At 67.9% G+C, this 113675-nt stretch carries 106 protein-coding genes and 1 riboswitch (1 of these 107 running past the window's edge); of the genes, 60 read left to right on the forward strand and 46 right to left on the reverse strand.

What is annotated here, in order from left to right; genetic code table 11:
* Positions 1 to 417 precede the first annotated feature (417 nt).
* Together DQP57_RS05350 and DQP57_RS05355 are read left to right on the forward strand one after the other, a co-directional pair.
* Positions 418 to 1287: an SDR family NAD(P)-dependent oxidoreductase gene (locus tag DQP57_RS05350; protein WP_112632011.1), complete on the forward strand. Its 870-nt coding sequence runs from the start codon at positions 418 to 420 to the stop codon at positions 1285 to 1287.
* Positions 1277 to 2842, forward strand: a complete 1566-nt coding sequence (locus DQP57_RS05355; RefSeq protein WP_112632012.1) for an AMP-binding protein — start codon at positions 1277 to 1279, stop codon at positions 2840 to 2842. Before DQP57_RS05350 ends, DQP57_RS05355 begins: the two co-directional genes overlap by 11 nt.
* A gap of 3 nt (positions 2843 to 2845) precedes the next feature.
* Here DQP57_RS05355 and DQP57_RS05360 read toward each other — a convergent pair whose 3' ends face one another.
* Complete coding sequence (locus DQP57_RS05360) at positions 2846 to 7678, reverse strand: cation-translocating P-type ATPase (RefSeq protein WP_112632013.1); 4833 nt, start codon at positions 7676 to 7678, stop codon at positions 2846 to 2848.
* A 170-nt stretch (positions 7679 to 7848) separates the two neighbouring features.
* Positions 7849 to 8805, reverse strand: a complete 957-nt coding sequence (locus tag DQP57_RS05365; protein ID WP_112632014.1) for a sigma-70 family RNA polymerase sigma factor — start codon at positions 8803 to 8805, stop codon at positions 7849 to 7851.
* A gap of 158 nt (positions 8806 to 8963) precedes the next feature.
* On the opposite strand from DQP57_RS05365, the gene DQP57_RS05370 reads away from it, so the two are divergent.
* Together DQP57_RS05370 and DQP57_RS05375 are read left to right on the forward strand one after the other, a co-directional pair.
* On the forward strand, positions 8964 to 9725 hold the full coding sequence (locus DQP57_RS05370; RefSeq protein WP_112632015.1) for an SDR family oxidoreductase: 762 nt from the start codon (positions 8964 to 8966) through the stop codon (positions 9723 to 9725).
* A gap of 28 nt (positions 9726 to 9753) precedes the next feature.
* Positions 9754 to 10491 carry a DUF899 domain-containing protein gene (locus DQP57_RS05375; protein WP_112632016.1) on the forward strand — a complete coding sequence of 246 codons (738 nt, stop codon included), beginning with the start codon at positions 9754 to 9756 and terminating at the stop codon, positions 10489 to 10491.
* A gap of 115 nt (positions 10492 to 10606) precedes the next feature.
* Here DQP57_RS05375 and DQP57_RS05380 read toward each other — a convergent pair whose 3' ends face one another.
* On the reverse strand, positions 10607 to 10831 hold the full coding sequence (locus DQP57_RS05380) for a hypothetical protein (RefSeq protein WP_083063764.1): 225 nt from the start codon (positions 10829 to 10831) through the stop codon (positions 10607 to 10609).
* A 43-nt stretch (positions 10832 to 10874) separates the two neighbouring features.
* Entirely contained in the window at positions 10875 to 11246 is a 372-nt protein-coding gene (locus DQP57_RS05385; RefSeq protein ID WP_112632017.1) for a nuclear transport factor 2 family protein, read from the reverse strand.
* Between the two features lie 64 nt (positions 11247 to 11310).
* On the opposite strand from DQP57_RS05385, the gene DQP57_RS05390 reads away from it, so the two are divergent.
* Positions 11311 to 11772 carry an SRPBCC family protein gene (locus DQP57_RS05390; protein ID WP_112632018.1) on the forward strand — a complete coding sequence of 154 codons (462 nt, stop codon included), beginning with the start codon at positions 11311 to 11313 and terminating at the stop codon, positions 11770 to 11772.
* 8 nt (positions 11773 to 11780) lie between these two features.
* Here DQP57_RS05390 and DQP57_RS05395 read toward each other — a convergent pair whose 3' ends face one another.
* From DQP57_RS05395 to DQP57_RS05420, 6 genes are read right to left on the reverse strand one after another with little or no spacing between them, the layout of a single operon-like run.
* Entirely contained in the window at positions 11781 to 12941 is a 1161-nt protein-coding gene (locus tag DQP57_RS05395) for an NDMA-dependent alcohol dehydrogenase (protein WP_112632019.1), read from the reverse strand.
* A 31-nt stretch (positions 12942 to 12972) separates the two neighbouring features.
* A complete protein-coding gene (locus DQP57_RS05400; RefSeq protein WP_205869047.1) occupies positions 12973 to 14454 on the reverse strand; it encodes an acyl-CoA synthetase in 1482 nt (493 codons plus the stop codon).
* A complete protein-coding gene (locus tag DQP57_RS05405) occupies positions 14451 to 15233 on the reverse strand; it encodes an SDR family NAD(P)-dependent oxidoreductase (protein ID WP_205869048.1) in 783 nt (260 codons plus the stop codon). The genes DQP57_RS05400 and DQP57_RS05405 overlap by 4 nt, the downstream gene beginning before the upstream one ends.
* Positions 15226 to 16884: an AMP-binding protein gene (locus tag DQP57_RS05410; RefSeq protein ID WP_112632021.1), complete on the reverse strand. Its 1659-nt coding sequence runs from the start codon at positions 16882 to 16884 to the stop codon at positions 15226 to 15228. The genes DQP57_RS05405 and DQP57_RS05410 overlap by 8 nt, the downstream gene beginning before the upstream one ends.
* 22 nt (positions 16885 to 16906) lie before the next feature.
* Entirely contained in the window at positions 16907 to 17647 is a 741-nt protein-coding gene (locus DQP57_RS05415) for a GntR family transcriptional regulator (RefSeq protein ID WP_112632022.1), read from the reverse strand.
* The gene (locus DQP57_RS05420) at positions 17647 to 19269 is read right to left on the reverse strand and encodes an SMP-30/gluconolactonase/LRE family protein (RefSeq protein WP_112632023.1); all 1623 of its coding nucleotides are present in this window, start codon (positions 19267 to 19269) and stop codon (positions 17647 to 17649) included. Before DQP57_RS05420 ends, DQP57_RS05415 begins: the two co-directional genes overlap by 1 nt.
* Before the next feature lie 219 nt (positions 19270 to 19488).
* Between DQP57_RS05420 and DQP57_RS05425 the strand changes: the two genes are divergently transcribed.
* From DQP57_RS05425 to DQP57_RS05460, 8 genes are all read left to right on the forward strand, one after another.
* Complete coding sequence (locus DQP57_RS05425) at positions 19489 to 20343, forward strand: SDR family NAD(P)-dependent oxidoreductase (RefSeq protein WP_112632024.1); 855 nt, start codon at positions 19489 to 19491, stop codon at positions 20341 to 20343.
* On the forward strand, positions 20343 to 21734 hold the full coding sequence (locus DQP57_RS05430; RefSeq protein ID WP_112632025.1) for an aromatic ring-hydroxylating oxygenase subunit alpha: 1392 nt from the start codon (positions 20343 to 20345) through the stop codon (positions 21732 to 21734). The genes DQP57_RS05425 and DQP57_RS05430 overlap by 1 nt, the downstream gene beginning before the upstream one ends.
* Positions 21731 to 23590, forward strand: coding sequence for a flavin-containing monooxygenase (locus DQP57_RS05435; protein ID WP_205869049.1), 1860 nt, complete (start codon positions 21731 to 21733; stop codon positions 23588 to 23590). Before DQP57_RS05430 ends, DQP57_RS05435 begins: the two co-directional genes overlap by 4 nt.
* A complete protein-coding gene (locus tag DQP57_RS05440) occupies positions 23587 to 24555 on the forward strand; it encodes an SDR family NAD(P)-dependent oxidoreductase (RefSeq protein WP_112632026.1) in 969 nt (322 codons plus the stop codon). Before DQP57_RS05435 ends, DQP57_RS05440 begins: the two co-directional genes overlap by 4 nt.
* A 13-nt stretch (positions 24556 to 24568) precedes the next feature.
* Positions 24569 to 25711, forward strand: a complete 1143-nt coding sequence (locus tag DQP57_RS05445) for a CaiB/BaiF CoA transferase family protein (protein WP_112632027.1) — start codon at positions 24569 to 24571, stop codon at positions 25709 to 25711.
* Positions 25712 to 25756: 45 nt separating this feature from the next.
* On the forward strand, positions 25757 to 27469 hold the full coding sequence (locus tag DQP57_RS05450; protein WP_112632028.1) for a thiamine pyrophosphate-binding protein: 1713 nt from the start codon (positions 25757 to 25759) through the stop codon (positions 27467 to 27469).
* 29 nt (positions 27470 to 27498) lie between these two features.
* Positions 27499 to 28926: an aldehyde dehydrogenase family protein gene (locus DQP57_RS05455; RefSeq protein WP_112632029.1), complete on the forward strand. Its 1428-nt coding sequence runs from the start codon at positions 27499 to 27501 to the stop codon at positions 28924 to 28926.
* Positions 28927 to 29164: 238 nt separating this feature from the next.
* Positions 29165 to 31159, forward strand: a complete 1995-nt coding sequence (locus DQP57_RS05460) for an acyltransferase family protein (protein ID WP_112632030.1) — start codon at positions 29165 to 29167, stop codon at positions 31157 to 31159.
* 3 nt (positions 31160 to 31162) lie between these two features.
* Here DQP57_RS05460 and DQP57_RS05465 read toward each other — a convergent pair whose 3' ends face one another.
* The gene (locus DQP57_RS05465; protein WP_112632031.1) at positions 31163 to 31822 is read right to left on the reverse strand and encodes an O-methyltransferase; all 660 of its coding nucleotides are present in this window, start codon (positions 31820 to 31822) and stop codon (positions 31163 to 31165) included.
* Between the two features lie 113 nt (positions 31823 to 31935).
* Positions 31936 to 32162: riboswitch (M-box (ykoK) riboswitch) on the forward strand.
* Positions 32163 to 32456: 294 nt separating this feature from the next.
* On the opposite strand from DQP57_RS05465, the gene DQP57_RS26800 reads away from it, so the two are divergent.
* Together DQP57_RS26800 and DQP57_RS05470 are read left to right on the forward strand one after the other, a co-directional pair.
* A complete protein-coding gene (locus DQP57_RS26800) occupies positions 32457 to 32615 on the forward strand; it encodes a hypothetical protein (protein WP_165821752.1) in 159 nt (52 codons plus the stop codon).
* Between the two features lie 130 nt (positions 32616 to 32745).
* Positions 32746 to 34554: an NRAMP family divalent metal transporter gene (locus DQP57_RS05470; protein WP_112632032.1), complete on the forward strand. Its 1809-nt coding sequence runs from the start codon at positions 32746 to 32748 to the stop codon at positions 34552 to 34554.
* Here the strand turns inward: DQP57_RS05470 and DQP57_RS05475 are convergent.
* Positions 34546 to 35490: an NADP-dependent oxidoreductase gene (locus DQP57_RS05475; RefSeq protein ID WP_112632117.1), complete on the reverse strand. Its 945-nt coding sequence runs from the start codon at positions 35488 to 35490 to the stop codon at positions 34546 to 34548. The two genes, DQP57_RS05470 and DQP57_RS05475, sit on opposite strands and share 9 nt — an antisense overlap.
* 181 nt (positions 35491 to 35671) lie before the next feature.
* On the opposite strand from DQP57_RS05475, the gene DQP57_RS05480 reads away from it, so the two are divergent.
* Positions 35672 to 36280 (forward strand): hypothetical protein, encoded by a 609-nt coding sequence (locus DQP57_RS05480; protein WP_112632033.1) that lies wholly within the window; start codon positions 35672 to 35674, stop codon positions 36278 to 36280.
* Positions 36281 to 36291: 11 nt separating this feature from the next.
* On the opposite strand, the gene car is transcribed toward DQP57_RS05480, so the two are convergent.
* The gene (car, locus tag DQP57_RS05485) at positions 36292 to 39873 is read right to left on the reverse strand and encodes a carboxylic acid reductase (RefSeq protein ID WP_240631683.1); all 3582 of its coding nucleotides are present in this window, start codon (positions 39871 to 39873) and stop codon (positions 36292 to 36294) included.
* A gap of 143 nt (positions 39874 to 40016) precedes the next feature.
* Positions 40017 to 40772 carry a L,D-transpeptidase gene (locus DQP57_RS05490; protein WP_112632034.1) on the reverse strand — a complete coding sequence of 252 codons (756 nt, stop codon included), beginning with the start codon at positions 40770 to 40772 and terminating at the stop codon, positions 40017 to 40019.
* Between the two features lie 283 nt (positions 40773 to 41055).
* Here DQP57_RS05490 and DQP57_RS05495 point away from each other — a divergent pair, with 283 nt between their 5' ends.
* Positions 41056 to 41988 carry a LysR family transcriptional regulator gene (locus DQP57_RS05495; RefSeq protein WP_112632119.1) on the forward strand — a complete coding sequence of 311 codons (933 nt, stop codon included), beginning with the start codon at positions 41056 to 41058 and terminating at the stop codon, positions 41986 to 41988.
* Here DQP57_RS05495 and oxc read toward each other — a convergent pair.
* Entirely contained in the window at positions 41972 to 43729 is a 1758-nt protein-coding gene (gene oxc / locus DQP57_RS05500) for an oxalyl-CoA decarboxylase (protein WP_112632035.1), read from the reverse strand. The two genes, DQP57_RS05495 and oxc, sit on opposite strands and share 17 nt — an antisense overlap.
* A 266-nt stretch (positions 43730 to 43995) precedes the next feature.
* Between oxc and DQP57_RS05505 the strand changes: the two genes are divergently transcribed.
* Entirely contained in the window at positions 43996 to 45591 is a 1596-nt protein-coding gene (locus DQP57_RS05505; protein ID WP_112632036.1) for a FadD7 family fatty acid--CoA ligase, read from the forward strand.
* 12 nt (positions 45592 to 45603) lie between these two features.
* Here DQP57_RS05505 and DQP57_RS05510 read toward each other — a convergent pair whose 3' ends face one another.
* Positions 45604 to 47763: an elongation factor G-like protein EF-G2 gene (locus DQP57_RS05510; RefSeq protein WP_112632037.1), complete on the reverse strand. Its 2160-nt coding sequence runs from the start codon at positions 47761 to 47763 to the stop codon at positions 45604 to 45606.
* Positions 47764 to 47903: 140 nt separating this feature from the next.
* Positions 47904 to 48329, reverse strand: a complete 426-nt coding sequence (locus DQP57_RS05515) for a TIGR03668 family PPOX class F420-dependent oxidoreductase (RefSeq protein ID WP_112632038.1) — start codon at positions 48327 to 48329, stop codon at positions 47904 to 47906.
* Positions 48330 to 48502: 173 nt separating this feature from the next.
* Here DQP57_RS05515 and DQP57_RS05520 point away from each other — a divergent pair, with 173 nt between their 5' ends.
* The 4 genes from DQP57_RS05520 to DQP57_RS05535 all read left to right on the forward strand — a co-directional run bounded on the left by DQP57_RS05520 (position 48503) and on the right by DQP57_RS05535 (position 53639).
* Positions 48503 to 49585, forward strand: coding sequence for a S1C family serine protease (locus DQP57_RS05520; RefSeq protein WP_112632039.1), 1083 nt, complete (start codon positions 48503 to 48505; stop codon positions 49583 to 49585).
* A 121-nt stretch (positions 49586 to 49706) separates the two neighbouring features.
* Positions 49707 to 51479: a maltose alpha-D-glucosyltransferase gene (gene treS / locus DQP57_RS05525; RefSeq protein WP_112632120.1), complete on the forward strand. Its 1773-nt coding sequence runs from the start codon at positions 49707 to 49709 to the stop codon at positions 51477 to 51479.
* Between the two features lie 55 nt (positions 51480 to 51534).
* Positions 51535 to 52884 carry a maltokinase N-terminal cap-like domain-containing protein gene (locus DQP57_RS05530; RefSeq protein ID WP_112632040.1) on the forward strand — a complete coding sequence of 450 codons (1350 nt, stop codon included), beginning with the start codon at positions 51535 to 51537 and terminating at the stop codon, positions 52882 to 52884.
* Positions 52885 to 52952: 68 nt separating this feature from the next.
* A complete protein-coding gene (locus tag DQP57_RS05535) occupies positions 52953 to 53639 on the forward strand; it encodes a YoaK family protein (RefSeq protein WP_112632041.1) in 687 nt (228 codons plus the stop codon).
* 60 nt (positions 53640 to 53699) lie between these two features.
* Here DQP57_RS05535 and ag85C read toward each other — a convergent pair whose 3' ends face one another.
* The 7 genes from ag85C to DQP57_RS05570 form a co-directional block, all read right to left on the reverse strand.
* Entirely contained in the window at positions 53700 to 54725 is a 1026-nt protein-coding gene (gene ag85C, locus DQP57_RS05540; RefSeq protein WP_112632042.1) for a diacylglycerol acyltransferase/mycolyltransferase Ag85C, read from the reverse strand.
* A gap of 233 nt (positions 54726 to 54958) precedes the next feature.
* Positions 54959 to 55777, reverse strand: a complete 819-nt coding sequence (locus DQP57_RS05545; protein ID WP_112632043.1) for an ABC transporter permease — start codon at positions 55775 to 55777, stop codon at positions 54959 to 54961.
* Positions 55767 to 56597, reverse strand: a complete 831-nt coding sequence (locus DQP57_RS05550) for an ATP-binding cassette domain-containing protein (protein ID WP_112632044.1) — start codon at positions 56595 to 56597, stop codon at positions 55767 to 55769. The genes DQP57_RS05545 and DQP57_RS05550 overlap by 11 nt, the downstream gene beginning before the upstream one ends.
* Complete coding sequence (locus tag DQP57_RS05555; RefSeq protein WP_112632045.1) at positions 56594 to 57046, reverse strand: MarR family winged helix-turn-helix transcriptional regulator; 453 nt, start codon at positions 57044 to 57046, stop codon at positions 56594 to 56596. Before DQP57_RS05555 ends, DQP57_RS05550 begins: the two co-directional genes overlap by 4 nt.
* A gap of 67 nt (positions 57047 to 57113) precedes the next feature.
* The gene (locus tag DQP57_RS05560; protein ID WP_112632046.1) at positions 57114 to 57611 is read right to left on the reverse strand and encodes a metallophosphoesterase family protein; all 498 of its coding nucleotides are present in this window, start codon (positions 57609 to 57611) and stop codon (positions 57114 to 57116) included.
* 24 nt (positions 57612 to 57635) lie between these two features.
* Positions 57636 to 60554, reverse strand: coding sequence for an RND family transporter (locus DQP57_RS05565; protein ID WP_112632047.1), 2919 nt, complete (start codon positions 60552 to 60554; stop codon positions 57636 to 57638).
* The gene (locus DQP57_RS05570; RefSeq protein WP_112632048.1) at positions 60551 to 60982 is read right to left on the reverse strand and encodes an MmpS family transport accessory protein; all 432 of its coding nucleotides are present in this window, start codon (positions 60980 to 60982) and stop codon (positions 60551 to 60553) included. The genes DQP57_RS05565 and DQP57_RS05570 overlap by 4 nt, the downstream gene beginning before the upstream one ends.
* Before the next feature lie 232 nt (positions 60983 to 61214).
* Between DQP57_RS05570 and DQP57_RS05575 the strand changes: the two genes are divergently transcribed.
* The 3 genes from DQP57_RS05575 to DQP57_RS05585 are packed head-to-tail and all read left to right on the forward strand — an operon-like array spanning position 61215 to position 62616.
* Positions 61215 to 61523, forward strand: a complete 309-nt coding sequence (locus tag DQP57_RS05575) for a metal-sensitive transcriptional regulator (protein ID WP_112632049.1) — start codon at positions 61215 to 61217, stop codon at positions 61521 to 61523.
* A 28-nt stretch (positions 61524 to 61551) separates the two neighbouring features.
* Entirely contained in the window at positions 61552 to 62166 is a 615-nt protein-coding gene (locus tag DQP57_RS05580; protein WP_112632050.1) for a DsbA family protein, read from the forward strand.
* A gap of 54 nt (positions 62167 to 62220) precedes the next feature.
* Positions 62221 to 62616 carry a DUF302 domain-containing protein gene (locus tag DQP57_RS05585; protein WP_112632051.1) on the forward strand — a complete coding sequence of 132 codons (396 nt, stop codon included), beginning with the start codon at positions 62221 to 62223 and terminating at the stop codon, positions 62614 to 62616.
* A 42-nt stretch (positions 62617 to 62658) separates the two neighbouring features.
* Here DQP57_RS05585 and DQP57_RS26805 read toward each other — a convergent pair whose 3' ends face one another.
* Complete coding sequence (locus tag DQP57_RS26805; RefSeq protein ID WP_165821753.1) at positions 62659 to 62832, reverse strand: hypothetical protein; 174 nt, start codon at positions 62830 to 62832, stop codon at positions 62659 to 62661.
* 134 nt (positions 62833 to 62966) lie between these two features.
* On the opposite strand from DQP57_RS26805, the gene DQP57_RS05590 reads away from it, so the two are divergent.
* Positions 62967 to 63422 (forward strand): MaoC family dehydratase, encoded by a 456-nt coding sequence (locus DQP57_RS05590; protein ID WP_112632052.1) that lies wholly within the window; start codon positions 62967 to 62969, stop codon positions 63420 to 63422.
* Positions 63423 to 63435: 13 nt separating this feature from the next.
* Here the strand turns inward: DQP57_RS05590 and DQP57_RS05595 are convergent, their stop codons facing one another.
* Positions 63436 to 64731 (reverse strand): acyl-CoA dehydrogenase family protein, encoded by a 1296-nt coding sequence (locus tag DQP57_RS05595; protein ID WP_165821755.1) that lies wholly within the window; start codon positions 64729 to 64731, stop codon positions 63436 to 63438.
* An 81-nt stretch (positions 64732 to 64812) separates the two neighbouring features.
* On the reverse strand, positions 64813 to 65511 hold the full coding sequence (locus DQP57_RS05600; RefSeq protein WP_112632054.1) for a GAF and ANTAR domain-containing protein: 699 nt from the start codon (positions 65509 to 65511) through the stop codon (positions 64813 to 64815).
* 136 nt (positions 65512 to 65647) lie between these two features.
* Between DQP57_RS05600 and DQP57_RS05605 the strand changes: the two genes are divergently transcribed.
* Positions 65648 to 66547 (forward strand): manganese catalase family protein, encoded by a 900-nt coding sequence (locus DQP57_RS05605; RefSeq protein ID WP_112632055.1) that lies wholly within the window; start codon positions 65648 to 65650, stop codon positions 66545 to 66547.
* 56 nt (positions 66548 to 66603) lie between these two features.
* On the opposite strand, the gene DQP57_RS05610 is transcribed toward DQP57_RS05605, so the two are convergent.
* Complete coding sequence (locus tag DQP57_RS05610; protein ID WP_112632056.1) at positions 66604 to 67182, reverse strand: hemerythrin domain-containing protein; 579 nt, start codon at positions 67180 to 67182, stop codon at positions 66604 to 66606.
* An 88-nt stretch (positions 67183 to 67270) separates the two neighbouring features.
* A complete protein-coding gene (locus tag DQP57_RS05615) occupies positions 67271 to 68368 on the reverse strand; it encodes a F420-dependent hydroxymycolic acid dehydrogenase (protein ID WP_112632057.1) in 1098 nt (365 codons plus the stop codon).
* Positions 68369 to 68419: 51 nt separating this feature from the next.
* Here DQP57_RS05615 and DQP57_RS05620 point away from each other — a divergent pair, with 51 nt between their 5' ends.
* Together DQP57_RS05620 and DQP57_RS05625 are read left to right on the forward strand one after the other, a co-directional pair.
* Positions 68420 to 69025 (forward strand): GNAT family N-acetyltransferase, encoded by a 606-nt coding sequence (locus DQP57_RS05620; RefSeq protein ID WP_112632121.1) that lies wholly within the window; start codon positions 68420 to 68422, stop codon positions 69023 to 69025.
* A 64-nt stretch (positions 69026 to 69089) separates the two neighbouring features.
* Entirely contained in the window at positions 69090 to 69437 is a 348-nt protein-coding gene (locus DQP57_RS05625; protein WP_112632058.1) for a hypothetical protein, read from the forward strand.
* 34 nt (positions 69438 to 69471) lie between these two features.
* On the opposite strand, the gene DQP57_RS05630 is transcribed toward DQP57_RS05625, so the two are convergent.
* Positions 69472 to 70173: a TetR family transcriptional regulator gene (locus DQP57_RS05630; protein ID WP_205869050.1), complete on the reverse strand. Its 702-nt coding sequence runs from the start codon at positions 70171 to 70173 to the stop codon at positions 69472 to 69474.
* A gap of 43 nt (positions 70174 to 70216) precedes the next feature.
* Between DQP57_RS05630 and DQP57_RS05635 the strand changes: the two genes are divergently transcribed.
* From DQP57_RS05635 to DQP57_RS05650, 4 genes are read left to right on the forward strand one after another with little or no spacing between them, the layout of a single operon-like run.
* A complete protein-coding gene (locus tag DQP57_RS05635; protein ID WP_112632060.1) occupies positions 70217 to 71320 on the forward strand; it encodes a ferredoxin reductase in 1104 nt (367 codons plus the stop codon).
* Between the two features lie 43 nt (positions 71321 to 71363).
* The gene (locus DQP57_RS05640; protein WP_112632061.1) at positions 71364 to 72479 is read left to right on the forward strand and encodes a fatty acid desaturase family protein; all 1116 of its coding nucleotides are present in this window, start codon (positions 71364 to 71366) and stop codon (positions 72477 to 72479) included.
* Between the two features lie 42 nt (positions 72480 to 72521).
* The gene (locus DQP57_RS05645; RefSeq protein ID WP_205869051.1) at positions 72522 to 73046 is read left to right on the forward strand and encodes an SRPBCC family protein; all 525 of its coding nucleotides are present in this window, start codon (positions 72522 to 72524) and stop codon (positions 73044 to 73046) included.
* A complete protein-coding gene (locus DQP57_RS05650) occupies positions 73046 to 74098 on the forward strand; it encodes an LLM class flavin-dependent oxidoreductase (RefSeq protein WP_112632063.1) in 1053 nt (350 codons plus the stop codon). The genes DQP57_RS05645 and DQP57_RS05650 overlap by 1 nt, the downstream gene beginning before the upstream one ends.
* A gap of 76 nt (positions 74099 to 74174) precedes the next feature.
* On the opposite strand, the gene DQP57_RS05655 is transcribed toward DQP57_RS05650, so the two are convergent.
* Together DQP57_RS05655 and DQP57_RS05660 are read right to left on the reverse strand one after the other, a co-directional pair.
* Positions 74175 to 75278, reverse strand: a complete 1104-nt coding sequence (locus DQP57_RS05655) for a DUF1214 domain-containing protein (RefSeq protein WP_112632064.1) — start codon at positions 75276 to 75278, stop codon at positions 74175 to 74177.
* On the reverse strand, positions 75275 to 75850 hold the full coding sequence (locus DQP57_RS05660; RefSeq protein ID WP_112632065.1) for a TetR/AcrR family transcriptional regulator: 576 nt from the start codon (positions 75848 to 75850) through the stop codon (positions 75275 to 75277). Before DQP57_RS05660 ends, DQP57_RS05655 begins: the two co-directional genes overlap by 4 nt.
* Positions 75851 to 75878: 28 nt before the next feature.
* Between DQP57_RS05660 and DQP57_RS05665 the strand changes: the two genes are divergently transcribed.
* A complete protein-coding gene (locus DQP57_RS05665; RefSeq protein WP_112632066.1) occupies positions 75879 to 77108 on the forward strand; it encodes a sulfotransferase family protein in 1230 nt (409 codons plus the stop codon).
* 25 nt (positions 77109 to 77133) lie between these two features.
* Positions 77134 to 78018: an alpha/beta fold hydrolase gene (locus DQP57_RS05670; protein WP_112632067.1), complete on the forward strand. Its 885-nt coding sequence runs from the start codon at positions 77134 to 77136 to the stop codon at positions 78016 to 78018.
* A 1-nt stretch (position 78019) separates the two neighbouring features.
* Here the strand turns inward: DQP57_RS05670 and DQP57_RS05675 are convergent, their stop codons facing one another.
* On the reverse strand, positions 78020 to 78232 hold the full coding sequence (locus tag DQP57_RS05675) for a TOBE domain-containing protein (protein ID WP_112632068.1): 213 nt from the start codon (positions 78230 to 78232) through the stop codon (positions 78020 to 78022).
* Positions 78233 to 78316: 84 nt separating this feature from the next.
* Positions 78317 to 78928, reverse strand: coding sequence for a TetR/AcrR family transcriptional regulator (locus tag DQP57_RS05680; protein WP_240631684.1), 612 nt, complete (start codon positions 78926 to 78928; stop codon positions 78317 to 78319).
* Positions 78929 to 79058: 130 nt separating this feature from the next.
* On the opposite strand from DQP57_RS05680, the gene DQP57_RS05685 reads away from it, so the two are divergent.
* On the forward strand, positions 79059 to 80378 hold the full coding sequence (locus DQP57_RS05685; protein WP_112632122.1) for a cytochrome P450: 1320 nt from the start codon (positions 79059 to 79061) through the stop codon (positions 80376 to 80378).
* 6 nt (positions 80379 to 80384) lie between these two features.
* Here DQP57_RS05685 and msrA read toward each other — a convergent pair whose 3' ends face one another.
* Positions 80385 to 80897, reverse strand: a complete 513-nt coding sequence (msrA, locus tag DQP57_RS05690) for a peptide-methionine (S)-S-oxide reductase MsrA (protein ID WP_112632070.1) — start codon at positions 80895 to 80897, stop codon at positions 80385 to 80387.
* Between the two features lie 87 nt (positions 80898 to 80984).
* Here msrA and DQP57_RS05695 point away from each other — a divergent pair, with 87 nt between their 5' ends.
* The 4 genes from DQP57_RS05695 to DQP57_RS05710 all read left to right on the forward strand — a co-directional run bounded on the left by DQP57_RS05695 (position 80985) and on the right by DQP57_RS05710 (position 83845).
* Entirely contained in the window at positions 80985 to 81491 is a 507-nt protein-coding gene (locus tag DQP57_RS05695) for a nuclear transport factor 2 family protein (RefSeq protein ID WP_112632071.1), read from the forward strand.
* Entirely contained in the window at positions 81488 to 82507 is a 1020-nt protein-coding gene (locus DQP57_RS05700) for an NAD-dependent epimerase/dehydratase family protein (protein WP_112632072.1), read from the forward strand. Before DQP57_RS05695 ends, DQP57_RS05700 begins: the two co-directional genes overlap by 4 nt.
* A gap of 79 nt (positions 82508 to 82586) precedes the next feature.
* Positions 82587 to 83432, forward strand: coding sequence for a class I SAM-dependent methyltransferase (locus DQP57_RS05705; protein WP_112632123.1), 846 nt, complete (start codon positions 82587 to 82589; stop codon positions 83430 to 83432).
* A gap of 32 nt (positions 83433 to 83464) precedes the next feature.
* Complete coding sequence (locus DQP57_RS05710; protein ID WP_112632073.1) at positions 83465 to 83845, forward strand: DUF427 domain-containing protein; 381 nt, start codon at positions 83465 to 83467, stop codon at positions 83843 to 83845.
* On the opposite strand, the gene DQP57_RS05715 is transcribed toward DQP57_RS05710, so the two are convergent.
* Entirely contained in the window at positions 83839 to 84240 is a 402-nt protein-coding gene (locus tag DQP57_RS05715; RefSeq protein WP_112632074.1) for a nuclear transport factor 2 family protein, read from the reverse strand. The two genes, DQP57_RS05710 and DQP57_RS05715, sit on opposite strands and share 7 nt — an antisense overlap.
* Positions 84241 to 84300: 60 nt before the next feature.
* Here DQP57_RS05715 and DQP57_RS05720 point away from each other — a divergent pair, with 60 nt between their 5' ends.
* Both DQP57_RS05720 and DQP57_RS05725 read left to right on the forward strand, forming a co-directional pair.
* Complete coding sequence (locus DQP57_RS05720) at positions 84301 to 85212, forward strand: DNA-3-methyladenine glycosylase family protein (protein ID WP_112632075.1); 912 nt, start codon at positions 84301 to 84303, stop codon at positions 85210 to 85212.
* 88 nt (positions 85213 to 85300) lie between these two features.
* The gene (locus DQP57_RS05725) at positions 85301 to 85849 is read left to right on the forward strand and encodes a Dps family protein (protein WP_112632076.1); all 549 of its coding nucleotides are present in this window, start codon (positions 85301 to 85303) and stop codon (positions 85847 to 85849) included.
* A gap of 3 nt (positions 85850 to 85852) precedes the next feature.
* Here DQP57_RS05725 and DQP57_RS05730 read toward each other — a convergent pair whose 3' ends face one another.
* Positions 85853 to 87856, reverse strand: a complete 2004-nt coding sequence (locus DQP57_RS05730) for a chloride channel protein (protein ID WP_112632077.1) — start codon at positions 87854 to 87856, stop codon at positions 85853 to 85855.
* Between the two features lie 281 nt (positions 87857 to 88137).
* Between DQP57_RS05730 and DQP57_RS05735 the strand changes: the two genes are divergently transcribed.
* The 7 genes from DQP57_RS05735 to DQP57_RS05765 all read left to right on the forward strand — a co-directional run bounded on the left by DQP57_RS05735 (position 88138) and on the right by DQP57_RS05765 (position 95923).
* On the forward strand, positions 88138 to 89130 hold the full coding sequence (locus DQP57_RS05735) for a pirin family protein (RefSeq protein WP_112632078.1): 993 nt from the start codon (positions 88138 to 88140) through the stop codon (positions 89128 to 89130).
* A 2-nt stretch (positions 89131 to 89132) separates the two neighbouring features.
* A complete protein-coding gene (locus tag DQP57_RS05740; protein WP_112632079.1) occupies positions 89133 to 89768 on the forward strand; it encodes a TetR/AcrR family transcriptional regulator in 636 nt (211 codons plus the stop codon).
* Positions 89769 to 89840: 72 nt separating this feature from the next.
* Positions 89841 to 90782 carry a class I SAM-dependent methyltransferase gene (locus tag DQP57_RS05745; RefSeq protein WP_112632080.1) on the forward strand — a complete coding sequence of 314 codons (942 nt, stop codon included), beginning with the start codon at positions 89841 to 89843 and terminating at the stop codon, positions 90780 to 90782.
* Between the two features lie 16 nt (positions 90783 to 90798).
* A complete protein-coding gene (locus DQP57_RS05750) occupies positions 90799 to 91740 on the forward strand; it encodes a class I SAM-dependent methyltransferase (protein WP_112632081.1) in 942 nt (313 codons plus the stop codon).
* Between the two features lie 112 nt (positions 91741 to 91852).
* Positions 91853 to 93418 carry an LCP family protein gene (locus DQP57_RS05755; protein WP_112632082.1) on the forward strand — a complete coding sequence of 522 codons (1566 nt, stop codon included), beginning with the start codon at positions 91853 to 91855 and terminating at the stop codon, positions 93416 to 93418.
* A 150-nt stretch (positions 93419 to 93568) separates the two neighbouring features.
* Positions 93569 to 95002 (forward strand): aldehyde dehydrogenase family protein, encoded by a 1434-nt coding sequence (locus DQP57_RS05760; protein ID WP_165821754.1) that lies wholly within the window; start codon positions 93569 to 93571, stop codon positions 95000 to 95002.
* A gap of 57 nt (positions 95003 to 95059) precedes the next feature.
* Positions 95060 to 95923 (forward strand): SDR family oxidoreductase, encoded by an 864-nt coding sequence (locus DQP57_RS05765; RefSeq protein ID WP_112632084.1) that lies wholly within the window; start codon positions 95060 to 95062, stop codon positions 95921 to 95923.
* 3 nt (positions 95924 to 95926) lie between these two features.
* Here the strand turns inward: DQP57_RS05765 and DQP57_RS05770 are convergent, their stop codons facing one another.
* Together DQP57_RS05770 and DQP57_RS05775 are read right to left on the reverse strand one after the other, a co-directional pair.
* Complete coding sequence (locus tag DQP57_RS05770) at positions 95927 to 96751, reverse strand: tyrosine-protein phosphatase (RefSeq protein WP_112632085.1); 825 nt, start codon at positions 96749 to 96751, stop codon at positions 95927 to 95929.
* The gene (locus DQP57_RS05775) at positions 96748 to 97965 is read right to left on the reverse strand and encodes an acyl-CoA dehydrogenase family protein (protein WP_112632124.1); all 1218 of its coding nucleotides are present in this window, start codon (positions 97963 to 97965) and stop codon (positions 96748 to 96750) included. Before DQP57_RS05775 ends, DQP57_RS05770 begins: the two co-directional genes overlap by 4 nt.
* Before the next feature lie 115 nt (positions 97966 to 98080).
* Here DQP57_RS05775 and DQP57_RS05780 point away from each other — a divergent pair, with 115 nt between their 5' ends.
* The 4 genes from DQP57_RS05780 to DQP57_RS05795 all read left to right on the forward strand — a co-directional run bounded on the left by DQP57_RS05780 (position 98081) and on the right by DQP57_RS05795 (position 101668).
* On the forward strand, positions 98081 to 98542 hold the full coding sequence (locus DQP57_RS05780; RefSeq protein WP_112632086.1) for a DUF1348 family protein: 462 nt from the start codon (positions 98081 to 98083) through the stop codon (positions 98540 to 98542).
* A gap of 226 nt (positions 98543 to 98768) precedes the next feature.
* Positions 98769 to 99917, forward strand: coding sequence for a Re/Si-specific NAD(P)(+) transhydrogenase subunit alpha (locus DQP57_RS05785; RefSeq protein WP_112632087.1), 1149 nt, complete (start codon positions 98769 to 98771; stop codon positions 99915 to 99917).
* Entirely contained in the window at positions 99918 to 100247 is a 330-nt protein-coding gene (locus DQP57_RS05790) for an NAD(P) transhydrogenase subunit alpha (protein WP_112632088.1), read from the forward strand. It begins immediately after the preceding gene.
* Positions 100244 to 101668, forward strand: a complete 1425-nt coding sequence (locus DQP57_RS05795) for an NAD(P)(+) transhydrogenase (Re/Si-specific) subunit beta (protein ID WP_112632089.1) — start codon at positions 100244 to 100246, stop codon at positions 101666 to 101668. The genes DQP57_RS05790 and DQP57_RS05795 overlap by 4 nt, the downstream gene beginning before the upstream one ends.
* A 63-nt stretch (positions 101669 to 101731) precedes the next feature.
* Here the strand turns inward: DQP57_RS05795 and DQP57_RS05800 are convergent, their stop codons facing one another.
* Positions 101732 to 101857 (reverse strand): hypothetical protein, encoded by a 126-nt coding sequence (locus DQP57_RS05800; RefSeq protein WP_003874194.1) that lies wholly within the window; start codon positions 101855 to 101857, stop codon positions 101732 to 101734.
* Positions 101858 to 102015: 158 nt separating this feature from the next.
* On the opposite strand from DQP57_RS05800, the gene DQP57_RS05805 reads away from it, so the two are divergent.
* Positions 102016 to 102651 (forward strand): TetR/AcrR family transcriptional regulator, encoded by a 636-nt coding sequence (locus tag DQP57_RS05805; protein WP_112632090.1) that lies wholly within the window; start codon positions 102016 to 102018, stop codon positions 102649 to 102651.
* On the opposite strand, the gene DQP57_RS05810 is transcribed toward DQP57_RS05805, so the two are convergent.
* The gene (locus DQP57_RS05810) at positions 102648 to 103547 is read right to left on the reverse strand and encodes an alpha/beta hydrolase (RefSeq protein ID WP_112632091.1); all 900 of its coding nucleotides are present in this window, start codon (positions 103545 to 103547) and stop codon (positions 102648 to 102650) included. The two genes, DQP57_RS05805 and DQP57_RS05810, sit on opposite strands and share 4 nt — an antisense overlap.
* 111 nt (positions 103548 to 103658) lie before the next feature.
* On the opposite strand from DQP57_RS05810, the gene DQP57_RS05815 reads away from it, so the two are divergent.
* The 3 genes from DQP57_RS05815 (at position 103659) to DQP57_RS05825 (ending at position 107145) form a co-directional block, all read left to right on the forward strand.
* The gene (locus tag DQP57_RS05815) at positions 103659 to 104759 is read left to right on the forward strand and encodes an NAD(P)H-dependent amine dehydrogenase family protein (protein ID WP_112632092.1); all 1101 of its coding nucleotides are present in this window, start codon (positions 103659 to 103661) and stop codon (positions 104757 to 104759) included.
* 17 nt (positions 104760 to 104776) lie between these two features.
* Complete coding sequence (locus DQP57_RS05820; protein WP_112632093.1) at positions 104777 to 105517, forward strand: glucose 1-dehydrogenase; 741 nt, start codon at positions 104777 to 104779, stop codon at positions 105515 to 105517.
* A 287-nt stretch (positions 105518 to 105804) separates the two neighbouring features.
* Positions 105805 to 107145 (forward strand): FAD-binding oxidoreductase, encoded by a 1341-nt coding sequence (locus DQP57_RS05825; protein WP_112632094.1) that lies wholly within the window; start codon positions 105805 to 105807, stop codon positions 107143 to 107145.
* Here the strand turns inward: DQP57_RS05825 and DQP57_RS05830 are convergent.
* The 4 genes from DQP57_RS05830 to DQP57_RS05845 all read right to left on the reverse strand — a co-directional run bounded on the left by DQP57_RS05830 (position 107142) and on the right by DQP57_RS05845 (position 109954).
* Positions 107142 to 107687 (reverse strand): TetR/AcrR family transcriptional regulator, encoded by a 546-nt coding sequence (locus tag DQP57_RS05830; protein ID WP_112632095.1) that lies wholly within the window; start codon positions 107685 to 107687, stop codon positions 107142 to 107144. The genes DQP57_RS05825 and DQP57_RS05830 overlap by 4 nt on opposite strands.
* Positions 107688 to 107739: 52 nt before the next feature.
* Positions 107740 to 108570: a thioesterase family protein gene (locus DQP57_RS05835; RefSeq protein ID WP_112632096.1), complete on the reverse strand. Its 831-nt coding sequence runs from the start codon at positions 108568 to 108570 to the stop codon at positions 107740 to 107742.
* Between the two features lie 15 nt (positions 108571 to 108585).
* Positions 108586 to 109404, reverse strand: coding sequence for an SMP-30/gluconolactonase/LRE family protein (locus DQP57_RS05840; RefSeq protein ID WP_112632097.1), 819 nt, complete (start codon positions 109402 to 109404; stop codon positions 108586 to 108588).
* A 73-nt stretch (positions 109405 to 109477) separates the two neighbouring features.
* Entirely contained in the window at positions 109478 to 109954 is a 477-nt protein-coding gene (locus tag DQP57_RS05845) for an SRPBCC family protein (RefSeq protein ID WP_112632098.1), read from the reverse strand.
* 130 nt (positions 109955 to 110084) lie between these two features.
* Here DQP57_RS05845 and DQP57_RS05850 point away from each other — a divergent pair, with 130 nt between their 5' ends.
* From DQP57_RS05850 to DQP57_RS05860, 3 genes are read left to right on the forward strand one after another with little or no spacing between them, the layout of a single operon-like run.
* Entirely contained in the window at positions 110085 to 110975 is an 891-nt protein-coding gene (locus tag DQP57_RS05850) for an acyl-CoA thioesterase (protein WP_112632125.1), read from the forward strand.
* A gap of 4 nt (positions 110976 to 110979) precedes the next feature.
* Entirely contained in the window at positions 110980 to 111900 is a 921-nt protein-coding gene (locus DQP57_RS05855) for an LLM class F420-dependent oxidoreductase (protein WP_112632099.1), read from the forward strand.
* Positions 111900 to 113081, forward strand: coding sequence for an acyl-CoA dehydrogenase family protein (locus DQP57_RS05860; protein WP_112632100.1), 1182 nt, complete (start codon positions 111900 to 111902; stop codon positions 113079 to 113081). Before DQP57_RS05855 ends, DQP57_RS05860 begins: the two co-directional genes overlap by 1 nt.
* Here the strand turns inward: DQP57_RS05860 and DQP57_RS05865 are convergent.
* Positions 113065 to 113675, reverse strand: the 3' portion of a protein-coding gene (locus tag DQP57_RS05865; protein ID WP_112632101.1) for a DUF427 domain-containing protein. The gene runs 76 nt beyond the window's last position; 611 of the gene's 687 nt are visible here — the last part of the coding sequence; its start codon lies off the right edge, out of view; the stop codon is at positions 113065 to 113067. The genes DQP57_RS05860 and DQP57_RS05865 overlap by 17 nt on opposite strands.

Below are 113675 nucleotides of genomic sequence, written 5' to 3' on the forward strand. Positions count from 1 at the left end.
AACGGAAGCGGACAGGGCCGAAACGGCCACGCCCGACGCTGCGAGAACTACGGCTGAACCGAGGGAACGAATGACGTGACGTGCGATCATGCCGCCATTGTGCCCAGGCAACACGCCGCTTAAACACCCGAAACACCGAAATTACCGTGTTCTCATAAAATAACCGCCGCGACTGCGGACGGGCCGAGTTCGGTTGTGCGCGACGCTATCCGGCGCGGGCGCCCGGACCCGCCGTGCCCACTCGTCGCCGAGGTCGCCCCGTAAGCACGCCGCAGGGCCGGACGGCGGACCCGTTCCGCAGTGTGGTCTGCTACTCGTAGTTACGAGCCGGGGTCACGGTGAAGCTACAGCCGACCTCGGCGAACGGCTCGAGTGAATGCGGCAGCGAAGTTGAACGCACTAACGCAGGCCTTGAACATGGTCACGGACCACGTGGCCAACCCGGCGCGGGTGTCGGATCTCGACAGGTTGCGCGGCGCCGTCTGTGGCAAGACCGTCTTGGTGACCGGCGCCTCCTACGGCATCGGTGAGGCGACCGCGCGCAGCCTGGCCGCCGCGGGGGCGACCGTCCTCGTCGTCGCGCGATCCGAGGAACGACTGTGCGACCTCACGGCGGCGATCAATGCCGGTGGGGGCCACGCGGTCGCCTACCCGACCGACCTCACCGACGAATCCGCGGTGAGCACGCTGACCAAGCGGATCGTCGAGGAGCACGGCCCGCCCGGCATCGTGGTGAGCAACGCCGGCAAATCGTTGCGGCGCTCGCTGCATGACCAATACGACCGGCCGCACGACTTCCAGCGCACCATCGACATCAACTACCTGGGGCCGGTGCGGCTGCTCCTGGGGTTGCTCCCGGCCATGCGGGGCCGCGGCGGCGGGCACATCGTGAACGTGTCGAGTGTCGGCGTGCGGGTGGCGCCCGGTCCGCAATGGGGTGCCTATCAGGCGTCGAAGGGCGCCTTCGACCGCTGGTTGCGCAGCGTGGCGCCGGAATTGCACACCGACGGCGTCGATGTGACCACGGTCTACTTCGCGCTGGTGCGAACCAGGATGATCGCGCCCACCCCGCTGCTGACCCGGCTTCCCGGCCTGTCGGCGGACGAGGCCGCCGACGCCATCGCCAAGGCGGTCATCGAACGGCCCCGCACCATCGAACCCCCCTGGGTGCTGCCGGCCGAGTTGGCCTCGGTGCTGCTGGCCGGGCCGGCCGATTACGCCGCGCGGCTGTGGCATCGCCGATTCTTCAGCGAGTCCGACACCGACGAGGCCGACGATGACGACTGACCGGGTGATTCCCACCGCCGCCCGCGCCCTGCTGCGCTCGGGCCTGCTGAGCCCGCCGACGCCGCTCGCGGGTTTCCGGCTGCTGCGCGAGGCACGCCGGGGCGGCACCAACCCCTACACGCTGCTGGCGGTCACGACGGCCCGCTGGCCCGACCGGACGGCCATCGTCGACGACGACGGTGCGCTGAGCTATCGACAGCTCCAACAAGCGACCGAGTCGCTGGCGCGGCGGCTGGCCGATGACGGTGTTGCACCCGGGCAGGTGGTCGGGGTGATGTGCCGCAACGGACGCGGATTCGTGGCGGGTGTGTTCGCCGCCGCCCTGCTGGGCGCCGATGTCGTGCCGATGAGTACGGAGTTCCGCAGCGACGCCCTGGCGGCCGCGGTGCGAGCGCACCGCATTGCGACCGTGGTCGCCGACGGCGAATTCGCCGGGCGGCTGCGGGCCGCGGACGAATCGGTCGTCACCGTCGATCCGGCGACGGCCGGCACCGACGAGGGCGCCCGCAGACCGGCCGTGGCCTCCCCCGGCCGCATCGTGTTGCTGACATCGGGCACCACCGGCACCCCCAAAGGGGTGCCCCGTACGCCGCAGCTGCGCTCGGCGCTGGGCGTGTGGGTGACGATCCTGGATCGCACCCGGCTGCACACCGGTTCACGAATCTCGGTAACAATGCCCATGTTTCATGGCCTGGGGCTGGGCATGCTGATGCTGACCCTGGCGCTCGGGGGGACCGTGCTCACCCGCCGCGAGTTCGACGCCGAAACCGCGCTGGCCCAGGCGTCGCTGCATCGCGCCGACGCCTTCACCGCGGTGCCCGTCGTGCTCGCGCGCATCCTGGAGCTGCCCGAGCAGGTGCGGGCGCGCAACCCGCTGCCGTACTTGCGGACGGTCATCTCCAGTGGCGACCGCCTCGATCCCACGCTGGGCCAGCGGTTCATGGACGCCTACGGCGACATCCTCTACAACGGCTACGGCTCCACCGAGGTCGGCATCGGAGCGCTGGCCACGCCCGCGGATCTGCGCGAAGCGCCAGAAACCGTCGGAAGACCGGTCGTCGGATGCCCGGTGCGAATCTTCAACAAGAACGACAAGCCGGTCGGTCCGCGGGTCACCGGGCGGATCTTCGTCGGCGGCGAACTGACCAGCGACGGCTACACCGATGGCGCCGCGAAGGCCGTCGTCGACGGCATGACCAGCACCGGCGACATGGGCTATCTCGACAACGCGGGCCGGCTCTTCATCGTCGGGCGCGAAGACGACATGATCATCTCCGGCGGCGAGAACGTCTACCCGCGCGCGGTCGAAAACGCGCTCGCCCAGCACCCCGCAGTCGCCGAGAACGCGGTCATCGGGGTCCCCGACGAACGGTTCGGTCAGCGGCTGGCGGCGTTCGTGGTCGCCCAGCCGGGCAGCGAGATCGACGCCACCGAGCTGCGCGAATATTTGAAGGGCCGGGTCTCCCGCTTCGAACAGCCCCGCGACATCAACGTCGTGGGCAGCATTCCGCGTAACCCCACCGGCAAGGTGCTGGGCCGGGAGCTGTCCGGCTAGCGGTCAGTCTTCCCCGGGCTCCAGGGCGGCGACCTGCTTGGCCAGCCAGTTGGGTGCCAGCGCCGAGATCGCGGTGGCACCCGCCGTCGACCCCAGCACCCCGGACCAGGCCACCGGCCCCAGCGGCGTGCACCCGAAGAACTGACTGATCACCGGGGTCTGCACGATCCCGACCAGGACGCCGGCGCTGCCCAGGGCGGTCGCCACGACCAGCGGGCTGTGCCGGCGTGTCAGCAGGGTCTGCGCCAGCTGCGTCGTCACCAGCGCGGTCAAACCCATTGTCGCCGTGCGGCGTTCGGTGCCCGGCGTCCAGCGCCCGATCGCCCAGGCGGCCGTCGCCCCGGCGGCCGTGACAGCGCCGCGGGTGACGATCTGGCGCATCAGCGGTGCGTCGAGCGAGGGCGTGGCCCCGGTGAGCACGGCCCGGCGGTGCAGGCGGCGCGCCTCTTCGGCGGCCTCGGCCGATTCGTACTCGGCCTCGTCCGGCTCGATGTATTGCGAGGTGACGGCCACCGCGAGCGCGGGGAACATGTCGGTGAGCAGGTTGACCAGCAGCAGCTGACGGGTTCCCACCGGGGCGCGGCCGGCGCCGAAGGCGGTGCCGATGATGGTGAACAGCACCTCACCGACGTTGCCGCCGACCAGAATGGTGACGGCGTCGCGAACGCCGGCCCACATGCTGCGGCCCTCGACCAGGGCGTCCATCAGCACGCCCAAATCCTCGTCGGTCAACACGATGTCGGCGGCGCCGCGGGCGGCCGACGAGCCCCTACCGCTCACCCCGATACCGACGTCGGCCATCCGGATGGCGGCGGCGTCGTTGGCGCCGTCCCCGACCATCGCGGTGACTCGGCCGCAGCGCTGCAGCGCGGCCACGATCTGCACCTTCTGCTCGGGGCTGACGCGGGCGAACACCTGCACGTCGGCGACCAGCTTGGCGCACGCGTCCTCGTCGAGACCGGCGAGTTCGGCGCCGGTCACCACCCGGGCGCCCTCGGGCAGGCCCAGTTGCCGGGCGATCGCCCGCGCGGTGACGGGGTGATCGCCGGTGATCAGCACGACGTCGCGGTCGGCGTCCACCAGCGCCTCGATCAGCGGACGCGCCGACGCGCGGGCGGTGTCGGCCAGGCCGACGTAGCCGAGCAGCTCGAGGTTCTTCGCCGCGACGTCGACGGCGTCGGCGTCCGTGTCGTCGTCGTCGGTTTCGTGCTTCCAGCCGCGCTGCGCCACGGCGAGCACCCGCAGCCCCTGCTCGGCGAGACCGTGCACCACCGCCTCGGCCCGCTGCCGGTCGGCTTTCGGGTCTGCGAACTTGCAGCGCGGCAGGATGACTTCGGGGGCCCCCTTGAGGACCAGCACCGGTGCGTCGGCGGGGTGCCCGTTGTCGTGCCCCACGGTGCCGATGGCGGCGGCGAAGCCGCGGCTGGATTCGAACGGGACCTCGGCGAGCATCGCCCAGTCCGAATCGCTTTGGCCGTTCAGCGAACTCGCCGCGGTCAGGATCGCCTCGTCGGTGGCGTGTGCATGCCCCTGGCCTTCCTGCGGCTGGGCCGACGCCCGCGCCGCGGCCCGCAGCAGCCCGGCCGATTCCGGGTCGGTCAGCTTGGGGAAGGGGTCGTGCGGGTCGACGTCCTCGGGCACCGCGCACACCACGCGCAGCCGGTTCTCGGTGAGCGTGCCGGTCTTGTCGAAACACACGGTGTCGACGCGGCCCAGCGCCTCGATGGTGCGCGGCGCGCGGACCAGGGCCCCGCGCGCGGTCAGCCGCTGGGCGGCCGAGAGCTGGGAGAGGGTGGCCACCAGGGGCAGGCCCTCGGGCACGGCGGCCACCGCGATCGCCACGCCGTCGGCGCCCGCCTGGCGCAGCGGGGCGCGGCGCAGCAGCGCCAGCGCCGACACCGTCGCGCCGCCGGCCAGCGTCAGGGGCAGCACCTTGCTGGTGAGTTCCCGCAGCCGGGCCTGGATTCCGGCCGCGGTCTCGACGTCGGCGACCGCCGAGATCGCGCGGTGCGCGGCCGTGCCGACGCCGGTGGCGACCACGATCGCCCGGGCGTGCCCGGCGACGATGGTGCTGCCCTCGAACAGCATGCTGGCGCGGTCGGGGTCGTTGACCGCGACGGGGTCCACCTGCTTGTCGACCGGAAGCGATTCGCCGGTCAGCAGGGATTCGTCCACCTCGAGGTCTTCGGCGATCAGCAGGCGGGCATCGGCGGGCACCACTTCGGGTGCGGCCAGGTCGATGACGTCGCCGGGCCGCAACGACTTCGCGGACACCGTGGCCGTGCGGGTCGCGTGCCGGGCGGCCTCGAGCCGACGGCGGGTCGTCGCGACGGCCGGAACGACCACCCGGCGCACCAGCTGGTCCTGCTCGGCGAACAGTTCGGCGGCGGCGGACTCGGCCCGGAGCCGTTGCGCCCCACCGGTGATCGCGTTGACGGTCATGACCCCGGCGACCAGCAGCGCGTCGATGTTGCTGCCGACGATCGCCGAGGCCGCCGCGCCGACGGCCAGGATCGGCGTCAGCGGGTCGGCGAGTTCGGTCCGGGTGGCCGACGCCAGCCGGACGGCGTTGTGCAGGGGCTTGCGCAGGGGTTGCAGCGCCGGGCTGTAGGACAGGTCGTCGAGGCGACGCCGCCAGGACGGCTCGGTTTCGACGGCCATCGGGCGCGCGCCGCCGGCCAGCCGCGAGTAGACGATCTCGGGATCCAGTGCGTGCCAGGCGGTCAGCGGCTGCGGCGTGGGGTCGGGCAGCCGGAGCACCCGGGCGGCCGAGAAGGTCCCCGCCAGCAGGGCGGTGGCCGCGGCGGCATTGACCGGGTTGAGCCAGCGCCGGAAGCTGACCGGGCTGGTGCCCGCCTCCTGCTCGCCGGTGACCAGCAGCAGGCCGGCCAGCGTGGTGCCGCCCTGCGCCAGGTGCACCGCCGATTCGCTGGCCGAGCGGGCCACCGGGATCGCCGAGAGGATGCGTACCGCGTCGGCCAGGTCGGTGCCGGTGATGATGTCGGCGGTCCACGCCGTGGCGGCGCGCGGATCATCAAGGGCCACACCGACATCGGCGATCGCGAGCGCGGCAAGGGTGTCGGTCGAGGCGAAGTCGCGATGCAGCGCGGTGATCAGCAGCACCGGCCCACGGTCGGCTCTCAGCTCGCGGACCACGTTCAGCAGCGGCGTGCCGGGCGGGTGCGTGGTGCCGACGCTGGCGGTGAGGTCCTCGGTGCCCGCGACGTGGCGTAGCACCACCCGCGCGCCGGTGCGGTTGGCGGTCTGAAAGAGCGGGATCGCGTAGGGGTCGACCTCCCAGCCCACGTCGACGCTGCCCACGCATTCGCCGTCGACGATCAGGTCGGCGCTTTCCAGGCCCTGCGCGGGTGTCGCCGAAGGTCCTTGGGTGCGAACCCATTTCAGCCGCGCCCCGGTCGCGGGTAACTCGTCGGCGTCGGGCTCGGGCGCCTCTTCGCCGTGCAGCAGCGCGTCGGCCACCTCGTAGACGCGGTCGTCGTCCCAGCCGGGAGCGTCGCCGCGGACACGCAAGACCGCGCGGTGATCGCCGCGCAGCGCGGCGCCGTCGATGACGACCACCTTCACCCGGTCCAGGCGGCGCAGCGCGCCCGGGTCGAGGACGAGTTGCCCGGAATTGGCGAGCCCGCGGCCCAATATCGCCGCGAACGCCTGGCGGCCCATGTGCGCGGCCCTGGGCACCCCCGCTTCGATGGCCGCGGCCGCGTCCTCGGTGCCGCCGCCGGCGACCAGCGCGCTGACCGCCGCGATCAGCGAGCCGTTGGCCGCCGAATCGACGTAGCTTTCCACCGGCCCGGCCATCGAGCCTTTCGCCTTGTCCATCGCCGCGTCGATGGTGCCGCCGACCACGACGTGGGAGGCCTCCCCGGCGGCCGACGCGGCCCAGCTGTGCCGGGGCAGCTCCGACTTGGCCGAGGAGATGACGGGGACGACCGGGGCCTGCGGCCGGTCGGGGGAGGCCAGCTGCGGCTCGCGGTCGCGCCACACCCGCCGGTGCGCCGACGCCTCGGAGACCTGCAGGGTGCGTTGGGTCAGATCCAGCAGTGGGGTGCCGAACGATTGCGTGAGTCCGTGGGCGGCGGCCGTGGTCGCGGCCAGCGCGATGTCGGTGCCGACCCGGCCCAACCGCGCCTCCAGGATCGACACCATCCGCGGTTGATGGTTGATGAGCGCGGCGGCGGCGCGGGTGGTCTGCGGCGCGGCGGGCAACCGGGTGACCCATCCGGTGACCGCGGCCCCCATCGCGACGACGTCCATGGCCGCCGCGGTCAGGGGCACCAGAATCGCCAGCGGGTTGCCCGGGTCGGCGAACGGCGCGGACAGCGGCGGCGACTCCGATTTCGACCAGGTGATGTCCGAGGCGATCGAGGAGACGGTCGCGCGCACCTCGTCCAAGACGGCGTCGCCGTCCGCGTCGTCGGACAGCTCCACCACCAACCGGCCCAGCGAGCCCTCGACATGGGCCTTGGCCACACCGGGGATCCGGCGCACCGGCTCCTCGACGGCGGGCGCGTACTCGTGCCAACGCGGGAAGGGCAGCAGCGGATCGAGATCGAGGTGCACTCGGTGCCCGCTGTGCCAGCGCACCGGCGGCAAGATCGCGGTGGGCGAGCCGCTGGACGAACCGTCCAGTCCGATCGCCCGGCCCGTCGTTTGAGCAACCGATTGAATGACCGGGCCGGCTAGTTCGGTCACCGGACTGGCCAACGTCTGCAGCGCGCCCGCCGCCCCCGCCGCGGTGGACACACCGGCCCGCACCACCTGCGCGGCTCCGCCGGCTACGCCGGCGACGACGCTGGAAACGCCGGGAATCTTCACTCGTCACCCTTCACTACGTCTACCGCGCCTAATGATCCTGACGTGTGGAGGACCTGTCCACACGTGGGCCGGGAAGGTAAGACCGTGCGACGACACCTCGACAATGCAAGCCGGTGCAGGTCGGGCCTCCCTTAGTGAGCAAGGGGTGCGATTACGTCCCTGTGCAGAGGTTACCGGGTTGCCGACAAACCAAACGTGGGGAACAACCCTGCGTCGAGGAAGACGGTGATGCTCGCGACCCCGGTGACGCCGGTGGTCAAGACGTGGATGGAGTGCGCCCGCATGGTCCCGTCGGCGCTACGGCGGTATTCGGCAACGGCGGGTTGCGCATTCGCGGCTGTCGGGATCATCACAATGTCGCCTCGCGGAGCCAGGGCGCGTCCGGCGAGGAACCGCAGCACGGCGTCTCGGCCGGTGAACCACACTGGCATCGGCGGCATTTCGAGCTTGACGTCGGCTTGCAGCAGCGCCGTCAGCGCCGCCATGTCCGCGTTTTCGAATGCCGCGCAATACCGGTCGAGCAATTCGCGGCGCTGGGCGTCGCCGGGCTCGGACATGTTCTCCTCGGCCGGCGAGAGTTCGGCAAGGTGCGCCCGGGCGCGCTGCAGCGAACTGTTGACCGCCGCGGGTGTGGTCTCGAGCAGCTCGGCAACCTCGGCGGCGCTGAACTGTACGACGTCGCGCAGGATCAGCACGGCGCGCTGCCGCGCCGGAAGCTCTTGCAGGGCGGTCATCACGGCCAGCCGCACGCTCTGCTTTGCGGTCAGGTCGTCTTCCGGGCTCTTGAACATCATTGCGTCGGGAATCGGCTCGAGCCACGCGTGCGCGCCGGCCTTGGCGTCGAAATCGGCGTCGGGGTCGACCGATCCGTCGCCCACCCCCATCGGCAGCACGCGGCGGGCCCGGTTCTCCAGCGCGCGCAGGCAGGCGTTGGTGGCGATCCGATACAGCCACGTCTTGAGCGCCGCGCGTTCCTCGAACGCCTGATAGCCGCGCCACCCCCGCAGGTATGTCTCCTGGACCAGGTCTTCGGCGTCGTGCACCGAACCCAGCATGCGGTAGCAGTGCGCGATCAGCTCGGCGCGAAAAGGCGCCGCCTGCTCAACGAAATCGTCCTGCGCCGGCACGGCCCCTCCTTTCGGCTGGGTGAAGAACCTACTCGTTTAGAGACATCGGGCTACCGAAATTCATCGGCCGCACGCGATGAATCCGGCCGCGGCGCCGTATCTGAATTAGTGAAGGCGCGGCCCCGGCCGCAGGACCACAGCAGAGAGGGACCACGACCATGAAGGAAACCGGCACCGCCCACGCCGAGGGGGCCACGGCGATCGTGACCGGCGCGGGCCGCGGATTCGGCCGCGCCATCGCGGCGGCGTTGGTGGCGGGCGGCGCGCGGGTCGTCGGGGTCGCGCGCACCCGGTCACAACTCGACGAGGTGCGCGCCCAGCTCGGCGACGCCTTCATCCCGGTGGTGGCCGACGCCGCCGATCCCGCCACGGCCGACCGGCTGATCGACGAATACCGGCCGCGCACGCTGGTGCTGTGCGCCGGCGCGACGCCGCGCATGGCGCCGCTGCAGGACCAGACGTGGGAGACGTTCAGCGCGAACTGGGACTGGGACGTCGCGCAGGCGTTTCACTGGGTTCGCCGCGCGTTGCGGCACCCGCTGGCGCCGGGCAGTTCGGTGATCGTGATGTCCAGCGGCGCCGCGGTGAACGGATCACCGCTGTCGGGAGGCTATGCGGGCGCGAAGGCCACCGTCAGGTTCATCACCAGCTACGCCGCCGCCGAATCGCAACGCGCGGGTCTCGGGATCGGCTTCACCGCCGTGCTGCCGCGGCTGACCCCGGCCACGGACCTGGGCGCGGCCGCCGTCGCGGCCTACGCCGGGCGCCAAGGCGTCGACGTCGACTCCTTCGTGCAGGCCGCCGGGCCCGCACTCACCCCCGAACAGGTGGGCACGTCGGTGCTCGAGATCGCGACCGGCGCCGCCACCGACCACGACGCGTATCTGCTCACCGCGGCCGGACTCTCGCCGCTTACCTGAGACCCGAAGATCGAAAAGGGAGGCAAGGATGAACACACCGCCGATCGTGTCGGCCGAGCAGTGGGCCAGGGCGCATCAGCAACTGCTGGTCAAGGAGAAGGAACTCACCCGCGCCCATGACGCGCTCGCGGCCATGCGGCGCCGGATGCCGTGGACGGCCGTCGACTCCACCTATGAATTCGAGGGACCCGAGGGCAGGGTCGACCTGTTGGGCCTGTTCGGTGGCCGGCGCCAACTCGTCGTCTATCGCGCCTTTTACGGGCCCGACATCCACGGCTGGCCCGACCACGCGTGCCGCGGCTGCTCGATGATCGCCGACCACGTCGGCAACCTGGCTCACCTGAACGCCCGCGACACCACGCTGGTGTTCGCTTCGCGCGCGCCGCAGGCCGACATCGAGCGACTCAAGGCGCGGATGGACTGGAAGATGCCGTGGTACACCATCACCGATCGATTCGACAGCGATTTCGGCGTCGACGAATGGCACGGCACCAACGCCTTCATCCACGACGGCGACCGGGTGTTCCGCACCTACTTCATCAACAACCGCGGCGACGAGGCGCTCGGAACCACGTGGAGCTTCCTGGATATGACCGCGTTGGGACGCCAGGAAAACTGGGAGGATTCGCCGGAGGGCTACCCGCAGAGCGCCCCGTATGAATGGTGGGACTGGCACGATGCGTACGGCACGCACGAGCCGTCGCGCTGGTTCGGCGAGCCGGACCCCAACGACCCCAACGACATCCGGCCGCCACGCGAAAGCTAAGCACCGCAGTGGGTTTGGACCGTGCCGCCGCGCCCAGGGTGACAAAGCCCGCAAAACATGAATGCGCGGTAGCCGTCACCGGCTACTCGCGCAATATTCGGGCAATAAGAATTCGCTACAGAATTCGGTGGTTCGCCCTGCCCACCTGGTACCCGGTCGGAAACGACTTCTCGATGACCTGCAGCTGGTGATCGACCCTGGACTCCAGCTCGAGCACCACGCAGCTATCGCTGAAGGATTTCGATTCGAGAACTATGTACCGCTGACCACAATCGGTGATCGGGTCGCCCGAGTGCAATTTCTCGACCGGCACCGACTCCGGAGTTCCATCTGCCTCCATTCATGACACGTTAGGTCAATTCAGCAGGCGAGGGAATAGACCGTTACGTGGGATCGGGTTGCCGCTGCTTGAAGAACACGCTGACGTGACAGATCAATCCGTCGTCGCCCTGCTCGAAGAGGATGCACTCGGGCCAGGTGGTCGCGACGCCGTCAATCTCGAACGTCTCGGACAGCTCGGCGTAGCACACCCGCGAATCCACCTGCGAGACCCGCCGCACCGCCAACCGGTGCCCCTGCAGGCTGGTGCAGACCTTGCGCAAGTAGGCGACGTAGCGCGCCTTGCCCTCGACCACGTCGCAGAACGGCCCCTCCCGGGTCAGGCCGTCCTCGGTGATGGTGGCGGCGAGTCCGTCCCAGTCGTGAGCGGCCAGGCATTCCAGGTAACGCTCGACGACCTGACCGTGCGTGCCCATGTCTTCTCCGCTCGCTTCTGCGTCCACGGTAAGCGGGGCGCCGCCGCAGGGCTAGATTTCTTCCATGAGCTGGTGGACCGTGCATGCCGACCGGACACTCAGTGAACAAGTGCCCGCAGCCCCCGACGCGGTCCGCGGCTTCTACGTCGACCTGAACAACATCAAGCTCGTGCATCCGCTGATCGTGTCCGTGGAAACGGTGTCCCGCAGCGAAACCCCGCACGGCTACCGGCAGACCTACCGCGTCGTCGACCGGATTCCGTTGGGACCGTTCACCCTTCGCACCAATTATCAGGCCCGGCTGCACGTGCCCGTGCGCGGCGAAGTGCTCACCGAGGCCAGCCAGTCACCGGGGGTGCGGCTGCGCGGCACGGTGAGCTTCGAGCCGGCCGACGGCGGCACCCGGGTGACCGAGCGGATTTCGATCACCGCCCCGCGGCCACTGGCCGGGGTGACCATCCGCGAAGGGGTCAAGGCGCACGTCAAGATGCTGGCCGGCATCCGCAGTCACTTCGCGTCCGGTTGAGCGGGTGATCACGCGCCGGCGAAATCGATCACGCCGCGAATGTTGCGGCCTTCCCGCAGATCCGTCATCGCCTCGTTGATCTGCTCGAGCCGATAGTGACGGGTGACCAACTCGTCGAGTTTCACGGCGCCGGCCTGGTACAGCGACAACAGCATCGGCACGCTGGTGCGCGGATTCATCCCGCCGTACAGCGCGCCCCGCAGTTGTTTGGCCGACAGCGTCATCTCCTGCAGCACCAGCGGAACCGGCGGCTCGGTGAACGGGGTGATGCCGGTGAGCACGCAGACGCCGCCCTTGCGCAGCAGCGCCATCGCCAACGGCAGCAAGTCGACATGCACCACGCCGGGGCAGATCACGACGCGGTCCGCCATCAGGCCCGCGGTGATCTCATTGACCAGCGGGATCGCCTCCTGTGCGGAGGCGGCGGTATGCGTGGCGCCGAAGATCTTGGCCGAATCTCGTTTGGACTCAACCGGATCCACCGCAAGGACGTACTTCGCTCCGACGGCGCGGGCCCCCTGCAGGGCGTTCATCCCGACACCCCCGGCGCCCAGGACGACGACAGTGTCACCGGGCTCGGTGCCCGCGGAGATCGTCGCGGAACCCCAGCCGGTGCTGACCCCGCACGAGACGAGCGAAGCGGCATGGAAGGGGATCGCGTCGTCGATCTTGATGACCGACCTCTCCGACAACACCGCATATTCGGCGAACGTGCCGAGTTGCCCATAGGCCAACAGGTCTTCGTCGCCCAGATGCCGGCGGCAGGTTCCGTCGGTGGGCATCTCCCGGACGAACAGGCTCGCCCCGATGTCGCAGATGTAGCTCTGGCCGTTCACGCAGAAGCGGCAACTGCCGCACGCCGGAATGAACGACAGCGCCACGTGGTCCCCCGGCCGCACCGACGTCACGCCGGGCCCGACTTCTTCGACAACGCCGGCACCCTCGTGACCGCCGAGCAGCGGGAACCAATCCGGTGCCGGCTGACCGCTGGCGGCGATCGCCTCGGCCGTCGGGACGACGTCGCCGGTGAACAGGTGGTCGTCGGAGTGGCAGATCCCGGCGACGGCCATCCGCACCAGGACTTCACCCGCGTGGGGCGGGTCCAGCTCGATCTCACGGATCTCCCAGTCCTGGCCCACCCCGCGGATGACGGCGGCACGACACTTCATTTGCGACCTCCCTTTCGTGGCTTGGCGGGGCTCAATGAGCCAGGCTGGCGCGCAGTTCGCGCTTGAGCACCTTGCCGTAGCTGTTTTTCGGTAGCTCGTCGACGAACTCGTAGCGCTTGGGCCGCTTGAAGCGGGCGATGCGCGTCAGCAGGTGTGCGTCCAACGCCGAGGGCTCGACGGGATCGTCTGTGCCGACGATGAACGCGACCACCACCTCACCCCATTCCTCGTCGGGGGCGCCCACCACGCACGCCTCGGCGACGCCGGGGTGCTCGAGGAGTACCTCCTCGACCTCCCGCGGGTAGATGTTGCTGCCGCCGCTGATGACCACGTCCTTCGACCGATCCCGCAGCGTGAGGAAACCGCGCGCGTCGAACGAACCCATGTCCCCGGTGTAGAGCCAGCCGTCTTTGAGCGCGCCGCGGGTCGCTTCGGGGTTGTCCCAGTACCCGGACATGACGGCGTCACCGCGGCAGACGATTTCGCCGATCTCCCCGACGGGTGCCGGGCTGCCGTCGGCGCGCAGCACCGCGACGTCCATGCCGGACCGCGCATAGCCGACCGACCCGAGGATCGCGTCGTCGTCCGAGTCGTGATCGGCGCGGCGCAGCCCGGTGATGGTCATCGGCGATTCACCCTGGCCGTAGATCTGCGCGAAGATCGGGCCGAATGCCGTGATCGCCTTGCGCAGGCTGTCGACGTACATGGGTCCGCCGCCGTAGATGATGGCCCGCAGATGTGCCGGGCGGCTGCGGCCCGTCTCGACCAGCCGTTGCACCATCGTCGGGGCCAGAAATGCGCTGGCGCCCGGGTGATATGCGCAGAGATCGAGGAACTCGTCGGGATCGAATGCCCCCGACGAGGGCACCACCTGTCGGGCGCCGCGCAGCACGTACGGCAGGACGTAGAGTCCGGACCCGTGTGACATCGGCCCCGCGTGCACCAGGCTGCAGCCCTCGTCGGGGGCATCGATGTCGGCGAGGTGGGCGACCGTCATCGCGGTGAGGTTGCGGTGCGAAAGCATCGCGCCCTTCGACCGGCCGGTGGTTCCGCTGGTGTAGAACAGCCACGCCAGCGCCGACTGGTCCGTGCGCGGCGGCCGCGCTGGGTCGACGGCAAACCGCCGCGAAAACCCCTCGGAATCAAGGATTTCCGTAGGGGTCCCGGTCAGGGGCGCAAGCGCGGCAGCGATGGGCGACGACGCGAATACCCGCGCGGCGCCCGCGTCCTGAAGGATCTGCACTATTTCGCGCGGATGCAGCTTGTAGTTGATCGGGACCACGACGCACTCGGCGGCCCAGATCGCGAACATCAACTCGACGATCTCGGGGCGGTTGTGGGTCGCGATCGCGATCCGGGCGCCCGCGCCGTGCTGCCCGCGGATCGACGCCGCCAGGCGTAATGCCCGGTCCCGCAGCTCGATCCACGTGTACATGCGGCGTTCCCCGAGGTACAGGGCGCCACGATCGGGAAACCGGCTCGCGGCCTGGTCGAGCATGGCGAACAGATTCATCGCTCGATCCACTGTGACGACAACGCGAACTCGGAGAGATACTTCGTCGAGCTCCATCCGCCATCGACGACGATCGTCTGGCCGTTGATGAAACTTCCCCCCGGCGAACACAGGAAGGCGACGGTGCTGGCGATGTCGTCGATGCGGCCCAGCCGCTGATGCGGGGTCATCTCGGTGTTGATCTTGCGGAATCGCTCGTCCTCCAAGCGCTTCTCCACCATCGGCGTCACCGTCACCCCGGGGGCGACGGCGTTGCACCGGATGCCCGACGCACCGTACTGACAGGCGATGTGAGTGGTCAGCGCGGTCAGCCCGCCCTTGGCGGCGGAATACGCGCCGCCGCGCAGGCCGCCGACGACCGCGAAGGTCGAGGTGACGTTGATGATCGCGGACCCGGGTTTCATGTGCGGCAGCACGTCGCGCGCCAGCCGAAACGGCGCCCGCAGCATCAAACCCAGGAAATAGTCCAGGGTTTCGTCGTCGGTTTCGTGCAGCGGCTTGGGGCTGCCCACCCCGGCATTGTTGATCAGGAAGTCGATGTGGCCCCACCGGTCGACTGCGAGGTCCACGATGCGGCGCGGGGCGTCGTCGGCGGTCAGGTCGACGGCCAGTGTCGCGACGCGATCCGGATCGCCGACCGCGCTTGCCAGTTCGGCCAGCCGGCTCCGGTCGCGGCCGGTGCCGACGACCGCCATGCCCATCTCGGCGAGCTTCCTCGCGCACCCCAAGCCGATGCCGCTGCTCGCGCCAGTGACGATTGCGACCTGCATCTCACCCATCCTTAGTCCCTCCGCGGCGCCCGGCTGCGCCGCCCTCGCGATCGCCGTGTATCAGCGACACCCGGATCCGGTGCTTGAGAACCTTGCCCGCGTCGTTCTTGGGCAGGGCGTCCCAGATCACGACCTGTTCGGGCGCCTTGAATTTGGCGACTCCCTTGCTCACCAGCAGCGCAAGCAGACTCGCGACGTCCGGGGCGGGCGCACCCGCGGGGACGATCACCGCACAGGCCCGCTCTCCGGTGCGGTCGTCGGGCAGCCCGACGACCGCGATCTCGGCGATGCCGGGATGGTCGGCGAGCAGGTCCTCGACCTCTTTGGCCGAGATGTTCTCGCCGCTGCGGATGATGATGTCCTTGGCGCGGCCGGTGACCACCAGGTACTGGTCTTCGAAACCGGATGAGACCCAGCGTCCGAGGTCACCGGTGCGGAAAAACCCTGCGGCATCGAAGGACTCGGCGCCGTCTTCCGGGTGCAGATAACCCCGCAGCATCTGCGGGCCGCGCACGCAGATCTCCCCGTCGCCGGCGGGCGCGGCCTCGTGGGCGACGAGCTTGATCTCGGCGATTCCGGGCCGGCCGTCGGTATCCGCCGCGGCACCGGCCTCATCCGGTCGGGGGGCGCCGACGGTCGCGACGGGCACTTCCGTGCAGCCGTACACCCGGGTGACCACGGCCTGCTCGAAATAGTCTGCGGCGCGGCGGATCAGCGAGGGCGACACCGAGGCGCCGCCGCAGATGAACACCTTCAAATCCGGCAGGCGAGTGTCGGCGCGCTCGGCGGCGGCCAACAGCTGCTGCAGAAACGGCGTGGCCCCGGCCATGTGGGTGCACGCCTGCGAGTCCATCAGGGTAACCGCCTCCGAGGCGTCCCACCGGTCCATCAGCACCGCGGTGGTGCCCAGCAGCAGCGGGCATTCGAAGGCGTATATCGAGCCGCCGATGTGCGCGATCGGGGACGGCACCAGGAACGTGTCGCCCGGCGCGATCATCCAGTGGTCGCGGATCTGACAGATCAGGGCGTGCAGCGAATTGTGGGTGTGCAGGACGCCTTTCGGGCGGCTGGTGGTGCCGGACGTATACAGGACCATCCGCACGGAATCGGGGTCCAGCGCCGGCAGCCCAGGAGCATCGGCCGGCGACCGGCCGAGCAGCGAGGCATACGGCGTGTGCGGACCGGCGTCACCGCGCAGCACCACCACCTCCGGGGCGCGGCCCATGGCGGCCGTCACGCGATCGAGCATCGCCGCGTAGTCGTGGCCGCCGTGGCGTTGCGGGACGAAAAGCATTGCGGTGCCGGCATCGTCGAGGATGAAGCGCAGGTCGTGGCTGCGCAGCGACGGCAGGATCGGGTTCACCACCATCCCGGCGAGTGTCGCGCCCAGGTAGATGACGGCGGCCTCGTGCCAGTTCGGCAACATGAACGACACGACGCTGCCTGTCGGCATGCGCGCCAACAGGGCCGCTGCCAGCACGTTGGCCTGGGCGTGGAGCGACGCGCAATCCAGGCGAATGTCTCCGTCCACCAAGGCGATTCGCCGCGGCGCGGCCTGGGCGGCCGAGCGCAGCGCGTCGGCCAGCGTGGTGCGTACCCATAACCCGCGCCGGTATGCCTCCGAAGCATCGGCCGTGTCCTGGGGCGCTTTGGCGGTCACCGCGACCTCATCTCGGGGCTGCCTATTCGTCCACGCGTCGCATGGTCATCGCGTACCGAAACCTCGACGACAGGTGGGTGTTGATGGTCACCTGCGCGATCTCGCCATCGGAGGTCGTGTACGTGCGCCGCATCTGCAGCGCGGCCGTCCCCGCCTCCACACCGAGTCCGTCGGCCAGTTCCGGTGACAGCAGGACCGCGGCGATCTCCTGGTGCAACTGGGCGACGCTCACGCCGAACAGATCCTCGATCAACGGAAAGATCGGGCCGACGTGGCGTTGCAGCAGCCTGCCCACGGCGGCGAAACTGCGGTTGATGTAGTACTCAGTCCGGCACATCGGCACCGCCGCGCCGTCGGCCTGCCGGTAGCCGCGCACCGACAGCCACTGGGAGCCGACGTCCAGGCCGGTGCGGGCGGCGAGCTCGGCGTCGATGGTCACCATCGCGTTGGATTCGATGGTCAGCTGCGCGCCGGCCGCGAACGCGAGCAGGTCGTCGATCGACATCGCGTCCTGGGCATAGGAACTCGACGCCGGCCGGGGAACGACACGGGTGCCGGCCCTGGGCCGGGATGCGACCAGGTTGTCCTCGCGCAGGCGCCGCAGGGCCTCGCGGATGGTGTAGCGGCTCACCGCGAAGCGCTCGCACAGCTGGTGTTCGGTGGGTAGCTGCGAGCCCACCGGGTAGACGCCGTCGACGATCTCCTTGCGCAGCGTGCGCGCGATCTGAAGGTAGCGGTGGTCGCCGGCAAGGGCCTGGGGCATCACGGACCGCCCGGGGTCGGGCGCAAGGCCAGCACGCTGCCGTCGCCGTCGGCCGAGATATACAACGTCCCGTCGCCCGCGGCGGCGATGCCGGCGAACGGGCCCTGCGGCCCGGAGAACGGCGGCATGCCGCGCAGCGGTTTGGGCGTCACACCCGGCGGGGGACCGACCGGCAGCCCGGACGCGATCGTCTGCCGCGCGTTGGTGCTCAGATCGAACGCGACCAGCTCCTTGGCGCCGGCGTCGACCACGTAGAGCACATCTCCGCGGACCAGAATGCCCTGCGGGCGTTGCAGATCGGCGGCGACGGTGTCGAGGCTCGACCCGTTCACCCGGATCACCCGCCCGGCCCCTGCCTCCGCCACCATGGCGGACCCGTTGGCATCGATCGCGACGCCGACCGGTTCACGCAGCCCGGTCGCCAGCACCTCGACATCTCCCGACTCCCAGGACAGCACCCGCCCGGTGCCCAGCTCCGCGAACACCACACCGGCTGGGCTCAGGGCGACGCCGTAGAGCTGGTCGAAACCGTCTGCGAGCACGTCGGTTTCGTTGGCCTCGGGCCGGTACCGGCCGACCTGGCCGCCGGACGTGGTCACGACGAACTCACCGGGACCGCTTGCCGCCACACCGCGCAGGAACCCGGGATAACCGGGGCTGAACAACATTCCGGCGGTGTGCAGTGATCCGTCGGGCAGGGCGACGTAGAAGTAGGTGCCGTCGGCGATGTAGAGCCGCCCGTCGTGGCCCACCGTGAGATCCAGCGGCCAGTTGAGCCCGCCCGCCAGCACGGATCGCGCTGTGCCGTCGGGCGAGATCTCGGTGATCTCGCCGGTGAAGTTGGAAACGAACAGCCGATCGCCGACGAACGTGCAGTTGTCCAGCCCCGGGTTCAGCTGGGCGAGCAAGCGTTGCTCGCCGCTGCGCGGATCGATGCGCAGCACCTGTCCGGTTGCCACCTGGGTCGAGACGATGTGGCCCCGGGCATCGAACTTGACCGAGTCGGGCACGCCGAGACCGGTTGCCACACACTGCGGCTCGCCCCCGTCGGGGTCGATGCGCCAGATCTCGTTGGCACCCATCACCGGGAAGTACAGCAGCCCGTCCGGGCCGACCTCCATCGCGTTCGGAGAGGGCACGTTCTCCAAGAGCACCCGCGGCGGACCGCCCGTCAGGTCGAATTCGAGCAGCCGCCCGCCCTCGCGGCATTCACCGATGAACAGCCGGTCTCGGTAGAAGGTGATGCCGTTGGCCGACGGCACGTCGTCGCGCAGCACCCGCGTTCGGCCGCCGGTGTCGCGGACGCTGACCCGGCCGTCCATCACCTCGGTGGCGTACAGATTGCCGGCGGCGTCGAACGCGACGTCGTCGGGCGCCACGATGTCGCCACCCGTGGGGCTGGCGGTCACCAGTTCCCCGGTCCGGTGGTCCAGCGCGCTGATCTGGCTGCCGGTCACCTGGGCGATGTAGACGCGGCCGTCCGGGCCAGTGCGCAGACCGTTGGCACCGAACAGCCGACTGGGCGCGGTGACCCGTTCGAGCGTCCAGCCCTCGGCGACGTCCATGGGGTGTGGCGCCGCGTACCGCGAGGGTTGCGCGGAGATGGCCCGTGAAATGGACATGCTCGCCGAGGTCCTTCCGTCAGCCGGTTGGGCTGGACGCTATCAACTCCACCTAGTCCAGACAATAGCCGCCAAACCGCGGCGAACCGATCTTGACACCGAAGTCCGCCGATCGGAATAGTGTTCTCCAAAGGACAGAATGCGATATTTTGTCCGGACAAAATAGGCATTAATCCCGCCGCGGGACGCGCGACGCCCGGCGGCAGGGGAAAGCAGGTCATGGCGGATCACGGGGATCTTCTAGGGCTCGACGGGCGGGTCGTGGTGGTGTCGGGCGCCGGTGGGGGCGGCATCGGCACGACCGTCACGGCCATGGCCGCCCGGGCCGGGGCCACCGTGATCGCGGTGAGCCGGTCGAAGGAAAACCTCGACGAGCACGTCGCCCCACTGGCGCAGCAGGGCCTGCCCGTGCTGCCCGTCGCCGCGGATGCATCCACCGACGAGGGCATCGCCGCGGTGCTCGACCACGCGCGCCGCGCCGACGGTGACTTGTACGGCCTGGTCAATGTCGCCGGCGGCGCCGAGCCGTCGACGTGGATGCCCTCGACCCGGGTGGCGCGCGACGACTGGCGCACGATCTTCGCCGACAACCTCGAGACGGCCTTCTTCATGAGCCAGGCCGTGGCGGGCGAGCTCGTCGCCCATCACCTCCCGGGGTCGATCGTGTCGATCTCCTCGATCAGCGGCATGAACACCGCGCCGTTTCACATCGCCTACGGGACGGCCAAGGCGGCGATCGTGGCGATGACCCGGACGATGGCACTCGAGCTGGCGACGGCGGGAATTCGGGTCAACGCGGTGGCGCCCGGCGTCACCGAGACGGCGGCCTCGCGCACCTACGTCGACGAGGACCCCGATCGCGACCGGCAGGCGATCGCGATGGGCCGCCGTGGGCGGCCCGAAGAGCAGGCCGGCGCCATCCTGTTTCTGCTCTCGCAGATGTCGAGCTACGTCACCGGCCAGACGCTGCTGGTCGACGGCGGACTGGACCTCAAGTGGAGCCACCTCGGCGCCGACAACACGTCGCTGTTTCTCAAGGACGAATCCTTCCGCGCGGCAATCAGGAGGATGTGATGACCGATCTAGCGAAAGACACGGCGGCCGAGGAGCTTTCGCAACCGATGACCATCGGCGTGGAGGCCTACATCTCCGAGGAGTATGCCCGCGCCGAACGGGACAAGCTGTGGCGCAAGGTATGGCAGCAGGTCGGCCGGGTCGAGGAATTGCCCGAGGTGGGCAGCTACCTGACCTACGACATCCTCGACGACTCGATCATCGTGGTGCGCACCGGCGCCGCGGAGTTCCACGCCCACCACAACGTGTGCATGCACCGCGGCCGCCGGCTGATCGACACTCCCGAGGGCGCCAAGAACGCGTGCGCGCGAACCCGAAAGTCGTTCGTCTGTGGCTTCCACGGCTGGACCTACGGCCTGGACGGCGCGTGCACCCACATACGCGAACAGCAGGACTGGCAGGGCGCGCTCACCGAAGACAACACCCACCTGCGTCCGGTGCGGGTCGATACCTGGGGTGGCTGGTTGTGGATCAACATGGACCCCGACTGCGAACCGCTCGCCGATTTCCTGTTCCCCGCCGCGAAGATCCTCGACCCCTTTGGGCTGGAGAACATGCGCTACAAATGGCGCAAGTGGCTCTCGTTCGACTGCAACTGGAAGGTTGCGTTGGAGGCCTTCAACGAGACCTACCACGTCTACACCACGCATCCGGAGTTCAACAAGTTCGGCGAGTTCAAGGGCTGGGCGAAAGCCCAAGGCAGACATAGCAACATCGGCTATGACGCGCCGGAGGACTTGGAGGCCACCAAGTCCAAGATCCGCCTCGGCATCGGCGCCGATCCTCGCGTGTCGACGGCGGAGATGCAGGTTTACACGATGGAGGAGACCAACGCCACCACCACGCAGACGCTGGTGAACGCCGCCAAGCGGCTGGTGGACGAGCTGCCCGAGGGGACACCGGCCGACCAGGTCCTCGAGCACTGGCTGGCCTCGGCGCGCCGCGACGACGAGGCCCGCGGGGTCATTTGGCCGACGATTCCCGCCGACATCCTCGGGCAGGCCGGCACCGCATGGCAGATCTTCCCGAACTTCCAGATCGGCCAGGGCCTGACCAGCGCGCTGTGCTACGGCGCACGACCGCACCCCAGCTACAACCCGGACAAGTGCATCTTCGAGGTGTCGGTCTTCGAGCTGTACCCCAAAGGCCAAGAGCCCCAGACGGAATGGGAATACACCCCGGTCGGGGACCCCAGGTGGCGCTCGGTGTTGCCGCAGGACTTCTCTAACATGGCCGCCGTGCAGCAGGGCATGAAGTCACTTGGCTTCGGCGGCACCAAGCCCAACCCGTACCGCGAGCGCAGCACCGTCAACCTGCACTACCAGCTGTCGAGGTACATGGGGACCGGTGAGCCCCAGGAGCTTTCGGAAAAGGAGCGCCCCCAGGCATGACCCCCGACATGGAAACGCACCAAGACGGATGCGGGCCCACCCAGACGCCCGACGACGTCGACATCGACGCGCTGCGCGAGAAGTACCGCCAGGAGCGCGAAAAGCGGCTGCGCAAGGAAGGTTCCAAGCAGTACATCGAACTGGAGGACGACTTCGCCGGCTACTACGAGGTCGACCCCTACACACCCGCGACGCCGCGCGAGCCGATCCGCCAGGACATCGACGTCGCGGTCCTGGGCGGCGGCTTCGGGGGTCTGCTGTCGGCGGCCCACCTGAAGAAGGCGGGCGTCGACGACGTACGGGTCATCGAGCTCGGCGGCGACTTCGGCGGCGTCTGGTACTGGAACCGTTATCCCGGCATCCAGTGCGACAACGAATCCTACTGCTACATCCCGCTTCTCGAAGAGCTCGACTTCATGCCGTCGAAGAAGTTCGCCGACGGCGCCGAGATATATCAGCATTGCCGCAACATCGGCAAGCACTTCGGCCTCTACGATTCGGCGATCTTCTCCACCCAGGTGCGCGATCTGCGGTGGGACGAGGACAGCAAGCGGTGGCGGATCAGCACCAACCGCGACGACGACATCCGCGCCCGGTTCGTCGTGCTGGCGTCGGGCCCGTTCCACCGGCCCAAACTGCCGGGCATCCCCGGGATCAAGGACTTCAAGGGGCACGCGTTCCATTCGTCGCGGTGGGACTACGACTACACCGGCGGCGACACGGGCGGCAACCTGCACAAGCTGGCCGACAAGAAGGTCGCCGTCGTCGGCACCGGCGCCACTGCCATCCAGATCGTCCCGTTCCTGGCCCGAGACACCCAGCACCTCTACGTCTTCCAGCGCACCCCCTCGACGGTCGACGAGCGCAACAACGCGCCCACCGACCCGGAATGGGTCAAGACGCTGCGGCCGGGCTGGCAGCGGGAGCGGCAGCGCAACTTCCACTCCTGGACGTTCGAGGGCATGGCGCTGGGCCAGCCGGACCTGGTGTGCGACTTCTGGACCGAGCTCGGCCGCAACACGGCGGCTCGGGTGCTGGCCCTGGACGACCCCGCCTCGATGACGCCCGAGCAGTTCATGGCGATCCGCGAGGAAGAGGACTACAAGCTGATGGAGCGGCTGCGCCGCCGCATCGGGGCGATCGTCGAGGACCCGCAAACCGCCGAGGCCCTCAAGCCCTACTACCGGTTCCTGTGCAAGCGGCCGCTGTCCAACGACGAGTACCTGCCGGTGTTCAACCGGCCCAACGTCACCCTCGTCGACGTCTCGGATTCCAAAGGCGTGGAACGCATCACCGAGAAGGGTCTGGTCGCTGGCGGCGTCGAGTACGAGGTCGACTGCATCATCTACGCCAGCGGCTTCGAGATCACCACCGAGATCAGCCGCCGCTACTCCATGGAGACCATCCAGGGCCGTGACGGGCTGTCGCTGTTCGACCATTGGAGCGCCGGTTACAAAACGTTGCACGGGATGACCAGCCGGGGATTCCCCAACCAGTTCTACACGGGCTTCACTCAGGTCGGCATCTCCGCCAACATCGCGGCCAACTACGAGCTGCAGGGCGAGCACATCGCCTACATCATCGCCGAGGCGCTCAAACGCGGCGCCACCACCGTGGAGCCCAGCCAGGCGGCGCAGGAGCGGTGGTGCGCGACGATCCGCGAAACCGCGATCGACAATTCGGCGTTCGACGCCCAATGCACGCCCGGCTATTACAACAACGAAGGCGGCGGCGGGGGCGAGGGCATCCGGTCGCACCTCGGCGAGCCGTACGGCCCCGGCTTCTACGCCTTCGAGGACCTGCTCCGGGCATGGCGCGACGCAGGTGAGCTGGAAGGGTTGGTGCTCGGCGTTTGACCGAAACCATTGCGCCACAACTCCGGTTCGACGACCGCGTCGCCGTGGTGACCGGCGCCGGCCGCGGGCTGGGCCGTGCGTACGCGCAGCTGCTCGCCTCGCGCGGGGCCAAGGTGGTCGTCAACGACGTCGGCGGCGGTTTGGACGGTGAGGGTACCGACGCCGGACCGGCCGAGCGGGTGGTCGCCGAGATCACCGCGGCCGGCGGTGAGGCCGTCGCCTGCGGCGCCTCGGTGGCGACCCCCGAAGGCGGCCAGGAGATCGTCACGACCGCGCTCGAACGTTACGGCCGCATCGACGTGGTGGTGCACAACGCCGGCAACGTTCGCCGCGCCTCGCTCAAGGAGATGAGCTACGAGGACTTCGACACCGTGCTCGACGTGCACCTGCGCGGCGCGTTCCACGTCGTGCGGCCCGCCTTCCCGCTCATGTGCAACGCCGGCTACGGCCGCATCGTGCTGACGTCGTCGATCGGCGGGCTCTACGGAAACCATCACGTGGCTAACTACGCGGCCGCCAAAGCCGGCGTGATCGGGTTGGCCAATGTCGTCGCGCTCGAAGGTGCCGCCGAGGGCGTGCGGTGCAACGTGATCGTGCCGGCCGCGGTGACGCGCATGGCCGAGGGCATCGACACCTCGTCCTATCCGCCGATGGGCGCGGAACTCGTTGCGCCCGTGGTGGGTTGGCTCGCGCACGAGTCCTGTTCGGTGACCGGCGAACTGTTCATCGCGCTGGCGGGCCGGGTGGCGCGGGCGGTGATCGCGGAGAGCCCCGGCGTGTGCCGGCCGTCGTGGACCCTCGAGGAGGTCGGCAGCCACCTGGACGCGATCCGCTACGTCGAGGCGCCGCTCATTTTCCCGGTCGTCCCGGACGGGCACAACGAGCACATCCGCTACAGCTTCGACCTGGCTCAGAGGTCAAACGAACTACACGCCTCAACCGACCACGGAGCACTCCATGGCTAGCCCGACCGGCCCAATGGCGGGGTTGCGCGTCATCGACCTCACCGCGATGGTGATGGGGCCGTACTGCACGCAGATCATGGCCGACATGGGCGCCGACGTCATCAAAGTCGAACCACCGCAGGGTGATAACACCCGCTACATCTCGGTGGGCCCGGCCCCGGGCATGAGCGGGGTGTTCGTCAACGTCAACCGGGGCAAGCGCAGCGTGGTGCTGGACCTGCGAACCGACGCCGGCGCGGACGCGTTGCGCGCCCTGGCCGAGACGGCCGACGTGTTCATCCACTCGATGCGGGCCAAGGCGATCGCCAAGCTCGGCTTTGGTTACGACGACGTCGCCGCGATCAATCCCGCTGTCGTCTATACCAATTGCTACGGGTACGGGCGCCGCGGACCCGATCACGACCGCCCCGCCTACGACGACACCATCCAGGCCGAATGCGGCCTGCCGGCCGTGCAACAGCAATTGACCGGCGAGGCAGACTATGTCGGCACCATCATGGCCGACAAGGTCGCCGGGCTGACGGCGCTGTACGCGACGACCATGGCGCTGTTCCACCGGGAGCGCACCGGGCAGGGACAGGAGGTCGAGGTCGCCATGTTCGAAACCATGGCGTCGTTCATGCTCGTCGAACACGCCAACGGCGCCCTGTTCGACCCTCCGCTCGGGCCCGCGGTGTATCCGCGCACCGTGGCGCCCAACCGCCGCCCGTACCGCACCAGCGACGGCCACATCGCCGCGTTGATCTACAACGACAAGCACTGGAACGCGTTCATGAACGCCGTTCAGCCACCGTGGGCCAGCGAGCTGTATTCGACGTTGGAGCAGCGTGCCCGCGAAATCGACACCGTCTACGGCTTGGTGGCCGAGACGATGAAGGAGCGGACCACCGCGGAGTGGCTGGCACTGCTGCGGGACCTCGAAATACCGGCCGCGCCGCTGAACACCCCGGGCGCGCTGTTCGACGATCCGCATCTCAATGCCGTCGGCATGTTCGAGACGGTGGACAGCCCGCACGGGCCGGTGCGCTTCCCGGGCGTACCCACCTGGTTCTCGCAGACGCCGGGTCGGGTCGCGGGGCCGGCGCCCGAGCTCGGCGCCCACACCGCGGAAGTGCTCGCCGAACTGGGCCTGGCCGTCGACGCGAACCCGAGATAACGCCAACTGGAACGAAATAGGCTGTCAACAAAGGAGTTTCCCACCATGGCTGTGCCGGTCTACAAGCGCATCCTCGACCTCTTCGAGGCCGAGGGCGTGAACACGCTGTTCGGCATCCCGGACCCGAACTTCGTGCACATGTTCGCCGAGGCCGACGCGCGTGGCTGGTCGGTGGTGGCACCGCACCACGAACTGAGCGCCGGATTCATGGCCGAGGCCGCGTCACGGATGACGGGTAATCCCGGCCTGTGCATCGGCACGCTCGGCCCGGGCATGGCCAACATCGCCGGGGCCATGCAGTGCGCGCTGGTGGAGAATTCGCCGGTGATCTTCCTCGGCGGGCAGCGAGCCCGCGTCACCGAGCGCCGGGTGCGCCGTGGCCGCATCCAATTCGTCCAGCAGGAACCGCTTTTCGCTGCCTCGGTGAAGTACAGCAGCTCGATCGAGTACGCCGACCAGACCGACGAGATCATCCACGAGGCCATCCGCAGGGCGATGTCCGGCACACCGGGTCCGTCCTACGTCGAGTTCCCGTCGCACGTCATCCTCTCCGGGCTCGACGTCGACACCGCGCCGCCGCCGTCGGCCTACCGGCTGGTCAACCAGGGCGCAGGCACCCGCGAGGTGGCCGAGGCGGTCGAGCTGATCCGGCAGGCCAAAAGCCCGGTCCTGTTGGTCGGCCACGCCGTGCACACCTCCCGCACCCAGCAACAGGTCAAGGAGCTGGCCGAGCTGATGGCCTGCCCGGTGATCCAGACCTCCGGCGGCACCTCGTTCATCCCGGGACTGCAGGACCGGACATTCCCCTACCTGTTCTCCCCGGCCGCCAACGAGGCCGTCGAGGAATCCGACCTGTGCGTCGCGCTGGGCACCGAACTCGGCGAGCCGATGCACTACGGCAGGACCCAGCACTGGGCCGCCAACAACGCGAACCGCAAATGGGTGCTGGTGGAACAGGACCCGACCGCCATCGGCGTCAACCGCCCCGTCGACGTGGCACTGGTCGGAGACCTGCGCGGCGTGGTGCCGCAGCTGGTCGACGCGCTCAAGGAGTCCCCACGCAAGCCGGCGCCCGCACTGCAGGCCCTGATCGACAAGGACACGAAAGAGCTTGCAGATATGGCGGAGTCGGCACCGTCCGGGCGTTCGCCGATCCATCCGGCGCGTTACGTCGTCGAGGCCACCAAGGCGTTCAACGAACTCTCCGACGGCATTCTGGTGCGCGACGGCGGCGCGACCGTGATCTTCCAATGGACCTACTCGCAGTCCAAACCGCGCGACGTCATCTGGAACCAGAACTTCGGCCACCTGGGTACCGGCCTGCCCTACGCCGTAGGAGCCTCCGTCGCCGAGGGCGGCAAGCGCCCGGTGATGCTGCTGACCAGCGATTCGGCCTTCCTGTTCCACATCGCCGAGTTGGAAACCGCTGCGCGGCAAAACCTTCCGCTGGTCTGCGTGGTGGGCGTCGACCACCAGTGGGGCTTGGAGGTGGGCGTGTACAAGCGCACCTTCTCCCAGCCGTCGCCGCAGCCGGGTGTGCACTGGAGCAAAGACGTGCGAATCGACAAGGTCGCCGAGGGCTTCGGCTGCCACGGCGAGTACGTCGAGAAGGAATCCGAGATCGGCCCGGCGATCGCTCGCGCCTACGCCAGTGGCAAAGTCGGCGTGGTGCACGTGTGCATCGATCCGAAGGCCAATTCCGAGGAGATGCCCAAATACGACCGATTCCGGACCTGGTACGCCGAAGGCACTCAGTAGGACCCGCAGTCAGAAAGAGGATCGATGTCATGCGCGAATACCTGAAGTTCTACATCGACGGACGGTGGGTCGACCCGGTGCGCCCCAACGCCTTCGACGTGGAAGACCCGGCAACCGAGCAGGTGTCCGGAAAGATCTCGCTAGGGTCGGCCGCCGACGTCGACGTCGCGGTCAACGCCGCGCGGCGAGCCTTCACCGGCTGGTCGCAGAGCACCCGCGAACAGCGCCTGGACCTATTGCAGGCGATCCTCGCCGAATACCAGAAGCGCGCGGACGATCTCGCGCAGGCGGTCACCGAGGAAATCGGCGCGCCGCCCTCGCTGGCCGCGGGGCCCCAGGTCTTTTTGGGGATCGGTCACCTGACGACGGCCATCGACGCGCTGAAGAACTTTGCGTTCTCCGAACAGAAGGGTGCGACGCTGATCGCCAAGGAGCCGATCGGCGTCTGCGGTTTGATCACGCCCTGGAACTGGCCGATCAATCAGGTCGCGGTCAAGGTCTACCCGGCATTGGCGACGGGGTGCACCGTCATCCTGAAACCGTCTGAGGTGGCGCCGTATTCGCCCTACATCTTCGCCGAGATCCTGGACGCCGCGGGCGTGCCGGCCGGGGTGTTCAACCTGATCAACGGCGATGGTGCGGGCGTCGGTGTGGCCCTGGCCAGCCATCCCGACATCGACATGGTGTCGTTCACCGGGTCGACCCGCGCCGGCGTCGAGGTCGCCAGGAACGCCGCCCCTACCGTCAAGCGGGTCACCCAGGAGCTTGGCGGCAAAAGCCCCAACATCGTCCTCGACGACGCTGGCTTCGCCGAGGGCGTCCGGGCCGGCGTGGCCAACATGATGCCCAATTCCGGGCAGAGCTGTAACGCGCCCTCGCGGATGCTGGTGCCGAATTCCCGCATGGACGAGGCCATTACCCTCGCGCGTGAGGCCGCCGAACAGATCCCGGTGGGCAGCGGCGAGGCGACGGCGATCGGGCCGGTGGCGTCCAGAGCGCAGTTCGAGAAGGTGCAGCGCCTGATCCAGCAGGGCGTCGACGAGGGCGCGACCGTGGTCGCGGGCGGGCCCGGCCGACCGGCCGGGCTGGACAGGGGTTACTACGTCAAGCCGACCGTCTTCGCGCATGTGACCAACGACATGATCATCGCCCGCGAGGAGATCTTCGGGCCGGTGCTGTGCATCCTCGGCTACGACGACCTCGACCAGGCCGTCGAGATCGCCAACGACACCGAATACGGCCTCGCCGGGTTCGTCTCGGGGGCCGACCTCGACACCGCACGCGAGGTGGCCCGCAAGATCCGCGCGGGATGGGTGACGATCAATCACGCCTTCGACATGAACGCGCCGTTCGGCGGCTACAAGCGCAGCGGCAACGGCCGCGAGTGGAGCGAGTTCGGCTTCCACGAGTACCTGGAAGTCAAGAGCACGCTGGGCTACGCGCCCGACGAGGCCTGACCCGCCGGGCCGAAACCCGAACGCAGCACGGAGAAAAACGCCTCGCGTGTCCTCCACGTGATCCGGCGCGCCCGCCTCTAGGCTGGCTTGCTGAACTCAACAGGAGGGGCAGCGACGTATCGGCATCAACCATGGCGCCGGGCGAGATGGTAGTTACGGCGCGCTGACGACAAGCACCGAGCCGGGCGGGTCTTACCCCGCACCGGCTCGTCGTTCTCGGCCTCGATGGGTCGCCCCCGTGCGCCGGGTCGGCCGCCTGGCGATCTGGGACCGGCCGGAGCGCGCCAGCGGAATCCCCGCGCTCGACGGGCTGCGCGCGATCGCGGTCGCACTGGTGCTCATCGGACACGGCGGCATCCCGGGGGTCACCGGCGGATTCATCGGCGTCGACGTGTTTTTCGTGCTCAGCGGATTCCTGATCACCTCGTTGCTGCTGGACGAGTTGGGGCGCACCGGCCGTATCGAGTTGACCGGCTTCTGGATTCGGCGCGCGCGGCGATTGCTGCCCGCGCTGGTGCTGATGGTGCTCACGGTGGCCGCGGCCCGCCAGCTGCTGCCCGACCGGTCGCTGACCGGCCTGCGCGACGACGCCATCGCCGCCTTCGTGTGGATGGCGAACTGGCGCTTCGTCGCCCAGAAGACGGACTATTTCACCCAGGGTGCGCCGCCCTCGCCGCTGCAGCACACCTGGTCACTGGGGGTCGAGGAGCAGTACTACTTCGTCTGGCCGGTGCTGCTGATCGCGGTCACGCTGCTGCTCGCCGCGCGCGCGAAGCGGCGCTCGACGCGGGCCACCGTCGGCGGCGTCCGGTTCGCCACGTTCCTGATCGCCACCGTGGGCGCGCTGGCCTCCGCGGCGATCGCGATCGTGATGACGTCGGACGGCACCCGCGACCGGATCTACTTCGGGACCGACACCCGCGCGCAGGCGTTGCTGGTGGGCGCCGCGTCGGCCGCCCTGCTGGTTCGCGACTGGCCATCGATGAACCGCGGCTGGTGCATGATCCGCACGCGGTGGGGCCGCCGCGTGGCCCGAATCCTGCCGGTGCTGGGTCTGGCGGGGCTGGCGACGGCGACGCACTACGCCACCGGTGCCAGCGGCGAATTCCGGCACGGCTTGCTGATCGGCGTCGCGGTGGCCGCCGTGATCGTGATCGCCCCGGTCGCGCTGGAGCAGCGCGGACTCGTCGCGCGGGCACTCGCATTGCGCCCGCTGGTCTGGCTGGGAACCATCTCCTACGGCGTGTACCTGTGGCACTGGCCAATCTTCTTGGCGCTCAACGGCGAACGCACCGGGTGGTCCGGGCTGCCGTTGTTCGCCGCGCGGTGTGGGGCCACGCTGGTGGCGGCCGCGGTGTCGTATTGGCTGCTCGAGCAACCCATTCGGCGCTGGCGACCGGCGCGGGTGCCGTTGCTGCCGCTGGCGGCCGCGACCGTGGCCAGCGCCGCCGCGGTGACGCTGCTAGTGGTTCCCGTGGGCACCGGGCCAGGCCTGCGTGAGGTCGGTCTGCCGCCCGGCGTCTCGGCGGTCGCGGCGGTCTCGCCGTCGCCGCCCGGGGTGAGCCGGCCGCGGGATGCCAACCGGCCGTTCACCGTCTCGGTGTTCGGGGATTCGATCGGCTGGACCTGGATGCACTACCTGCCCCCGACGCCGGGGTTCGCGTTTCTCGATCACACGGTCATCGGATGCAGCCTGGTCCGCGGGACCCCGTACCGCTACATCGGCCAGACGTTGGAGCAACGGTCCGAATGCGACGGCTGGCCGATCCGCTGGTCGCGGCAGGTCAGCCAGGACCAGCCGGACGTCGCGCTGCTGGTCATCGGCCGCTGGGAAACGGTGGACCGGGTGAACGAGGGGCAGTGGACCCACATCGGCGACCCGACCTTCGACGCCTACCTCAACGGCGAGCTCGAGCGGGCGCTGACCATCGTCGGTGCCACCGGTGTCCACGTGGTGGTCGCCACCGTCCCCTACAGCCGGGGCGGTGAAAAACCGGACGGCCGCCTGTATCCCGAGGACCAGCCGGACCGGGTCAACCTGTGGAACACCATGTTGCGCAAGACCGTTAGCCACCACCCGAACGTCGCGATCCTCGATTTGAACAAGAAGCTGTGCCCCGACGGTGTCTATACCGCCAAGGTCGACGGCATCAAGGTGCGCAGCGACGGTGTCCACCTCACCCCCGAAGGGGTGAAGTGGCTGACGCCGTGGCTCGAGGAATCGCTGAGGTAGCCGCTAACCGCTTGTGCGGCAGCTGATCTCCATGCTGTCGCTGTCGCGAACCTGGAAGTTGAAGCTCACATAGCCGTTGTCGGGGTTGCGCACCCGGTCCAGATACGGCTGGGTGTCGGCAGAATTGGTGTTGTCGGCCACGACCAGCACCCCGGGCGACAGCCGCGGCTCGAGCAGCTCGATGATCGGCAGGTACAGGTCTTTCCAGCCGTCGAGCAAGACGAATCCGACCGGCCCCGGCAAATCCGCCAGCGTGGACAGCGCATCGCCTTCGAGGATGGTGATGACGTCGTCCAGGCCGGTCTCGGCGAACGTCTGCTTGGCCGCGGCGATCTTGGTGTCGCTCAGCTCGGTGGTCACCACCCGGCCGGTGCCGTTGTCGCGCACCGCGGCGGCCAGGTGAAGGGCGGAAATGCCGAAAGACATACCGAATTCGACGATGGTGGCCGGTCGGGTGGCCCGGACCAGTGAGTACAGCAACCGGCCGGCTTCCGGTGTCACCGGGATGTAGAACTCGCTCATCGCCTCGGCCCGCTCCTGGGCGGTCATCGGCCGATCGAAAGTTCCGCGCCGCTCGCGCAACAGCGACATCTGGTTCTTCGACTCGGCATACATGCGGTCGAGCACCGACGCGACCCGGGCATCCTGCAACGTTGTGGTCATGGCATTCGAGCCTAGGCGGGCAGCCTGAGCGCGCGCTGGGAGTGCGGCGGTGGGCGTCAGCGATCGGTTATGCGTTTGACGAGGCTGCGACCGCGGTGCCACTATGGACTCCGCAAGCACCTCGGTAGGTGAGGCGTCTGCATGGATACAGGCCACTGACCCCGAACGTCGAGAGACGCCCCGGGTCAGGACAGCTCTTCCCGGACTAAGGGTTGAGCCCAAGTGGCTTCTGGACGGGGAGCGATCCCAAGCGCGGCGAAGCCGAACGCAGCGGGTCGCGACCATCGGTAACGTCCGGATACGCCGTGCAGTGCCGAAGCTCCGACGAGAGGGGTGCGGCGCGCGGTTTATGCCGTGGGTCATTCCTGCCTCTCTCGTTTTTGGTGATGTAGTGACACCCGCGTGTGTCTTGGCCGTGAGGAGGTGAGGGCGAGATGAGTCCCGGCGATAGTCCCTATCCGAAATCCGTCTTGTCCCGATCCGGTTCCGGCATTTCCTTCACCGCCTGACCTCGCCCGGTCCCGCGCGGCTGAACCGCCATGCCGATGCCGATCGGACCCTTCGGCAGGAGAAAATCATGGCTTTTGTTGTTACACACCGTTTTTCCGTCGCTTCCAGGATGCGTGGACGGTCCATGCTTCGTGCTGGCCGGTTGTTGGCCAACAGGTTTCACCTGCGGGCCAGCCTGACTCCCCAGGAGCGGGCCAACCTGTACGTCTCGAGGATGCCGATCGCGGTGGTCACCGCGTCGCTTGGTGGGCACGCCTCGGGCTCGGACAGCAACCACCGTTGAGCCGTTCCGCAGGCCCTCGGCGGCGGACGGTATAGCGTCGTCCGCCGCCGTGGGCGCGTCGAGCGCCGCAACCGCGACCGCCCCCTAACGTCACCGCGGCGTGAGAACCGCTCGAGATAGCGAGGATTCGATGACTTCGATCCAGACCGGCGGCGGCCGCCGGGCACCGGCGCCCAGCCGGACCACTGCCACGCCGGAAAGCGCACCCTCCGGTGCCGAAGACGCGACCGTGCTGGATGGCGCGCACGCCGGCGACATCGTCGGTGCGTTCGGGCGCATCCGGCGCGACGGGACCGTCGCTCACGGGGCGTTCAGCGGACGCTGGCGGCGCCTGCGGACACTGGCGGTCATCACCGGTCCCGGGCTCATCGTCATGGTGGGCGACAACGACGCCGGTGGCGTCGCGACCTACGCGCAGGCCGGCCAGAACTACGGCATGGGCCTGCTGTGGACGCTGGCCCTGCTGATTCCGGTGCTGTACGTCAACCAGGAGATGGTGCTGCGGCTGGGCGCGGTGGCACGGGTTGGCCACGCGCGCTTGATCTTCGAGCGGTTCGGCAAGTTTTGGGGCGCCTTCAGCGTCGGCGATCTGTTGATCCTCAACGCCTTGACCATCGTCACCGAATTCATCGGTGTTTCACTGGCTCTCGGCTTCTTGGGCTGCCCGCGGGCCGTCGCCGTCCCGGCCGCCGCCGTCCTGCTGTTCGCCGTGGTGGCCGGCGGGTCGTTCCGCCGCTGGGAGGGGTTGATGTTCCTCCTGATCGCGGTGAATGTCTTGATCGTCCCGATGGTGGTGCTGGTGCATCCGGCCCCGAAAGCCACCGTCGCCGGCCTGATCCCGCAATTTCCAGGTGGGCTCAACTCGACGGTGCTGTTGCTGGTGGTCGCGATCGTGGGCACCACCGTCGCGCCGTGGCAGCTGTTCTTCCAGCAGTCCAACGTGGTGGACAAGCGCATCACCGCCCGCTGGATCCCCTATGGCCGAGCGGATTTGGTGATCGGGATCGTCGTGGTCATGGTCGGCGCGACGGCGCTGATGGCGGTGGCGGCGTTCGGCTTGGCCGGCACCGCCGACGCGGGTCACTTCACCGACGCGGGCGCGGTCGCCGCCGGGTTGTCCACGCATCCGGGCCGCGCGGTCGGCGTGCTGTTCGCCATCATCCTGCTGGACGCGTCGCTGATCGGCGCCAACGCCGTCGGGCTGGCGACCACCTATGCGGTCGGTGATGCCATGGGCAAGCGGCACTCGTTGCACTGGAAGATCAGCGAGGCCCCCCTGTTCTACGGGGGCTACGCGCTGCTGCTCGGGTGTTCGGCGGCGGTCTCCTTCAGCCCCGATCACATCCTGGGCCTGGTGACCCAGGGCGTGCAGGCCCTCGCCGGTGTGCTGCTTCCCTCGGCGACCGTCTTCCTGGTGCTGCTGTGCAACGATCGGGCGGTGCTGGGACCGTGGGTGAACACGGTGCGGCAGAACATCATTGCGTGGACCATCGTGTGGTGTCTGGTGCTGCTGTCACTGGCATTGACGGCGACCACCTTCTTCCCCGGTCTCGCCACGGGCACCATCGAGGCGGGCCTGGCGGCCGGTGCGGTGGTCGGCATCGTCGGCGGCGCGGTGATGATCGTCGCCGGGCGGCGACACCGGAACCTGACCGAGGCCGAGGCCATCGTGCGCACGCTCGGGGGCGGCCTGGATCCCGGGGAGGTCGACGAGCTCGACGATGCCGCGACGCTGACGCGCGCCGAGCGCCGCGCGGTACGCCGCCAGGACCGCGCCGGCTGGCAAACCCCCAACCTCGCGTTGCTCGATCGGCCGGCGATGTCGCCGATGCGCCGGGCGGGGCTGTTCACGCTGCGGGGTTACCTGGTGGTCGCGGTCGCATTCGTCATCATCAAGATCGTGCAGGCCGGCGTCGTCGGCCCGGCCGCCTCATTGTGAGTTGGTCGGCAGCAGAACGATTTTGCCGTGGGTGTGCCGCCGCTCGAGCTCGGCATAGGCGTCGGCGACCCGGTCCAGCGGGTAGGTCGCCGCGATGTCGAACTCGATGGCGCCGGACACGATCAGCTCGGCCATCTCGGCGAGCACCTCGGGTGTCGAGGCCTCCATGCTGCCCTCGGTCTTGGCGCCCACTTCGCCGGCCTTCTGGAAGGAGATGATGGTGTCGATCCGATCGGGCGCCACGCCGAGATCGACGGCCAGTTGGACATAGTCCGGGCCGAACAGGTCGATGAAGGCGTCGATTCCGTCCGGCGCCGCGGCACGCAGCCGCTCGGCGAGCCCGTCACCGTAGGCGATCGGGATAACGCCCCGCGCGCGCAGCCAGTCGGCATTGCCGGGCCCCGCGATGCCGAGCACTCGGGCTTGACGCAGGGCCAGAAGCTGCACGACCAGGCTGCCCACCCCGCCCGCGGCGGCAGACACCGCGATCGTCTCGCCCGGTTGCGGCGCCACCGCACGCACAGCCGCATAGGCCGTCGCGCCGACCACATAAAGCGAACCCGCTGCCTCCCAGCCGAGTTGGGGAGGCTTGCGGATCAATTGGCCCACCGGAACCGCGGCGTGCGTGGCGTGGCTGGACCGGCGCATGCTGAATCCCAACACCTCGTCGCCGACCGAGAACTCGGTGACGCCGGCCCCCACGGCGGTGACGACGCCGGCGAGGTCGCTGCCCTGGCCGGAGGGGAAGGTGGCCGGGAAGATCTCGTGCATCGCCCCGGTCCGGATGCCGGCCTCGCCGGGGTTTATCCCCGCGGCTCGCACTTCGACGACCACCTCACCCGGGCCGGGGGAGGGCATCTCGATGTCCGCCACGTACAACACCTCGCGTCCCCCGTAACGGTCGAACCGTACTGCGCGCGCCGCTACCGCCGTCATACCGATCTCCTTTCGCGCGAGGATCCCGTTGCCCACGCCAGCATAGGCGCGTCAAAGTGCTACCCACCGGGTGGCGAGTGGGCATATGTTCGTAGGAAGCCTGGTGTACATCACCATTTCGCCTGCGGCGTCGGGAGCCGCGGTGAAGGCCGGATACCGATGACACGTGGGAGGGACACGCGTGGGAATTGATCGGATCGGCATCGCCGCCGGTGTCGTTGCCGTCATCGTGGTGGGGGCCGCAAGCGCCGGCTGCGGGGGCGCCGACAAGACCGCACAGCCGTCGTCGAGTTCCTCCGCGTCGACCACTTCGAGCGCGGTCACCGGCCCGCCGTCGGCACAGCCCTCGGATTACGGCTCCTTGTTGATCAAGCAGAACGACGTCGGGGGCGGCCTGACCGCGCCCCAGTCGCCCATGCTCAACCCCAACAACGCCCCGGGAGTCGCGCAGCTGTTCGCCAACGCCGACAGCAGCCGCCGGCTGTGGGACACCATCGTGATTACCGCCGACCCGCCGGCGGCAGCGGCCGAATTGGCCACCACCCAAGGCAGTTACAACGGCAAGGTGAACGGGAACTGGCAACCGCTTGCCGTCGGGGCCAACGGGGTCACCATATCGGGGACCTCGCCGGACAACTCCCAGGCGATGACCGTGTTGATCTTCACCGAAGGCAAGGCGCTGGTCACCCTGGAATTCGACAGCGCACCCAACGACCCGACCGATTCGGCGGTCGCACTCGACATCGGCCGCAAGCAGGATGACGCGATCAAACACGGGCTCCCCGGCTGATTCGGGTGTCGTTACACCAGGCCCAGTAAACCCAGATCCGCGACGTACTTATCGATCAGCGCCGCCGACAGATGCGGAATATCGTGGTCTGCACCGATTTTCGCGGCCCGCACGGCGTCGCGGAACACGTCGGTGGGGGCCGGCGCGCCGCGCAGCGGTATCTCCGGTTTGCGGTAGGCGTCCAACAACGGCAGTACCGAAAGCTGACGCTGCTTGTCCGGCAACGCGCGGATGGCCGTGGTGAATCGGGTCAACCATTCGTCGTAGTCGTCGATGCGGCGGATGTCGTGCCCGGCGGCGATCAGCCAGTCGACGAACACATCGAGGGAGATGCCGTCGTCGTGCGGGTTCATCACGTCGAAGGACCGGTAAACCCCGGAAGTATCAGCGGCCGTGGCGATCTGCTCGCCGAGCGTGGTCACCGCTTCGGCGACGAAGTCGGCGGGCAGCCCGTCATAGTGGGCCACCGCTCGGTTTCCGTGCGGATCGGCCTGGTAGAAGGAGCCCGGTGCGATGCCGGTGATCAACAAGCTGAACAGCAGCCGGGTGAACGCATCCGGAACGTTCAGCTGGCCGGCATACCGGCTGTGCGCCAGGATCATGTCGGACCGGAATACGGCGACCGGCAAGCCGCACAGGTCGTGCGCCTCGCGCAGCAACACCTCCCCGGCCCACTTGCTGTTGGCGTAGCCGTTGGCGTAGCTGTCGTCGACCGGCCGTACCGCGCTGACGGTGCGGATGTCACCGTCCTCGGCGAACGTGGCCGGATCGACCGACAGGGCCACCGCGACGGTCGACATGTACGTGACGGGTTTGATCCGCGTCGTGATGGCCAGGCGAATCAGCTCGGCGGTCCCCACCGCGTTGGGACCGAAGAGTTGGTCGTAGGGCAGCACGTGGTTGACCAGCGCGGCCGGGTGCACGATCAAATCCACGCTGTGCGCCAGGCGCTCCCACGTCGGCTGTGCCAGGCCAAGATTGGGCTCGCCGATATCGCCGACGATGACCTCGAGGTGGTCGGCGGCCAGCGCGCGGAACCGCTCCAGCAGTTGCGGATCCCCGCTGTCGAACACAGCCTCGAGCCGTTTGGCGGCGGCCGAGGTGTCCGCGGCGCGGATGACCGCGATGAGAGTTCCGCCGGTTTCGGCCAGCCGTTCGAGCCACTCCAGGAGGAGGAAACGCCCGAGGTAACCATTGGCACCGGTGAGCAGCACGGTATGAGGTGTGCCCGTCGCGCGCGGCAGCGCCGGGGCCTCGGCCAGGGTGGTGGCGTCGATGAACTTGTCCAGCGTGAGGTCCGAGGCGCGGACCTGCGTCGCGCCCTGACCGTGCACCGTGGCGAACGTGGGCCGCCGGGATTCCGAGTCACGCTCGGCCTCAACGTATTTCGCGAGCTGACCCAGATCGGTTGCCGGTCCGGTGATCATCCCCACCGGTACCTCGACGTCGAAGATGTCCCGCAACAGGTTGGAAAAGGTCAGCGCCGACAGGGAATCGCCGCCGAGATCGATGAATAAAGCGTCCGGTGGCGGGGGGCCGCCGGCCAAGCCCAGCAGCGCCTCGGCCGCGCGGGCGAGCGTCACGATCACCGGCCGGTCGGCCGCGCCTTCGCGCAAGGCGCGCAGTTCGGCCACCCGGTTCTCGGCCAGCTCCGCGTACAGCTGTTCGAGCCGAGCGCCGTAGTGCTCCTTGAGCTTTGGCCGCAGCAGCTTGCCCACTCCGGACAGCAGGCCGTTGTCCTCGCTGAACGACTCGGTCTCGACCAGGAAGTCGACGGGCACCTCGTAGGACTGCAGCTCGGCGAGCTTGGCCGTCTGGCGTAGCGACTCGCCGAGAGCTGCCTTCAGTCCGTCGGCATCGCCGGCGTACCGCTGCGCGGCATCGTCGGTCGGGACGACCACGGCCAGCAGATAGGGCCGTTCGCTGTTGCCGTAGACGAAGATCTGGCGAACCAGAGCCGCGCTGGAGAACACCGATTCCAGGCGCGCCACGGCGACGAACTCACCCTGGGCCAATTTCAGCACGTTGTTGCGGCGGTCGACATAGGCGAGCCGGCCCGGCTCCAGCTCGGCCATGACGTCACCGGTGCGGTAAAAGCCGTCGGCGTCGAACGCGTTGGCGGTGACGTCGGGTCGTTTGAAATATCCGGGCGTCGCGGTCAGCGACTTCACCAGCAATTCGCCTCGCGGATAGGGCTTGTCGGTGCGGAAATACCCCAACTCGGGGACGTCGATGAGCTTGTAGTCCAGCACCGGCGGCTGGGTGATCCTGCCGTCCTTGGTCACCATGCCGACCTCGGTCAGGCCGTAACCGTCGAGAACGTGGACATCCAAACAAGTCTCGATGAAGGCGCGCATCTCCGCGGCCAGCGGGGCGGTGCCGCAGAACGCGGTCACCACGCGTCCACCGAGGACCTGCTCGCGCAGCTCGGCCTGCGCCTGAGCCTGCGCGTCGCGGGGTTGCACGCCCGACACCTCGAGACGGTCGACCGCGCTCTGGTAGCGCTGGTAGAGCATTTCCGCCACCCGCGGCACCAGCCCCATTTCGGTGGGGCGCACCAGGTTCCAATCGTCGAACAAGGTCGACAGGTCGCTTTCCGGGACGAAATAACTGGTGCCGCCTGCCTGGAAGGCCGTGGACAGCGGTATCCGGCCGCCCAGGTGATTCAACGGCATGAAGTTCACGTTGATCACCGGCGTGTCCGTGAAGTCGGGCATCAGTTCGGTGGTCCACAGCTTGCAGAGCATCCGCTCGGTGTACATGGCGCCCTTGGGCAATCCGGTGCTGCCCGACGTGTACATGATCATGGCCAGCCGCTCATCGGTGTCGCCGGTGAACATCGGCTCCGGGGGCAGGCTACGTCCGCGCTCGATCACCGCCGCGAGCGTCTCGATGGTCACCGGGATGCCGGCGCCGGCCAGCTTCGCCTGCGCGCGTTCGACCGCCTCGCGTTGGTCATCGACCTCGGGCTGGTAGTCGAACACCACCACCCGCCGCAGCGACGTGGTGCCGAGCACGGCTTCGACGGCGAGGTCGAGATAGCCGACACCGGCGGCCAATACGGACGGCTCGACCTCGTCGACGATCGGCTTCAGTCGTGACGCGGTCGTGTTGTGTTGCAGCGGCACGGCCACCAGGCCGAGATAGCCGCAGACGAGATCGATGGTGAGGTATTCGGCGCTCGCGAAACCGACGGTGGCGACGAAGTCCCCGGGCGCCACGGGGTTGGTGGCGTCGCGTCGCCAGGCGGCGGCGATGGCGCGCACGTCGGCCCACAGCTCGCGGTAGGTCATGGTGTCGAACCGGGGCAGCAGTTGCGCGCTGGTGCGGCCGGTGCCGGGGTCGGTCGTCAAGGCGCGGGCCCGCCACCCCAGTACGGGGCGTTCGGCATAGCCCCGGGCAAAGGTTTCCAGGATCTGCGGCAGCCGCAGGCCGGGTTGGCGTGCCGCGCTCTGCAGGGCGGGGTCGGGCTTGGCGCTTCGGAACTCGTCGTCGCGGGCGTCCAATTCGCTGATGCGCTGGGCTACCTGCTGGCGCGCCGCGCTGATCGGGCCTGTGGAGCCGCCGTTCGCTCGCTTCGCTTCATCGGTCATGGCCCGCCTCCCGTTTCGATCCAGTCGTCTACCGGAACGAACCCCCGCGGGCCAGGCTTCCGTTCACCGGTTGTGACGGTTGTCACACCGCGCCCGTGGCGCGCCAATCAACCCCGACGGCGCCGAAATGCGCGCGGTGCGGCTCAGGCCACGACCTGAATGGGGTCCCCGACGTTCACCTCGTTGAAGTACCAGGCGGCGTTGTCGGGACTGAGGTTGATGCAGCCATGGCTGACGTTGGCGTAGCCCTGGGAATCGACCGACCACGGGGCCGAGTGCACGTAGACACCACTCCAGGTGACGCGCACGGCGTAGGAGGCGGTGATCTTGTATCCCTCGGGGGAGCTCAGGGGGATGCCGATGGTCCGCGAGTCCATCACCACGGTGCGCTGCTTTTCCAGCGCGGTGAAGCTGCCGATCGGGGTGGGACGGCTGGGCTTGCCCATCGACGCCGGCATGGTGCGCAGCACCTCTCCGTCCCTGCTCACCGTGAAGGTGTGCTTGGAAATGCTGGCGACGCCCAGCAGCGCTTCACCGGTGTCGAATCCGGTCGTCATGGCCTGAATGCCCACCGAGACGTGGGTGTGGGTGGGCCAGTACTGGTTCGGGACCCATTGCACCACGGTGTCGTGGACCCACTCGAAGTGTCCGGGCGTGCCGCTGGGCGAGGTCACGTGAATGGACCGCTCGGCCGCGGACCGATCGGCCACCGGGGCGGTGAACGTCACCACCACGGGGTGGGCCACGCCGACCACGGCCCCGTTAGCGGGCAAAACCGAGGCGACGTCCGGGGTGGGTTGCGGTACCGGCACGGCGGCGGTGCTGTGACCGACCGGTCCCACCAGCCCCATCGCCGTGATCGCGACCATAACAAACAGATAACGAACGCCTCGACGCATAGCGTCCACCCTTCGAGATGGTGCGATCAACACACGAATATCCTACTGGTTACCCACTGATGGCCGGTTTCAGCAAACAATGACAGCTCGGCCCGCTCGCCACGGTAACGATCCGACCACCGATCGGGTTCAGTTGCGTCAGGGGCGCAGCCGAGGGGTGTGGACCCGTCGCGGCAACCGCTGGGTCGCGGCGCGCGGACCTGCTTGGCCCACCTGCCGGCAACGCGTTAGCCTCAGCGGGATCGGTGCCGAAAATGCCGAGCCCGGATACGAGGGAGTGCGGGTGCTCTTCCGCCAACTGGAGTACTTCGTTGCGGTCGCTTCCGAGCGGCACTTCGCCCGGGCGGCCGAAAAGTGCTTCGTTTCCCAGCCCGCGCTGTCGGCGGCGATCGCCAAGCTGGAACGGGAATTGAACGTCACGCTGATCAACCGCGGGCACAGCTTCGAGGGCCTCACGCCCGAAGGGGAGCGGTTGGTGGTGTGGGCCAGGCGGATTCTCGCCGAGCACGACGCGTTCAAATCCGAAGTGGACGCCGTGCGCTCCGGCATCACCGGGACGCTGCGGTTGGGTACCGTGCCGACCGCGTCCACGACGGCGTCCCTGGTGCTCTCGGCGTTTTGTTCGGCACACCCGTTGGTGAAGGTGCACATCCTTTCTCGCCTGGCGGCGAGCGAACTGTACCGGCGCCTGCGCGAGTTCGAGCTCGATGCCGCCATCGTGCACGCGGCGCCCGACGAGGCTCATGACGTGAACGTGGTTCCGCTCTACCAGGAGCGCTACGTGCTGCTGGCGCCCGCGGACATGGTGGGATCCGGCGCGGCGACGATGACCTGGGTCCAAGCCGCCCAGTTGCCGTTGGCGTTGCTCACGCCCGACATGCGCGATCGTCAGATCATCGACAAGGCCTTCGCCGACCATTCCATCGCCGTCAGCCCGCAGGTCGAAACCGATTCCGTGGCATCGCTATTCGCTCAGGCGTCGGCGGGCAACTGTGCGTCCATCGTCCCGCACACGTGGCTGTGGACATCGCCGCTCGGGCCCGACATCCGGGCGGTGGAACTGGTCGATCCGGTGCTCAAGGCCGATGTCGCCCTGGCCACCAACGCCACCGGGCCCGGCTCACCGATCGCCCGCGCGCTGGCCGCGTCCGCCGGGCAGCTGGCGCTCAACGAGTTCTTCGACGCGCAGCTGCTCGGAGTTACCCGCCGGCGTTGACCGGCCGCGGTGTCGCCGCGCTGGCCGGGTTCAGGTTGGCCAGGTGCCCGCTTTCCACCCCCGCCGCCGGGTCGAGTTCGCAGTCGATGATCGACGGCCCCGCGGAGCCGATCGCCTCGCTCAGCGCGGCGCGCAGCTCCGACGGGTCGGCGACGTGATATCCCTTGCCGCCGAACGCTTCCGCGAGCAGTTCGTGGCGCGCGCGGGCGTTCAGTACGGTCGGCGCCGGATCCGACGCCGTCGCGGCCGTGCGGGGTGCGGCCTCGTCGCCGCGGTAGACGCCGCCGTTGTTGAGGATGACGACGGTGACCGGCAGGCGGTAGCGGCAGATGGTTTCGATCTCCATGCCGCTGAAGCCGAATGCGCTGTCACCCTCGATCGCGACCACCGGCTTGCCGGTCTCGACGGCCGCGGCGATCGCGTAGCCCATCCCGATGCCCATCACGCCCCAGGTGCCCGTGTCGAGCCGGTGCCGCGGCAGCTCCATGTCGATGACATTGCGGGCCAGGTCGAGCGCGTTGGCCCCTTCGTTGATGATGTACACGTCCCGGTTGTCCTGCAGGACAGAGCGAATCGCACCGAGCGCGTTGTAGAACCGCATGGGGTGCGGATCGTCGGCCAGACGGTCGCGCATCTTGGCGTCGTTGCGGGCGCGGCGCTCGGCCAGCTCGCGCGTCCACTCCGGTGGCGCGGTGATGGGCCGCACGGCCACGCCGTCACACAGTGCGGACAGCACCGAGCCGATGTCGCCGGCCAGCGGCGCATCGATCCGCTGGTTGCTGTCGAACTCGGCGGCGGCGATGTCCACCTGCAAAAATTTGGCGTCTGGGCTCCACTGCGGCGAATCCCCATGACCCAGCAGCCAATTCAGCCGGGCGCCGACCAGTAGGACCGCGTCGGTGCGGGCGATCGCCAGCGAGCGGGCGGCCGCGGCCGACTGGGGGTGTGAATCGGGCAGTAGGCCCTTGGCCATCGACATGGGCAGGAACGGAATCCCCGTCGACTCGACGAACCGACGAATCACGTTGTCGGCCTGGGCATACGCCGCGCCCTTGCCGAGCACGATCAGCGGCCGCTGCGCGTGTGCCAGCACGTCCAGCGCGCGTTCGATCGCCTCGGGCGCCGGCAGCTGCCGGGGCGCGGGGTCCACGACCCGCCAGATCGAGTCCGCCCCCGCGACGGCGTCCATGGCCTGGCCCAGCACCTCGCCGGGGATGTCCAGGTAGACGCCGCCGGGCCGCCCGGAGACCGCGGTGCGAATGGCGCGGGCGATGCCGCGCCCGATGTCCTCGATCCGGCTGATCCGATAGGCGGCCTTCGCGAACGGCTGCGCGGCGTTGAGCTGGTCCAGGTCCTGATAATCGCCGCGCTGCAGATCCACCAGCGCCCGGTTGCTGGAACCGGAAATCTGAATCATCGGAAAGCAATTCGTGGTCGCATTCGCCAGGGCCGGCAGCGCGTTGAGGAAGCCGGGTCCGGACGTCGTGAGGCACACGCCGGGGCGGCGGGTGAGGAATCCGGCTGCGGCGGCGGCATTTCCGGCCGAGGCTTCCTGCCGGAAACCGATGTAGCGGATTCCGGACGCCTGCGCGATGCGGGCGAGGTCGGTGATCGGGATGCCGACGATGCCGTAGATGGTCTCGACACCGTTGGCCTTGAGCGCATCCACCACCAGGTGAAAGCCGTCGGTCAGGCGTGTCGGCTCGGGCGCCGAGCTTCCGGATGCCGAAGCTGTGGACATGTGACGACTCCTCGGATGCGTGCGGTCGGCGGGCTCGACGCGCCGGGCGGGTACTGCTGTAGCCCTCACTGTGGCCCCAGCGCACACCGCGTGTCCAAGACGAAGGCACTATCCGGTGATTCGCGTTGTCTATCGTGCCAGCTCAACGGCCCGTCGTGGCGGTTCGATAGCCGCCGGTTATCGATCGTGAGCGGATCGATATTGGACGGCCCAGAAGCCCGCGCGGCAGGGTGGGCAGCGGTAGAAGAAGTGGAAGGAGCACGGTGATGAGGTCTGAGGCGATTGGCAGCGGCCAGGGCTCGACGGAATCCGCCAGCCCCCGTCTGGCCGACCTGGTCGAGGCGGCGGCACGCCGGTCGCCGCAGGCGCGGGCGTTGGTCGTCACCGCCGAACGCACACCCGTGAACTACCGCGACCTGATCGGGCTGGTCGATGATCTGGCCACCCGGCTGCAGGCCGGCGGCCTGCAGCCGGGGGATCGCGTCGCGCTGCGCGCAGCCAGCAACGCCGAATTCGTCGTCGCACTGCTGGCGGCGTCGCGCGCGAATCTCGTTGCGGTTCCCCTGGATCCGGCTTTGCCCCTCGCCGACCAGCGCGCCCGCAGCGATGCGGTCGGTGCCCGGGTGGTGCTCGTCGACCAACCCGGCGACGCCGACTGTGACCGGGCGGCACCCCCGCGGTGGCCCGTCGCGGTGACGGTCGGGCCTGACGGCACCGCCCCGGCGGTCACCCTGGACGTCACCGCGGCGCCCCGGCCGGACGTCTCGACACCGGAGGGCCTGCGCGACGACGACGCCATGATCATGTTCACCGGCGGGACCACCGGAGTGCCCAAAATGGTTCCGTGGACCCGCCATAACATCGCCGCCTCGGTGGCGGCCATCGTCGCCGGGTACGGGTTGGGTCCGCGCGACGCGACGGTGGCGGTGATGCCGCTCTACCACGGCCACGGACTGCTCGCCGCCCTGCTGGGCACCCTGGTGTCCGGGGGAGCGGTGCTGCTTCCCGCGCGCGGGAAGTTCTCCGCGCATACGTTCTGGGATGACATCGAGGCCGTCGGCGCCACCTGGTACACCGCCGTCCCGACGATCCATCAAATCCTGTTGGAACGCGCGCGATCCGAGCAACCGGACCGCACGCCCGCCCTGCGGTTCATCCGGAGCTGCAGCGCGCCGCTGACCGCCGAGACCGCGCAGGCGCTGCACGACACGTTCTCGGCACCGGTGGTGTGCGCATTCGGGATGACCGAGTCCACCCACCAGGTGGCAACGACGGCCATCGGCGGCGCCGGACATAGCGAAAACCCCGGTGCCACACCGGGTCTCGTGGGCCGCTCGACCGGTCCGGAAATCCGGATCGTCGGGCCGGACGGTCAGGCGCTGCCCGCGGAGGCCGTCGGCGAAGTCTGGCTGCACGGCCCCACCGTGGTGCGCGGTTACCTCGGCGACCCGTCGATCACCGCCGCCAACTTCACCGAAGGATGGCTGCACACCGGGGACCTGGGCACCCTGTCACCGGCCGGCGATCTCGTCATCCGCGGCCGGATCAAGGAGCTCATCAACCGGGGCGGGGAAAAGATTTCACCGGAGCGCGTCGAGGGCGTCCTGGCCAGCCATCCCGCCGTGCTCGAGGTGGGCGTGTTCGGCGTGCCGGACAAGCTCTACGGCGAGGCGGTGGCGGCGGTCATCGTCGCGCGCGGATCGGCGGCGCCGACCCCCGACGAACTGGCGGCGTTCTGCCGCGGCCGGTTGGCCCCTTTCGAGGTGCCGGCCCAGTTCCAGCAGGCCGATGAATTGCCGCACACCGCAAAGGGTTCGCTGGACCGCCGCGCGGTGGCCGCGCGGTTCGGTCGGACGGCCTGACGGGCCAGGGCCCTAGACGGTGGCGTTCACCCTGGCGGCCGCGGATTCCGGCATCGGTTCGTAACGGGCGAACGACCGGGTGAACGACGCCGCGCCGTGCGCCAGCGACCGCAGGTCGATGGCGTACCGGGTCAGTTCCACCTGGGGCACCTCGGCTTTGACCACGGTGCGTTCGTTGCCCGCGGTGTCGGAGCCCAGCACCCGGCCGCGCCGGCTGGACAGGTCACCCATCACCGCGCCGACGTAGTCGTCGGGCACCAGCACCGAGATCTCGTCGATGGGCTCGAGCAGCGCCACCCTGGTTGCCGCCGCGGCCTCCCGCAGCGCCAGCGAGCCGGCCATCTGGAACGCGAAGTCCGACGAGTCGACGCTGTGCGCTTTGCCGTCGAGCAGCGTGACGCGGATGTCGACCACCGGGTAGCCCGCGTGCACGCCCTTCTCCATCTGGGCGCGCACACCCTTCTCCACACTCGGAATGAATTGGCGCGGCACCGCCCCGCCGACCACCTTGTCGACGAACTCGAATCCCGAACCCTCCGGCAGCGGCTCCACCTCGATGTCGCACACGGCGTACTGCCCGTGCCCGCCGGACTGCTTGACGTGGCGGCCATGGCCTTTTGCCTTGCCGCCGAACGTTTCTCGCAGCGGGACCCGCAGTTCCACGGTATCGACGGTGACCCCGTAGCGGTTGGCCAGCGCGTCGAGCACCACGCCGGCGTGCGATTCGCCCATGCACCACAGCACGATCTGATGCGTCTCGGAGTTCTGCTCGATCCGCAGTGTCGGATCTTCGGCGGCCAGCCGTCCCAGCCCCATCGACAGCTTGTCCTCGTCGGTCTTGGCGTGCGCCGCGATGGCGACCGGCAGCAGCGGCTCGGGCATGGTCCAGGGCTTCAAGACCAGGGGTTCGGATTTGTCTGAAAGCGTGTCACCCGTTTCGGCGCGGCTCAGCTTCCCGATCGCGCAGATGTCACCCGCCACCACGCTCGCCGCCGGGCGCTGCTGCTTGCCCAGCGGGAAGGACAGCACCCCGATGCGCTCGTCCTCGTCGTGGTCGGGGTGGGCGTGGCCGTTACCGTTGGCGGCGCCGAAGAACGACGCAAAATGGCCCGACACATGGACCGTCGTGTCGGGCCTGATGGTGCCGGAGAACACCCGGACCAGGCTGACCCTGCCCACGTAGGGGTCCGACGTCGTCTTCACCACCTCCGCGAGCAACGGCGCGTCCGCATCGCACGTCAGGGTGGCGTGCGGCGCACCGACCGCCGTGAAGACCTCCGGCAGCGGGTGTTCCCGCGGAGACGGGAAGCCGCGCGTGGCGACCTCCAGTAATTCCAGGGTGCCGACGCCGCTGCTGCTGCAGACCGGGATCACCGGAAAGAACGAGGCCCGGGCGACGGCCCGCTCCAGATCCGCGATGAGCACGGATTCGTCGATGGCCTCGCCCCCGAGATAGCGATCCATCAGCGACTCGTCCTCGGACTCCTCGATGATTCCTTCGATCAGGGCGCCGCGCGCTTCCTCGATATGCTCGGCGTCGGAGGGATTCGGCGCCTGCACGGCCCGCGTGCCGTCGGTGTATTCGTAGCGCTTCTGCGACAGCAGTCCGATCAGGCCGCTGCAGTTGGGCAGGCCGGTGGGCAGATACAGCGGTAAAACCTTGTCGCCGAAGGCATCCTGCGCGGCGGCCAGGGCTTCGGCGTAGTTCGCGCGGGTGTGGTCGAGCTTGGTGATCACCACGGCGCGGGGCATACCGACCTGGTTGCATTCCTGCCACAGCGATTTGGTGGGCTCGTCGACGCCCTCGTTGGCCGCGATCACGAACAGCGCGCAGTCCGCGGCCCGCAGTCCGGCGCGCAACTCGCCGACGAAGTCGGCGTATCCGGGGGTGTCGACCAGGTTGACCTTGACGCCGTCGTGCGACAGCGATGCCACGGCCACACCCACCGACCGTTGCTGGCGGATCTCGGCGTCGTCGTAGTCGCAGACCGTGCTGCCGTCGGCGACCGAGCCGCTTCGGGTCAACACACCGGCGGCGACCAACAGGGCTTCTACGAGTGTGGTTTTGCCGCCCCCGGACGGGCCCACCAGCACCACGTTGCGGATTTGGTCCGGACCGTCGGCGGTGGGGGCGTTCCCCGCGCCTTGGGAAGTATTTGTCCTGTCGGCCATGACTTTCCTCCAGATGCCGGGACGCACCGTTGCTGACCTCGCTAGCACCTAACTAGCTACCATTCACCCAACTTCGGTAGACCACAAGACCGTCGGGCCAGATCGAGTGGTGCGCGCGCCGCGACGGTTCGGGGCCCCGATCAGTAATGCCAGCCGGACCAACGCCGCACCGCCACCGCTATAACCGGTCCGTCCAGTGAAACCGATTGATACTGGGGGTATTTCGCGCGCAGGAGCCGGTAGCCCAGGTCTGCGGCGTCCCCGTCGGTGTGGATCGTGGCGACACCGTCGGCGCGCGCCCACCACAGCTGGGTCCAGTCGTCGGCGTAGTGATCGACCAGCAGGCTCACGCGCGGGTTGCGGTCGATGTTGGCCAGGCGGCGCAGCCGCCGCGTCGTTTTCGGTTTCGCGTCGACGGCCGTGTACACCACGTCGGAGCCGTCCCGGGCGTCGGTGGCGACCGCGAAGACCACCGGCACGACGTGTGGTTGCCCGCCGGGGGCAACCGTGGCCAGTCGGGCCACCGGGGACTCGGTGAAGCGGGCCTTGGGGTCGAATTCGCCCACCGGGCCAGCTTAGGACGACCGGGAAGTATGCACCGGAAGCCGACGAGCCTCGTCAGACCTGACACATGTCGTGCATAGCTATCTGCATTACGGTTATATACACACAAATGTGCCGCCAAGAGCTTGAGGCCGGGACAGTTTGTTCTCTACCGCAAAGCAGGAGGGTGACACCGATGAGCAAATCGCACCGCCGCGCCGTCCGGTGGTCATGGTTGGTCAGCGCGCTGACCGTGGTCGGGCTGGGCCTCGGCTTGGGAACCGGTGTGGGCCTTGCGCCTGCGGTGGCGTCACCGTCGAACCTGGCGCTGGATCGGTACACCGATCGTCCCCAGTCGCCGCTGGATCCGTCGGCGATGGTGGGTCAGGTCGGGCCGCAGGTGGTCAACATCGACACCAAGTTCGGCTACAACAATGCGGTGGGCGCCGGAACGGGCATCGTCATCGATCCCAACGGCGTCGTCCTGACCAACAACCACGTGATCTCCGGCGCCACCGACATCAGCGCATTCGACGTCGGCAACGGGCAGACCTACGCCGTCGACGTGGTCGGCTATGACCGCACGCAGGACATCGCGGTGCTGCAACTGCGCGGCGCCTCCGGCCTGCCCACCGCCGTGATCGGCGGCGAGGCCGCGGTGGGAGAACCCGTCGTCGCGCTCGGCAACGTCAATGGGCAGGGCGGCACGCCCAACGCGGTGACCGGCAAGGTCGTCGCACTGAACCAGAGCGTCTCGGCGACGGACACCCTGACCGGCGCTCAGGAGAGCCTGGGTGGCCTCATCCAGGCGGACGCGCCGATCAAGCCCGGTGACTCCGGCGGGCCGTTGGTGAACAACGCCGGTCAGGTGATCGGCGTGGACACCGCCGCCACCGACAGCTACAAGATGTCCGGCGGTCAGGGCTTCGCCATCCCCATCGGACGCGCGATGGGCGTCGCCGGGCAGATCCGGTCGGGCGCCGGCTCGAACACCGTGCACATCGGTCCCACCGCGTTCCTCGGCCTGGGCGTGATGGACAACAACGGCAACGGCGCGCGGGTGCAGCGGGTGGTGAGCACCGGTCCCGCCGGCGCCGCCGGCATCGCGCCCGGCGACGTCATCACCGGCGTCGACAACGTCGCGATCACCGGGGCGACGTCCATGACCGAGGTGCTCGTTCCGCATCACCCCGGCGACGCGATCACGGTGCACTACCGGTCCAACGACGGCGGTGAGCGCACCGCGAACATCACACTGGCGGAGGGTCCGCCGGCCTGACATCCACGCCGGCGAGACCCCGCGGGGAGTCAATTCATTTGTCACCGGGCGTGTTTCGTCACAAGCGTGTGGGCGTGATTCCGAAAGTCGCGCCCAGGGTACCCGTGGCATCGTGGATTTGATGAACGACGCAAGAGAAGCTGTCGAGCACCATCCCGAGGGGGGCAGTCACGTCCAGGACGGCGTCGTCGAGCACCCCGACGCCGAGGATTTCAACAACGCCGCCGCGCTGCCCACCGACCCCACGTGGTTCAAGCACGCCGTGTTCTACGAGGTGCTGGTGCGGGCCTTCCTGGACGGCAACGCGGACGGGTCCGGTGACCTGCGCGGGCTGCTGCAACGACTGGATTACCTGCAGTGGTTGGGCATCGACTGCATCTGGCTGCCGCCCTTCTACGACTCGCCCCTGCGCGACGGCGGGTATGACATCCGGGACTTCTACAAGGTGCTGCCCGAATTCGGGACGGTCGAGGGTTTCGTCGCGCTGCTCAACGCCGCGCACGAGCGCGGGATCCGGGTCATCACCGACCTGGTGATGAACCACACGTCCGACTCCCACCCGTGGTTTCAGGAGTCGCGGCACGACCCCGACGGCCCGTACGGCGACTTCTACGTGTGGAGCGACACCAGCGAGCGCTACACCGACGCCCGGATCATCTTCATCGACACCGAAGAGTCGAACTGGACGTTCGACCCGGTGCGCAAGCAGTTCTATTGGCACCGGTTCTTCTCGCATCAGCCGGACCTGAACTACGACAACCCGGCCGTGCAGGAAGCGATGATCGACGTGCTGCGCTTCTGGCTCGAGCTGGGCATCGACGGGTTCCGGCTCGACGCCGTGCCCTACCTGTTCGAACGCGAGGGCACCAACTGCGAGAACCTGCCCGAGACCCACGCCTTCCTCAAGCGCGTGCGCAAGGTCATCGACGACGAATTCCCGGGACGGGTGCTGCTGGCCGAGGCCAACCAGTGGCCGGCCGACGTCGTCGAATACTTCGGCGACGCCACCACCGGCGGTGACGAATGCCACATGGCATTTCATTTCCCGCTGATGCCGCGCATCTTCATGGCGGTGCGCCGCGAATCTCGCTTTCCGATCTCGGAGATCCTGGCCCAGACGCCCGAGATCCCGGACATGGCCCAGTGGGGGATCTTCCTGCGTAACCACGACGAGCTGACGCTGGAAATGGTCACCGACGAAGAGCGCGACTACATGTACTCCGAGTACGCCAAGGATCCGCGGATGAAGGCCAACGTCGGCATCCGCCGCCGGTTGGCGCCGCTGCTGGACAACGACCGCAACCAGATCGAGCTGTTCACCGCGCTGCTGCTGTCGCTGCCCGGCTCGCCGGTCTTGTACTACGGCGACGAGATCGGCATGGGCGACGTGATCTGGCTCGGCGACCGGGACGGCGTGCGCACGCCGATGCAGTGGACGCCGGACCGCAACGCGGGCTTTTCCAAGGCGAATCCCGGGCGGCTCTACCTGCCGCCCAGCCAGGACTCCGTCTACGGCTATCAGGCGGTGAACGTCGAGGCCCAGCGCGACACCAACACGTCGCTGCTGAACTTCACCCGGACCATGCTGGCGGTGCGGCGCCGCCATACGGCCTTCGCGATCGGAACGTTCGAAGAGCTCGGCGGCTCGAACCCGTCGGTGCTGGCGTTCGTGCGGCAGGCATCCGACGACGGCGACACCGTGCTGTGCGTCAACAACCTCTCCCGCTTTCCCCAGCCGATCGAATTGAACCTGCAGCACTGGAGCGGGTGCACGCCGGTCGAGCTGACCGGGCACGTGGAATTCCCGCGCATCGGCCACCTGCCCTACCTGCTGACACTGCCGGGACACGGTTTCTACTGGTTCCAGCTGACCGGATGCGCGGAGGACGCATGACGACCCCGCGACCCGCGACGAGGCAGACTGATGCGCATAAGGAGGAGTGGCCCAAATGACTCAGCCAGCCAAGCTGCCGTGGTCTGAGTGGCTTCCACAGCAACGTTGGTACGCCGGACGTAACCGGCAACTGTCGCGCGCCGAGTCCAGTGTTGTCGTCCCGCTCGACGACGACCTCGACCTGGTCCTCGTCGACGCCGACTACGCCGACGGTTCACGCCACCGGTACCAGGTGATCGTGCGATGGGATGCCGCACCGGTCTCCGAGTACAGCAGCGTCGCCACCATCGGTTCGGCCGACGACCGGACCGGGTTCGACGCGATGTACGACGCGGAGGCGCCGCGGTTGCTGCTCTCCCTGATCGACTCGTCGGCCGTGCGCGACGCGTCGGGCGCCGAGGTGATCTTCGCCAAAGAGCCGGGCGTAAAGCTCCCGCTGGAGGCGATGCCGCACGTCTCCGACGCCGAGCAGTCCAATACCAGCGTCATCTTCGACCGCGACGCCATCTTCAAGGTGTTCCGCCGCGTCAGCAGCGGCATCAACCCCGACATCGAGCTGAACCGCGTCCTCGGCCGGGCCGGCAACCCGCACGTCGCGCGGCTGCTGGGGACCTACGAGATGACCGGCCGCGACGGCGGCGCCGACGCGGCGTGGCCGTTGGGCATGGTCACCGAATTCGCGGCCAACTCAGCGGAGGGCTGGGCGATGGCCACCGCCAGCGTTCGTGACCTGTTCGCCGAGGGCGACCTGTACGCGTACGAGGTCGGCGGCGACTTCGCCGGAGAGTCCTACCGGCTTGGCGAGGCCGTGGCTTCCGTGCACGCCACCCTGGCCGAGACCCTCGGCACCTCGCAGGCCGTATTTCCGGTGGACAACGTGCTGGCGCGGCTGTCCGCGACCGCGGCCCTGGTACCCGAGCTCGAGGAGCACGCGGCGACGATCGAGGAGCGGTTCGCCAAGCTGGTCACCGAGACGATCACCGTCCAGCGCGTCCACGGCGATCTGCACCTGGGCCAGGTGCTGCGCACGCCGGAGCGCTGGCTGCTCATCGATTTCGAGGGCGAGCCCGGGCAGCCGCTCGAGGAACGCCGTGCACCCGACTCGGCGCTGCGCGACGTGGCCGGCGTGCTGCGCTCGTTCGAGTACGCCGCGTACGGGCCATTGGTCGACCAGGCCGACGACAAGCAGTTGGCGGCCCGGGCCCGCGAGTGGGTCGAGCGCAACCGCACCGCGTTCTGCGACGGCTACGCGGCCGCCTCCGGCACGGATCCGCGCGATTCGGCGCAGCTGCTGGCGGCCTACGAGCTCGACAAGGCCGTTTATGAGGCCGGTTACGAGGCCCGGCACCGGCCGGCCTGGTTGCCGATCCCGTTGCGCTCCATCGCCCGTCTCACCGCCGCCTAGCGCGTCGCCGTCTCTGGCCCGGCCTCGCGTGCGCTGCGCGTGCCGCGACTGTCTGACAGCATGTGCGTGTGCCGAACGAGATCAACAACAGTGAAACGCGGTTGTCGTGGGTCCTGGCCGTGCTGGCCGGGATATTGGGGGCGACCGCCTATACGCATTCCGCCGGATACTTTGTGACCTTTATGACAGGCAACGCCCAGCGGGCGGCGCTCGGGTTCTTCCGCGGGGACGTGGTGCTGTCGATTTCGGCGGGTGTGTTGATCGCGTGCTTCGTCGCGGGCGTGATCATCGCTTCGGTATGCCGGCGGCATTTCTGGGTGGCGCACCCGCACGGGCCCACGGTGCTGACGACGTTCAGTTTGGCGGCGGCGACCGCGGTCGACGTCGTCGACGAGGGCTGGACCGAGAACCTGCTCGATTTCGCGCCGATCATGTTGGTGGCGTTCGGGATTGGGGCCTTGAACACGTCGTTCGTCAAGGACGGTGAGGTGTCGGTTCCGCTGAGCTATGTCACCGGCACGCTGGTGAAGATGGGTCAGGGCATCGAACGCCACATCGCGGGTGGGACGGCCGCGGATTGGCTGGGCTACTTTCTGCTGTTCGCCAGCCTGGTGCTGGGCGCCGCCGCGGGTGGCTTCATCAGCCTGTTCGTCAACGGAACGTGGATGCTGGTGGTGGCCACCGTGGTGTGCGCGCTGACCACCGGCTACACGTACTTCCACTCCGACCGCCGGGCCCTGCTCAAGGAGGCCTGAGGAAAAAGCATCGGCAGTAGCGCTGACCGGTGCGCTACTGCCGATGCTGGCTTTTTGGCCTCAGGCCGCGGGAGGGCTAGCGGCGGGGGCGCTAACCGGTGCGGCGTTGACCGTGTTGAGGGTTTGCAGGATGTCGGGCTTCATCGCGACCAACTGCTGGTTCCAGTAGGGCCACGAGTGCGTCCCGTTGGCCGGGAAGTTGAACACACCGTTGCGTCCGCCCGCGGCCACGTAGTTGTTCTGGAACTGCTCGTTGGTGCGTAGCGTCATGCCTTCCAAGAACTTGGCCGGCATGTTGTCGCCGCCGAGGTCGCTGGGCGTGCCGTTACCGCAGTAGACCCAGATGCGGGTGTTGTTGGCGACCAGTCGCGGAATCTGGACCATCGGGTCGTTGCGCTTCCACGCCGGGTCGCTGGACGGCCCCCACATGCTGTTGGCGTTGTAACCGCCCGCGTCGTTCATCGCCAGCCCGATCAGGGTTGGCCACCAGCCCTCGGACGGGTTGAGGAAGCCCGACAGTGCCGCGGCGTAGGGGAACTGCTGCGGGTAGTAGGCCGCCAGGATCAGCGCGGAGCCGCCCGACATCGACAGCCCGACCGCGGCGTTGCCGGCCGGCGAGACCTGCTTGTTCGCCTGCATCCACAGCGGCATCTCCTGGGTCAGGAAGGTCTCCCACTTGTAGGTGTAGTTCTGCCCGTTGCCCGAGGACGGCTGGTACCAGTTGCTGTAGAAGCTGGACTGGCCGCCGACCGGCATGATCACCGACAGGCCGGACTGGTAGAACTCCTCGAAGGCGGGGGTGTTGATGTCCCAGCCGTTGTAATCGTCCTGCGCGCGCAGGCCGTCGAGCAGGTAAACGGCGTGCGGTCCGCCGCCCTGGAACTGGACCTTGATGTTGCGGCCCATCGACGGCGACGGCACCTCGAGGTATTCAACCGGAAGCCCCGCCTTGGAGAAGGCTCCCGCGACGGGGGAGCCGCCAGAGGCAACGGCAAGGCCGGACAGCAGGGAGGCCCCCATAGCCGCGATCGCCAGTCGGCGCGGCATGGTAGCCGCTGCGCCACGCAACTTTTCGAAGAACGACATAGCTCTCTACCCATCCCAACTTTCATCTGCCGCAGGGTGCGGTCGAATCTGTTCTCGGGGAGTCAAACACAGCGGGAGGGCCGAATTCGTTTGTCGCGGCCGGGATGTCAGATCGCGGTTAGCTAACGATTGGGCCTCGCGCGGAAATCGTCACGGTCGGGTCACGATCGGCTTTCGGAATCATGCGCCCACCTTGCGGTCCGGTAGCGCGTGCGCTATCGCCTTCCGGCGGATCAGGCCACCAAGCGACGCAAAAGCGTTGACGCCGTGACGATTCCGAGCACCGCGGCCACCACCAGCACCAGAATGTCCGCGGGGTTGAAGGGGGTGCCGATCAACAGCGCGCGCAGCGCGTTCACCTCGTAACTGAGCGGGTTGACCTTGCTCAGCACGTGCAGCCACGCCGGCATCACGTCGACCGGATACAGGGCGTTGGAGGCGAAGAACAAGGGCATCGTGATCGCTTGCCCGATCCCCATCAGGCGGTCACGGCTGCGGACCAACCCGGCCAGCGTCATGGACAGACAGGCGAAAAAGGCGGCGCCGAGCATGACGATGGCCATCGCCGCCACGATCCGCAACGGATTGACCGTCAGGCCGACACCCATCACGTACGCCAGCGCCAGCACGCCCACCACCTGGGCCACCGAACGGACCCCGGCCGCAAACGCCTTGCCGGTGATCAGCGCCGAGGCCGGCGCGGGCGTCACCATGAGCTTGGCCAGCACGCCGGCGTCGCGGTCCCAAATGATCTGTATCCCATAGAAAATGGAGATGAACAGCGCCGACTGGGCGATGATCCCCGGTGCCAGGAACGCCAGATACGACACCGATCCGGTGGGGATCACATGGAGGTGGCTGAACGTCGTCCCGAAGATCAACAGCCACAGCGCGGGCTGCACCATCCGGGTGAGAAGTTCGGTCCGGTCGTGCTGCAGCTTCTGCAGTTCGACGATCGCGAACGCTCCGATGCGGCTGGCCAACGCGCCGGCCCGTTGCCATCCGTGCGGTGCGCGAAGCAGTGTTGCGGCCCCGGCGTTATCAACCGACACGGCGCGCCACCTTTCTGCTGGAACGAATTTCACGAATCGACCCGTTGGCTTCCGCGGGGTCCGCCTCATCGGCCAGACCCGACGCCGCGTAATGACGGAACACATCCTCGAGCGTGGCGTTGGCAGACACCTTGGCCTTCAACCTGTCGGGCGTGCCGACGGCGCGCAGTTGACCGCGGTGCATCAGCGCGACCCGATCACACAACGCGTCGGCTTCCTCCATGTAGTGCGTGGTCAGCAGCACCGTCATGCCGAACTCGGCCTGCATCTTCTGCACTTGTTCCCACACGCCGTCACGCGCGATGGGATCGAGCCCGACAGTCGGCTCGTCGAGCACCAGCAGCGACGGGCGGTTGACCAACGCCTGCGCCACCTCGAGGCGCCGGACCATGCCGCCGGAGTAGGACGACGCCAGCCGGTCGGCCACGTCGATGAGATCCATGGCGACCAGCGCCTGGTCGACGCGGTCGGCACGCTCGGCGCGCGGCACCCCGTACAGCCGCGCGAACCACGCCACGTTCTGCTTGCCGGTCAATGCGGGCTCGATCGAAAGCTGTTGGGGCACATAGCCGATATTGCTTCTGATGTCGGTGGTTTGACGGCGGGCGTCCATCCCGAAAATGCGCAGTTCGCCATGCTGGACCGGGGTCAGCGTGGTCAGCATCCGGACCATGGTCGTCTTGCCGGCGCCGTTGGGCCCCAGCAGGCCCATGGTTTCACCGGGCCGTACCTGCAGTGTCACGTCATCGACGGCGGTGAACTGGCCGTACCGGTAGGTCACGTTCCTGGCGTCGACCGCCATCGGCAGCGATCCGCTCATGGTCGCCGCTCTCTCATTGTCCGGGTCATCGTGTCGAGGACCTCCAATCCTTTTGTCAAAGCCTCGATTTGGTCGTCGTCAAGCTCGTCGATCACCTCGGACAGCAATGCCCGCCGGGTGGCGCGGGATGCGTCGACGACCTGCTGAGCGGGCTCGGCGAGCCGCAGCTGGCACACCCGGCGATCGCTGTCGCCGGCCGTCCGCACCAGCAGACCGCTCGACACCAGCTTGGTGACCAGGGTGGAGGCGGTGTTGGGCACCAACCCCAGCTCGGCGGCCGCGGCGCTGACCGAGATCCCCGGCCGCCGGCCGACCAGCCACAACAGCTCCGACTGCGACTCGGACAGCCGTGACGAATCGAACCCGTGACCGACCGACCGGCGGAGTTGCCGGCGGAACCTGCCGACCACGCCGAACAGCTCGCCCGCCACATCGGTGCGTGATTTCATATGCACCCATAGTACCTCTGTAGCCGAGCTATCTATGTGGGGAAGCTATGTAGCAGGTATGTACCCGTTACCTGGGCAGACGATGCAGCTCGACGTCGGTCAGCGCGCCGGCGTCGACGCGGGCCGTCATGTAGGTGCAGAACGGCTGGCGGCGGCGGTCCGTCGGCGACCCGGGATTGAGCAGTCGCAACCCGGTTTCGGTGGTGGTGTCCCACGGGATGTGGCTGTGCCCGAAGACCAGCACCTCGGTGTCGGGATAGAGCCGCGACATGCGCGTCTCGCGTCCGGTGGTGGCGCCGGTCTCGTGCACGACCGTCAACCGCACCCCGGCCAGGGTCACATCGGCGCGTTCGGGCAGTCGCGCCCGTATCGCCGGGCCGTCGTTGTTGCCCCAGCACCCGACCAGCCTGGCCGCTCGGGCCTCGAGCTCATCGAGGAATTCCGGCGCTATCCAGTCGCCCGCGTGCACGACGACGTCGGCCGCGGCCACCGCGTCCCACACCGGCGCCGGCAGGTCGCGGGCGCGCTTGGGGATGTGGGTGTCGGCAATCAGCAGGAGCCTCACAGCACCATCCTGCGCCTGCGATCATCACCTCCGTGACGGAGCCAGGGCCCCACCGGGTTCGCCATATGCCCCGTCCGGCGCCTCACCCAGTAGAAGCGACCGAACGAGGCGACGCGGACCGAAGGGCCGGAGCATGGAGCTGGCGGGCCGCAACCGCACCCGCATCGGCCACCAGAACCAGCGCCCGAGCAGGGCCGCGATCGACGGTGTCATCAGCGAGCGCACAATCAGCGTGTCGAAAAGCAGCCCGAGACCAATCGTGCTGCCGGCCTGGCCGATCGAGCGCAGATCGCTGGCGACCATCGACATCATCGTGAAGGCGAACACCAGGCCCGCCGACGTGACGACTCCACCAGTTTCGCCCATCGAGCGGATGATGCCGGTCTTCACGCCCGCGCCGATCTCTTCCTGGAACCGCGAGACCAGCAGCAGGTTGTAATCGGATCCGACCGCCAGCAGGATGATCAACCCGAACACCGGCGCGATCCAATTCAATTCGAGGCCGAAGAGGTGTTGCCACACCAGGACAGAGAGACCGAAGGCAGCGCCCAGCGACAGCAGCACCGTGCCGACGATCACCAGGGAGGCGACTAATGCGCGGGTGATGATCAGCATCACGACGAAGATCAGCGTCAGCGCCGCTAGCCCCACGATCAGCAGGTCGTAATGGGAGCCCGATTGGATGTCGCGGTAGATGGCCGCGGTCCCGGCGAGGTAGAACTTGGCGCCGGTCAGGGTGGTCCCCTTCACCGCTTGATGCGCGGCGGTCAGCTCCGGCATGACCGCGGAGATGCCAGCCGGTGTCGCAGGATCCACCTCGTGGGTGATGATGAAGCGCGCGGCCTTCCCATCGGGCGACAGGAAAAGTTTAAGACCGCGCTGAAAGTCGGGATTCTGGAATGCTTCTGGCGGCAGGTAGAAGTAGTCGCCACTGCGGGAGGCGTCGAAGGCCTGTCCCATCGCGCTCGCCATGTCGGTCATCTGCTCCATTTGCGTGATCAGGCCGGAGAAGCTGCTGTGCATCGTAAGTAGCGTCCCCTGCATCGATTGGGCGACGGCGATGATCGGCGGAAACTCGGTCAGCATCTCGGGCAGTATGGCGTCGACGTTGTTCACGTCCTTGATCAGCGTGGTCATGTTCTCGCTGAATTTGTCCACGCCGTCGATCGCTTCGAAGACCGATCTCGAGGCCCAGCACACCGGGATGTTGAAGCAATGCTGCTCCCAATACAGATAGTTGCGGAACGGTCGCGCGAAATCATCGAAGTCCGCCAGATGATCGCGCATCTCGTTCAGCGTGGTCTGCATCTCGTGCATATCGCCGACCATCTGATGCGTCGTGCCGCCCATCTGTCCGAGCAGGCCCTGCATCCGCCGCATCGAGACGATCATGGCGCCGAGGTCATCACCCATCTTCTGCATGTCATCGGTGCGGTCCTTCATGAACTGAATGTTCTGCCGGATCGGAATCGCTTGCGCGCTGACCTGAAACGGGATGGACGTATGCTCGATCGGACCGCCTAACGGCCGGGTGATGCTCTGCACCATCGCGATTCCAGGTGATGCGAAGACGTTCTTGGCGATCCGGTCCAGCATGATCATGTCGCCGCTGTTACGCATGTCGTGATCGCTTTCGACCATCAGGATGTCGGGATTCATGGTGGCGGCGCTGAAATGGCGCTCGGCCGCGGCATATCCGACGTTCGACGGCAGGCCACGCGGTATGTAGAAGCGATCGTTGTAGCTGACCTTCATGCTCGGCATGATCAGGATGCCGACGATGGCTATGACGAGCGAGGTCGCGAACACCGCACCGGGCCAGCGAACAGAGGCGGTGCCGATCCGCCGCCAGCCGCGCGTCTTGATCATGCGTCGGGGGTCGAGCAAGCCGAATCGGGTGGCCACCGCGACGACTGCGGGCGCCGCCGTCATCGCCCCCGCCACAACGACAAGCAGGCCCAGCGCTGACGGGATGCCGAGCGCCTTGAAATACGCGAGGCGTGCCAAGTACAGGCAGAACGTAGCACCGGCGATCGTCAACCCCGAGCCCAAGATGATGTGGTAGGTCCCGCGAAACATCGTGTAGTAGGCGGTTTCTCGATCTTCACCGGCCTGACGCGCCTCTTGATAGCGCCCGACGAGAAAGATCGCGTAATCGGTTCCCGCCGCGATCGCCAACGAAGACAACATCGCAACGACGAACGTCGAGAAGCCCAGTAGGCCGGAGTTCCCGAGGAGCGCGACCAGCCCTCTGGCCGTGCCCATTTCGAAACCAACCATGACGAGAACCAGAAGCACCGTGCTGATCGAACGATAGGCGATGAACAGCATGATCATGATGACCAGGCCGGTCACGCCCATCATCTTGAACATGCTTTTATCGGCGGCTTCGTTCATGTCGGTGGTCAGCGCCGCGGGTCCCGTGACGTATACCTTGAGCCCCTTGGGCGGATTTGAGCTGTCGACGATCTCGCGGACGGCTTTCACGGATTCGTTGCCTGCGGTGCTGCCCTGATTGCCCGCCAGGTTGAGCTGGACGTAGGCGGCTTTGCCGTCCCGGCTCTGGACGCCGGCGGCGGTAAGTGGGTCCCCCCATACGTTTTGGACATGCTGCACGTGTTTGGGATCGGCCTGCAGTTTCTTCACCAGGCCGTCGTAGAAGCGACGCGCCTCGTCGCCGAGTGGACTGCTGTTCTCCAGGACGATCATCGCGATGCTGTCAGAGTCCGACTCGTGAAAGGTTGCGCCGATGTGTTTGGCGGCGATCATTGCGGGCGCATCTTGCGGCGACATGGTCACCGCGTGGTTTCGTGCGACCGACTCGATCGGCGGCACGAACACGTTGAGGGCCACCGTCAGGAGCAGCCATCCCAGCAGGATGGGGACGGCGAACCTGCGGACGAACCGCATGAATTTCGGATGATTGTCGTTGTTGGTGTTCATGCGGCCTTCACCAGACAGGAGGTTTGGGCATGACGCCCGGCCGAGGATCGCTCGTCCTTGAGCTCGCCGTTGACGGTGATGCGGCACCCGATGTCATTGCCGCTGCCCTGCGCCACCAGGCTGGCGATCACTGCGGGCACGGTGGTGGTGATGGTGAGCGTCCACGGCAGCGCGGTGAAGTCGACCTGCTTCGGCTGTGCGTTGTTGTCGAGGTAGTTCACGCTTCCGGTTGTGCCGCTGGGCCCGTAGACCTCATAGGTCACCCGCTTGACGTGCGTGGCTTCGAGCGGCTCGGCGCTGGTGCCGGTCGTGGTGAAGATCGCCTCGGAGCCGAAAACACCGCGGAGCCGGTCGACGGCGATGCCGCCGAGGGCAACCGCCGCTACGACGACAAGCGGCACCCATGCCCGTTTGACAAGCGTGGACATTGACGTTTCCTTCCCTTCGCGACCTGGTCTTTCTGGTAGGAAGTCTCGACCTGGGGCACCACACGCGACAGAGCCATTTGGCCCGCGCCTGGTCGGCGGCGCCTATGCATCGCGCTTGGTCGCGTGATCGGGTAACCGCAGTCTGGTTTGGAACCTAATCAAGTAATACCATACCCCCTAGGGTATCAGCCACGGCGTGGATATACCCCTCGGGGTATGGTATGAAGAAACTATGGCAAACGAAGTTCAAGGCGGTTCTCCGCTGGACCGCGACATCGCCAGACATAACCAGGGCGACATCGATGCCGTCCTCGTCCGGTTGCGTCGGGCGCAGGGACAGCTCGGCGGCGTCATCTCGATGATCGAGCAGGGACGCAGCTGCAAAGACGTCGTCACCCAGTTGGCCGCGGTATCCAAAGCCCTGGACCGCGCGGGTTTCAAGATCATCGCGTCCGGACTGCGGGACTGCATCACGACGTCGCAGGAACGGCCGGCCCTGTCGATCGACGAACTGGAGAAGCTGTTTTTGAGCCTGGCGTGATCGCCCGGCCACGACGAACGGAGGGAAAATGTCTGCGGCACAGAGCGACTCGACCGCACCGGGGGTGACCCTGTGGCTCGACCCGGTGTGTCCCTTCACGTGGAACACCGCACGGTGGCTGCGCTCCGCCGCCGAGAAGCACGGGCTGGCCGTCGATTGGCGGCTGATGAACTTGGCCGTCCTCAACGAGGGCCGCGAAATGTCGCCCGCGCACCAGGACCGGATGCGTGCCTCGCAGCAGCTCGGCCGGCTGATGGCCGCCATCGCCCGCGAGCACGGCAGCGCCGGGTTCACCGCCGCGTATTTCGCCTTCGGCGAGCGATACTTCGACCGTTCGCAACCCCTTACCGACTCGCTGATAGCCGACGTGTTGAGCGCGGCGAACCTTCGTGACGTCGCGCCGGCCGCCGTTTCCGATGCGGCACTGGACGACATCGTCAGGAGCGCACACCAGGAGGGGCAGGATGCACTGGGTGAAACCGGCGGCAGCCCGATCCTGCGCATCGGCGAGCACACGTTCTTCGGGCCGGTCCTGACAGGGCTGCCCGACGCCGACGCCGCGGTCGCGCTGTTCGACGCGCTGGCCGCCCTGGCCGCCATTCCGCAGTTCACCCAGCTGCAGCGGCCACGCACCGAGGCCTAGCCGGCAGCGGTGAACTTCTAGGCAGTGGCGCAACGCCGGAAAGAGGAGGAACACATGACGTCAGGATTGAGCACTACGCTGCACACCTCGTTCGAGGACGCGGTGGATCGGACGACGAAGGCACTGGCCGATCAGGGTTTCGGCGTGCTGACCACGATCGACGTGAAGGCCACGCTGAAACAGAAGCTCGGGGAGGACATGGAGAACTACCTGATCCTCGGTGCCTGCAACCCGGTGCTGGCGCATCGCGCGCTGGGCATCCACCGCCAGATCGGCCAGTTGCTGCCGTGCAACGTGGTGGTGCGATCCGACCCCGACGGCGACGCCGTCCTGGTCGAGGCGATGGATCCCCAACTCATGGTCAAGGTGACGGGCGAGGCCGGGGCCTTGCAGGACGTCGCCGACCAGGCCACGGCCAAGCTGCAGGCGGCGATCGGTGCGCTCGGCTAGCCGACTGCCAAGCGCCACCGCTATGGCCGATCGAGTGCGGCGCTAGCCGTCTTGGCTGCGGGCTTCGGCGCCCGACTCGCCGGCGTCGAAAGAATCGTCGGAGCCCGCCGCGCCCACGTACGAGCCATCTTCCTCGCCCGCGGCGGCGCGGGACTGAGTCTGGTGGGTCTCAGCGTCCACGTCTTCCTCGGCCTTGTGGCCCTTGTGATCTGGCATGGTGGCTTCCTTTTCTGTGGAGGCGGAGTTGGCAGGGGGGTTCCCCGGACGGCTCGGATGAAACGGCGACCGTCTGGCGCCGGCATCGGGCCCCGGCGCTATTGTTGGCAGCCGAAATAAAGGAGAACCCGCCAATGCGCACCTTCGAATCAGTCAGCGAACTCGCCGCCGCCGCGGGCGAAGCCCTCGGTCACAGCGACTGGGTCACCGTCACCCAGGAAGACGTCAACCTGTTCGCCGATGCGACCGGCGATCACCAGTGGATCCACGTCGACCCGGAACGGGCCGCGGCGGGTCCGTTCGGCACGACCATCGCCCACGGCTTCATGACCTTGGCTCTGCTGCCGCGGCTGCAGCACCAGATCTACACCGTCAACGGCATCAAGCTCGCAATCAACTACGGCCTCAACAAGGTTCGCTTTCCCGCGCCGGTCCCGGTCGGCTCCCGGGTGCGCGCCCAGAGTTCGTTGGTCAGCGTCGACGACGTGGGTAACGGCGCCGTGCAGGCGACCATCTCGACCACCGTCGAGATCGAAGGGTCGCCCAAGCCGGCGTGCGTGGCCGAAAGCGTCGTGCGGTTCGTCGCCTGAAGCGTTGGGCGTCTTAGAACTCGGCGACGGCGTGTTCGAGCCGCTCGGCCAGGCGCGCCTGCGCTTCGGCCCGTCGGGTCGGTATGTGAGCTGACGGGAAAGGCGTTGTCACCGGCTCGTATTCGCGCAGGGTCCGGCGGGCGACCGTCATCTTGTGCAGTTCGGTGGCGCCGTCGGCGATACCCAGCGACTCGGCGGCCACCAGCATCTTGACGAACGGCATCTCATCGGAGACGCCGAGCGCGCCGTGCAGATGCATGGCCCGCTGCGCGACGTCGTGCAGCACCTGGGGCATGGCCACTTTCACCGCCGCGATGTCGCGGCGCACCTTCTGGTAGTCGTGGTGCTTGTCGATCAACCACGCGGTGCGCAGCACCAGTAGACGGAACTGCTCGATCTGGATCCAGCTGTCGGCGATCTTCTCCTGGGTCATCTGGAAATCGGCCAGCCGGCCGTGCCGGGTCTTGCGTGACACCGCACGCTCACACATCATGTCAAAGGCGCTGCGGGCCAAGGCAATCGTCCGCATGGCGTGGTGGATCCGCCCGCCACCCAGACGGGTCTGCGCGATCATGAACGCCTGCCCCTCGCCGCCGAGCACATGATCGGCGGGCACCCGGACGTCGTTGTAGCGGACGTAGCCGTGGGTGGCCCGCTGCGATGATTCGGCTCCGACACCGACATTGCGCACGATCTCGATGCCGGGCGTTTCGGCCGGAACGATGAACAGCGACATCTTGTCGTAGGTGCGGGCCTCGGCATTCGTGACCGCCATGACGATGAAGAACGACGCGTGCTTGGCGTTGGTGGAGAACCACTTCTCCCCGTTGATCACCCAGTAGTCGCCGTCTCGGGTTGCGGCGGTGACGAATTGGCCTGGGTCAGAACCGCCTTGCGGTTCGGTCATCGAGTAGCAGGAGGTGATTTCGCCGTCCAGCAGCGGCTGCAGGTAGCGGGCCTTCTGCTCGTCGGTGCCGAACAGGGCGAGGATCTCGGCGTTGCCGGAATCCGGTGCCTGACAGCCGAACACCGACGGAGCCCAGCGTGAGCGGCCCAGGATTTCGTTGAGCAGCGCCAGCTTGACCTGACCGAAGCCCTGGCCGCCCAACTCCGGACGCAGGTGTGCGGCCCACAACCCCTGATCCTTCACCTGCTGCTGCAGGGGCCGCAGGATGGCCATCATCTCGGCGTTCTTCTTGTCGTACGGGTCGAGCGCGACCAGGTCGAGCGGTTCCAGCTCATCGGCCATGAATTTTTCGACCCAGTCCAGCTTTGCCTGGTATTCGGGGTCTGTTTCGAAGTCCCACACCGTGGCCAACCAATCCCCGGCGCAACGCCGCGCCGGCCTCGCTGATGAAGCCACCCCATCCTAGAGCGAGACGGCGGAGGTTCAGTCGGCGCTGCGCGTATCGATCACGCGCTGGGCGACATCGATGAGTTTGGTCTGGCTTTCCTGGGAAAGCCGGCGCAGCAACTCGAAGGCCCGCACATCGTCGACGCCGTAGCGCTCCATGATGATGCCCTTGGCCTGGCCGATGCGGTCTCGTGTGGACAGGGCCGATTGCATCTGCCGGCCGTGCCGTCCGGCCATGATCGCCGAGGCGGCATGGGCGGCGAACACGGATCCGATGGTCTCGGCTTCGGTGTCCCACACATTGGCCCGGAAACTGAACAGGTTGAGGGCGCCGGCGGTGCGCTCGGCGGTGTACAGCTTGAACGAGAGGCTGCTGAGCACCCCGTGATCCACGGCGGCCGGCGCGTAGCGAGGCCAGCGCGGTTCGTCACGGAGGTCGTCGGTGCGCACGATCGTTTCTTTGAGGGCGGCGTCGTGACAGGGGCCCTCGCCGAAGTCGTTCTGGAGCTTGTCGAGCTGCGCCACCAAACTGTCGGTGTCCGCGACCGATTCGAACTCGCCGCCCCCCTTGAGCAGCAGCACTCCCGCGATGTCCGTGGCCGGTATCAGCTCCACCGCCGCGGTGGTCACATCGGCGAGGACCCGGTCGAGCGAGCGTGGCGTGGCGATCTCACGGGCGAGCTGGGCCATGCGCGTAGCCAGCTCGTGCCGTGAGGTTGGGTCTAAAGACTCCATAGGGGCGCATTCTGCACGATGTCATCGAAGCCGTCACCCTCGCGGCCCAGAAATTTGCTGTCCCCCGAGTTTGGCGCAAAAGGCCCCGGGTATCCGGCGTCGACAACCCGATCTCGACCCCCCAAGGGAGACACCAGTGTTTGTGCACAACAAAGATCTTCAATTCGAGGTTCGTGTCGATCGACCCGATCCTCGGTTCGCGTCGCTGCTGATGGACCAGTTCGGCGGAGCCAACGGCGAACTCACCGCGGCGCTGCAGTACTTCACCCAGGCGTTCGTGCTGCGGCAGAAAAACCCGAAAATGTATGACCTGTTCATGGATATCGCGACCGAGGAGCTCAGCCACCTCGAAATGGTCGGATCGATGATCACGATGTTGCTCGACGGGCTCAACGACAACCTCAAGATTGCCAATGAAAAATGCGACTGGATGCCGGCGGTGGCGGCAAATGGTGGCGGCCGGGACGGTCTCATCCACTCGGTTGCGGTCAATCCGTTGTTTCTCGTGCTCAGCGGCGGTGGCCCGGATGTCAAGGACTCCGGGGGAAACAACTGGACCGGCGCCTACATCGATGCCAACGGCGACCCGACCGTGGATCTGCGCAACAACGTCGCGGCGGAATCGCGCGCCAAGATCGTCTACGAATACCTCAAGCAGTTCACCGACGACCCCGGCGTGCAGGACACCTTGACGTTCCTGATGACGCGCGAGGTGGCGCACTATCAGCAGTTCACAGCGGCGCTCAATGAGCTCCCGGTGAACTTCCCGCCGGGGCAGCTGCCGGGCGACCCGCGGTTCCAGAACGTGGCGTTCAACATGTCCAACGGCGGTGGCGAGTCCATCCGCGGCCCGTGGAACCAAGGGCAGGGCCCCTGGCCCGAGGGCACGGAATGGGAGTACGTCGAAAAGCCCGAAGAACAATGGCTGGGCGGCACCACCCGCAAGAACACCGGCGCCAAGGTGAACCCGCAGGGCTCGCCGGCGGTCAACGCCGAGAAGCCCTTCACCCACGAACAACACGTTCCCACCGGCTAATTGGACATGGGAAGGGCCGGGCCCTGCTTGCCTGGCGCCCGGCCCTTCCCATGTTGTCAGTGCATCTGCGGATCCGGCGGGTTGTCCTCGCCGCGGCCGGTCACGGCGTCGCGGAGGTGGTCGACGATTGCAGCCCCCATGCCCATCGTTTTCAGTACGGCCGGGTTGGGTGGGGTATCGGGGTGCGGCCGGGTAGGGGCGATCTTCTTCGCCGCCTCCAGCTTTTCGCCGATCTTCTCCAAATCCTCACGGCTGAGCACGCTTTCGACCTGCGGCCAGACCTCGTCCTGCTCGTAGGCGATGTGCTCCCGACCCGCCTTGACGAACTCTTGCAACGCTTCGTGGTAATCCGGATCACCCGGCTTACCGTCCTCGAGGCGCTGCAGCAGCTTCTTTCCGGCCTGCTCCTGCTCGAGGGCCTTGTCGACGAGGCCGTCGCCGATCGCGTCGCGCACCGCGGGCCAAAAGAACTGCTCTTCAATGGCTTCGTGCTGCGATTCGGCGATGACGAGGTTGTTCACCATCGTTTCCAGACCGCTCGCCTGGGCGCCCTCGCCCGACGGCGCGCCGTCGAGCGTCTCCAACAAACCGAGCACGCTCTTGTGGTCCTGACGAAGAAAAGTGATTGCATCCATGCGTTGCCTTCCGGGTGGGGCTGCTAGTCGAAGTTGCGTGCGGATACCCGGGGCGGCGGCGCCGAAACGGTGGGCGGCCCGGGTCCGGTCAGCGCAACTTCGGCAAGACGTTGGCGCGGTAGAACTCGATAGCCACACCGGGATCGTCTTGCGGAAAGTGCAGAAACGGGACCGCGCCGGCGTCGAGGATCCCCTGGACGGCCTCGATGTGGCGAGCCGGGTCGGTGCCGACGGTCCAGCCCGCCAGCACCTTGTCGATGGGGTTTGACTCGGCCGCGCGCTGGATCTCGACGGGATTGGGCTGATCGACGGCCCCGGCGGTGAAACGCCACAGCGTGGCGGCCCTGGCCGCGACGGCGTTGTCGCCGACGACCGCGAACAGTTCGGCGCGTTTGCCGAGGGTGGCCACGTCACGACCGACGGCCTGGGCGCCCGCACCGAAGGCGGCCAACAGTTTTGGATTCGTAATATCGTTCGCCTGCGTGATCCAGCCGTCACCGTACTGTCCGGCCAGTTTCGCGCTCTTCGGGCCGGCGGCCGCGACGAAGATCGGTGGGGGCGTCGGCGGAACATCGTAGAGTTTCAGCGAATTCATCTGAAAATACCGGCCGGCGAAGGAGATTCGCGAACCGCTCCACAGTTGGCGGATCAGCTGTACCGCTTCGGCCAGCCTGTCGTGACGCTCGGCGTAGTTGCCGTAGGTGTTCGTGGTGGCCTGTTCGTTGAGCCGTTCACCGGTGCCCACACCCAGAAACACCCTGCCGGGATAAAGGATCGCCAGCGACGCGAACGCGTGCGCCACCGTCGCGGGGTGGTAGCGGTAGGTCGGACAGGTCACCCCGGTGCCGAACGACACGTGGCTGGTGGCGCTGCCGACTAGGGCCAGTGTCAGCCACGGAAACATGGCGTGGCCTTCGTTGTCCTGCCACGGCTGGATGTGGTCGCTGGCCCATACGTGTTGGAAGCCGGCGTGTTCGGCCGCCTGAGCCTGTGCCACCAGCTGGTCGGTGCGGAACTGCTCGTGGGAGAGGACGAAGCCCACGCCCTTGCCCGGCGAAGGCGGCGGTCCGCTGGACTGGCCGTGCTCGGTAGCCGGTTCCGCGCAGCCCTGCGCCCACCCGACGGAACCGAGCACGCCGGCGCCGGCCGCCATCCGTCCCAACGCTCGACGCGAGATGCCGGTCACCGGTTCGGCATACCCGTCACGCCGGGCCTCACACGCACTAGCGTGATGCAGATGACCCCGCAGGTCCGCCCGGCAGTCAAAGCCGATGTCCGCAAGCTGTCACGCACGCTGGCCCGCGCGTTCTACGACGACCCGGTGATGATCTGGCTGATTCCCGATCAGGACAAGCGGATCGCGCACCTGTCGCGGTTGTTCGCGACGATGACCCGCCATCACCACCTTTCCCGCGGTGGCGTCGAGGTGGCCGGCGCGCAGGCGGATATCGGCGCGGCGGCGCTGTGGGATCCGCCCGATCAGTGGCAGGAGACGCCCCGCGGTCAACTGGCGATGACACCGACGTTCATCCGGGTGTTCGGGCTGCGCTCGATGCGGGGGCGTGCGGTACAGGAATTGATGAAAAGCGTGCACCCCGAGGAACCGCACTGGTATCTGGCCGTGATCGGCAGCGACCCGTCGGTCCGCGGCACGGGGTTCGGGCAGGCGCTGATGCGGTCGCGGCTGGACCGCTGCGACGCCGAGTACTGCCCGGCCTATCTCGAGTCGAGCAAGCCCGAAAATGTGCCGTACTACGAGCGTTTCGGCTTCAGCGTCACCCGTGAGATCGTGCTGCCCGACGACGGCCCGAGCCTGTGGGCCATGTGGCGCCCGCCACGGTAGTGACGCGGCCCAATGGCCCGCCGCCCGCGTTTAGCCCCCCGACACCGCGGGCAACCGGGTGGGCATGAGCGATAACCCGCAGGCCGACGTGGACCCCGCGGACTTCCCCGAAGAGGGCGGCCCGGGTGACACCTTGAACCCGAGTGAAGGCACCGACTCGGACGAATTGCGCAACGACGACGGGGACATCGTGGTCGACCCGCCTGAGGGCTGGAGCGAGGCCGACCGGTTCGGCATGACGGCCCGAGAAGAACGCGAGGGCGAATCCCTCGACGCCCGACTGGCGGCCGAGGAGCCCGACGTGCCCGACGCCGTCGAGCCGGTCGACGACGGTCCCCGGCGCGCGCACCGGGGTCAGATCGACGGCACCCCGGAGGACGGTGACTCGCTCTACGACGTCGTCGACGAGTAAGTCAGTGCTCGGCTGTTTACTCCAGCCGGGCGAATCAGGGCGTGCTTCGCCAACCGGCGATGCCGGTCGCGATCATCCGCAACTGCTTGACCGCGAGCCGGCGGATGTCCTCGGTCGCCTCGGCGCTCTGCGAATCCTCGATGGCCTCCGCGATGACGATCATGGCGTTGACGAACAGGGTGGCCAGCACGTTGAGATCCTCGGTGGTCCACTTGTTCAGGCCGGGGAATCGGGCAAGGTCGGTGGCCAGCTCGGACGTGATCAGCCGGATCTCGGTGCGGATGGCGTAGCGCAGCACCGACAGGCCGCTGTTGCGCTCCCGGCCGATGAGGCGCCAGTGTTCGCGCCTGTCGGCGACGCTGGCGACCAGGATCTCGACGGATGACTCGATCACCCGATTCGGGTCGAGCTTGCCGGCACGGGCGTCGCGCAGGGTGTCGCGCAAGCTCCGGAACGACTCGTCGATCAGGACCAGGCCCAGGGCCTCCATCGATTCGAAGTGCCGGTAGAACGCCGCCGGAACGATCCCGACCTCACGGGTCACCTCGCGCAGGCTCAAGCTGGAGAAACTGCGGTCCTGCAGGAGCTTGAGTGCCGCGGCGATGATGGCCCGGCGCGTCGCCTCCTTGCGCTCCTCGCGCGACTGGCTTTCGCGCGCACGCTCGCGCCCTGAGCCCCGTCCCCGTGAGCTAGGAGTACGGCTGTTCACTGTGTGAACCCTACCACAGCCAGGCATTAAACCCTTGACTGGATGGCCGTCGTGGCCGCACGGTGTACATATGTTCACTCAAACCGCTCAAGTTTCTGGCCGGGTCCTCGCGCGGACACTTCGGCAGCGCGTGTTGGGTTCAGAGCTCCTAGACCTGCTGACCGGTCCGCACGGCGTCGACCGCTACACCGAACTGGTGGCGCCGACCTGGACGCTGGGCGAAGCCCGCGCCAAGGTGACCGACGTGCGCCGGACCACACCCCGCAGCGTCACCCTGACCCTGACCCCCAACGACACCTTCGTGTCGGCTCACACCCTCAAGGCCGGGCAGTACGTCAACCTCGCCGTGGAGATCGACGGCCGGCGCCACATCCGGTGCTATTCGCCCGCCAACGCCGAAGGCGCCGCCACCCTCGAGTTGACCATCGGCCGCCACGACGGCGGCCTGGTCTCGAACTATCTGTACGACCACGCGCACCGCGGCATGGTGGTCGGTCTGACCGGCACCGGCGGCGACTTCACGTTGCCGGCGCCGGGACCGCGCAGCCCGAGGCGAATCCTCTTCGTCTCCGGGGGAAGCGGCATCACCCCGGTGATGTCGATGCTGCGGACGCTGGTCGCCCGGGGCCACGACGGCGACATCGCATTCGTCCACTACGCGCGCACGCCGGCCGAGGCCTGCTATCGCGACGAGCTGAGCGCCATGCCCGGCGTCCGGGTGCTGCACGGCTACACCCGCTCCGAGGGCGGCGACCTCGCCGGACGCTTCGGCGCGGAGCACCTGGCCGCCGCGATGACGTCCCCCGACGCGGTATTCGTCTGCGGCCCAGCGCCTTTGGTCGATGCCGTGCGGTCGCACTGCGACAACGTCTACACCGAGAGCTTCGTGCCGCCGGCACTCGATGTGCCGGCCAATCCGTCGGGTGGACGAGTCACGTTCTCCGACAGCGGTGTTGACATCGTCGACGACGGACGCTCGCTGTTGGAGCAGGCTGAGTCGGCCGGGCTGTCGCCCGAAAACGGATGCCGGATGGGCATCTGCCACACCTGCACGCGGCGTAAGACCGCCGGCACCGTGCGCAACCTGGTCACCGGTGCGGTCTCGACCGCTCCCGACGAGGACGTGCAGATCTGCGTGTCCGTTCCGGTCGGTGACGTGGACCTGTCACTGTAGCGGCAGGCCATTCCAGCCCCTGAAAACCTCTGGAGGACAGACAATGTCGAACGCCAAGATTGCCCTGACACCCGAACAGGCCGACGCATTCGGCCGCGAACTCGACGCCATCAAGGAACGCGTGATGGCAGAACTCGGCGAGCAGGACGCCGACTACATCCGCCGCGTCATCAAGGCGCAGCGTGCGCTGGAAGTCGGTGGCCGGGCGCTGTTGTTCGCCGGGTTCCTGCCCCCGGCATGGCTCGCCGGCACCGCGATGCTGGGACTGTCGAAGATCCTGGACAACATGGAGATCGGCCACAACATCATGCACGGTCAGTACGACTGGATGCGTGACCCGGCCATCTCCGGTCGCACCTTCGAGTGGGACACGGCATGCCCCGCCGACCAATGGCGGCACTCGCACAACTACATGCATCACACTCACACCAACATCGTGGGAATGGACCGCGACATCGGCTACGGAATTCTGCGGATGAGCGAAGACCAGCGCTGGCAGCCGTACTTCCTCGGCAACCCGATCTACGCATTCCTGCTGATGGTGTTGTTCCAGTACGGCGTTGCGCTGCACGAGCTCGAAACCGAGCGCATCCGCTCCGGTGAAATCCGGCTCGAGGACAAGCGCGAAGTCCTGCGGGCCATCTGGCGCAAGACCCGCCGCCAGACCCTGAAGGACTACGTCGCCTTCCCGCTGCTGGCCGGACCCTTCGCGCCGTTCGTCTTCACCGGCAACCTCACCGCCAACCTGATGCGCAACGTGTGGTCGTACATGATCATCTTCTGCGGCCACTTCCCGGACGGGACGCAGGAATTCACCGTCGAGGAAACCAAGGACGAGTCACGCGGCATGTGGTACTTCCGCCAGATCCTCGGCTCGGCAAACCTGACGGGCGGCAAGATCTTTCACCTGCTGTCGGGCAATCTTTCGCACCAGATCGAGCACCACCTGTTCCCCGACATGCCCGCGCGCCGCTACGCCGACATCGCGCCCGAGGTGCAGGCGATTTGCGAACGCTACGGCATCCCGTACAACCGCGGTCCGCTGCTGCGCCAGTTCGGCACCGTCGTCCGCAAGATCGTCCGGCTGAGCGTCCCGGACTCGTGGGTGCACAAGTCCGGCGCCGAGAAGTCTCCCGAGCCCGAGCCGATCGCCGCATAAGTCCGCGGTCCGGGCGTTGCCTCGGGCCGGGACAGGGGCACAATGAGGTCCGTGGAATGGACCGGCGCGCGTTACGCGGACACCCCGACCGTGGAGGCCTCGACGTGGATCGACGCCGATCCGGCACGGGTGTGGAGCCTGGTCTCCGACATCGCGCTGATGCCGGCGTTCAGCAGTGAACTCAAGGCCGTGGAATGGGCCGAGGGATCGGACGGTCCGCGGGTCGGCGCTCGGTTCGTCGGACACAACGAGCACGATGCGTTCGGGCAGTGGACCAGCACCTCGCATATCGTGGCCTGCGATGAACCACGTGAATTCGCTTGGGCGGTCGGTGACTACGACGATCCCGCCGCGAAGTGGCGATTCCGGCTGACGCCGCGCGATGGCGGCACCGAGCTGAACTACTGGATGCAGATGGGGCCGGGACGCTCGGGCCTGTCGGTGGCCATCGAATCGATGCCCGACAAGGAACAGAAAATCGTGTTCGTGCGGCTGCGCGAGTTCGAGGGCGCGATCGGGAAAACCCTCGCGGCGATCAAGCGGTTGGCCGAACACGGAGTGCATTGATGCGGACCGCCACGACGGTCGAGTTGTCGGGCACCGGGAGCCAAACCGCCGAGGTCGTGGCCTTCGTCGCCGAGGCGGAGAAACTGGGTCTCGACGTCTGCTGGGTGGCCGAGGCGTGGGGCGCGGATGCGCCGTCGGCGCTGGGCTACTTGGCGGCGCGGACCGAGCGGATGCTGCTCGGTTCCGGCGTGCTGCAGGTCGGCACCCGATCGCCGGTCCTGGTCGCCCAGACCGCGGTCACGCTGTCCAATCTGTCGAACGGACGATTCCTGCTCGGTTTGGGCGCCTCCGGTCCCCAAGTGATCGAGGGCCTGCACGGTGTCTCGTTCAGCCGGCCGCTTGCTCGCATCTCCGAAACGGTCGACATCGTGCGGCAGGTCTTCGCGGGCGGGAAGATCTCCTATGCGGGAAGGGAATTCGAGATCCCCCGGCCCGGCGGTGAGGCGGTGCCGATGCGCTTGTCGACCCGCGCCGAGCACGCCATTCCGGTCTATCTGGCCGCGCTGTCACCGGCGATGCTGCGGTTGACCGGGCGGGTTGCCGACGGCTGGCTGGGCACCAGCTTCGTTCCCGAAGGAGCCGGCGACGCCTACTTCGCCCACCTCGACGAGGGGCTGGCCGCCGCGAACCGCGCCCGCGCCGACATCGACATCTGCCAGGGCGCCGAAGTCGCTTTCGCCGCAGACGAAGACGAGCTGAAGGGCATGGTCGCGGGCCGCAAGAAAGAGCTGGCCTTCAGCCTCGGCGGCATGGGATCGTCGGGGACGAATTTCTACAACCAGGCCTACAGCCGGCAGGGCTGGGCGGACGTCGCCGCCGAGGTGCGGAAGCGCTGGCAGCGCGGCGACCGCGACGGGGCGGCCGGTGTGGTGACCGACGAGATGGTGCTGGCCACCACGCTGATCGGGACAGAGGCGATGGTCTCAGCGCGCCTGACGGTGTGGCGAGACGCCGGCGTGAACACGGTGCGGCTGTATCCCGCGGGCGACACCCTGGACGCGAAACTGGAGACGCTGGGCCGCGCGATCGAGCTGGTCCGCGAGGTCGCCTAGCTACCGCCGAACGTGCACTGGCGGCGGGATTTTCGCCGCTTTTCGCCCTCATTGCACGCTCGGCGAAACCGGAGCATCAGTGCGTGCCGGTCGGGACGTCGGCGGCCTTGACGAGTCGCACCTCGGGCCGCTGCGGCACGCCGTCGGCCAGGAACCAGCGAAACGCCAGATTGCCACGCGGATAACCCAGCGTGGTAAGCGAATTGGGGTGCTTCGTCGCGCTGTTCGACAAGACGACCGTCACCGAGCCGTCGCTGTTGGTGACGGCGCTGTGGCCGTTGAGGGAGCACCGGGCGTCCTGCGCGCCGAAGGTCGCCATGAACTGGTTCCACACCACCAGGTTCCAGAACCTGCACGACGGCGGCCGGTGCGTGATCACCAGCGCCTCGTCGTCGTCGAGCACGAAGCTGCCGTAGGAGTAGCAGGCGTCACGCGCCGACCAACCGAAGTTGGCGTCCGGCACCTGATAGGGATCGGCGAATGCGTTGGCAGCAGGGGCGGTTTCGTGCCCGAGCGCGTGCTGTTCGTCGACCCGGTCTCCGACCGCCAGCGGCACGATCGCGAACATGGTCCGCAGCCAGGTGGCGGCGGCGCGCAGGCTCGCCGCGGTCTCGGCGTCGCCGTGCCGGATGGGATCGGCCTCGTCGAGCGCCTCGATGTGCCACGTCACCGGGCGGCCGGTCAGGGGGTCGGCCTGGTAGTCGCGGGTCATCAGCACGGCCGCGTCCGGCGTGGCGGGAAATTCGAAGGCGAAGTTCCCGTCGGCGTCGACATCGAGATCGGTGTCGCGGACGATCGCGACCACCCGGTCCGACCACGCGCCCGGGGTTGGCTCGTTGTAGGCGGTCACCGAAAAGTACACGCTGTCACCCTTGTTCCCGCTGATCCGGTACCGGCGCGCGGGATCGATCGGGCAGATGAAGTAGTAGGCGTCGGTGTTGTCGCCGCCCCAGCGGCGGTCGCGGCGGAACGGCGTGTTCACCGCGACGAACTGTGGCCGGCCCGGTTCAGGAAAGAGGTAGGTGTCCAGGGCCATGCCCAGGGTGGCGGCGAGCATCCGGTAGCCGTCGGCGACATGGCGGTCGTCGGTGACCGCACGGTCACCTTGGAGGAATGAGTGACCCAGTTCGCCAAGGGTTTTCAGCAGTTCCTGCCACGCCTCGGTCGATTGGTGCGTCATGCGGTGATTCCTTTCAGGAGCAACCTGGTGGTGCGCTCGACCCACGCATCGTCGAGTTCGGTGGCGCGGGTGAGCAGGGCCACCAGCGTGATGCCGGCGATGGTTTCGGCCAGCTCGGCCGCGGTGACGTCCGGCCGCACGTCGCCGCGTGCCGCGGCCGCCGCCAGCCAGTCGGCGAGGCCGCCGCCGATGACACCGGCGAAGCGCTCCAGCAGCGCCGAATGCAGCGTCGGGTCCGCGGCCAGCTCGCCGATGAGCCCCGGCAGGGCCGCCCTGGCGGCCGGCGTGGTCAGGAAAGCCATTGTGCGGCGGACCATCTCGCGCAGGCCGTCGGCCGTCGACGTGGTATCGGGGATGGCGGTTCCGGCGCCGATCGGGAACACCGCCTCGTGCACCAGGTGCGCCTTGCTGGGCCAGCGACGGTAGATGGCGGGCTTGCTGGTGCCGGCGCGTTCGGCAATGGCGGAGACCAGCAACCCGGGATAGCCGGTCTCGGCCAGCAGTTCGACCGTCGCGCGAAGCACCGCGGCGTCGATCCGGGGGTCACGGGGTCTGCCAAAATCCACTACCATTACGAAACTCAGAGTAACATAAGTCGCCGTGACCGTTCGCCTCGATGACCTCGACCGACCGCGCTTCAGCGCCGAGGGCCAGCAGATCCTGGACATGATGGCCTCGATGGCCGCCCAGTGCCCGTTGGATGCCGACGCGCTGCACGCTCAGGCCAGCGCCGACACCGGCCTGCACGACTTCGGGCCCGACGACTACCGCGAGCGCCTCGAGGTCTACCTCGCCGCACTGCGCGAGATCGACGGGCTGCACGACGCGGGCGTGGTGAACTTCTATGGGCAGCTACTGCAAATCCTCAAGAACCGGTTGTTGTTGACCGACTTGCTGACTCGCCATCCCGAGATCCACGAGATCGAACTGCGTTCACCGGTGGTCATCGCGGGCCTACCCCGCACCGGCACCACCCACCTGCACAATCTGCTCGCCGCGGCGCCGACCTTCCGCACCATGCCGTACTGGGAAAGCAACGAGCCGTTCCCGATGCCGAATGAGGTTGGCGCCGAGCCGGATCCGCGCAGAAGCCGGATGGATGTCGCGGTCGGGGTGATCAACATGGTGATGCCGCATTTCGCGCTGATGCACGAGATGACCACCGATCACGTCCACGAAGAGATCCAGCTGCTGGCCAACGACGTGTCCACGATGCTGCTGGAGACGCTCGCCGACGTGCCCCGCTGGCGCGACTACTACCAGGCTCACGATCAGACGCCGCACTACGAGTACTTGGCCACCCAGCTCCGCGCGATGCAGTTTCTGCGCGGTGGGCGGCGCTGGCTGCTCAAATCGCCCCAGCATCTCGAACAGGTGCCGGTCTTGGACCGGGTCTTTCCCGACAGCATCGTCGTGTTCACCCATCGCGACCCGGTCCCGGTGGCGCTGTCGATGATCGCGATGATCACCTACTCCGCCCGCATGCACCGCTCGCCGGTGCCGGTGGAGCAGATCGCCAACTCCTGGATCGACCGTCTGGATCAGATGCTGACCGCGCTCGTGCGCGACCGCGACACCATCGGTCCGGACCGCTCGATCGACATCCGCTTCGACGACTTCATGGCCGACGAGCTCGGCGTGGCCGAGCGGGTGTACGCCCTGGCCGGCGAACCGTTCACCGACGAGGCGCGCAGGGCCGTCGGCGACTACCTCGCGGGCCACCGGCGCGGGCGATTGGGCAACGTCGAGACGTCCTACGAAATGTTCGGGTTGAGCGAGGGCCGCCTGCGCGAACGCTTCGCACCGTACGTCGAGCGGTTCCTGAAATAGGCGCAGTGCGCTAGCTTTTCAAGGCATGGTCACCATGCCCGCGCTGGACGGCGTCGAACACAGGTACGTCGAGCTGGGAAGCGGCGTCACCATCCACGTCGCGGACGCCGGTCCGGCCGACGGACCGGCCGTCATGCTGGTGCACGGCTTCCCGGAGAACTGGTGGGAGTGGCACGAGCTGATCGGTCCGCTGGCCGCCGACGGTTACCGGGTGTTGTGTCCCGACCTGCGGGGTGCGGGCTGGAGTTCGGCGCCCCGCTCGCGGTATCTGAAGGCGGAGATGGCCGAGGACCTTGCGGGCGTGCTCGACGACCTGCGGATCGCCAAAGTGAAGCTTGTCGCCCACGACTGGGGTGGGCCCGCCGCCTTCATCATGATGTTGCGCCATCCGGAGAAGGTGACCGGCTTTTTCGGGCTCAACACCGTGGCGCCCTGGGCGAAGTTCGATTTGGCGGCGGCCCGCGACCTGTGGCGGTTCTGGTATCAGGTTCCGATGTTGCTGCCCGCGATCGGGCCCCGGGTGCTCAGCGATCCCCACTGGCGGTTTCTGCGGCTGCTGGGTTCGTGGGTCGGCGGCGGGTTTCCGCTGCCCGAGGAAAGCGTGCGGTTGTACGCCGAGTGCATGCGCCAACCCGGGCACGCGGAGGCCGGATCACGGTGGTATCGCAGCTTCCAGACCACGGAGATGCGCAGCTGGCTGAGCGGTGAGTACGACGATCGTCGAGTCGACATACCGGTCCGCTGGTTGAGCGGGACTGACGATCCGGTGATCACTCCGCGGCTTTTGGACGGATACGCCGACCACATAAGCGATTTCGAGGTGGAGCTGGTCGACGGAGTCGGTCACTGGATCGTCGCGCAGCGACCAGATTTGGTTCTGGATCGGTTGCGCGCGTTCATGAAACTCTGAGTCAGTCGACGCCGATGGTGACTTCTGTCGACTTGATGAACACGGTCGCTTTCTGACCGACCTTGAGCCCGAGGTCGGCCGCGGCATCCTTGGTGACCGACGACGTGATGACCTGGTCGCCGCCGTCGAGCGTCACCTTGACCACCGCCATCACCGCGCCGAGGTCGACCTCGGTGATGGTCCCTTTGAGCTGATTTCGGGTTGACAGCCGCATCGCTAGGTCCTCCGTTTCCGCAAAAGCCATTCCGGCGATGAGCCTAGGCCCCGAAAACCGTTCGCGCGACGGCTTTCCGCGTTGTCAGTGCCGGGGACCCAGCAGAGCGACGGATGCATCCACGGCCGGCTCGACGATCTCACGGACGGCCCGACCGTCTTCGACCGCAAGGGCGGTGAGTTCACGCAGACCGCCCAACAGAACCACGGCCAGCGGCGTGGTCAACGGCGGCAGCTGGGCTCGGCGGAATCCCGGACTTGCGCTGAGGTCGATCAGCAGGGTGGACAGCACCTGCAGGCCGCGGCGCTGGACCGGGCGAGCGGCGTCGCCCAGTGACGGCAGTTCCCGGATCAAGCTCAAGGTGATGGCCGGCCGGGATTCGATGTGGGCGACGTAGGCCTCGACGGCCTGGCGTATCTGCTGGTGCCAGTCGGCTTCGGGATCGACGGCGGACTCGATGCGCTGGCCGAGGATTTCGATGTCGACGCCCAACAGTTCCAGGAAACACTCCTGTTTGCCGGCGAAGTGGTCGTAGAACGTGCGCTTGGACGTGCGCGCGTAGCGGACGACGTCGGCGACGGTGCTGGCGCGGTAACCGCGCTCGCTGATCGAGGCGGCGAGGCCGTCGAGCAGCCGCTGCCGAAACGGATCGCCGCCGACGGCCTCATCGGCCGTCGCTGCCACCGCTGATGTCACGCAGGCGCCCCTTTCGGTGAGTGCGGCACCTTGTCAGGCTTGGTACTTCAGAGTACCGTACCCAGGAGATGCCGCGGTACATCGGCGTACCACGCCGGTGCCGGGGCGGATGTTGGGAGAAGCCATCGTCATGAGCCAGCAAGTCGCGACGCCAACGGCCACCGTCAAATTGCCCCCGGCGGCCCGAATTCCCAAGGTGCTGCAGGGTCTCGGCTTCGCGATGTCGCGGCGCTGGATGATCCAACAGCTGGCGCGCCGGCACGGCGACGTGTTCACCCTGAACCTGCCGATGTATGGGCGGGTGATCGCCGTGGGTGACCCGCAGCTGGCCAAGCAGATCTTCACCACCAGCCCCGACGAGCTCGGCAACATCCAGCCCAACCTGGGCAGGCTGTTCGGTACCGGTTCGGTGTTCGCGCTCGAGGGCGACGAGCATCGGCAACGGCGCCGGCTGTTGGCCCCGCCGTTCCACGGCAAGAGCATGAAGAAGTACGAGAGCATCATCGAAGAAGAGACGCTGCGCGAAATCGCCGACTGGCCCGAGGGCAAGCCCTTCCCCACACTGCCGCCGATGATGCGGATCACGCTAAACGCCATTCTGCGTGCGGTTTTCGGCGCCGAAGGCGCCGAACTCGACGAGTTGCGCGAGCTGATTCCGCCGTGGGTCACGCTGGGCTCGCGACTGGCGTCGGTGCCGATGCCCAAACGCGACTATGGCCGGTACAGCCCGTGGGGCCGGCTGGCCGAATGGCGGCGCCGGTATGACCGAGTCATCGACAAGCTGATCGACGACGAGCGGGCCGATTCGAACTTCGCCGAGCGGACCGATGTCCTCGCGATGCTGCTGCGCACCACCTACGAAGACGGTTCGGCCATGTCGCGCAAGGACATTGGGGATGAGCTGCTCACCTTGTTGGCGGCCGGGCACGAAACCACCGCGTCCACGCTGGGCTGGGCGTTTGAACGGATCAGCCGCCACCCCGACCTGCTGTCCGCGCTCGTCGAGGAGGCGGACAACGGCGGCAGCGAACTGCGCCAGGCCACCATCCTGGAGGTGCAGCGGGCCAGAACCGTCATCGATCTCGCCGGCCGCCACGTCTACCCCGAGGTTTACCACCTCGGCGAGTGGGCCATTCCCCGCGGCGATTCGATCATCGTGGGCATCGGGCAGATTCACAGCAACCCGGACGTCTTCCCCGATCCCGACCGTTTCGACCCGCAGCGCTACATCGGAACCAAACCGTCGGCGTTGTCGTGGATTCCCTTCGGCGGCGGCACCCGCCGTTGCGTGGGAGCGGCGTTCGCCAACATGGAAATGGACGTCGTGCTGCGAACGGTGTTGCGCCGCTTGACCATTGAGACCACGGACGCTCCCGGCGAGCGCTGGCACTGCCGCGGGGTCGCGTTCACCCCGAAGGACGGCGGCCGAATTACGGTGCGGCGGCGCTGATCGCGGTTACTGACCGGCCGCCGCGCGCCGCGGCAGTTTCCAGCCCGGACGGATGAAGTGGCAGGTGTACCCGTTGGGATAGTGCTGCAGGTAGTCCTGGTGTTCGGGTTCGGCTTCCCAGAAGTCGCCGGCCGGGCTGACCTCGGTCACCACCTTGCCGGGCCACAACCCGGACGCCTCGACATCGGCGATGGTGTCCAGCGCGATCCGCTTCTGCTCGTCGTCCAGGTAGAAAATGGCCGACCGGTAACTGGGCCCGAGGTCGTTGCCCTGCCGGTCTTTCGTTGTCGGATCGTGGATCTGGAAGAAGAATTCCAGGATCGCGCGGTAGTCGGTGACCGCCGGGTCGTAGACGATCTCGATCGCTTCGGCGTGGGTGCCGTGATTGCGGTAGGTCGCATTGGGGACGTCACCGCCGGTGTAACCGACCCGCGTCGACACCACGCCCGGCTGCTTGCGGATCAGTTCCTGCATCCCCCAAAAGCAGCCGCCGGCGAGAATCGCTTTCTGGTTGGTCATGCTTCGTCCTCCATAACCGGCTAGCACTCGGGCAGGAACAAGGCCAGGTTACACTCCGCCGATGAGCTGCAATGGTGCCGCGAAATTATGAGCACGCCGAAGTTCTCCCGTAGCGAACTGGCCGCCGCGTTCGAGAAATTCGAAGCGACCGTCGATGCGGCGGCGCAGTCAAAGGACTGGGACGCCTGGGTCCAGCACTACACGCCCGACGTCGTCTACATCGAACACGCGGCGGGCACCATGCACGGCCGCGACGAGGTCCGCGAGTGGATCAGCCGGACGATGGGCAGTTTTCCCGGCAGCCACATGGTCGCGTTCCCGTCGCTGTGGTCGGTGATCGACGAGCCCACGGGTCGCATCATCATGGAGCTCGACAACCCGATGCGCGATCCCGGCGACGGCACCGTCATCGGCGCGACGAACATCTCGATCATCACCTACGCCGGTGATGGCCTGTGGCGTCAGCAGGAAGACATCTACAACCCGCTGCGCTTCGTGCGGGCCACGTTGAAGTGGTGCCGCAAGGCGCAGGAGCTCGGCACCCTCGACGAGGACGCCGCGCGGTTCATGGACCAGTACGGAGGGGCGCAGTGACCACCAAACCCAAGCTCGTCATCGGCGCCAACGGCTTCCTGGGATCGCACGTGACCCGCCAGCTCGTCGCCGACGGCTTCGACGTCCGTGCCATGGTGCGGCCGAACGCCAACACCCGTTCCATCGACGACTTGGACGTCACCCGGTTTCACGGCGACGTGTTCGACGCCGGCGTGCTGCGCGAGGCGATGGACGGCGTCGATGACGTCTACTACTGCGTCGTCAACACCCGCGCCTGGCTGCGCGACACCGCCCCGCTGTTTCGCACCAACGTCGAAGGCCTGCGCAACGTTCTCGATGTCGCCGTCACGCAACCGGACCTGCGCCGGTTCGTGTTCACCAGCACGTACGCGACCGTCGGCCGGCGCCACGGGCATGTCGCGACCGAAGACGACGTCGTGGGCACCCGGGGACTGTCGGACTACGTCAAGTCCCGGGTCCAGGCCGAGAACCTGGTGATGCGCTACGTGGCCGAGGCCGGGCTGCCGGCGGTGGCGATGTGCGTGTCGACGACGTACGGCGACGGCGACTGGGGCCGCACCCCGCACGGCGCCTTCATCGCCGGCGCGGTCTTCGGCAAGCTGCCCTTCACGATGGAGGGCATCGCGCTGGAAGTCGTCGGTGTCACCGACGCCGCCCGGGCCATGATCCTGGCCGCCGAGCGCGGGCGCATCGGCGAGCGATATCTGATCTCCGAACGGATGATCGCGTTGAAAGAGGTGGTCCGGATCGCGGCCGACGAGGCCGGGGTACCGGCGCCGCGGCGCTCGATCTCCGTCCCGATGCTGTACGCGCTCGGGGTGCTGGGCAACCTGCGCGCACGGCTCACCGGCAAGGACGCCGAACTGAGCCTCGCGTCGGTGCGCATGATGCGCGCCGAAGCACCCCTCGACCACAGCAAGGCCGTGCGCGAATTGGGTTGGCAACCGCGGCCGGTCGAGGAGTCCATCCGCGAGGCGGCCCGCTTCTGGGCGGCGATGCGAAATGCCAAGGGTAAGACCGCGACTCCCGGCTGAACACCACGCCGAGCGGCGTTCAGGGCGCGGCGCGCCGCCTCGCGGGCAACTAGCCTCGAGCGGTATGACGACCGCGCGAGTGCCCGTCGATCTCAGCGGCGCACCCCAGACCATGCTGGCGACGCTGTACGCCAAGGCGCTGGACGCCGACTTCGAACACCCGATCCTGCGCGATCGGTACGCGAAGGAGATCGTCGAGCGCATCGACTACGACTGGACGAAGACGACCATTACCGCGCGGCGGGCGCCGTCGGTGACCACGCGGTCGGCGCACTTCGACGAGTGGACGCGCAAATTCCTTGCAGCGCACCCGCATTCGGTCGTGTTACACCTGGGCTGCGGGCTGGACAGCCGGGTTTTCCGCCTGCAGCCGGGCCCGGACGTCCAGTGGTACGACGTCGACTACCCCGAGGTTGCGGCGCTGCGCACCCAGCTCTACCCGAGCCGCGACCACTACCGCGTCATCGCCGCCTCGGTCACCGACCCCGCCTGGCTGGCGGACATCCCCGCCGACCGCCCCACCCTGATGATCGCGGAGGGGCTGACCATGTACCTCACCGAGCAGGACGGCACCGCGCTACTGCGCCGGGTGGTCGACCGGTTCGGTTCGGGTGAGCTGCAGTTCGACGTGTTCAATTGGCTAGGGATCAGGTCGCAATGGCTCAACACGGTGGTGCGGCGGTCGGGGGCCACGCTGCACTGGGCGATCGACGGGCCCGACGACATCCTCAAGGCGGTGCCGGCGGCCCGGCTGCTGTCCTGGGAACGATGGTTCGAGTCGGACACCTTCGCGCGGTTGCCGCGGTCGGCTCGAGTCCTCGGCAAGCTCATGTCGCGGGTGCAGGCGATGGCGAACATGTCGCAATACCACCGCTACGCATTCGGCCCGACCGGACGGGAAGGCTTGACCGCGGACGCGCGTTAACGTACTGACAGGCGCCTGAAGGAGGAACCATCATGGCCCACCCGGAAATCAAAGAACCCAACGCGGGGCACCCGATCACCATCGAGCCCACCAAGGGGCGAGTGCAGGTGCGCGTCAACGGCGAACTCGTCGCCGACACCACCGCCGCGTTGGAACTGCGCGAAGCCACTTTGCCTGCGGTGCAATACATCCCGATCGCCGACGTGGTGCAGGATCGGCTCACCCGGACCGACACCAGCACGTACTGCCCCTTCAAGGGCGACGCCAGCTACTACAGCGTGACCACCTCGGCCGGTGACACCGTCGACGACGTGATCTGGACGTACGAGCAGCCGTATCCCGCGGTCGCGGCGATCGCCGGGCATGTCGCGTTCTACCCGAACAAGGCCGACATCAGCGTCTCGGCTCAGTAGGGGACCCAGCCGGGAAGGGCGGTCGCCACCGCGCGGGTGTCGCCGTAGAGGCGCATCGAGACGATCAGCCCGTCACGGGTGTCGAAGATGCACACGAACGGGCTGTCGTACTCGACCCCGGAGGACGTGGTGCCGGTCGCCTGCGCCTCGACCACCACGCTCTCTCCCTCGTTGACACAGCGCACCAGGTCGATGGTCACTTCGAGTTCTCGTTTGCGTCGCTCGATCCCGCGCCGAAACGCCTCCTTGTCGCAGGACGTGCGCGTGTAGAGCGTCCAGTAGGTGAAGTCGTCGCTGAGCAGGGCGAAGCCCTCGTCCAGATCACCGTCGTCGCTGGTGCTCTGCAGGAACATCCAGGCCAGTTCGCCCTGAGGGTCATCGAACGGCGTCATCACAACGCAATATTGACGTGGCACGCAGTTCACGGTCAATCACGGAAGTCGGGGAGTCATCAGGTGCAGAGCGCGCGCACGGTCGTGTTTCCCGGGGCCGTCAGCTTCGGGCACACGTTGGCGCCCCTTCGTCGCGGCCTGGGGGACCCGTGCTTCCGGACCCCCGGTGACGGCTCGATCTGGCGCACCAGCCTGCTGCCCACCGGCCCCGTCACGGCCCGGATCAGCCGCGTCGCCCCCAATGCCGCGCACGCCGTGGCGTGGGGCAGCGGCGCGGAGGAGTTCGCCGAGATGCTGCCCGCCATGCTCGGTCTTGAGGACGACGACTCGGACTTCGTGCCGGGACATCCGACGGTCGCCGCCGCCTACCAGCGGGTTCCACACCTGCGCCTGGGACGAACCGGCCTGGTACTGGAGGCTCTGATCCCGGCGATCATCGAGCAGCGGGTGCCCGGAGCCGACGCGTTTCGCTCCTGGCGGGTGCTGGTGTCGAAGTACGGCACGCCGGCGCCGGGGCCGGCGCCGCACGGCATGCGGGTCATGCCGGACGCGCAGGTCTGGAGACACATCCCGTCGTGGGAGTTCCATCGCGCCAACGTCGACCCGAGGCGCGCGCAGACGGTGGTCACCTGTGCGCGCCGGGCCCCCTCGCTGGAGCGGCTGGTGACGCGGCCGGCCGTGCAGGCGCGCGCGGCGCTCACGTCGCTGCCGGGCGTGGGGGAGTGGACCGCCGCCGAGACGGCACAACGCGCCTTCGGCGACGCCGACGCCGTGTCGGTGGGCGACTATCACATCCCCAAAATGATCGGCTGGACGTTGCTGGGACGGCCCGTCGACGACGCGGGCATGCTCGAACTGCTCGAGCCGATGCGACCGCACCGCCAGCGGGTGGTCCGACTCCTCGAGGCCAGCGGACTGGCGTACGAACCACGCCGGGGTCCGCGGCTGCCGGTGCAGCAAATCCACTCACTTTGATCCGTAGCGTTTTTCACTAGGGCCACCGGGTACCCAACGGGGCAGTAACCGTGTGTGAACCCCATGGAAGGAAGCTAGGAAACAACCGATGACTCAGTTCACGATTCCGGGATTGACCGACAAGCAGGCGGCGCGGCTCACCGAACTGCTGCAGAAGCAACTGAGCACCTACAACGACCTGCACCTCACGCTGAAGCACATCCACTGGAACGTGGTGGGCCCGAACTTCATCGGCGTACACGAGATGATCGACCCGCAGGTCGAGGCGGTCCGCGGATTTGCCGACGACGTCGCCGAACGCATTGCGGCCCTTGGTGCTTCGCCGCAGGGCACGCCCGGTGCCATCATCAAGGACCGCTCGTGGGACGACTACTCGGTGGGCCGCGACACGGTCCAGGCTCACCTGGCCGCGCTGGACCTGGTGTACACCGGCGTCATCGAGGACATCCGCCAATATATCGACGAGACAGACGAACTCGACCAGGTGACCCAGGACCTGCTGATCGGCCAGGCGGGTCAGCTGGAGAAGTTCCAATGGTTCGTCCGGGCGCACCTGGAAAGCGCCGGCGGGGAGCTGGCCCACAAGGGCAAGACCACCGAGAAGGACGCCGCGAAGACTGCGCGCACCAAGTCCTGAGGTCTAGGAACGGGATTCCGACGCGGCATCACCCGAATCGGTCTTTGGTACAAGAACATTGACGCGATCGCCTGCCGCAAGCCGCACGGTAGGCCGCGCGTCGACGAGTCGACGGTTGTGCACAACGGACACCGGGAGGTGGCCCGGCGGCCACTCCAGTTCATCGAGGTTGCGGCCTACCGCTGCTGAATTCGATGCCAGGGTGTATTCGATGATGCAGTAGCCGTCGAGTTCGCTACGCGGATCATGTTCGGCGTCCGGCGCTTTCAACGGGTCGGAGACATCCGCGGCTCCGCTGCCGCCGTTGCGGTCTACGTGGGTGAAGTGCGCGCCGACCGCCCGCAGTACGTTCTGGTTGGTGAGCCAACCCTGAACGTGCCGGGCATCGGTGTCGATCACCGGCAGGCCGTCGCGTCCATAGAGAACGAGTTGACGCAAGGCCTGGGCGAGGCTGTCGTTGGCAAACAGCGCCTGGGGTTCGCGGATTCGGGTCACGGGTCCGAGCACCGCCGTGCGGTCTGGCGCGGCGCCGACCGTGGGCTTGGCGAGATCGAGTGGTGCGGTGAACGCGTGCATGGCGTCCGCGACCGTGAGGTCGGCGAAGGCATGCGTCGGAGTGGGCCTGTCTATGTCGAAGCCGCGGCGTAAGAGTTTGGTGGTGTAGATGGTGCCGTACGAAAGCCCACGCGACACGGTGGTGCCAACAGCAACAGCCAGCATGACTGGCAAGGTCAGGGTGAAGTCCCCGGTCATCTCGACCGTGCTGGCCAGCGCCGTAAGCGGGGCCCGTGCGGCGGAAGCGAAGACCGCCGCCATGCCGACGATGGCGTAGAGCGCGGGGTGGCCGACCGCGGTACCTATGACGTGCTGCATGACGACGCCGAAAGCCATGCCCGATGTTGCCCCGATGAACAGGGAGGGAGCGAACACTCCGCCGGAGCCGCCGATCCCGATGGTGAGGCTGCAGGCCAGCATCTTGCCGGCGGCGAGGATCACCAGGAACCAAAGTGCGTAGTGGCCGGCAAAGGCGGCGTACATGACCGGATAGCCAACCCCGTAGAGCTGGGGTACGGCGAGCAGCAGCAGGCCGAGCACGATCCCGCCGACCGCCGGTCGCGCCCAGATCGGGCGGTCGCCCCATATCCGGTCACACACATCCTCGGTCTTGTACAACAGATTCTTGAAGACGATCCCGATCAGACCGGCGACGGCGGCAAGCAATGCGATCAACAAGTAGTTGGCGATGTGATTCAGCTCGATGCCGTCCGGGAGCTGGGTGATGACGGGTGCGGAGCCGAAGAACACACGGGCGATCACGTCGGCAACCATCGCCGAAAGCATGATGGTGAAGATCGCGTCGACGGAGAGGTCGCGCAGGATCAGTTCAACGGCGAAGAACACTCCGGTGATCGGGGCGTTGAAGGTTGCCGAGATGCCGCCGGCGGCGCCGCAGGCCACTAACACCCGCAGCCGGTTCTCCGGCATCCGGACCCACTGACCGAAGCCTGAGGCCAGCGCCGCGCCAATTTGCACGATCGGTCCTTCACGCCCGACCGAGCCGCCCGTCCCGATGCACATCGCCGAGGCCAGCGCCTTCACCACGGTTACCTGGGGCCGAATGCGGCCGCCGTTCTCTGCGACGGCAATCATGACTTCCGGCACGCCGTGGCCCCGCGCCTCGGGCGCAAACCGGGCGATCAGCGGTCCGTACAGTAATCCACCGACGACGGGAATGACCGCGTAAAACCCGACTCCCAGCCAAGGCAGGTGGTCGCTGGCCGCCCACCCTTGTTGGCCGAACTCGTCGTGTCCGGTCGCGACCCAGGTGAACGCAAAAACCAGGTAGCGAAAAGCCGCCGCACCGAGGCCGGCGCCCACCCCTACCACGATCGCCACGCAAAACAGTCCCAGGCGGTTGGCGCGCAGCCAACTGGCGACCCACCTGACGGAATAGGACACCGTCCGCTTCGTCTGAACCGGATCAGTCGGCGCTCTGTCCTGCTCCATCCCCCGTCACCCCTCTACTGCGGCCGTCCCGTTCGTTGCCCGAAGCCGGGTAGGTCCATCGAAATCTCAGAAGCCAGGGCTACCGCAAACCCTTGATGCCAGCAAATATTGCCCTCTCAAGCTATCGCCCGCATGTCCAGCGCCAAGCCCGGGGCGGACTGGATGTCGACCTGGCCCACTGTGCGACCGGGGTGGCGCGTGAGCCAATATGCGGGCCCCACACCCGGAATAAGTGGACCCCAGTCCGGTTATATAGGGCATCCACTATATGAGGAGGCCCGATGCCTGCAATCACCGCTGACACCCTGACGCTGCCGCGAGTGAGCGGCCCCGGTCCCGCGGACACCGAGCGGGCCGTCCGCTCGATCACCACCGGCCCGCGCGGCTACGAGGGCGAGGGTTTTCCGGTTGTGCGCGCCTTCGCGGGCGTCAGCTCGGCGGCGCTGGACCCCTTCGTGCACATGGACCAAATGGGTGAGGTCGACTACCAACCGGGCGAACCCCGCGGCACCGACTGGCATCCGCACCGCGGCTTCGAAACCGTGACCTACATGCTCGACGGCAAGTTCGCGCATCAGGACTCGCACGGCGGTGGCGGCCTGATCGCCGACGGCGCGACGCAGTGGATGACCGCCGGGTCCGGCATCCTGCACATCGAGACGCCGCCTGCCGAACTGGTCGACAGCGGCGGGCTCTTTCACGGCGTCCAGCTCTGGGTCAACCTGCCGGGCAAGGACAAGTTCGCACCCCCGCGGTATCAGGCGATCGAGGGTGCCGACGCCGCCCTGCTGGCCTCCGACGACGGCGGGGCGCTGATCCGCATCATCGCCGGCGACATCGATGGCCACCGGGGCCCGGGCGTCACCCACACCCCAATCACCCTCGCGCACGCGACGATCGAGAACGGGGCCCGGCTCAACATTCCCTGGCGGCGCGATTTCAACGCGCTGGTCTATGTGCTGTCCGGCAGCGGGTACGTCGGCCCGATCTCGCACCCGATCCACCAGGGGCAGCTGGCGGTCCTGGGGGCCGGCGATCGGATCACCGTCGGCGCCCAGCGTGCCCCGGATTCGCGTGGCCTGCCGGTCCAGGGAGCCATTGATGTGCTGCTTCTGGGCGGGCGGCCGATTCGCGAACCGGTATTCCACTACGGTCCATTCGTGATGAACACTCGGGCGGAATTGATCGAGGCGCTAGAGGACTACCAAGCCGGAAAATTTGGCACCATTCCGCCGAATGCGCTAATGCCGCACCGCGGGGGTGGCACACTCTAGCAATGCTTCCACGGGGGAATCGCAGGCCGGGGCGGCCCCCTGCCGCCAAGGCTGATGAGACGCGGCAGCGGATCATCCAAGCTGCCCGTTTGGTCTTCAGCGAACGCGGCTACGACGGCGCGACGTTCCAGGCCATCGCGGCGCGCGCCGACCTCACCCGCCCGGCGATCAACCATTACTTCTCGAGCAAGCGGGCCCTTTATCGCGAGGTTATGGACGAGACCAACGAATTTGTCATCGGGGCGGGGATTAAACAGGCCGAGGGCGAGACCACGCTGGTGGCGCAGCTGACGGCGTTCATCAACGCGGCGGTGAAAGCGAATTCGGAGAATCCCGCCGGCTCGGCATTCATTATCGGCGGCGTGCTCGAATCGCAGCGGCATCCGGAATGGAGCGGAACCGAAAACGATTCCGTGCGGATCGCGCGGGAATTCTTGATGCGCGTTGTCAACGACGCGATCGAGGGCGGCGAGATCGTCGCCGATGTGGATGCGTCGGCATTGGTCGAGACGCTGCTCGTGGTGATCTCCGGGGTCGGCCTGTATGCCGGCTACATCAAGAGCTACAAGGAGATGCTGGCGGTGACCGGCATGCTGCGCCAGGTCCTGGAAGGTGCGCTCTGGCGGCCGGAGGCGTAGCCCGTTCGGCGCAGTGAAGTTGGGCACAAAGCGTATAGGCTAACTAACTTATCCCGGTACCATGGGCGGGATATGACTGACCTGGATGCCTCGCTACCGCCTTCCGTGCGGTCTGCCGGCGACAGCTGGACCATCACCGAACTCGTCGGCGCCACCGCGCTGGGGGTCGCCGCGTCGCGCGCGGCCGAAACCGCCGGCCCCGACCCCCTGATCCGCGACGAGTTCGCCCGCCTGCTGGTGTCCTCGGCCGGTCCGGCGTGGGCCCGGCTGGCCGACCCCGAGCTCGCCTGGCTCGACGGGGATGAGCACGGGCAGCGCTCGCACCGGTGCGGCATCGACTACCAGGCCGTGCGCACCCACTTCTTCGACGAGTACTTCGCCGACGCCGTCGGCGCCGGGATCCGGCAGGTGGTGATCTTGGCCGCCGGGCTCGACTCCCGGGCGTACCGGCTGGACTGGCCGACGGGCACCGCGGTCTACGAGATCGACCAGCCCCAGGTGCTCGAGTACAAGGCCCGGATCCTGCAGCAGCACGGCGCCGTGCCCTCGGCCATCCGGCACCCCGTCGCGGTGGACCTGCGTGACGACTGGCCCGCCGCCCTGACCGCCGCCGGGTTCGACCGCACCCGGCCCACCGCGTGGCTGGCCGAAGGCCTGCTCCCGTACCTGCCCAGCGACGCTCAGGACCGGCTGTTCGAGATGTTCACCGCGCTCAGCGCGGCCGGCAGCCAGGTCGCGATCGAGATGTTCGGCATGAACTCGCGCAGCAACTCGCAGCGCTGGCTGCGGATGCGGGAACGGCTCGGTCTGGACGTCAATGTCCAGGCGCTGACGTACCACGAGCCGGACCGCTCGGACGCCGCCGCGTGGCTGGCCGAGCACGGCTGGCAGGTGCGCAGCGTGAGCAACCGCGACGAGATGGCCCGGCTGGGCCGCCCCGTGCCCGACGACCTGACCGACGAGGCGGTCCGCAGCACCCTGTTGCGGGCGCGTCTCGGCACGCCAATCACCTGAGCCAAGGAGCAACGCCATGAGTTCACTGCGCACGCACGACGACACCTGGGACATCAAGAGCAGCGTCGGCACCACCGCTGTGATGGTCGCGGCGGCCCGGGCCATCGAGACCGAGCAGCCCGACGCGCTGATCCGCGACCCCTACGCCCGGCTGCTCGTCAACAACGCCGGCGCCGAGGTGCTGTGGGAGGCCATGCTGGACCCCGACGTCGTCGCCAAGATCGAGTCGATCGACGAGGAATCCGCTGCCCGGATCCAGCACATGCGCGGCTACCAAGCGGTGCGGACCCACTTTTTCGACGAGTACTTCGCCGACGCCGTCGCCACCGGGATCCGGCAGGTAGTGATCCTCGCGTCGGGCCTGGACTCGCGCGCGTACCGCCTCGACTGGCCGGCCGGGACCACGGTCTACGAGATCGACCAGCCGCAGGTGCTGGAGTACAAATCCACCACCCTGGCCGAGAGCGGCGCCGCGCCGTCGGCCGACCGCCGCGAGGTCGCGATCGACCTGCGTGAGGACTGGCCGGCCGCGCTGCGCGACGCCGGCTTCGACCCCAGCCAACGCACCGCCTGGCTGGCCGAGGGCCTGCTGATGTACCTGCCCGCGGAAGCCCAGGACAAGCTGTTCACCCAGATCGGCGAACTGAGCCGGGCGGGCAGCCGCGTCTCCGCCGAGACCGCACCCATGCACGCCGAGGAGCGCCGTCAGCAGATGCGGGAACGGTTCAAGAAGGTGGCCGACGAGCTCGGCTTGGAGGAAACCGTCGACGTCGGCGAGCTGATGTACCGCGACGAGCACCGCGCGAACCTCGCCGACTGGCTCAACGAGCACGGCTGGCGCGCCACCGCGCAGAACTCAATCGATGAGATGCACCGCCTGGGTCGCGGGGTGCAGAGTTCCGAGATCGACGAAGACAGGGACGCCTTCTCCGACTTCGTGATCGGCGAGCGCCTGTAGCGGCGCGCGCTCAGCCGCTCCCGACCTCGTAGGCCCGCCGCACCTTCACCGTGGGCTCGCGGCTGCGGTTACCGGGATTTCGCCAGGTCATCCGGGACAATGGTCACTCATTATGGGCAGCGGCGGATCGGGGCGATCGCACCGCTGGGTGCTGCTCAAAGGCCGGCTGGTCGCCAGCATCGCCTCGGCGTTCGTCATGGCCATCACCGGCGTCGGCTGGACGGGATACCACACAGCCCTGGGCAGGATCATCATTTCCCACGCGCTGCCCAACGCGGCGACGACGCTGGACGGCAATCAGAACATCTTGCTGATGGGGTTGGACAGCAGGTTGGACCAGAACGGTCAGCCGCTGCCGCAGGAGATCTACGACGCGCTGCACGCGGGCGACGAAAGCTCGGGCGGCTACAACGCCAATGTCCTTATCGTCGTGCACGTTTCGGACGGTGACGGACCCGTCACCGCGATCTCGATCCCCCGCGACGACTACGCGGAGTTGCCGGGCTGCCCGGGATCGGTCTGCGCCGGCAAGATCAAGCAGGCCTACGGGCTGGCCTATCAGCAGTCGCTGAATTCGCAGGCGGCCGGGAAATCGGGTGGGGCGGGCGCCACCAATCTGGCCGCCCGCGAGCAGACCGCCCGCGAGGCCGGGCGCAAGGCCGAAATCAGCGCCGTCAACGACTTTCTGGGCATCTCCGTCGACCATTTCGTCGAGATCACGCTGGGCGCGTTCTTCCAGATCGCCAAGGCCGTCGAGCCGATCACGGTGTGCCTCAACGCCGATACGCGGGACAGCTACTCGGGCGCCGACTTTCACCAAGGGGTGCAGCGCATCGACGCCGCGGACGCGATGGCCTTCGTGCGGCAGCGCCGCGACGAAAACGACGGCTCGTTCACCGATTTCGACCGCACGCGACGGCAGCAGGCGTTCCTGGTGTCGCTGGTCCAGGCTGCGCGCGGCGGCGGTGCACTGTCCAGTGTGAGCGGGCTGCGCAGGCTGCTGCAGGTGGCCCGCGACAACGTCGCCGTCGACGACGGGCTGGACATCATGGAATTGGCCTCGCGGGCCTCACAATTGAGCGCGCGGCCGCTGTCGCTGTACACCCTGCCGATCTCCGGCTTCGGCAAGGACGCCAACGGGTCCGACATCAACCAGGTCGACCTTCCGACGATCCGGCGCATCGTCAACGAGCGCTTCATGTCGGACACACCGGCCGCGCTCGACGCCGCCTCGCCCACCACCGGGCCGGCGCCCCCGTTGACCGAACCCGTGATCCTCGACGTCGTCAACGCGGCCTCGCGGGACGGACTCGCGGGCGCCATCGAGGAGGCCTTCGCGGCGCGTGGCTTCACCCGCGGGAGCGCCACGACGGCCGCGGCCCCGGCCGACGACAGCGTCATCGAATACGGCCCCGGGGCCGACCGGGGCGCACAGGCCCTGGCCGATCAACTGCACGTGCCCGCGACGGCCAACAGCGCCGTGGCCGCGGGCACCGTGCGGCTGACCGTGGGGACGGGGTTTCCCGCAGCGGACTACCTCGCCCACCCCGGCGCCACCACCGACCCGTCCGGGTCCGGGCAGGTGAGCGCCGTGGCCGCCACCGGTAACGGCGACCGCGCCCCCGCGCCGACCGACCTGAGTCAGATGACCGCGGCGAACGTGCCCTGCGTCAAGTAGCGGCGCCTCCGCCGCCGGCCCGCGGCGCCACGGGCCGGCGAGACCGGGGTTGGCCGGATCCTTCCTACTGCTCTCCCAACCGGATGGTTAGTATCGCGGTTATCACCGATGAGCGGCCGCCATGCAGCGGGACTCTGCTCGGGAAGGACAATGATGACCACCGAATCGGTTGCATCGCAGACATCGCTCGCCAAGGACTCCACCAACGGGGCGGCAACGGCCGACGTTCCCGCCACGGTTGCCCGGCTCCGCCAGACCTTCGCCACCGGCCGCACCCGCGACGTCGAATGGCGCAAGCGGCAGCTGCTGCAGCTGGCGAAACTGATGGAGGAGAACGAGGCCGCCATCGCCGCCGCGCTCGCCGAAGACCTGGACCGCAGCCCCTTCGAGGCGTACATCGCCGACATCGCCACCACCGCGGGCGAAGCCAAGTACGCGGCCAAGAAGGTGCGGAAGTGGACGCGCCGCAAGTACCAGCTGCTGGAGGTGCCGCAACTTCCCGGCCGCGGTTGGATCGAGTACGAGCCCTACGGCACCGTGTTGATCATCGGCGCGTGGAACTACCCGTTCTACCTGACCCTGGGTCCGGCCGTCGGGGCGATCGCCGCGGGAAACGCCGTCATCCTCAAGCCGTCCGAGATCGCGGCCGCGTCCGCGCACCTGATGGCCGAGCTGGTGCCGAAGTATCTCGACAAGGACGCCATCGCGGTGGTCGAGGGCGACGGCGCGACCAGCCAGGAGCTCATCGCGCAAGGCTTGGACCGGGTGCTGTTCACCGGCGGCACCGAGATCGGCCGCAAGGTCTACGAGGGTGCGGCGCCGCATCTGACCCCGTGCACCCTGGAGCTCGGCGGCAAGAGCCCGGTCATCGTCGCGGCCGACGCCGACGTGGAGGTGGCGGCCAAGCGGATCGCCTGGATGAAACTGCTCAACGCCGGGCAGACCTGCGTCGCACCCGATTACGTCCTGGCGGACGCCACGATTCGCGACGAACTGGTCGACAAGATCGGCGCTGCCATAACGAAATTCACCTCGGACAAGCCCGGCGGCGTGCGGGTGGTCAACCAGCGCCAATTCGACCGGATAAGCGGTTACCTGTCCAGCGGAGACGGCAAGGTCACCGTCGGCGGGGCCTGCGACGCGGCGAACCTGCGCATCCAGCCCGCCGTCGTGGTGGATCCCGACCCGGACGGGCCGCTGATGCAGAACGAGATCTTCGGTCCCGTCCTGCCGGTGGTCACCGTCCAAAACCTGGACGAGGCAATACGTTTCGTGAATTCGCGGCCCAAGCCGCTGTCGGCCTACCTGTTCACCAAGCGGCGCGAGACCCGTGAGCGGGTGATCAAGGAGGTGCCGGCGGGCGGCATGCTGGTCAACCACATCGCCTTCCAGGTGTCGACGGCCAAGCTCCCGTTCGGCGGGGTCGGCGCTTCGGGGATGGGGGCCTACCATGGCCGCTATGGCTTCGAGGAGTTCAGCCACCGCAAGTCGGTCTTGACCAAACCCACCCGGCCCGATCTGTCGAGCTTCATCTACCCTCCGTACACCGAGCGGGCCTTCAAGATGGCCCGCCGGATGTTCTGACCCCGGCTTCACCGAAACCGTTGCCAAACCGAGTTTTTCACAGCAGAGAGGAAACTTATGCCCGGAGTGCAGGATCGCGTCATCGTCGTCACCGGAGCCGGTGGAGGCCTGGGGCGTGAGTACGCCCTGACCCTCGCCAAGGAGGGCGCCAGCGTCGTCGTCAACGACCTCGGCGGTTCGCGTGACGGCACCGGCGCCGGCCACAACATGGCCGACGAGGTGGTCAAGGAGATCAAGGACGCCGGCGGGCGGGCGGTCGCCAACTACGACAGCGTCGCGGAGCCCGAGGGTGCCGAGAACATGATCAAGACCGCGCTCGACGAATTCGGCGCCGTGCACGGTGTGGTCAGCAACGCCGGGATCCTGCGCGACGGCACCTTCCACAAGATGTCCTTCGAGAACTGGGACGCCGTGCTCAAGGTGCACCTCTACGGCGGCTACAACGTCATCCGCGCCGCCTGGCCGCACTTCCGTGAGCAGAGCTACGGCCGGGTCGTCGTCGCCACCTCCACCAGCGGGCTGTTCGGTAACTTCGGCCAAACCAACTACGGCGCAGCCAAACTCGGCCTGGTCGGCCTGATCAACAGCCTGGCGCTCGAGGGTGCGAAGTACAACATCCACGCCAACGCGGTCGCGCCGATCGCCGCGACCCGGATGACCGAGGACATCCTGCCCAAGGAGGTGCTCGAGAAGCTGACCCCCGAATACGTCGCTCCCGTGGTGGCCTACCTGTGCACCGAGGAAAACCCCAACAGCGCTTCGGTATTCGTGGTCGGTGGCGGCAAGGTGCAGCGCGTCGCGCTGTTCCAGAACAAGGGCGTCAACTACGACAAGCCGCCGACGGTGGAGGACATCGCCTCGCAGTGGGGCGAGATCACCGACCTGTCCGCGGCGAAGCAGGCCGATTTCAAGCTGGGCTGAGACTCAGGCCAGTAGCTCTGCGCGGAGCCGGTCGACCTGGTTGTCGGTGACACCGGCTTCGCGCAGATACGCGTGGAGCGAACCGAACTCGGTGTCGATGGTCTGGCGTGCGGCGTCCAGGTACTCCGGGCGCACGCCGAGGACTCCGTCGGCCAGCCGGGCCTTGGTGAATGTGACGACCTCCGGGGTCAATTCGACGTCGGAGCGCTTCTGGATCATCTCGTAGATGTGGTCGCGCAGTTGGGGCACGGCGGCATTGCTGCGCAGATAATCGGCGACGATGGTGTCGCGATCGACGTCGAGCACTTCCAGCACGGTGGCGATCACGAAACCCGTGCGGTCCTTGCCCGCGAAGCAGTGGGTGAGCACCGGGCGGCCGGCGGCCAGCAGCGAAAAGACCTGCCGCACAGCGCGTTGCGCGCCATTGCGGATCGGGAACTGCCGGTACTCGTCGATCATGTGCCGGATGGCGGCCTCGTTGACCTCTTCATCGGTCTGATCAGAGTCGCCTTCGAACAACCGGCGGAACGCGGTCTCGTGCGGCGCGTCGTTGTCGCTGGGCTCGTCGTCGCCGAGGTCGGGAAGGGGCAGCCGGTGGATCGCGACGCCGTCGGGAACCAGCCCGGGACCGCGCCGGGCGACTTCCTGGTTCGCCCGCAGGTCGGCGACGTCGGTGATGCCCAGCTCGCGCAGCGTCGCGCGTCCGGCGTCGTCGAGCCGGCTGAGCTCACCGGACCGGAACAGCCGGCCGGGCCGAATCGCGGTAGCGCCGTCGGCGACATCGCGAAAGTTCCACGCGCCGGACAGTTCTCGCAGCGCCTCGGTCATTCTCCGGTGACCGCCGCGGCGAAGGCCGACTGTTCGCGGCCGATCTCGGTGCGCGCGATGGTGCGCATGTGCACCTCGTCGGGTCCGTCGAAGATTCGCATGGCGCGGTGCCAGCCGTAGAGGCGGGCCAGCACCGTGTCGTCGCTGACGCCGGCGGCGCCGTGCACCTGGATGGCGCGGTCGATGACGTCGCACGCCACCTGCGGCGCCACCGCCTTGATTTGCGAGACCAACAGGTGGGCGGCCTTGTTGCCGTGCTGGTCGATGGTCCACGCCGCCTTCTCGCACAGCAACCGGGCCTGATCGATCTCGTTGCGGGACTTGGCGATCGCCTGCTGCACCAGACCCTGGTCGGCGAGCGGGCGGCCGAAGGCGATGCGGTTGTTCGCGCGGTGCACCATCAGCGCCAGCGCTCGTTCGGCCCCGCCGAGCGCGCGCATGCAGTGGTGGATGCGGCCCGGCCCGAGCCGGGCCTGGGCGATCGCGAAGCCACCGCCCTCCTCACCGAGCAGATTGGTGGCCGGCACCCGGACGTTGTCGTAGATGATCTCGCAGTGCCCGTGCTGGTCCTGCCAGCCGAACACCGATGTGGAGCGCACCACCGTCACGCCGGGGGTGTCCATCGGCACCAGCACCATCGACTGCTGCTGGTGGCTGGCGGCCTCGGGGTTGGTGCGGCCCATCACGATCAGGATCTTGCAGCGCGGGTCGGCCGCGCCCGAGGTCCACCACTTGCGCCCGTTGATGACGTAGTCGGCGCCGTCGCGCACGATCGAGGTCTCGATGTTGCGGGCATCGCTGCTGGCGACCGCCGGTTCCGTCATCGAGAACGCGCTGCGGATCTCGCCGGCCAACAGCGGCTCCAGCCACTGCTTGCGCTGCTCCTCGGTGGCGAACAGGTGCAGGGTCTCCATGTTCCCGGTGTCCGGCGCCGCGCAGTTGACCGCCTCGGGGGCGAGCTCGAGGCTCCAGCCGGTGAGTTCGGCCAGCGGGGCGTATTCGAGGTTGGTCAGCCCCGATTCGGCCGGGAGGAACAGGTTCCACAGGCCGCGCTCTTTGGCCTTGGCTTTGAGGTCCTCGATGACGGGCGGGACGGTGTGGTCGTGTGGGCCGGCTTCTGCGCGGTATTTGTCGTATTCGGCCTCGGCCGGAAAGACGTACTCGGTCATGAAGTCGGACAGTCGCTTGTGGTAGTCGCTGGCTTTGGCAGACATCGCGAAGTCCATGCCCGTCACGATAGGACACGTGTCGAGTCGCTGCGTTTCCGGTCGTCAGCGCAGTGCTTACGCCGCGGTGAAAGCCCGCCGGCGGGGGCGCACGATAGAGGGCATGAGTGAAGCCCGCCCCCCGTTCCCGCCGTTCACCCGCGACACCGCGATGCAGAAGGTGCAGGCGGCCGAGGACGCCTGGAACACCCGCGACCCCCACCGCGTCAGCCTGGCCTACACGGTGGATTCGCAGTGGCGCAATCGCGACGAACACGTCGTGGGCCGCGACGAGATCGTGGCGTTTTTGACGCGCAAGTGGCAGCGCGAACTCGATTACGCACTGCGCAAGAGTCTTTGGGATTTCCACGACAACCGCATCGCGGTGCGGTTCCAGTACGAGTGCCGCGACGCGTCCGGCCAGTGGTATCGCAGCTACGGCAACGAGCTGTGGGAGTTCACCGAGTCCGGGCTGATGGCGCGTCGCGAAGCCAGCATCAACGACGTGCCGATCGAGCAATCGCAGCGGCGCTTCTTCGGGCCCCGCCCGGAGTCCGAACACGGCCACGACATCCCGCTCTGGTAGCAACAACGCCGTCTTGTGACCTCACAACGGCGCGGGCGCTACTGCGGCGCCCGGCGGCGGCGAACCATCGACCCGAGCGTCGATCACCCGCTCCGGGGTATCCCGCCGTGGGCGTTGACACGTCGATGGTGAAACCTGGTTAAGGTAGCGAAGCGCGCGGCCGGGCCGCGGCCACGCCCATCGGCAGGGACAGTACGGGAAAGTACGGAAAGTAGATGTACGCGCCATGACAAATGCGCAGACGACGGTAGGAGTGGTCGCCGAATCGGGGACCGACGAGCGGCGGGTCGCGCTGGTGCCGAAGGCGGTGGCGTCGCTGGTGAACAGCGGCGTGGCGGTGGTGGTCGAATCCGGCGCGGGCGAGCGGGCTTTGCTGCCCGACGCGCTCTACACCGAGGCCGGCGCCAGCATCGGCGACGCGTGGGCCGCCGACGTGGTGGTCAAGGTCGCGCCACCCACCCAGGCCGAGGTCGCCAAGCTGCACAGCGGCCAGACGCTCATCGGTTTCCTCGCGCCGCGCAACGCCGAGAACTCGATCGGCGCGCTGAAGCAGGCCGGCGTGCAGGCGTTCGCGCTGGAGGCCATCCCGCGGATCTCCCGTGCCCAGGCGATGGACGCGTTGTCGTCACAGGGCAACGTGTCCGGGTACAAGGCGGTGCTGCTGGCCGCCTCGGAGTCGACCCGGTTCTTCCCGATGCTCACGACGGCGGCAGGCACCGTGAAGCCGGCCACCGTGCTGGTACTCGGCGTCGGGGTGGCCGGGCTGCAGGCGCTGGCGACGGCCAAGCGGCTGGGCGCCCGCACCACCGGCTACGACGTCCGGCCCGAGGTGGCCGACCAGGTGCGCTCGGTGGGCGCGCAATGGCTCGACATCGGCATCGACGCCTCCGGTGAGGGGGGCTACGCCCGTGAGCTGACCGACGAGGAGCGCGCGCAGCAGCAGAAGGCCCTGGAGAAGGCGATCAGCGGCTTCGACGTCGTGATCACCACCGCGCTGGTCCCGGGGCGCCCGGCGCCACGCCTGGTCACCGCGGCGGCGGTGGAAGCGATGAAGCCCGGCAGCGTGGTGGTGGACCTGGCCGGCGAGACCGGCGGCAACTGCGAGCTCACCGAGCCCGGGCAGACCGTGGTCAAGCACGACGTCACCATCGCCTCGCCGCTGAACCTGCCGGCCACCATGCCCGAGCACGCCAGCGAGCTCTACAGCAAGAACATCACCGCGCTGCTGGATTTGCTGCTCACCGACGGCAAGCTGGCGCCGGACTTCGACGACGAAGTGATCGCGGAATCCTGTGTCACCCGCGATCGCGCCGCCGACGATGCAGAGCGCAGCGATGCTGAGGAGCGGCGCAAAACAGCCGGAGAGGACTCCTAGATGTACGACGAACTCTTGGCCAACCTGGCGATCCTGGTGCTGTCCGGATTCGTCGGGTTCGCGGTGATCTCCAAGGTGCCCAACACGCTGCACACGCCGCTGATGTCGGGCACCAACGCCATCCACGGCATCGTGGTGCTGGGCGCGCTGGTGGTGTTCGGCTCGGTCGAGCACCCCTCGCTGGCGGTGCAGATCATCCTGTTCGTCGCCGTGGTGTTCGGCACGCTGAACGTCATCGGCGGGTTCATCGTCACCGACCGGATGCTGGGCATGTTCAAGGGCAAGAAGAAACCATTGCCCGCCAAAAGTGAGGAGCCGGTGGCCAAATGAACTACCTGGTGATCGGCCTCTACATCATCTCCTTCGCCCTGTTCATCTACGGCCTGATGGGCCTGACCGGCCCCAAGACGGCGGTGCGCGGCAACCTGATCGCCGCGGTGGGAATGGCGCTGGCGGTGGCGGCGACCCTGATCAAGATCCGCCACACCGACCAGTGGGTGCTGATCATCGCCGGCCTGGTGGTGGGCATCGTGCTCGGCGTCCCGCCGGCCCGCTACACCAAGATGACCGCCATGCCGCAGCTGGTGGCGTTCTTCAACGGCGTCGGCGGTGGCACGGTCGCACTGATCGCGCTCGCGGAATTCATGGAGACACAGGGGTTTTCGGCCTTCCAGCATGGCGAGTCGCCGACCGTGCACATCGTGGTGGCCTCGTTGTTCGCCGCGATCATCGGGTCGATCTCGTTCTGGGGCTCGATCATCGCGTTCGGCAAGCTGCAGGAGATCATCTCCGGATCGCCGATCGGCTTCGGTCGCGCGCAGCAGCCGATCAACCTGCTGCTGCTGGCCGGCGCCGTGGCCGCGGCCGTCGTCATCGGCCTGCACGCGCATCCCGGCAGCGGCGGGGCGCCGCTGTGGTGGATGATCGGGCTGCTCGCGGCGGCCGGGGTGCTGGGCCTGATGGTGGTGCTGCCCATCGGGGGCGCGGACATGCCGGTGGTCATCTCGCTGCTGAACGCGATGACCGGGCTGTCGGCCGCGGCCGCGGGGCTGGCGCTGAACAACACCGCGATGATCGTCGCGGGCATGATCGTCGGCGCGTCCGGCTCGATCCTGACCAACCTGATGGCCAAGGCCATGAACCGCTCGATCCCGGCGATCGTGGCCGGCGGCTTCGGCGGCGGCGGGGTCGCCCCGAGCGGCGGCGACGGCGGCGACAAGACCGTCAAGGCCACCTCGGCCGCCGACGCCGCGATCCAGATGGCCTACGCCAACCAGGTGATCGTGGTGCCCGGCTACGGCCTCGCGGTCGCCCAGGCACAGCACGCGGTCAAGGACATGGCGGCGCTGCTCGAAGACAAGGGCGTGGAGGTCAAGTACGCCATCCACCCGGTCGCCGGGCGGATGCCCGGGCACATGAACGTGTTGCTTGCCGAGGCCGAGGTCGACTATGACGCCATGAAGGACATGGACGACATCAACGACGAGTTCGCCCGCACCGACGTCGCGATCGTCATCGGCGCCAACGACGTCACCAACCCCGCGGCCCGCAACGACGCGTCCAGCCCGATCTACGGCATGCCGATCCTCAACGTGGACAAGGCCAAGTCGGTGATTGTGCTCAAGCGGTCGATGAACTCCGGTTTCGCGGGCATCGACAACCCGCTGTTCTACGGCGAGGGCACCAGCATGCTGTTCGGCGACGCGAAGAAGTCGGTGACCGAGGTCGCCGAGGAACTCAAAGCGCTGTAGCCATCGTGGTGATCGCAAGCGCAGCGGAGCTGGGCGCAGCGGGTCACCACGACAAAGATGGGGCTAGACGGGCGGGTACGCCGGCGGAGGGTATCCGTTTCCGTCGGTGACCCCACGCAAGCCCCAGGTCAGGTACCGCATGAAGAACTCGATCTCGTCGCTTCCGTCGTAATCCGGACTCGGATCCATCGGCCCCACCTCTCGACTCACGCGTTCGTTGAGGAGTCTAGTCGCATACGCCTGCACGTGACACCCGGCGTTTTGCTTAAACTGTCCAACCAGTTGATTGATAGCTATTCTGGGCCGAACCGGCCCTGGCCTGGCCATACCGACGATAGTGAGAACAGATGCCCACCGACAGCATCACCCCGAATGGGCTGACCCGGCGCGAAGAGCTGCTGGCGGTTGCCACCAAGTTGTTTGCTGCGCGCGGCTATCACGGCACCCGGATGGACGATGTGGCCGACGTGATCGGGTTGAACAAGGCGACGGTCTACCACTATTACGCCAGCAAGTCGCTGATCCTGTTCGACATCTACCGCCAGGCCGCCGAGGGCACGCTGGCCGCCGTGCACGACGACCCGTCCTGGACGGCGCGCGAGGCGCTCTACCAGTACACCGTCCGGCTGCTCACCGGTATCGCCAGCGATCCCGAGCGGGCCGCGGTGTACTTCCAGGAGCAGCCGTACATCACCGAGTGGTTCACCAGTGAGCAGGTCGCCGAGGTCCGCGAGAAGGAAGCCCAGGTCTATCACCACGTGCACGGGCTGATCGACCGCGGCATCGCCGATGGCGAGTTCTACCCGTGCGACTCGCACGTGCTGGCACTGGGCTACATCGGCATGACGCTGGGTGCCTACCGCTGGCTGCGGCCCAGCGGGCGACGGTCGGCCAAGGAGATCGCCGCCGAGTTCAGCACCGCGCTGCTGCGCGGGCTGATCCGCGACGAGGCCATTCGCACGACGTCCCCGCTCGGACCCTAGGCGGTCGCACCTTTGAGGTGCTTATCGAGGAACGCGACCTGGTCGGCGACCACCCGCTCGAAGGCGTCGTCGACGTAGATCGCGAAGTGGCCCTCCGGATACAGCTTGATCTCGCCGCGGGGCGCCTTGGCCGCGTGGCGCAGCGTGGCCGACGCGGGCGCCACCGAGTCGGCCTCGCACACGCAGAACAGGATCGGGCACTCGATGTTGGGCGTTTCGCGGCCGGGGCGATAGCTGAAGACCTGCAACGCGATTCGGGCGGCGACCTCGTTGCGCAACTCGGCCCCGTCGGGCACCAGTCGCAGGTAGCCCGCGTACGCGTCGGGGGTATTCATCAACGCGACCTCGCCGGGCCTGCCGGCCGTCGGGACCATCACCGGTGGCCTGCCCCGCCGGCGCGCGAGCAGGTCGCGCACCACCCGGGCGGTGATCCGCGCGGCGACCAACGGGTTGGTGATGGTGCGCGCCGACGCGAGGCCGTCGGTGAAGGGGCATTGGGCGACGGCGGCGGCGATGCCGGGCAGCCGGGCCGCCGAGGCGATGACGTGGCCGCCGGCAAAGCTGGTGCCCCACAGGGCGATCCGGTCGGGGTCGATGCCCGGCAGGGTGCGGGCGTAGGCGACGGCCGCGGCCCAGTCGGCGAGCTGCATGCCGACGTCGAGGACCTGCCGCGGCCGGCCCTCGCTGTCGCCGAAGTTGCGGTAGTCGAACACCAGGCAGGCGTAGCCGGCCGCGCTGAAACGCTCGGCGTATGCGTCCAGTCGCATGGTGCGCACCGCACCCAGGCCGTGCGCCATCACCAGCAGCGGCGCGGGTCCGTCGCCCGCCGGCCGGTAGAGCCAGGCGCTGATCAGGTCGTCGCCGGAGGGGAACCGAAGATCTTCGCGGGGTGTCATCAGCGATTGATTCTGCCCCGCGGGCCGCGGCAGTGCCGCAGGTATGCTGCCCAAATTTTATGGACTACTGTCTAGAAAAGTTGTCCAGGGTTTTCAGGGACGGAGATTGTCATGGCGATCCGCGTCGCGCACGTCGGCACCGGAAATGTCGGAGGGCTGGCCCTCGCCGAACTCATCACCAACCCGCAGTTCGAACTGACCGGGGTGTGCGTGTCGACGCCCGAGAAGGTGGGCAAGGACGCCGGTGAGTTGTGCGGCGTCGGCCTGGACTCCGGTGTGGTCACGGGGGTCGCGGCCGTCAATGACCTGGACGCCATCATCGCCGCCAAGCCCGACTGCGTCGTGTACTGCGCGATGGGCGACACCCGGTTGCCCGAGGCGATGGCCGACGTCATGCGCATCCTGGCCACCGGCATCAACGTCGTCGGGTCGTCGCCGGGGCTGCTGCAATATCCGTGGGGCGTGATTCCCGACAAGTACATCGCCCGCGTGGAAGACGCTGCCAAGCAAGGTAATTCGACCATCTTCATCAGTGGTGTCGACCCGGGGTTCGCCAACGACCTGATCCCGCTGGCACTCGCCGGCACGTGTCAACGCATCGAGCAGGTGCGCTGCATGGAGATCCACGACTACGCGTCCTACAACGGGACCGAGGTCATGGACTACATGGGATTCGCCAAGCCCATGGACGAGATCCCGATGCTGCTGCAGCCCGGCATCCTCAGCATCGCCTGGGGAACCGCGATCCGTCAGCTGGCGGCCGGCCTGGGCATCGAGGTCGACGAGATCACCGAGTCCTACCAGCGCGAGCCCGCGCCGGAGGATTTCGACATCGCGGTCGGTCACGTCGCCAAGGGCACGGTGGCGGTGCTGCAGTTCGAGATTCGCGGCATGGTCAAGGGCCACCCGGCCATCGTCATCGAGCACGTCACCCGGTTGCGGCCCGACCTGCGCCCCGACCTGCCCCAGCCCGCATCCGGCGACGGCTCCTACCGCGTCGAGATCACCGGCGAGCCCTCGTATGCGGTCGACATCGTCCCGAGCAGCCGCAAGGGCGACCACAACCACGCGGCGATCGCGGGCGCGGCGGGCCGCGTCGTCAACGCCATCCCCGCGGTGATCGCGGCGCCGCCGGGCATCGCGACCACGCTTGACTTGCCCCTGGTTACGGGCAAAGGCCTTTACGCACCAAGCACTTTGGTGACCACCTAAATCGAAAGGAGACCCGCGTGGGTCGGGTAGACGGCAAGGTAGCGCTGATCAGTGGTGGCGCGGGCGGTATGGGAGCCGAAGACGCACGGTTGCTGGTCGAGGAGGGCGCCAAGGTCGTGATCGGCGACATCCTGGACGACCAGGGCAAGGCGCTGGCCGACGAGATCGGCGAGTCCGCGCGCTACGTGCACCTCGACGTCACTCAGCCCGACCAGTGGGACGCCGCGGTTGCCACCGCGGTGAGCGAATTCGGCAAGCTCAACGTGTTGGTCAACAACGCCGGCACCGTCGCGCTCGGCCCGCTGAAGAGCTTCGATCTGGCCAAGTGGCAGAAGGTGATTGACGTCAACCTGACCGGGACGTTCCTGGGCATGCGGGCGTCGGTCGAGCCGATGATCGCGGCAGGGGGCGGCTCGATCATCAACGTGTCGTCCATCGAGGGCCTGCGCGGCGCGCCCATGGTGCACCCCTACGTCGCGTCCAAGTGGGGCGTGCGCGGCCTGGCGAAATCGGCGGCCCTGGAGCTGGCGCCGCACAACATCCGGGTCAACTCGGTGCACCCGGGGTTCATCCGCACCCCGATGACCGCGCACCTGCCCGAGGACATGGTGACCATCCCGCTGGGCCGCCCGGGCGAGGTCCGCGAGGTCGCCACCTTCGTGCTGTTCCTGGCCAGCGACGAGTCGTCCTACTCCACCGGCAGTGAGTTCATCATGGACGGCGGCCTGGTCACCGACGTGAATCACAAGGAGTTCTAGGGCGCCGCGCCTAGGCGGGCGCGTTTCACGCGCCGGAAGGCATGCTGCTGTTGCCCGCCTCTGAGCGACAACCGGTGGCGGTCACTCGTGGTTGCTCCCGGGTCGCTTCCGCGCGGATCGGTTGTCGCTCAGAGGCGGGCAACGATCCATATGCCCGATGTTTGACGGGGGTGCGAGAACAGCCATTTCGAAGAGTGTTTCCGCGCGGTCCCGCCGCCGCCGGGCCGAATCCGGACAACACGCGGCCGGTGTGATCACCGCTTGCCGGCGGTGCTATAACCGCGAGCATGCTGCGCAGCCTGGCGGGCCTGGTCGGATCGAACCACGTCGTCACCGATCCCGACGTGCTGGCGGCGCGCAGCGTCGACCACACCGGCCGCTACCGCGGCAAGGCGAGCGCCCTGGTGCGGCCGGGCACGGCCGAGCAGGTCGCCGAGGTGCTGCGGGTGTGCCGCGACGCCGGCGCGCACGTGACGGTGCAGGGCGGGCGGACCTCGCTGGTGGCCGGCACCGTTCCCGAGCACGACGACGTGTTGTTGTCCACCGAGCGGCTGCACGCCGTGGCCGATGTCGACACCATCGAACGCCGCATCGAGGTGGGCGCCGGAGCCACCCTGGCCGCGGTGCAACGGGCCGCCGCCGCAGCCGGTTTGGTGTTCGGCGTGGACCTGGCCGCCCGTGACACCGCGACCGTGGGCGGCATGGCGTCGACGAACGCCGGCGGCCTGCGCACGGTCCGCTACGGCAACATGGGCGAGCAGGTCGTCGGCGTGCAGGTGGCGCTGCCCGACGGCACACTGCTGCGCCGGCACAGCCGGGTGCGCCGGGACAACACCGGCTACGACCTGCCGGCGCTGTTCGTGGGCGCCGAGGGCACGCTGGGCGTCATCACCGAGCTGGACCTGCGGCTGCACGCCGCCCCGTCACACCGGGTGACCGCGATCTGCGGGCTTGCCGACCTCGACGCGCTGGTGACGGCCGGGCGGGTGTTCCGCGACGTGGACGGCATCGCCGCCCTGGAATTGATCGACGGCCGGGCCGCCGCGCTGACCGGGGAGCATCGCGGCGTCGGTTCGCCGGTCTCCGGCGACTGGCTGCTGCTGGTGGAATTGGCCGCCGACCACGACCAGACCGAGCGGCTCGCCGAGCTGCTCGATGACGTCCCGATGTGTGGCGAGCCCGCGGTCGGGGTGGATCTCGTTGCGCAGCAACGGTTGTGGCAGGTGCGCGAATCGCTGGCCGAGGTGCTCGGCGTGTACGGACCACCGCTGAAATTCGATGTGTCGCTGCCGCTATCGGCGATCAGCGAATTCGAGAGCCACGCAATCGAATTGGTGCACACCCATGCCCCCGACGCGCTGCCGGTGTTGTTCGGCCACGTCGGCGAGGGCAACCTGCACCTGAACGTGTTGCGCTGCCCTGCCGACCGCGAGCGGGCGCTGTATGAGCCGATGATGGAGCTCATCGCGCGGTCCGGCGGCAACGTCAGCTCCGAACACGGCGTCGGCAGCCGCAAACGGCCGTATCTGGGGATGTCCCGCGAGGCCGCCGATATCGCCGCGATGCGCACGGTCAAAGCGGCCCTGGACCCGACGGGATTCCTTAATGCCGCGGTGCTTTTCGATTAACTCCCCTTGATCCCCACCGCGTGCCGCAGCTGCGCCAAAAACTGATCGGCATCATCGCTGCGCACGATGTAGTGCGAGATCGCGATCCGGATCACGGTGGCCGCCTTCACCGCCGCGTTGGGCCCGGGCAGGTGGCGCTGCAGTCCCTCACGCATCTGCGGGATGACCCAGGAGAACTGGGCGATGGTGTGCTCGGGCTCGACGTCGACCATGCGCACACCGGAGTACGAATGCTGGTACTCAACGATGAACCGCAGCACCGCGTCCAGCTTGTCCACGCCCTTCAGGCCCGCGGTGGCCTTCACCAATCCGCTCTCGAAGATCTGGCGCTCGTAGGCCGAAAACGCCGACAGCAACTCCTCTTTCGAGGCGAACCAGCGGTACAGCGTCGGGCGGGAGACCCCGGCCTGGGTGGCGACGTCGGACAGACTCAGCTTGGTCTTGCCGTTACGGCCGAGCACCTCGGCGGTGGCCGCCAGAATCCGCTGACGGGTCGAGGTGTCGTTGTCGGCGATCGTCGTCGCCCGGGCCGGCTGGCTCATGATTCAAACTCTTCGCGGTGTCGCCGAGGTGTCATGATCATTCGCTCCCACGTTAGGCCCGAGGCGGGCGCCGGCGCACCAACACCGACTGCTGGATGGCGCCGACCGCGCCCTGCTCGTCGAACAACGTGCCGATGGTCGTCCCGATCCCGTCCGGCCCGTAGCTGGTCTCCGCCCGAATGCCGATCCAGTCGCCATCAGGAACACGAAACACATGCACCGCGAGATCGGTGTTGAGGAACGTCCATTTCGTGATGTCGAGCTTGCTGCCGATGCCGTTGGCGCAGTCGGCCACCGCGAACAGCCGCTCCAGCTGCGTCATGGACTCGCCGTTGACCAAATCGACGGTCGGGTTGATCCAGGATTCGCCGGGCCCTTCGCTCAGCGGCTCGGTCAGCCACAACCACTGAAGGCTGTGCACGTAATTGCGGTCCCAGTCGCGCGCCTTCAGGTTGCGGTCGAAGGCCTCGGCCCGCGGCCGCGGCGGCGCGGCGGCCGCGTGCGCCAGGGACTGCGTGTCCTGGTGTTGCAACCGCCATCCGGTGGCGCGCGCCACCGGGCGCGGGGTCCCGTCGGGGCCCGGGGCCAGCATTTCGGCGCCGAGCAGCTCGATCTGCTTGCCGGGGCGTTGCACCTGCGCGCGCACCCACAGGTCGCCCTCGGCGGGGACCCCGCCCAACAGGTCGATGACCACGCGGGACAACCGGGTGTCGTCGCGCTGTTCGCACCGCTCCAGCGCCCGGACCAGCAGCGCGGACACCGGACCGCCGTGCTGGATGGCCGCCGACCAGGTGCCGCGCGCCAGATCGGTCGCCCGGAACCTCTCGCCCAACCCGGCGTCATCGCCGGCCGGGTCGATCAGCTCGTAATAGGCGTCGGTCATCGTCAACCTCTCGGGTCAGGGCAGGCCGGCGCCGGGGGTGGTCACCGTGACCGCATCCAGCCGGGAAAGCCGGGTGCCGGCCAGGCGCTGAGGATAGGCCTCCGTGCTCGACAACAAAAACAGGGTGCGGCGCTGCGGACCGCCCAGCGCGCAGGCGATGGCGACCCGCTCGCCCATGTCGATGCGGTCGGTCACGCCGCCGCCGGCGGTGATCCGCTCGAACTGATGGGCCAGCGTCATCGACGCCCACACCCCACCGTCGGCGTCGAGCGCGATGCCGTCGGGCGGCCCGTCCAGGCCGTCGGCGAAAACCTGGCGGTCGGACAGTCCGCCGTCGGCGGCGATCGAATAGGCCGTCAATCGCCGGCCCGTCGACTCGGCGACGATCAGCGTCGTGCGGTCCGGGGTGATCGCCATCCCGTTGGGGAAGTCGAGGTCTTCGGCCACGACGGTCGCACTGTCGTCGGGGTCCAGACGGAGGATGACGCCGCCGCGCAACGCTTGGCAGCCGATGTAGGCGCGGCCCGCGTCGTCGATGACCATGTCACCGAGGTTGGCCGGCGCCACGTCGGCGAGATCGGCGATGGTGACGACGGTTTCGCCGTCATAGCGCAGCACCTGCCGGTCCTCGGTGGAGGCAATCAGGAGCGACCCGTCGGGCCGAAACCCCAGGCCCGACGGCGAATGCCCGGGCAGCGGCAGCGTGGTCAGCGATCCGCCCATGGTCGCGGTGTGCACGGCTTCGCCCAGCATGTCGGAGAACCAGAGCAGGCCCTCGAACCAGCGCGGGCCCTCGCCGAAGCAGAATCCGTTGGCCAGCGGCTCGGGGATCATCGGTCCCCGCCTGGCGCAACAAGCTCTGCTTTACAAAACACCGAAAAAGTGTCATGCACCGCGGGTACCGGTGTCAATCTGCCTGCCGGGCGAGCTCGCGGGCCACGGCCTCGTGGTATGCGTCGATCTTGGCCGGATTGGCCTGCATGAAGAGCTGATCGGGCAGCGGGGCGTGCTTGTACGCCTCGATCGTCATGGTCCGGGAGAACAGCGTGACGTCCTGCCCCGGCCTGGTGAAGTGGTAGGAGACCGTGATGCGCCCCTCCATGCCGCCGTTACCGTCGCGGTCATGGCCCAGCCGGCCGACCGAGGTGAACACGAACCGCGTCGGGCGCACCGCGGCGGCCAGCTGCCACGTGAAAACGCGGTCGCCGTCGGGGCCGGCTTCCTCCCAGGTATCACCGACCTTGAGCGGGAGCCGCGGCAGGTTGGCGATGTGGGCGCTGCCGGGGTAGGTCTTGGTCCAGTCCTGCGGGTTGGTGACGAAGTCGTACACCGTTTCGGCGGACTGGGTGAACGCGGTCTCCGAAGTGGTCGTCACGATGCCCAATTGCGTTGCCTCCCTGTGCTTTCGGTCGCCCCGCCGCTCGGCGGGTCCGCCGTCTTGTTAGCCAAGCTTTACAAATCCTACTCAAAGTGTCACGCTGAGCGCTGAGCTGCGAGCGCGAGAGGTGACGGGATTGACGAAGGCGTCTGAGGAATCCGCGCAGACCGAATGGACCGTGCAGGGCCTGCTGGATCTGTTTGACGTGCAGGCCGACGGGGACGACACGTTCACCGGTGAGACCGGCATCGCGGCGGGTGACGAACGCCAGGTGGTGGAGGGCACCCAGGTGCTCGCGCAGGCGATCGTCGCGGTGGCGAAGCGATTCCCCGACAAGTCGGTGCGCTCGGCGCACGCGGTGTTCTCCCGGGCCGTGGTGGTCGGCCCGCCGATAGAACTCGTCCTCGACGTCGTGGCCGAAGGCCGGTCGACGGCCACCGCGGTGGTCGCCGTGCATCAGAACGGCCGGCGCTGCCTGAGCATCACGGTGCTGGCCGACGTCCCCACCGACGACGTCATCCGTCACCACCTGCCGCGCCCCGACGTCGCCGCGCCGGCGGACGCGAACCCCTCGCCGATGCCGATGGTCGGCCGGGAGCTGCGCCTCGTCGACGTCGTCGACGTCAACAGCCCCGACGAGGTCGGCCCGCCGGAGCTCTACGCGTGGCTGCACTACGACCCGATCCCGACCCGCGACGAACTAGCCAAGGCGCTGCTCGCGTACTTCACCGGCCATCTCGGGATCTCCACGACCATGCGGGCGCACGAGGGCATCGGCACCGCCCAGGCGCACCTGACCGTGTCGACCGCGCCGATGAGCATCTCGGTCGCCTTCCACGAACCGGTGGACTGGACCGGGTGGCTGCTCTACACCCACGAGAGCACCCAGGTCGGCGCGGGCATGTCGTATGTGCGCGGGACCGTGCACTCGGAAGAGGGCGAGCTGCTGGCCTCTTTCGCCCAGGAGGCGCTGATCCGTCCGCTGCGCACCAGCGACACGGCGATCGACTCTCGCGCGCGGTTCTAAGGCCATGCGGTTCACCATCACCCACCCGATGCACAGCCATCCGTACAACCCGGAGCTGGTGAGCGGGGACGGGATCGGCAAGGTGGCCGCCGCGACCGAGGCGGCCGGAATTCACGGCTTCGGCTTCACCGACCATCCGGCGCCCTCGCAGCGCTGGCTCGAGGCCGGCGGACACGACGCGTTGGATCCCTTTGTCGCTTTGGGTTTCGCGGCGGCGACGACGTCGACGCTGCGGCTGATCCCCAACATCGTGGTGCTGCCGTACCGAAACCCGTTCGTGGTGGCCAAGTCCGGCGCCACCCTGGACCTGCTCTCGGGTGGACGGTTCACGCTCGCGGTGGGAGTGGGTTATCTCAAGCGCGAGTTCGCGGCCCTGGGGGTGAGCTACGACGAGCGAGCCGAGTTGTTCGAGGAATCGCTGCAGGTGATCCGGGCCATCTGGACCGGCGACGATATCTCCTTCGAGGGCAAGCATTTCAGCGCGCGTGGCATCACCGCGCACCCGCGCCCAGTCAGCGATCCGCACCCGCCGATCTGGATCGGCGGCAACACGTCGTCGTCGCGGCAGCGGGTCGCCCAATACGGCGACGGCTGGTGCCCTTTTCCCGCACCCCCGCAGCTGGCCCAGACGGCCGGCACCGCGGCCATCGACTCCGTGGCGAAGCTCGCCGACGGCATCGACGACCTGAAGTGCAGATGCGATGCGGCGCAGCGTGATTGGTCGTCGATCGACATTTCGTTCACCAACTTCGACGGCGGCAGCATCACCGACGATGACTTCAACGCCGACGCCTACCTGCACGGCCTGGAGAAGCTGGAGAAGCTGGGCGTGACGTGGGTCAGCATCCACCTACCCGGTGACAGCCTGACGCACGCGCTCGAAACCCTCGACCGGTTCCGCACCCTGGTTATCGACGCGGCCTGATGGACTTCTCCCGCGTCGACCTTTCGCCCGAGGATCAGAAATTCCTCGACGAGACCCGGGCGTTCATGGCCGAACACGTCACCGAGGAAGTGCGGCGGCGCGATCGGGAAACCGGCGAGAACTTCAGTGAGCCGGTGCATTTGGCGCTGGGCGAGGCGGGGTATCTGACGTCGGACTGGAAGCTGGAGTCCGAAGGGGGATTCGACCCGGTGCGCCGGCGAATCTTTCACCTCGAGATCGGCCGTGCTCACACGCCGTGGTTCCACTGGGGCACCACGGCGGTCGTCGCGCGGTTGGTCCAGCAATTCGGGGCGCCCGAACTCGCCGACGCGATCCTGCCGGGCGTGCTGTCCGGGGAGATCCGGCTCTGCCTGGGTTACACCGAGCCCGAGGGCGGCTCCGACGTCGCCACCTGCAAGACCCGGGCCGTGCGCGAGGCGGACGGATCGAGCTGGATCATCAACGGCTCCAAGATGTTCACCTCGAACGCGCAGAACGCCGAGTACGTCTTCCTGCTCACCAACACCGATCCGCAGGGACGTAAACACAAGAACCTCACCATGTTCCTGGTGCCGCTGGACTCCGACGGCATCGAGATCCAGGGCATCCGCACGCTGGACGGTGACCGCACCAACATCGTGTATTACAGCGACGTGCGGGTCGACGACCTCTACCGGATCGGTGAGGTCAACGGCGGCTGGACGGTGATGCGGTCCGCCCTCGACGCCGAGCATGGCGTTACCGACCCGCAAGACCATGGCCTGCAGAACATTTCGATGCTATCGGAGCACGGTCACCTGATGGCCGAGGCGGCCGACGGCGTCGCGGCGATCCTGTCGACACCCGATGCGGCCGGCCGGCGACCGATCGACGACGAGGCGATCAGATACCGGCTCGGGCGCAGCATGGCCCGCATCGAGGCGGCCATGTCGACTCCCGGAATGTATGGGCGTGTGGCGCTCATTCAAACCATGCGGGAGGTATCCCAGGAGTTGATGGACCTGCTGGGGACGGCATCGGCATTGCCCACCGACACACCGGGTTCGCCCGACGACGGAGCCATCGAATTCATCTTCCGGCACGCCGTGCCCGCCGGCATCTACGGCGGCACCATGGAGGTGTTCCGCAACATGATCGCCCAGCACGAGCTGGGGCTCGGGCGTCCTAGCTACGGGCGCTGACCGGCAGCTCGGCCGTCACCTCGGCGCGGGTCTCGTCGAAACTCAGAAACCCCTTGATGGGCAGGCTTTCCGGCGGCGGGCCGGGATAGCTCCAGGCGACGTCCGGCACGACGTGGTCGCCCGAGGCGAACGACCAATACGTCGCGAAGCCCTTGTAGTTGCAGTAACTCTCCGTCTGCGAGGGCCGCAGCATGTCGGTGCGCACGTGGGCCGGATCGACGTAGAGCCGCGGGGCGAGGGCGGTTTCGAAGACGATCACCGTGTCGTCGGTGTCCACCAGCGTGGTGCCCTCGACGCGCACACGCAGGCGGCGCTGGGTCGGGCGGCAATCCACCCGGTGATAGGGATTGGGCGGGTAGTGCACGAGCCGGCGCCCCTCTTCCAGCCAGGTGTCGACCGCATCCCAGGGCACCTGGACGAAACCCGGCGCCTCGGGTTCGGGCTCGCTCGGGAGGTCGCCGACCTCGTCGGCGGCGAAGGCGTAGCTCAGCGGCCTGCCCCGGCGGTGCACCATCAGCGCCCGCTCGGTGTCGATCACCACGCGCCCGTCCTTGACGGCCTGCACTCGCCGGGGATGCGGTTCCACGTAGACGA

Source organism: Mycobacterium colombiense, assembly GCF_003284935.1.
Taxonomy (GTDB): domain Bacteria; phylum Actinomycetota; class Actinomycetes; order Mycobacteriales; family Mycobacteriaceae; genus Mycobacterium; species Mycobacterium arosiense_A.

Bases quoted from the DNA above. Each gene is read 5' to 3' on its own strand.
- DQP57_RS05350 (WP_112632011.1), top strand. From the start codon at position 418: ATGGTCACGGACCACGTGGCCAACCCGGCGCGGGTGTCGGATCTCGAC.
- DQP57_RS05355 (WP_112632012.1), top strand. From the start codon at position 1,277: ATGACGACTGACCGGGTGATTCCCACCGCCGCCCGCGCCCTGCTGCGC.
- DQP57_RS05370 (WP_112632015.1), top strand. From the start codon at position 8,964: ATGAAGGAAACCGGCACCGCCCACGCCGAGGGGGCCACGGCGATCGTG.
- DQP57_RS05375 (WP_112632016.1), top strand. From the start codon at position 9,754: ATGAACACACCGCCGATCGTGTCGGCCGAGCAGTGGGCCAGGGCGCAT.
- DQP57_RS05380 (WP_083063764.1), bottom strand. From the start codon at position 10,831: ATGGAGGCAGATGGAACTCCGGAGTCGGTGCCGGTCGAGAAATTGCAC.
- DQP57_RS05385 (WP_112632017.1), bottom strand. From the start codon at position 11,246: ATGGGCACGCACGGTCAGGTCGTCGAGCGTTACCTGGAATGCCTGGCC.
- DQP57_RS05390 (WP_112632018.1), top strand. From the start codon at position 11,311: ATGAGCTGGTGGACCGTGCATGCCGACCGGACACTCAGTGAACAAGTG.
- DQP57_RS05395 (WP_112632019.1), bottom strand. From the start codon at position 12,941: ATGAAGTGTCGTGCCGCCGTCATCCGCGGGGTGGGCCAGGACTGGGAG.
- DQP57_RS05400 (WP_205869047.1), bottom strand. From the start codon at position 14,454: ATGAATCTGTTCGCCATGCTCGACCAGGCCGCGAGCCGGTTTCCCGAT.
- DQP57_RS05405 (WP_205869048.1), bottom strand. From the start codon at position 15,233: ATGGGTGAGATGCAGGTCGCAATCGTCACTGGCGCGAGCAGCGGCATC.
- DQP57_RS05415 (WP_112632022.1), bottom strand. From the start codon at position 17,647: ATGCCCCAGGCCCTTGCCGGCGACCACCGCTACCTTCAGATCGCGCGC.
- DQP57_RS05420 (WP_112632023.1), bottom strand. From the start codon at position 19,269: ATGTCCATTTCACGGGCCATCTCCGCGCAACCCTCGCGGTACGCGGCG.
- DQP57_RS05425 (WP_112632024.1), top strand. From the start codon at position 19,489: ATGGCGGATCACGGGGATCTTCTAGGGCTCGACGGGCGGGTCGTGGTG.
- DQP57_RS05430 (WP_112632025.1), top strand. From the start codon at position 20,343: ATGACCGATCTAGCGAAAGACACGGCGGCCGAGGAGCTTTCGCAACCG.
- DQP57_RS05435 (WP_205869049.1), top strand. From the start codon at position 21,731: ATGACCCCCGACATGGAAACGCACCAAGACGGATGCGGGCCCACCCAG.
- DQP57_RS05445 (WP_112632027.1), top strand. From the start codon at position 24,569: ATGGCGGGGTTGCGCGTCATCGACCTCACCGCGATGGTGATGGGGCCG.
- DQP57_RS05450 (WP_112632028.1), top strand. From the start codon at position 25,757: ATGGCTGTGCCGGTCTACAAGCGCATCCTCGACCTCTTCGAGGCCGAG.
- DQP57_RS05455 (WP_112632029.1), top strand. From the start codon at position 27,499: ATGCGCGAATACCTGAAGTTCTACATCGACGGACGGTGGGTCGACCCG.
- DQP57_RS05465 (WP_112632031.1), bottom strand. From the start codon at position 31,822: ATGACCACAACGTTGCAGGATGCCCGGGTCGCGTCGGTGCTCGACCGC.
- DQP57_RS26800 (WP_165821752.1), top strand. From the start codon at position 32,457: ATGCTTCGTGCTGGCCGGTTGTTGGCCAACAGGTTTCACCTGCGGGCC.
- DQP57_RS05470 (WP_112632032.1), top strand. From the start codon at position 32,746: ATGACTTCGATCCAGACCGGCGGCGGCCGCCGGGCACCGGCGCCCAGC.
- DQP57_RS05475 (WP_112632117.1), bottom strand. From the start codon at position 35,490: ATGACGGCGGTAGCGGCGCGCGCAGTACGGTTCGACCGTTACGGGGGA.
- car (WP_240631683.1), bottom strand. From the start codon at position 39,873: ATGACCGATGAAGCGAAGCGAGCGAACGGCGGCTCCACAGGCCCGATC.
- DQP57_RS05490 (WP_112632034.1), bottom strand. From the start codon at position 40,772: ATGCGTCGAGGCGTTCGTTATCTGTTTGTTATGGTCGCGATCACGGCG.
- oxc (WP_112632035.1), bottom strand. From the start codon at position 43,729: ATGTCCACAGCTTCGGCATCCGGAAGCTCGGCGCCCGAGCCGACACGC.
- DQP57_RS05505 (WP_112632036.1), top strand. From the start codon at position 43,996: ATGAGGTCTGAGGCGATTGGCAGCGGCCAGGGCTCGACGGAATCCGCC.
- DQP57_RS05510 (WP_112632037.1), bottom strand. From the start codon at position 47,763: ATGGCCGACAGGACAAATACTTCCCAAGGCGCGGGGAACGCCCCCACC.
- DQP57_RS05520 (WP_112632039.1), top strand. From the start codon at position 48,503: ATGAGCAAATCGCACCGCCGCGCCGTCCGGTGGTCATGGTTGGTCAGC.
- treS (WP_112632120.1), top strand. From the start codon at position 49,707: ATGAACGACGCAAGAGAAGCTGTCGAGCACCATCCCGAGGGGGGCAGT.
- DQP57_RS05530 (WP_112632040.1), top strand. From the start codon at position 51,535: ATGACTCAGCCAGCCAAGCTGCCGTGGTCTGAGTGGCTTCCACAGCAA.
- ag85C (WP_112632042.1), bottom strand. From the start codon at position 54,725: ATGTCGTTCTTCGAAAAGTTGCGTGGCGCAGCGGCTACCATGCCGCGC.
- DQP57_RS05550 (WP_112632044.1), bottom strand. From the start codon at position 56,597: ATGAGCGGATCGCTGCCGATGGCGGTCGACGCCAGGAACGTGACCTAC.
- DQP57_RS05555 (WP_112632045.1), bottom strand. From the start codon at position 57,046: ATGAAATCACGCACCGATGTGGCGGGCGAGCTGTTCGGCGTGGTCGGC.
- DQP57_RS05565 (WP_112632047.1), bottom strand. From the start codon at position 60,554: ATGAACACCAACAACGACAATCATCCGAAATTCATGCGGTTCGTCCGC.
- DQP57_RS05570 (WP_112632048.1), bottom strand. From the start codon at position 60,982: ATGTCCACGCTTGTCAAACGGGCATGGGTGCCGCTTGTCGTCGTAGCG.
- DQP57_RS05575 (WP_112632049.1), top strand. From the start codon at position 61,215: ATGGCAAACGAAGTTCAAGGCGGTTCTCCGCTGGACCGCGACATCGCC.
- DQP57_RS05580 (WP_112632050.1), top strand. From the start codon at position 61,552: ATGTCTGCGGCACAGAGCGACTCGACCGCACCGGGGGTGACCCTGTGG.
- DQP57_RS05585 (WP_112632051.1), top strand. From the start codon at position 62,221: ATGACGTCAGGATTGAGCACTACGCTGCACACCTCGTTCGAGGACGCG.
- DQP57_RS26805 (WP_165821753.1), bottom strand. From the start codon at position 62,832: ATGCCAGATCACAAGGGCCACAAGGCCGAGGAAGACGTGGACGCTGAG.
- DQP57_RS05590 (WP_112632052.1), top strand. From the start codon at position 62,967: ATGCGCACCTTCGAATCAGTCAGCGAACTCGCCGCCGCCGCGGGCGAA.
- DQP57_RS05600 (WP_112632054.1), bottom strand. From the start codon at position 65,511: ATGGAGTCTTTAGACCCAACCTCACGGCACGAGCTGGCTACGCGCATG.
- DQP57_RS05610 (WP_112632056.1), bottom strand. From the start codon at position 67,182: ATGGATGCAATCACTTTTCTTCGTCAGGACCACAAGAGCGTGCTCGGT.
- DQP57_RS05620 (WP_112632121.1), top strand. From the start codon at position 68,420: ATGACCCCGCAGGTCCGCCCGGCAGTCAAAGCCGATGTCCGCAAGCTG.
- DQP57_RS05625 (WP_112632058.1), top strand. From the start codon at position 69,090: ATGAGCGATAACCCGCAGGCCGACGTGGACCCCGCGGACTTCCCCGAA.
- DQP57_RS05630 (WP_205869050.1), bottom strand. From the start codon at position 70,173: ATGCCTGGCTGTGGTAGGGTTCACACAGTGAACAGCCGTACTCCTAGC.
- DQP57_RS05635 (WP_112632060.1), top strand. From the start codon at position 70,217: ATGTTCACTCAAACCGCTCAAGTTTCTGGCCGGGTCCTCGCGCGGACA.
- DQP57_RS05640 (WP_112632061.1), top strand. From the start codon at position 71,364: ATGTCGAACGCCAAGATTGCCCTGACACCCGAACAGGCCGACGCATTC.
- DQP57_RS05645 (WP_205869051.1), top strand. From the start codon at position 72,522: ATGAGGTCCGTGGAATGGACCGGCGCGCGTTACGCGGACACCCCGACC.
- DQP57_RS05650 (WP_112632063.1), top strand. From the start codon at position 73,046: ATGCGGACCGCCACGACGGTCGAGTTGTCGGGCACCGGGAGCCAAACC.
- DQP57_RS05655 (WP_112632064.1), bottom strand. From the start codon at position 75,278: ATGACGCACCAATCGACCGAGGCGTGGCAGGAACTGCTGAAAACCCTT.
- DQP57_RS05660 (WP_112632065.1), bottom strand. From the start codon at position 75,850: ATGGTAGTGGATTTTGGCAGACCCCGTGACCCCCGGATCGACGCCGCG.
- DQP57_RS05670 (WP_112632067.1), top strand. From the start codon at position 77,134: ATGGTCACCATGCCCGCGCTGGACGGCGTCGAACACAGGTACGTCGAG.
- DQP57_RS05675 (WP_112632068.1), bottom strand. From the start codon at position 78,232: ATGCGGCTGTCAACCCGAAATCAGCTCAAAGGGACCATCACCGAGGTC.
- DQP57_RS05685 (WP_112632122.1), top strand. From the start codon at position 79,059: ATGAGCCAGCAAGTCGCGACGCCAACGGCCACCGTCAAATTGCCCCCG.
- msrA (WP_112632070.1), bottom strand. From the start codon at position 80,897: ATGACCAACCAGAAAGCGATTCTCGCCGGCGGCTGCTTTTGGGGGATG.
- DQP57_RS05695 (WP_112632071.1), top strand. From the start codon at position 80,985: ATGAGCACGCCGAAGTTCTCCCGTAGCGAACTGGCCGCCGCGTTCGAG.
- DQP57_RS05710 (WP_112632073.1), top strand. From the start codon at position 83,465: ATGGCCCACCCGGAAATCAAAGAACCCAACGCGGGGCACCCGATCACC.
- DQP57_RS05725 (WP_112632076.1), top strand. From the start codon at position 85,301: ATGACTCAGTTCACGATTCCGGGATTGACCGACAAGCAGGCGGCGCGG.
- DQP57_RS05730 (WP_112632077.1), bottom strand. From the start codon at position 87,856: ATGGAGCAGGACAGAGCGCCGACTGATCCGGTTCAGACGAAGCGGACG.
- DQP57_RS05735 (WP_112632078.1), top strand. From the start codon at position 88,138: ATGCCTGCAATCACCGCTGACACCCTGACGCTGCCGCGAGTGAGCGGC.
- DQP57_RS05740 (WP_112632079.1), top strand. From the start codon at position 89,133: ATGCTTCCACGGGGGAATCGCAGGCCGGGGCGGCCCCCTGCCGCCAAG.
- DQP57_RS05745 (WP_112632080.1), top strand. From the start codon at position 89,841: ATGACTGACCTGGATGCCTCGCTACCGCCTTCCGTGCGGTCTGCCGGC.
- DQP57_RS05750 (WP_112632081.1), top strand. From the start codon at position 90,799: ATGAGTTCACTGCGCACGCACGACGACACCTGGGACATCAAGAGCAGC.
- DQP57_RS05755 (WP_112632082.1), top strand. From the start codon at position 91,853: ATGGGCAGCGGCGGATCGGGGCGATCGCACCGCTGGGTGCTGCTCAAA.
- DQP57_RS05760 (WP_165821754.1), top strand. From the start codon at position 93,569: ATGATGACCACCGAATCGGTTGCATCGCAGACATCGCTCGCCAAGGAC.
- DQP57_RS05765 (WP_112632084.1), top strand. From the start codon at position 95,060: ATGCCCGGAGTGCAGGATCGCGTCATCGTCGTCACCGGAGCCGGTGGA.
- DQP57_RS05770 (WP_112632085.1), bottom strand. From the start codon at position 96,751: ATGACCGAGGCGCTGCGAGAACTGTCCGGCGCGTGGAACTTTCGCGAT.
- DQP57_RS05775 (WP_112632124.1), bottom strand. From the start codon at position 97,965: ATGTCTGCCAAAGCCAGCGACTACCACAAGCGACTGTCCGACTTCATG.
- DQP57_RS05780 (WP_112632086.1), top strand. From the start codon at position 98,081: ATGAGTGAAGCCCGCCCCCCGTTCCCGCCGTTCACCCGCGACACCGCG.
- DQP57_RS05785 (WP_112632087.1), top strand. From the start codon at position 98,769: ATGACAAATGCGCAGACGACGGTAGGAGTGGTCGCCGAATCGGGGACC.
- DQP57_RS05790 (WP_112632088.1), top strand. From the start codon at position 99,918: ATGTACGACGAACTCTTGGCCAACCTGGCGATCCTGGTGCTGTCCGGA.
- DQP57_RS05795 (WP_112632089.1), top strand. From the start codon at position 100,244: ATGAACTACCTGGTGATCGGCCTCTACATCATCTCCTTCGCCCTGTTC.
- DQP57_RS05800 (WP_003874194.1), bottom strand. From the start codon at position 101,857: ATGGATCCGAGTCCGGATTACGACGGAAGCGACGAGATCGAGTTCTTC.
- DQP57_RS05805 (WP_112632090.1), top strand. From the start codon at position 102,016: ATGCCCACCGACAGCATCACCCCGAATGGGCTGACCCGGCGCGAAGAG.
- DQP57_RS05810 (WP_112632091.1), bottom strand. From the start codon at position 103,547: ATGACACCCCGCGAAGATCTTCGGTTCCCCTCCGGCGACGACCTGATC.
- DQP57_RS05815 (WP_112632092.1), top strand. From the start codon at position 103,659: ATGGCGATCCGCGTCGCGCACGTCGGCACCGGAAATGTCGGAGGGCTG.
- DQP57_RS05825 (WP_112632094.1), top strand. From the start codon at position 105,805: ATGCTGCGCAGCCTGGCGGGCCTGGTCGGATCGAACCACGTCGTCACC.
- DQP57_RS05830 (WP_112632095.1), bottom strand. From the start codon at position 107,687: ATGAGCCAGCCGGCCCGGGCGACGACGATCGCCGACAACGACACCTCG.
- DQP57_RS05835 (WP_112632096.1), bottom strand. From the start codon at position 108,570: ATGACCGACGCCTATTACGAGCTGATCGACCCGGCCGGCGATGACGCC.
- DQP57_RS05840 (WP_112632097.1), bottom strand. From the start codon at position 109,404: ATGATCCCCGAGCCGCTGGCCAACGGATTCTGCTTCGGCGAGGGCCCG.
- DQP57_RS05855 (WP_112632099.1), top strand. From the start codon at position 110,980: ATGCGGTTCACCATCACCCACCCGATGCACAGCCATCCGTACAACCCG.
- DQP57_RS05860 (WP_112632100.1), top strand. From the start codon at position 111,900: ATGGACTTCTCCCGCGTCGACCTTTCGCCCGAGGATCAGAAATTCCTC.